This is a genomic window from Wolbachia endosymbiont of Muscidifurax uniraptor (assembly GCF_054149795.1).
Genome location: NZ_CP083727.1, coordinates 57,672 through 173,014, shown reverse-complemented (window position 1 = coordinate 173,014; position 115,343 = coordinate 57,672). Strand labels below are relative to the sequence as shown.

At 35.0% G+C, this 115,343-nt stretch carries 112 protein-coding genes, 3 tRNA genes, 1 other RNA gene and 13 pseudogenes (2 of these 129 cut by a window edge); 62 read left to right on the top strand and 67 right to left on the bottom strand.

The window, feature by feature from the left end:
- The 6 genes and pseudogenes from mutS to LA754_RS00865 all read left to right on the top strand — a co-directional run.
- On the top strand, positions 1-2,053 hold the 3' portion of the coding sequence (gene mutS, locus LA754_RS00890; RefSeq protein ID WP_049973606.1) for a DNA mismatch repair protein MutS. It extends 443 nt beyond the left edge of the window; the window shows 2,053 of its 2,496 coding nt (coding positions 444-2,496); its start codon lies off the left edge, out of view; the stop codon is at positions 2,051-2,053.
- A 945-nt stretch (positions 2,054-2,998) separates the two neighbouring features.
- Positions 2,999-3,151, top strand: a complete 153-nt coding sequence (locus LA754_RS00885) for a hypothetical protein (protein ID WP_338482739.1) — start codon at positions 2,999-3,001, stop codon at positions 3,149-3,151.
- Between the two features lie 77 nt (positions 3,152-3,228).
- On the top strand, positions 3,229-4,407 hold the full coding sequence (locus LA754_RS00880) for a ribonuclease D (protein WP_006279667.1): 1,179 nt from the start codon (positions 3,229-3,231) through the stop codon (positions 4,405-4,407).
- Between the two features lie 311 nt (positions 4,408-4,718).
- Complete coding sequence (gene coaE / locus LA754_RS00875; RefSeq protein ID WP_006280338.1) at positions 4,719-5,306, top strand: dephospho-CoA kinase; 588 nt, start codon at positions 4,719-4,721, stop codon at positions 5,304-5,306.
- A 222-nt stretch (positions 5,307-5,528) separates the two neighbouring features.
- A pseudogene (locus tag LA754_RS00870) lies at positions 5,529-6,477 on the top strand (IS5 family transposase).
- Positions 6,478-6,730: 253 nt separating this feature from the next.
- A complete protein-coding gene (locus LA754_RS00865) occupies positions 6,731-8,134 on the top strand; it encodes an NAD(P)H-dependent flavin oxidoreductase (protein ID WP_077188554.1) in 1,404 nt (467 codons plus the stop codon).
- A gap of 251 nt (positions 8,135-8,385) precedes the next feature.
- On the opposite strand, the pseudogene LA754_RS00860 reads toward LA754_RS00865, so the two are convergent.
- Positions 8,386-8,812 (bottom strand): annotated as a pseudogene (locus LA754_RS00860) (transposase); the annotation flags it as partial.
- A gap of 22 nt (positions 8,813-8,834) precedes the next feature.
- Positions 8,835-9,619 (bottom strand): IS5 family transposase gene (locus LA754_RS00855; RefSeq protein ID WP_457923730.1). Its coding sequence is split into 2 segments (ribosomal slippage): positions 8,835-9,298 and positions 9,298-9,619, totalling 786 coding nucleotides; the frame shifts between segments, so codons are not numbered across the junction.
- 192 nt (positions 9,620-9,811) lie between these two features.
- On the opposite strand from LA754_RS00855, the gene LA754_RS00850 reads away from it, so the two are divergent.
- Positions 9,812-10,823, top strand: a protein-coding gene (locus LA754_RS00850; protein ID WP_410530061.1) for an IS630 family transposase whose coding sequence is annotated in 2 segments (ribosomal slippage) — positions 9,812-10,291 and positions 10,293-10,823 — 1,011 coding nt in all. Because the reading frame shifts where the segments join, the coding sequence is not laid out codon by codon here.
- Between the two features lie 217 nt (positions 10,824-11,040).
- Here the strand turns inward: LA754_RS00850 and metK are convergent.
- From metK to pheS, 6 genes are all read right to left on the bottom strand, one after another.
- The gene (metK, locus tag LA754_RS00845; protein WP_006279561.1) at positions 11,041-12,213 is read right to left on the bottom strand and encodes a methionine adenosyltransferase; all 1,173 of its coding nucleotides are present in this window, start codon (positions 12,211-12,213) and stop codon (positions 11,041-11,043) included.
- 57 nt (positions 12,214-12,270) lie between these two features.
- Positions 12,271-12,347, bottom strand: a tRNA-Ile gene (locus LA754_RS00840).
- 9 nt (positions 12,348-12,356) lie between these two features.
- The gene (rpmA, locus tag LA754_RS00835; protein ID WP_006279564.1) at positions 12,357-12,626 is read right to left on the bottom strand and encodes a 50S ribosomal protein L27; all 270 of its coding nucleotides are present in this window, start codon (positions 12,624-12,626) and stop codon (positions 12,357-12,359) included.
- Between the two features lie 10 nt (positions 12,627-12,636).
- A complete protein-coding gene (gene rplU / locus LA754_RS00830) occupies positions 12,637-12,939 on the bottom strand; it encodes a 50S ribosomal protein L21 (protein ID WP_006279565.1) in 303 nt (100 codons plus the stop codon).
- Between the two features lie 1,055 nt (positions 12,940-13,994).
- Positions 13,995-15,287: a bifunctional UDP-N-acetylglucosamine diphosphorylase/glucosamine-1-phosphate N-acetyltransferase GlmU gene (glmU, locus tag LA754_RS00825; RefSeq protein WP_077188522.1), complete on the bottom strand. Its 1,293-nt coding sequence runs from the start codon at positions 15,285-15,287 to the stop codon at positions 13,995-13,997.
- Entirely contained in the window at positions 15,288-16,331 is a 1,044-nt protein-coding gene (gene pheS, locus LA754_RS00820; protein ID WP_457923649.1) for a phenylalanine--tRNA ligase subunit alpha, read from the bottom strand. It lies immediately after the preceding gene.
- 146 nt (positions 16,332-16,477) lie between these two features.
- On the opposite strand from pheS, the gene LA754_RS00815 reads away from it, so the two are divergent.
- The 14 genes from LA754_RS00815 (at position 16,478) to ispG (ending at position 27,192) form a co-directional block, all read left to right on the top strand.
- Complete coding sequence (locus LA754_RS00815) at positions 16,478-18,193, top strand: hypothetical protein (RefSeq protein ID WP_077188520.1); 1,716 nt, start codon at positions 16,478-16,480, stop codon at positions 18,191-18,193.
- 181 nt (positions 18,194-18,374) lie between these two features.
- The gene (locus LA754_RS00810) at positions 18,375-18,971 is read left to right on the top strand and encodes a riboflavin synthase (protein WP_077188519.1); all 597 of its coding nucleotides are present in this window, start codon (positions 18,375-18,377) and stop codon (positions 18,969-18,971) included.
- 57 nt (positions 18,972-19,028) lie between these two features.
- Positions 19,029-19,619 carry a CvpA family protein gene (locus LA754_RS00805; protein WP_006279411.1) on the top strand — a complete coding sequence of 197 codons (591 nt, stop codon included), beginning with the start codon at positions 19,029-19,031 and terminating at the stop codon, positions 19,617-19,619.
- A 124-nt stretch (positions 19,620-19,743) separates the two neighbouring features.
- Positions 19,744-20,073: a transfer-messenger RNA gene (gene ssrA, locus LA754_RS00800) on the top strand.
- A 23-nt stretch (positions 20,074-20,096) separates the two neighbouring features.
- Positions 20,097-20,534: a ClpXP protease specificity-enhancing factor SspB gene (locus tag LA754_RS00795; protein WP_006279412.1), complete on the top strand. Its 438-nt coding sequence runs from the start codon at positions 20,097-20,099 to the stop codon at positions 20,532-20,534.
- Positions 20,535-20,734: 200 nt separating this feature from the next.
- The gene (locus LA754_RS00790) at positions 20,735-20,953 is read left to right on the top strand and encodes a hypothetical protein (protein ID WP_006279413.1); all 219 of its coding nucleotides are present in this window, start codon (positions 20,735-20,737) and stop codon (positions 20,951-20,953) included.
- A complete protein-coding gene (locus LA754_RS00785) occupies positions 20,934-21,227 on the top strand; it encodes a type II toxin-antitoxin system RelE family toxin (RefSeq protein ID WP_306700832.1) in 294 nt (97 codons plus the stop codon). Before LA754_RS00790 ends, LA754_RS00785 begins: the two co-directional genes overlap by 20 nt.
- Positions 21,228-21,324: 97 nt before the next feature.
- Positions 21,325-21,546 (top strand): hypothetical protein, encoded by a 222-nt coding sequence (locus LA754_RS00780; RefSeq protein WP_006279415.1) that lies wholly within the window; start codon positions 21,325-21,327, stop codon positions 21,544-21,546.
- Entirely contained in the window at positions 21,537-21,812 is a 276-nt protein-coding gene (locus LA754_RS00775; RefSeq protein WP_015588829.1) for a type II toxin-antitoxin system RelE family toxin, read from the top strand. The genes LA754_RS00780 and LA754_RS00775 overlap by 10 nt, the downstream gene beginning before the upstream one ends.
- A gap of 171 nt (positions 21,813-21,983) precedes the next feature.
- Positions 21,984-22,262: a YggT family protein gene (locus LA754_RS00770; RefSeq protein WP_006279515.1), complete on the top strand. Its 279-nt coding sequence runs from the start codon at positions 21,984-21,986 to the stop codon at positions 22,260-22,262.
- Positions 22,263-24,386: an FtsK/SpoIIIE family DNA translocase gene (locus LA754_RS00765; RefSeq protein ID WP_006279516.1), complete on the top strand. Its 2,124-nt coding sequence runs from the start codon at positions 22,263-22,265 to the stop codon at positions 24,384-24,386. It begins immediately after the preceding gene.
- Positions 24,387-24,540: 154 nt separating this feature from the next.
- Entirely contained in the window at positions 24,541-25,086 is a 546-nt protein-coding gene (locus LA754_RS00760) for a hypothetical protein (protein ID WP_006279517.1), read from the top strand.
- 188 nt (positions 25,087-25,274) lie between these two features.
- Positions 25,275-25,895 (top strand): TRP75-related protein, encoded by a 621-nt coding sequence (locus tag LA754_RS00755; RefSeq protein ID WP_006279518.1) that lies wholly within the window; start codon positions 25,275-25,277, stop codon positions 25,893-25,895.
- A 16-nt stretch (positions 25,896-25,911) separates the two neighbouring features.
- Positions 25,912-27,192, top strand: coding sequence for a flavodoxin-dependent (E)-4-hydroxy-3-methylbut-2-enyl-diphosphate synthase (gene ispG, locus LA754_RS00750; protein WP_077188516.1), 1,281 nt, complete (start codon positions 25,912-25,914; stop codon positions 27,190-27,192).
- Positions 27,193-27,206: 14 nt separating this feature from the next.
- Here ispG and LA754_RS00745 read toward each other — a convergent pair whose 3' ends face one another.
- From LA754_RS00745 to LA754_RS00710, 8 genes and pseudogenes are all read right to left on the bottom strand, one after another.
- Positions 27,207-27,677 (bottom strand): hypothetical protein, encoded by a 471-nt coding sequence (locus LA754_RS00745; protein ID WP_077188515.1) that lies wholly within the window; start codon positions 27,675-27,677, stop codon positions 27,207-27,209.
- Positions 27,670-27,795 carry a hypothetical protein gene (locus tag LA754_RS00740; protein WP_338482731.1) on the bottom strand — a complete coding sequence of 42 codons (126 nt, stop codon included), beginning with the start codon at positions 27,793-27,795 and terminating at the stop codon, positions 27,670-27,672. Before LA754_RS00740 ends, LA754_RS00745 begins: the two co-directional genes overlap by 8 nt.
- A gap of 33 nt (positions 27,796-27,828) precedes the next feature.
- Positions 27,829-28,777: pseudogene (locus LA754_RS00735) on the bottom strand (IS5 family transposase).
- Between the two features lie 43 nt (positions 28,778-28,820).
- Positions 28,821-28,985 (bottom strand): hypothetical protein, encoded by a 165-nt coding sequence (locus tag LA754_RS00730; RefSeq protein ID WP_353285757.1) that lies wholly within the window; start codon positions 28,983-28,985, stop codon positions 28,821-28,823.
- Positions 28,972-31,359 (bottom strand): DNA topoisomerase (ATP-hydrolyzing) subunit B, encoded by a 2,388-nt coding sequence (gyrB, locus tag LA754_RS00725; RefSeq protein WP_077190095.1) that lies wholly within the window; start codon positions 31,357-31,359, stop codon positions 28,972-28,974. The genes LA754_RS00730 and gyrB overlap by 14 nt, the downstream gene beginning before the upstream one ends.
- Positions 31,360-31,567: 208 nt before the next feature.
- The gene (locus tag LA754_RS00720) at positions 31,568-32,176 is read right to left on the bottom strand and encodes an SCO family protein (RefSeq protein WP_006279764.1); all 609 of its coding nucleotides are present in this window, start codon (positions 32,174-32,176) and stop codon (positions 31,568-31,570) included.
- 44 nt (positions 32,177-32,220) lie between these two features.
- Positions 32,221-32,916: a DNA polymerase III subunit epsilon gene (gene dnaQ, locus LA754_RS00715; RefSeq protein ID WP_006279763.1), complete on the bottom strand. Its 696-nt coding sequence runs from the start codon at positions 32,914-32,916 to the stop codon at positions 32,221-32,223.
- Between the two features lie 17 nt (positions 32,917-32,933).
- The gene (locus LA754_RS00710) at positions 32,934-33,584 is read right to left on the bottom strand and encodes a Tim44/TimA family putative adaptor protein (protein WP_006279762.1); all 651 of its coding nucleotides are present in this window, start codon (positions 33,582-33,584) and stop codon (positions 32,934-32,936) included.
- Positions 33,585-33,748: 164 nt separating this feature from the next.
- Here LA754_RS00710 and secB point away from each other — a divergent pair, with 164 nt between their 5' ends.
- From secB to putA, 3 genes are all read left to right on the top strand, one after another.
- The gene (gene secB / locus LA754_RS00705; protein WP_006279761.1) at positions 33,749-34,252 is read left to right on the top strand and encodes a protein-export chaperone SecB; all 504 of its coding nucleotides are present in this window, start codon (positions 33,749-33,751) and stop codon (positions 34,250-34,252) included.
- A 14-nt stretch (positions 34,253-34,266) separates the two neighbouring features.
- Positions 34,267-36,852 (top strand): aconitate hydratase AcnA, encoded by a 2,586-nt coding sequence (gene acnA, locus LA754_RS00700; protein ID WP_006279760.1) that lies wholly within the window; start codon positions 34,267-34,269, stop codon positions 36,850-36,852.
- A gap of 134 nt (positions 36,853-36,986) precedes the next feature.
- Entirely contained in the window at positions 36,987-40,127 is a 3,141-nt protein-coding gene (gene putA, locus LA754_RS00695; RefSeq protein ID WP_006279759.1) for a bifunctional proline dehydrogenase/L-glutamate gamma-semialdehyde dehydrogenase PutA, read from the top strand.
- Between the two features lie 141 nt (positions 40,128-40,268).
- Here putA and LA754_RS00690 read toward each other — a convergent pair.
- A pseudogene (locus tag LA754_RS00690) lies at positions 40,269-40,456 on the bottom strand (IS4-like element ISWosp8 family transposase); the annotation flags it as partial.
- A gap of 22 nt (positions 40,457-40,478) precedes the next feature.
- A protein-coding gene (locus LA754_RS00685) for an IS5 family transposase (protein ID WP_238513981.1) occupies positions 40,479-41,263 on the bottom strand; the annotation gives its coding sequence in 2 pieces (ribosomal slippage) (positions 40,479-40,942 and positions 40,942-41,263; 786 coding nt in all).
- A 192-nt stretch (positions 41,264-41,455) separates the two neighbouring features.
- On the opposite strand from LA754_RS00685, the gene LA754_RS00680 reads away from it, so the two are divergent.
- A protein-coding gene (locus tag LA754_RS00680; protein WP_410530061.1) for an IS630 family transposase occupies positions 41,456-42,467 on the top strand; the annotation gives its coding sequence in 2 pieces (ribosomal slippage) (positions 41,456-41,935 and positions 41,937-42,467; 1,011 coding nt in all).
- A gap of 14 nt (positions 42,468-42,481) precedes the next feature.
- Here LA754_RS00680 and LA754_RS00675 read toward each other — a convergent pair.
- The 8 genes and pseudogenes from LA754_RS00675 to LA754_RS00640 form a co-directional block, all read right to left on the bottom strand.
- A pseudogene (locus LA754_RS00675) lies at positions 42,482-43,429 on the bottom strand (transposase); the annotation flags it as partial.
- A 266-nt stretch (positions 43,430-43,695) separates the two neighbouring features.
- On the bottom strand, positions 43,696-44,040 hold the full coding sequence (locus tag LA754_RS00670; protein ID WP_006279756.1) for a DMT family transporter: 345 nt from the start codon (positions 44,038-44,040) through the stop codon (positions 43,696-43,698).
- 16 nt (positions 44,041-44,056) lie between these two features.
- Positions 44,057-44,371, bottom strand: a complete 315-nt coding sequence (locus tag LA754_RS00665; RefSeq protein WP_006279755.1) for a DMT family transporter — start codon at positions 44,369-44,371, stop codon at positions 44,057-44,059.
- 99 nt (positions 44,372-44,470) lie between these two features.
- Positions 44,471-45,577 carry a D-alanyl-D-alanine carboxypeptidase family protein gene (locus LA754_RS00660; protein ID WP_006279754.1) on the bottom strand — a complete coding sequence of 369 codons (1,107 nt, stop codon included), beginning with the start codon at positions 45,575-45,577 and terminating at the stop codon, positions 44,471-44,473.
- Between the two features lie 713 nt (positions 45,578-46,290).
- On the bottom strand, positions 46,291-47,049 hold the full coding sequence (locus LA754_RS00655) for a cell division protein FtsQ/DivIB (RefSeq protein WP_006279753.1): 759 nt from the start codon (positions 47,047-47,049) through the stop codon (positions 46,291-46,293).
- On the bottom strand, positions 47,030-48,049 hold the full coding sequence (locus tag LA754_RS00650; protein ID WP_049973618.1) for a D-alanine--D-alanine ligase: 1,020 nt from the start codon (positions 48,047-48,049) through the stop codon (positions 47,030-47,032). Before LA754_RS00650 ends, LA754_RS00655 begins: the two co-directional genes overlap by 20 nt.
- Before the next feature lie 60 nt (positions 48,050-48,109).
- Positions 48,110-49,153 carry an RDD family protein gene (locus tag LA754_RS00645; protein ID WP_049973617.1) on the bottom strand — a complete coding sequence of 348 codons (1,044 nt, stop codon included), beginning with the start codon at positions 49,151-49,153 and terminating at the stop codon, positions 48,110-48,112.
- Between the two features lie 188 nt (positions 49,154-49,341).
- Positions 49,342-49,716 (bottom strand): ferredoxin family protein, encoded by a 375-nt coding sequence (locus LA754_RS00640; protein ID WP_077188509.1) that lies wholly within the window; start codon positions 49,714-49,716, stop codon positions 49,342-49,344.
- A 61-nt stretch (positions 49,717-49,777) separates the two neighbouring features.
- Between LA754_RS00640 and dprA the strand changes: the two genes are divergently transcribed.
- Positions 49,778-50,866 carry a DNA-processing protein DprA gene (dprA, locus tag LA754_RS00635; protein ID WP_006279749.1) on the top strand — a complete coding sequence of 363 codons (1,089 nt, stop codon included), beginning with the start codon at positions 49,778-49,780 and terminating at the stop codon, positions 50,864-50,866.
- Positions 50,867-50,940: 74 nt separating this feature from the next.
- Here dprA and LA754_RS00630 read toward each other — a convergent pair whose 3' ends face one another.
- The gene (locus LA754_RS00630; RefSeq protein ID WP_006279748.1) at positions 50,941-51,657 is read right to left on the bottom strand and encodes a triosephosphate isomerase; all 717 of its coding nucleotides are present in this window, start codon (positions 51,655-51,657) and stop codon (positions 50,941-50,943) included.
- Positions 51,658-51,681: 24 nt separating this feature from the next.
- Positions 51,682-51,754 (bottom strand) — tRNA-Thr (locus LA754_RS00625).
- An 80-nt stretch (positions 51,755-51,834) separates the two neighbouring features.
- On the opposite strand from LA754_RS00625, the gene rsmA reads away from it, so the two are divergent.
- A complete protein-coding gene (rsmA, locus tag LA754_RS00620; protein WP_006279747.1) occupies positions 51,835-52,647 on the top strand; it encodes a 16S rRNA (adenine(1518)-N(6)/adenine(1519)-N(6))-dimethyltransferase RsmA in 813 nt (270 codons plus the stop codon).
- A gap of 192 nt (positions 52,648-52,839) precedes the next feature.
- Here rsmA and LA754_RS00615 read toward each other — a convergent pair whose 3' ends face one another.
- Positions 52,840-52,968, bottom strand: coding sequence for a hypothetical protein (locus LA754_RS00615; RefSeq protein WP_255324042.1), 129 nt, complete (start codon positions 52,966-52,968; stop codon positions 52,840-52,842).
- Between the two features lie 228 nt (positions 52,969-53,196).
- On the opposite strand from LA754_RS00615, the gene guaB reads away from it, so the two are divergent.
- Positions 53,197-54,690 (top strand): IMP dehydrogenase, encoded by a 1,494-nt coding sequence (gene guaB, locus LA754_RS00610; RefSeq protein WP_006279746.1) that lies wholly within the window; start codon positions 53,197-53,199, stop codon positions 54,688-54,690.
- Between the two features lie 63 nt (positions 54,691-54,753).
- Positions 54,754-55,735: pseudogene (locus LA754_RS00605) on the top strand (IS3 family transposase).
- 46 nt (positions 55,736-55,781) lie between these two features.
- Here LA754_RS00605 and LA754_RS00600 read toward each other — a convergent pair.
- Entirely contained in the window at positions 55,782-56,063 is a 282-nt protein-coding gene (locus LA754_RS00600) for a hypothetical protein (RefSeq protein ID WP_039964338.1), read from the bottom strand.
- On the opposite strand from LA754_RS00600, the gene secD reads away from it, so the two are divergent.
- Positions 55,963-57,405, top strand: a complete 1,443-nt coding sequence (secD, locus tag LA754_RS00595; protein WP_425383751.1) for a protein translocase subunit SecD — start codon at positions 55,963-55,965, stop codon at positions 57,403-57,405. The two genes, LA754_RS00600 and secD, sit on opposite strands and share 101 nt — an antisense overlap.
- A gap of 16 nt (positions 57,406-57,421) precedes the next feature.
- Here secD and LA754_RS00590 read toward each other — a convergent pair whose 3' ends face one another.
- The gene (locus LA754_RS00590) at positions 57,422-58,207 is read right to left on the bottom strand and encodes an enoyl-ACP reductase FabI (protein WP_006280349.1); all 786 of its coding nucleotides are present in this window, start codon (positions 58,205-58,207) and stop codon (positions 57,422-57,424) included.
- Positions 58,208-58,514: 307 nt separating this feature from the next.
- Between LA754_RS00590 and LA754_RS00585 the strand changes: the two genes are divergently transcribed.
- The 9 genes and pseudogenes from LA754_RS00585 (at position 58,515) to ruvC (ending at position 65,716) form a co-directional block, all read left to right on the top strand.
- Positions 58,515-59,255 (top strand): hypothetical protein, encoded by a 741-nt coding sequence (locus LA754_RS00585; RefSeq protein ID WP_236718335.1) that lies wholly within the window; start codon positions 58,515-58,517, stop codon positions 59,253-59,255.
- A 62-nt stretch (positions 59,256-59,317) separates the two neighbouring features.
- Complete coding sequence (locus LA754_RS00580; protein ID WP_077190099.1) at positions 59,318-60,490, top strand: porin; 1,173 nt, start codon at positions 59,318-59,320, stop codon at positions 60,488-60,490.
- Positions 60,491-60,660: 170 nt separating this feature from the next.
- Positions 60,661-60,977: pseudogene (locus LA754_RS00575) on the top strand (transposase); the annotation flags it as partial.
- Between the two features lie 87 nt (positions 60,978-61,064).
- Positions 61,065-62,076, top strand: a protein-coding gene (locus LA754_RS00570; RefSeq protein ID WP_410530061.1) for an IS630 family transposase whose coding sequence is annotated in 2 segments (ribosomal slippage) — positions 61,065-61,544 and positions 61,546-62,076 — 1,011 coding nt in all. Because the reading frame shifts where the segments join, the coding sequence is not laid out codon by codon here.
- Positions 62,077-62,195: 119 nt separating this feature from the next.
- A protein-coding gene (locus LA754_RS00565; protein ID WP_238513981.1) for an IS5 family transposase occupies positions 62,196-62,980 on the top strand; the annotation gives its coding sequence in 2 pieces (ribosomal slippage) (positions 62,196-62,517 and positions 62,517-62,980; 786 coding nt in all).
- Positions 62,977-63,648, top strand: a complete 672-nt coding sequence (locus LA754_RS00560; protein WP_457923648.1) for a TenA family protein — start codon at positions 62,977-62,979, stop codon at positions 63,646-63,648. The genes LA754_RS00565 and LA754_RS00560 overlap by 4 nt, the downstream gene beginning before the upstream one ends.
- A gap of 44 nt (positions 63,649-63,692) precedes the next feature.
- Positions 63,693-64,352 carry a TenA family protein gene (locus LA754_RS00555; protein WP_010962391.1) on the top strand — a complete coding sequence of 220 codons (660 nt, stop codon included), beginning with the start codon at positions 63,693-63,695 and terminating at the stop codon, positions 64,350-64,352.
- 47 nt (positions 64,353-64,399) lie between these two features.
- On the top strand, positions 64,400-65,227 hold the full coding sequence (locus tag LA754_RS00550; RefSeq protein WP_006279354.1) for a cytochrome c oxidase subunit 3: 828 nt from the start codon (positions 64,400-64,402) through the stop codon (positions 65,225-65,227).
- Entirely contained in the window at positions 65,228-65,716 is a 489-nt protein-coding gene (gene ruvC, locus LA754_RS00545; RefSeq protein WP_015588791.1) for a crossover junction endodeoxyribonuclease RuvC, read from the top strand.
- Positions 65,717-65,760: 44 nt separating this feature from the next.
- Here the strand turns inward: ruvC and ruvX are convergent, their stop codons facing one another.
- Together ruvX and LA754_RS00535 are read right to left on the bottom strand one after the other, a co-directional pair.
- The gene (ruvX, locus tag LA754_RS00540; RefSeq protein ID WP_077188502.1) at positions 65,761-66,228 is read right to left on the bottom strand and encodes a Holliday junction resolvase RuvX; all 468 of its coding nucleotides are present in this window, start codon (positions 66,226-66,228) and stop codon (positions 65,761-65,763) included.
- An 89-nt stretch (positions 66,229-66,317) separates the two neighbouring features.
- A complete protein-coding gene (locus LA754_RS00535; protein ID WP_209473144.1) occupies positions 66,318-66,461 on the bottom strand; it encodes a hypothetical protein in 144 nt (47 codons plus the stop codon).
- Positions 66,462-66,951: 490 nt separating this feature from the next.
- On the opposite strand from LA754_RS00535, the pseudogene LA754_RS00530 reads away from it, so the two are divergent.
- The 3 genes and pseudogenes from LA754_RS00530 to LA754_RS00520 all read left to right on the top strand — a co-directional run bounded on the left by LA754_RS00530 (position 66,952) and on the right by LA754_RS00520 (position 72,026).
- Positions 66,952-67,900 (top strand): annotated as a pseudogene (locus tag LA754_RS00530) (IS5 family transposase).
- Between the two features lie 768 nt (positions 67,901-68,668).
- On the top strand, positions 68,669-70,090 hold the full coding sequence (gatB, locus tag LA754_RS00525) for an Asp-tRNA(Asn)/Glu-tRNA(Gln) amidotransferase subunit GatB (RefSeq protein ID WP_077190087.1): 1,422 nt from the start codon (positions 68,669-68,671) through the stop codon (positions 70,088-70,090).
- 52 nt (positions 70,091-70,142) lie between these two features.
- Positions 70,143-72,026 (top strand): NB-ARC domain-containing protein, encoded by a 1,884-nt coding sequence (locus LA754_RS00520; RefSeq protein WP_457923647.1) that lies wholly within the window; start codon positions 70,143-70,145, stop codon positions 72,024-72,026.
- Positions 72,027-72,067: 41 nt separating this feature from the next.
- Here LA754_RS00520 and LA754_RS00515 read toward each other — a convergent pair whose 3' ends face one another.
- The 6 genes from LA754_RS00515 to LA754_RS00490 all read right to left on the bottom strand — a co-directional run bounded on the left by LA754_RS00515 (position 72,068) and on the right by LA754_RS00490 (position 76,499).
- Entirely contained in the window at positions 72,068-72,487 is a 420-nt protein-coding gene (locus tag LA754_RS00515; protein ID WP_077188498.1) for a YqaA family protein, read from the bottom strand.
- A gap of 6 nt (positions 72,488-72,493) precedes the next feature.
- Positions 72,494-73,867 carry a cysteine--tRNA ligase gene (gene cysS / locus LA754_RS00510; RefSeq protein ID WP_077188497.1) on the bottom strand — a complete coding sequence of 458 codons (1,374 nt, stop codon included), beginning with the start codon at positions 73,865-73,867 and terminating at the stop codon, positions 72,494-72,496.
- Positions 73,860-74,516 carry an exopolysaccharide biosynthesis protein gene (locus tag LA754_RS00505; RefSeq protein WP_353271229.1) on the bottom strand — a complete coding sequence of 219 codons (657 nt, stop codon included), beginning with the start codon at positions 74,514-74,516 and terminating at the stop codon, positions 73,860-73,862. Before LA754_RS00505 ends, cysS begins: the two co-directional genes overlap by 8 nt.
- Positions 74,517-74,606: 90 nt before the next feature.
- Positions 74,607-75,263: an exopolysaccharide biosynthesis protein gene (locus tag LA754_RS00500; protein WP_264705549.1), complete on the bottom strand. Its 657-nt coding sequence runs from the start codon at positions 75,261-75,263 to the stop codon at positions 74,607-74,609.
- A gap of 166 nt (positions 75,264-75,429) precedes the next feature.
- Entirely contained in the window at positions 75,430-75,597 is a 168-nt protein-coding gene (tatA, locus tag LA754_RS00495; RefSeq protein ID WP_006013840.1) for a twin-arginine translocase TatA, read from the bottom strand.
- Positions 75,598-75,725: 128 nt separating this feature from the next.
- Positions 75,726-76,499, bottom strand: coding sequence for an ABC transporter ATP-binding protein (locus LA754_RS00490; protein WP_006279498.1), 774 nt, complete (start codon positions 76,497-76,499; stop codon positions 75,726-75,728).
- Positions 76,500-76,646: 147 nt separating this feature from the next.
- Between LA754_RS00490 and LA754_RS00485 the strand changes: the two genes are divergently transcribed.
- Positions 76,647-76,723: transfer RNA gene (locus LA754_RS00485), tRNA-Arg, on the top strand.
- 101 nt (positions 76,724-76,824) lie between these two features.
- On the opposite strand, the gene uvrC is transcribed toward LA754_RS00485, so the two are convergent.
- From uvrC to def, 11 genes are all read right to left on the bottom strand, one after another.
- Entirely contained in the window at positions 76,825-78,642 is a 1,818-nt protein-coding gene (gene uvrC / locus LA754_RS00480; RefSeq protein ID WP_006279499.1) for an excinuclease ABC subunit UvrC, read from the bottom strand.
- Positions 78,626-80,743, bottom strand: a complete 2,118-nt coding sequence (gene glyS, locus LA754_RS00475) for a glycine--tRNA ligase subunit beta (RefSeq protein ID WP_077188494.1) — start codon at positions 80,741-80,743, stop codon at positions 78,626-78,628. The genes uvrC and glyS overlap by 17 nt, the downstream gene beginning before the upstream one ends.
- Positions 80,744-80,746: 3 nt before the next feature.
- Positions 80,747-81,586, bottom strand: coding sequence for a glycine--tRNA ligase subunit alpha (locus LA754_RS00470; RefSeq protein WP_077190083.1), 840 nt, complete (start codon positions 81,584-81,586; stop codon positions 80,747-80,749).
- A 44-nt stretch (positions 81,587-81,630) separates the two neighbouring features.
- A complete protein-coding gene (locus LA754_RS00465) occupies positions 81,631-82,389 on the bottom strand; it encodes a hypothetical protein (RefSeq protein ID WP_006279670.1) in 759 nt (252 codons plus the stop codon).
- Positions 82,390-82,535: 146 nt separating this feature from the next.
- Positions 82,536-83,531: a porphobilinogen synthase gene (hemB, locus tag LA754_RS00460; protein ID WP_006279671.1), complete on the bottom strand. Its 996-nt coding sequence runs from the start codon at positions 83,529-83,531 to the stop codon at positions 82,536-82,538.
- The gene (nuoH, locus tag LA754_RS00455; RefSeq protein WP_006279673.1) at positions 83,524-84,549 is read right to left on the bottom strand and encodes an NADH-quinone oxidoreductase subunit NuoH; all 1,026 of its coding nucleotides are present in this window, start codon (positions 84,547-84,549) and stop codon (positions 83,524-83,526) included. Before nuoH ends, hemB begins: the two co-directional genes overlap by 8 nt.
- Positions 84,533-86,581 (bottom strand): NADH-quinone oxidoreductase subunit NuoG, encoded by a 2,049-nt coding sequence (gene nuoG, locus LA754_RS00450; RefSeq protein ID WP_049973613.1) that lies wholly within the window; start codon positions 86,579-86,581, stop codon positions 84,533-84,535. Before nuoG ends, nuoH begins: the two co-directional genes overlap by 17 nt.
- A 5-nt stretch (positions 86,582-86,586) precedes the next feature.
- A complete protein-coding gene (locus LA754_RS00445) occupies positions 86,587-86,799 on the bottom strand; it encodes a hypothetical protein (RefSeq protein ID WP_006279675.1) in 213 nt (70 codons plus the stop codon).
- A gap of 66 nt (positions 86,800-86,865) precedes the next feature.
- Complete coding sequence (locus LA754_RS00440; RefSeq protein WP_049973611.1) at positions 86,866-87,072, bottom strand: hypothetical protein; 207 nt, start codon at positions 87,070-87,072, stop codon at positions 86,866-86,868.
- A 669-nt stretch (positions 87,073-87,741) separates the two neighbouring features.
- On the bottom strand, positions 87,742-88,563 hold the full coding sequence (locus tag LA754_RS00435) for a uracil-DNA glycosylase (RefSeq protein ID WP_006279677.1): 822 nt from the start codon (positions 88,561-88,563) through the stop codon (positions 87,742-87,744).
- The gene (def, locus tag LA754_RS00430; RefSeq protein ID WP_006279678.1) at positions 88,553-89,092 is read right to left on the bottom strand and encodes a peptide deformylase; all 540 of its coding nucleotides are present in this window, start codon (positions 89,090-89,092) and stop codon (positions 88,553-88,555) included. Before def ends, LA754_RS00435 begins: the two co-directional genes overlap by 11 nt.
- 138 nt (positions 89,093-89,230) lie before the next feature.
- On the opposite strand from def, the gene ftsA reads away from it, so the two are divergent.
- Together ftsA and map are read left to right on the top strand one after the other, a co-directional pair.
- Positions 89,231-90,469 (top strand): cell division protein FtsA, encoded by a 1,239-nt coding sequence (ftsA, locus tag LA754_RS00425; RefSeq protein WP_006279680.1) that lies wholly within the window; start codon positions 89,231-89,233, stop codon positions 90,467-90,469.
- 132 nt (positions 90,470-90,601) lie between these two features.
- Positions 90,602-91,384 carry a type I methionyl aminopeptidase gene (map, locus tag LA754_RS00420; protein ID WP_006279681.1) on the top strand — a complete coding sequence of 261 codons (783 nt, stop codon included), beginning with the start codon at positions 90,602-90,604 and terminating at the stop codon, positions 91,382-91,384.
- Positions 91,385-91,411: 27 nt separating this feature from the next.
- Here map and LA754_RS00415 read toward each other — a convergent pair whose 3' ends face one another.
- Positions 91,412-92,659 carry an MFS transporter gene (locus LA754_RS00415; RefSeq protein ID WP_006279683.1) on the bottom strand — a complete coding sequence of 416 codons (1,248 nt, stop codon included), beginning with the start codon at positions 92,657-92,659 and terminating at the stop codon, positions 91,412-91,414.
- A 220-nt stretch (positions 92,660-92,879) separates the two neighbouring features.
- On the opposite strand from LA754_RS00415, the gene rsmH reads away from it, so the two are divergent.
- Together rsmH and ftsL are read left to right on the top strand one after the other, a co-directional pair.
- Complete coding sequence (gene rsmH / locus LA754_RS00410) at positions 92,880-93,824, top strand: 16S rRNA (cytosine(1402)-N(4))-methyltransferase RsmH (RefSeq protein ID WP_006279684.1); 945 nt, start codon at positions 92,880-92,882, stop codon at positions 93,822-93,824.
- The gene (ftsL, locus tag LA754_RS00405) at positions 93,821-94,126 is read left to right on the top strand and encodes a cell division protein FtsL (RefSeq protein ID WP_006279685.1); all 306 of its coding nucleotides are present in this window, start codon (positions 93,821-93,823) and stop codon (positions 94,124-94,126) included. The genes rsmH and ftsL overlap by 4 nt, the downstream gene beginning before the upstream one ends.
- Before the next feature lie 51 nt (positions 94,127-94,177).
- Here the strand turns inward: ftsL and LA754_RS00400 are convergent, their stop codons facing one another.
- Positions 94,178-94,477 (bottom strand): NADH dehydrogenase ubiquinone Fe-S protein 4, encoded by a 300-nt coding sequence (locus LA754_RS00400; protein WP_006279686.1) that lies wholly within the window; start codon positions 94,475-94,477, stop codon positions 94,178-94,180.
- Positions 94,478-94,622: 145 nt separating this feature from the next.
- Here LA754_RS00400 and LA754_RS00395 point away from each other — a divergent pair, with 145 nt between their 5' ends.
- Both LA754_RS00395 and pth read left to right on the top strand, forming a co-directional pair.
- Entirely contained in the window at positions 94,623-95,234 is a 612-nt protein-coding gene (locus tag LA754_RS00395) for a 50S ribosomal protein L25/general stress protein Ctc (RefSeq protein WP_006279687.1), read from the top strand.
- Positions 95,234-95,782: an aminoacyl-tRNA hydrolase gene (gene pth, locus LA754_RS00390; protein ID WP_006279688.1), complete on the top strand. Its 549-nt coding sequence runs from the start codon at positions 95,234-95,236 to the stop codon at positions 95,780-95,782. The genes LA754_RS00395 and pth overlap by 1 nt, the downstream gene beginning before the upstream one ends.
- Before the next feature lie 2 nt (positions 95,783-95,784).
- Here pth and LA754_RS00385 read toward each other — a convergent pair whose 3' ends face one another.
- Both LA754_RS00385 and ubiH read right to left on the bottom strand, forming a co-directional pair.
- Positions 95,785-96,747: an IS481-like element ISWpi4 family transposase gene (locus tag LA754_RS00385; protein ID WP_006279689.1), complete on the bottom strand. Its 963-nt coding sequence runs from the start codon at positions 96,745-96,747 to the stop codon at positions 95,785-95,787.
- A gap of 443 nt (positions 96,748-97,190) precedes the next feature.
- Entirely contained in the window at positions 97,191-98,339 is a 1,149-nt protein-coding gene (ubiH, locus tag LA754_RS00380; protein WP_077188488.1) for a 2-octaprenyl-6-methoxyphenyl hydroxylase, read from the bottom strand.
- Between the two features lie 180 nt (positions 98,340-98,519).
- Between ubiH and LA754_RS00375 the strand changes: the two genes are divergently transcribed.
- Positions 98,520-98,669, top strand: a complete 150-nt coding sequence (locus tag LA754_RS00375; RefSeq protein WP_457923646.1) for a hypothetical protein — start codon at positions 98,520-98,522, stop codon at positions 98,667-98,669.
- A 397-nt stretch (positions 98,670-99,066) separates the two neighbouring features.
- Here the strand turns inward: LA754_RS00375 and LA754_RS00370 are convergent, their stop codons facing one another.
- From LA754_RS00370 to LA754_RS00360, 3 genes and pseudogenes are all read right to left on the bottom strand, one after another.
- A complete protein-coding gene (locus tag LA754_RS00370) occupies positions 99,067-100,071 on the bottom strand; it encodes an Mrp/NBP35 family ATP-binding protein (RefSeq protein WP_077188487.1) in 1,005 nt (334 codons plus the stop codon).
- Positions 100,072-100,078: 7 nt separating this feature from the next.
- Positions 100,079-100,378: pseudogene (locus tag LA754_RS00365) on the bottom strand (hypothetical protein); the annotation flags it as partial.
- Between the two features lie 95 nt (positions 100,379-100,473).
- The gene (locus tag LA754_RS00360; protein ID WP_065095496.1) at positions 100,474-100,797 is read right to left on the bottom strand and encodes an HNH endonuclease; all 324 of its coding nucleotides are present in this window, start codon (positions 100,795-100,797) and stop codon (positions 100,474-100,476) included.
- 154 nt (positions 100,798-100,951) lie between these two features.
- On the opposite strand from LA754_RS00360, the pseudogene LA754_RS00355 reads away from it, so the two are divergent.
- The 4 genes and pseudogenes from LA754_RS00355 to LA754_RS00340 all read left to right on the top strand — a co-directional run bounded on the left by LA754_RS00355 (position 100,952) and on the right by LA754_RS00340 (position 102,890).
- A pseudogene (locus tag LA754_RS00355) lies at positions 100,952-102,010 on the top strand (IS3 family transposase).
- 58 nt (positions 102,011-102,068) lie between these two features.
- Positions 102,069-102,185 (top strand): transposase, encoded by a 117-nt coding sequence (locus LA754_RS00350; protein WP_457923744.1) that lies wholly within the window; start codon positions 102,069-102,071, stop codon positions 102,183-102,185.
- Positions 102,137-102,253: pseudogene (locus LA754_RS00345) on the top strand (transposase); the annotation flags it as partial. The gene LA754_RS00350 and the pseudogene LA754_RS00345, both read left to right, overlap by 49 nt.
- A gap of 109 nt (positions 102,254-102,362) precedes the next feature.
- Positions 102,363-102,890 (top strand): IS5 family transposase, encoded by a 528-nt coding sequence (locus LA754_RS00340; protein WP_255324046.1) that lies wholly within the window; start codon positions 102,363-102,365, stop codon positions 102,888-102,890.
- A 429-nt stretch (positions 102,891-103,319) separates the two neighbouring features.
- Here the strand turns inward: LA754_RS00340 and LA754_RS00335 are convergent, their stop codons facing one another.
- The 5 genes from LA754_RS00335 to LA754_RS00315 form a co-directional block, all read right to left on the bottom strand.
- On the bottom strand, positions 103,320-104,105 hold the full coding sequence (locus tag LA754_RS00335; RefSeq protein WP_077188485.1) for a hypothetical protein: 786 nt from the start codon (positions 104,103-104,105) through the stop codon (positions 103,320-103,322).
- A gap of 65 nt (positions 104,106-104,170) precedes the next feature.
- The gene (locus LA754_RS00330) at positions 104,171-104,560 is read right to left on the bottom strand and encodes a phage tail tube protein (protein WP_006279869.1); all 390 of its coding nucleotides are present in this window, start codon (positions 104,558-104,560) and stop codon (positions 104,171-104,173) included.
- On the bottom strand, positions 104,535-104,945 hold the full coding sequence (gene gp17 / locus LA754_RS00325; protein WP_006279870.1) for a tail completion protein gp17: 411 nt from the start codon (positions 104,943-104,945) through the stop codon (positions 104,535-104,537). Before gp17 ends, LA754_RS00330 begins: the two co-directional genes overlap by 26 nt.
- Positions 104,946-105,059: 114 nt before the next feature.
- Positions 105,060-106,169 carry an ankyrin repeat domain-containing protein gene (locus tag LA754_RS00320; RefSeq protein ID WP_236718328.1) on the bottom strand — a complete coding sequence of 370 codons (1,110 nt, stop codon included), beginning with the start codon at positions 106,167-106,169 and terminating at the stop codon, positions 105,060-105,062.
- Positions 106,170-106,171: 2 nt separating this feature from the next.
- On the bottom strand, positions 106,172-106,834 hold the full coding sequence (locus tag LA754_RS00315) for a hypothetical protein (protein ID WP_236718324.1): 663 nt from the start codon (positions 106,832-106,834) through the stop codon (positions 106,172-106,174).
- 80 nt (positions 106,835-106,914) lie between these two features.
- On the opposite strand from LA754_RS00315, the gene tnpA reads away from it, so the two are divergent.
- Positions 106,915-107,352, top strand: a complete 438-nt coding sequence (tnpA, locus tag LA754_RS00310) for an IS200/IS605 family transposase (protein ID WP_006279552.1) — start codon at positions 106,915-106,917, stop codon at positions 107,350-107,352.
- Between the two features lie 2 nt (positions 107,353-107,354).
- Here the strand turns inward: tnpA and LA754_RS00305 are convergent, their stop codons facing one another.
- From LA754_RS00305 to LA754_RS00290, 4 genes are all read right to left on the bottom strand, one after another.
- Complete coding sequence (locus LA754_RS00305) at positions 107,355-107,819, bottom strand: ankyrin repeat domain-containing protein (RefSeq protein WP_049973624.1); 465 nt, start codon at positions 107,817-107,819, stop codon at positions 107,355-107,357.
- A gap of 832 nt (positions 107,820-108,651) precedes the next feature.
- Positions 108,652-109,230 (bottom strand): RlmE family RNA methyltransferase, encoded by a 579-nt coding sequence (locus LA754_RS00300; protein ID WP_006279871.1) that lies wholly within the window; start codon positions 109,228-109,230, stop codon positions 108,652-108,654.
- 76 nt (positions 109,231-109,306) lie between these two features.
- Complete coding sequence (locus tag LA754_RS00295) at positions 109,307-109,882, bottom strand: PopZ family protein (protein ID WP_006279872.1); 576 nt, start codon at positions 109,880-109,882, stop codon at positions 109,307-109,309.
- Between the two features lie 19 nt (positions 109,883-109,901).
- Entirely contained in the window at positions 109,902-111,125 is a 1,224-nt protein-coding gene (locus LA754_RS00290) for a TolC family protein (RefSeq protein ID WP_006279873.1), read from the bottom strand.
- 129 nt (positions 111,126-111,254) lie between these two features.
- On the opposite strand from LA754_RS00290, the gene rplM reads away from it, so the two are divergent.
- The 3 genes from rplM to LA754_RS00275 all read left to right on the top strand — a co-directional run bounded on the left by rplM (position 111,255) and on the right by LA754_RS00275 (position 112,637).
- Positions 111,255-111,713: a 50S ribosomal protein L13 gene (gene rplM, locus LA754_RS00285; RefSeq protein WP_006279874.1), complete on the top strand. Its 459-nt coding sequence runs from the start codon at positions 111,255-111,257 to the stop codon at positions 111,711-111,713.
- Positions 111,714-111,723: 10 nt separating this feature from the next.
- Positions 111,724-112,179, top strand: a complete 456-nt coding sequence (gene rpsI / locus LA754_RS00280; protein WP_006279875.1) for a 30S ribosomal protein S9 — start codon at positions 111,724-111,726, stop codon at positions 112,177-112,179.
- A gap of 146 nt (positions 112,180-112,325) precedes the next feature.
- Positions 112,326-112,637, top strand: coding sequence for an HU family DNA-binding protein (locus LA754_RS00275; RefSeq protein WP_006279876.1), 312 nt, complete (start codon positions 112,326-112,328; stop codon positions 112,635-112,637).
- Here LA754_RS00275 and LA754_RS00270 read toward each other — a convergent pair.
- Positions 112,630-113,337, bottom strand: coding sequence for a pyridoxine 5'-phosphate synthase (locus LA754_RS00270; RefSeq protein WP_006279877.1), 708 nt, complete (start codon positions 113,335-113,337; stop codon positions 112,630-112,632). The genes LA754_RS00275 and LA754_RS00270 overlap by 8 nt on opposite strands.
- A gap of 136 nt (positions 113,338-113,473) precedes the next feature.
- Between LA754_RS00270 and LA754_RS00265 the strand changes: the two are divergent.
- From LA754_RS00265 to LA754_RS00250, 4 genes and pseudogenes are all read left to right on the top strand, one after another.
- Positions 113,474-114,532 (top strand): annotated as a pseudogene (locus LA754_RS00265) (IS3 family transposase).
- 58 nt (positions 114,533-114,590) lie between these two features.
- On the top strand, positions 114,591-114,707 hold the full coding sequence (locus tag LA754_RS00260; RefSeq protein ID WP_457923744.1) for a transposase: 117 nt from the start codon (positions 114,591-114,593) through the stop codon (positions 114,705-114,707).
- Positions 114,659-114,775 (top strand): annotated as a pseudogene (locus tag LA754_RS00255) (transposase); the annotation flags it as partial. The gene LA754_RS00260 and the pseudogene LA754_RS00255, both read left to right, overlap by 49 nt.
- A 109-nt stretch (positions 114,776-114,884) precedes the next feature.
- Positions 114,885-115,343, top strand: partial view of an IS5 family transposase gene (locus LA754_RS00250; RefSeq protein WP_255324046.1) — the 5' portion only. It continues 69 nt past the right edge of the window; only the first 459 of its 528 coding nucleotides appear in the window; the start codon lies at positions 114,885-114,887; its stop codon lies beyond the right edge, outside the window.

Below are 115,343 nucleotides of genomic sequence, written 5' to 3'. Positions count from 1 at the left end.
TAGTTGGCTTGAATTATCGACGGGAAAATTTTTTCACACTTTAACGAGTTTGAAAGCTCTAGATAGTGATTTATTGCGTATATCACCAAGAGAATTATTAATTTCTGAAAAATTCACTGAGGATGAAAAAATTAGATCGGTTTTAAAAAATTATAAAATATCAATTACGCAACACGCACAGAGCTTTTTTGAGTATAGTAAATCTCACAGAACGTTATGCGAGTTTTATAAAATCAGGGAACTTGGGAGTATAGGAAATTTCAGCAAAGTAGAAATCATGGCGTGTGGTGCACTGCTTGAATATGTCAGAGTAACGCAAAGGGGCTCCATTCCAAGGCTTGAATTCCCAAAAACCTATAAGCAACAAAATTTCATGCTTATTGATGCTTCAGCAAGGAGAAATCTTGAGTCGTTTTCAACTCAATTTGGTGAAAAGAAAGGTTCACTAATTTCAGTTATTGATCATACAGTTACAGCTTCTGGTGGACGCCTGCTCAAACAAATGCTCGCTTCACCCCTTGCTTGTTCTAAGGCGATTAACCTAAGGCTCAGTACCGCTCAATTTTTTGTAAATAATCATGATTCACGCAAAAAAATACGAGAGATATTATCTAACATTCCGGATATTGAAAGGTCTTTATCGCGCTTAATACTAGGGCGTGGTTCACCAAAGGATATGAACCTATTAAAAATAGGCCTAGGAAAAACTTTAGAGTTGTCTGAGTTCTTATGTAAAATTGAATCAGGTGAAAATGGATCTCTCCCACAACAATATGTCATCCAAACTGAGATCCAGCCAGCGTCACGCGCTGGAATAACAGTAAAATCAGACGAGAGTGAACTAAGCACAATACATAAAAGCCTTGGCAATCATAAAGACCTATTTGAACTGTTAAATAGTGCTATACTCGATAATAACCTCAGTTCCGTGAAAGAAGGAGGATTTATTCACTCAAAATGCAACTCAGAATTATCTGAGTTATCCTACATATTAAATAATAGTAATAAACTAATAACCAAACTCCGTGAATCTTATCGCGACCTAACTGGCATTGCCGCACTCAAAATATTACACAACAACATACTTGGTTATTACGTTGAAGTGTCGGCAAATCACAAAATAACTTCGGATATATTTATTCATAGGCAAAGCTTAGCAAATAGCATGCGCTACACTACTAATGAATTGAAAGAACTAGAAAATAAAATTCTTACGGCACGTGATGCTGCAATCGGCTTAGAAATGAAAATTTTTAGTGAACTGTGTAGTGAAGTTGCTAAAGAGTCTGAAAAAATTGCTCTTGCTGCAAATGCTTTGGCAAAACTTGATATTAGAACCGCATTTGCAGAGCTTGCAGTGCAAAATAATTACGTAAAACCCATTATTGATGACAGCAAAGAGTTCAATATCTGTAGCGGAAGACATCCAGTGGTTGAAGTTAACGATAAATTCATTGCAAATAGCATCAATTTAGCTGGTATACATCTAATTACTGGTCCTAATATGGCTGGAAAAAGCACTTTCTTGAGGCAAAACGCTCTCATTGCAATTTTAGCTCACATGGGGTCATTTGTGCCAGCAGAGAGTGCACATATTGGAGTGATTGACAAGATATTCAGCAGGGTTGGCGCAACGGATAATATAACAGCTGGTTATTCTACCTTCATGGTAGAGATGATCGAAACAGCAACGATAGTAAATCAGGCAACGGACCGTTCCTTGGTGATACTTGATGAAATTGGTAGGGGCACAGGGGTGTATGATGGATTATCTATTGCACAGGCGGTGATTGAACATATTCACAATGTAAATAAGTGCCGCGCCATTTTTGCAACTCATTATCATGAATTAACTAAAGTAAGCAAATACTTGAAGAACGTGAAATGTTTTTGTGTAAAAATAAGAGAGTGGAACGGAGAGGTTATTTTTCTACATGAAGTCATTGAAGGCATTGCAGATGAGTCATATGGAATACATGTAGCAAAACTTGCTGGTTTTCCTGATTCTGTTTTAAATAGAGCAAGTGAAGTGTTTGAGGAGCTGAAGGCTTGAATCATTATTATGAGTGAAGAATTACCTATACAATCGTGGTAGTAGCTATAGAAACGAAAAACTTACTTGACACCCTTCGCCAGCCCCCTTATCATGAAACTGAAGCTATTGTATTTGCTTTCGCCAATCTGCAGATTAAAAGGTAAGGATTACTTAATGTATCGGCGTCTTATGTTCAATTTTTTGCAGTATATAGATACTGTATGTCTTTACAAAACTTCATCTACGTCTAGATTTTTATCTAAATAAGCTGAACGCGCTTATAAAGCGTTACAAGACATCAAAAAATGCCAATACTCGACAGAGATAGTAAAAGACTAGCTAACTCGGGGATTCTTTGTCTTTTTTTCTGCTTAGTAAATTTCTTAAACATTTGCAGCGTAAGTTAGTTGCAATTAAAAGCAGCTTAATCTTGCTTGTCAAGCGTTTAAAACATAAAAAACGCCAATATTTTAAAGCGGATAATAACCCCAGGGCTTCTTTTGCCTTTTTTTTTATTCGGTAAATTTCTTAATATTTATAGCTAAACGACAATCGTCATCCCGCAGCGGGATCTAGAGATACCGCGGCGTTATGACAGTTCGCGGCGGTATGACGTAGAGTGCTGTCATTCCAGTGCTTGGCACTGGAATGGCTTTGTTGCATCGCTACTTATGAAAGGCTAACTATAGTTAGGATTATAAGCAACCTATTGAAAATATTGTTTTTTTGCAATCAATCTGATCAAATTTAAGAATAGTAATTTGTTATTTATATTAATAAATTTAATTCTATTGAAAATAGCTAAGGCATTGAAATTCTTGAATTTTAGCCGGATTGGTAAATGGTAGTGAAATTTCTTTTACTCAAATTTAGGTATTCATTGACCGTTCTTGTTATAAATACCAGAATAATAAGCTACTGATATTCCCTATCTTTTTTATCTTTAATCCATCATAGCTAGCGATGCAACAAAGCCCACTGGAATCCAGCCTTTATTATGCAGCCACTTGGTTGAAATTAAGTCTTCTAGATCCCAGTGTCAGCTACTTGGATGACAGGAGAAGGAAGCACTGGGATTGGGATGGAAAAGGCTATTTGTGTGATGCCAATGAGTGATAGAAAGTTCTGCAAGAAGTCATTAATTGCAAAAATTTAATATAAGTGGTAAAGTAGAACCACTGAATAAAAAACATATGTTAATTAATACAACGTCGGAGCTGGAGGACATATGTGAGGGGTTGATAGCAAAAAAGCCAAAATTTATAGCAGTTGACACGGAGTTCATTAGAAATAATTTAATCTACTACCCAAAATTATCGTTAATTCAAATTTCTTACGGAGAGAAGAGTTTTATTGTAGACGCATTAGTGCCAGAAATTGATTTATCATTCATTAAGAAAATAATGCTAAATCAGGGGATAACCAAAGTGTTTCATAGCTGCCGGCAGGATATAGAATCCTTACTCACTGTGTTTAAATGTATTCCCACTCCCATTTTTGATACCCAAGTTGCTGCTATGTTTTGTCATTATTATCATGACTTTATTGGTTACTCAAAAGTAGTGGAGCAATATCAAGGAATAGCACTGGATAAAATTAAAGCTAAAAATTCAGATTGGTTAAGGCGTCCGTTGTCCGAAGATCAGTTAGATTATGCAGTAAACGACGTGGTACACCTATATGACCTATACCAAATATTGTGCAATAAACTTGAAGAAAATAATAGGATGGGTTGGTTTCAAGAAGAGATGGAATCAATAGTTGATATAAATAAGTATTTACATAGCCCAAAAGATGCATGGAAGAGGATTAAATTTAATTATGAAGTAAATCCAAGATTGATACTAACTGTTAAAGCAGTTAGTGAGTGGCAAGAAACCTTAGCACAGCGCTATAATATGAACCGTAATAAAATAATCAATAATGCTGTAATAGCTGATTTTATTGAAAAAAATGTAGAGCATGTTGATGAGATTTTAGATGATCTCAAGAGGAATACAAAAAATATAAAAGATGCGGATTTACTAGAGTTTGTGAATATTTTTAATGAAAATGAGAGAAATTGGATGCAGCAAAACAACACCTTATCGAGTAATTATGATAAATCTGTACTTGATATACTCTCAATTATTTTAGATAGTAAATGTAAAGAAAGTAACATATCAAGGAAATTAGTTTCTTCAAAAGATGAGTTAACCGGGTCAATATCTGGACAGACAGATAAATTATTCAAGGGGTGGAGATATGATTTTTTTGGCAGGTCAGTTGAATCATTTTTGAACACAAGCTCAAAATTTGAGATTTCAGCAGTGAAATCCGCAAATAATATAACCAAAATTCAGAGTAATTTAGTGGAGAATAACTGTTGCTAAAGTAACTTAGATTTATCGACAATCGTCATCCCGCTACGTGTTAGCGGCTAAGAGATACCGCGGCGGTATGACGGTTAAGTAGGGTGTCATCCCAGTGCCTTGACTACTTCGATCCAGGAAAATTGATTGTAAACGAGCAAACATTTTCGATAAAATTACCAAAAAGCTAGATCCCAGACTGGGATGACACCACCTACAAATTGCAATGTTCGTATAGTTATGTGCTTGACACTGGGATCTAGAAAATCTAGTTAATATATATAGAGAAACCTTAGCTATAGTTTCAAAAGAAGTCGAATGTATTTTGTTATATGATTATAAGTCTAACAGGCGGAATTGGGGTAGGAAAGAGCTTTGTAGCTAATTGCTTTCAAGAGTTTGGTGCTGTTGTATTTGATGCTGATTCTGTTGTACACCAACTTTATAAAGTGGATAAAAGCATAATAAGTTATGCAGAGAAAAATTTTCCTGGAGTGGTAGTAAATGGTGAAATAGATAGAACAGTACTGTCTAAATATTTCTTAGCCTACGATGAAAATTGGAAACAATTTCAATCTTTGGTTCACTCTGCTGTGCTGCGTGAATTAGAATTTTTTATTGCCAAGGAAAAAAAGATCGATAGAAAACTTTTAGTCTTAGATGTGCCACTTCTATTAGAAACAAAATTTTATTTATATTGCGACCTTATTGTTTTTGTTCATGCAGATAGCGTTGTGCAAGCTCAAAGACTTAACGAACGCAACATAGATAAAGAAAAGCTTAATCTAATCTCCGATGTTCAGTTATCTATTGAGGAGAAAAGGAAGATGAGTGACTTTATTATCGATACCAGTGTAAGCAAAGAGTATGTTTTTTCTCAAGTAAAAGATATAGTGGATTCATTAAACCTAAACACGTAGCTCTACGTCATACCGCCGCGGTATCTCTAGATCCCGCTAACAAGCAGCGGGATGACGGTTGTCAGGATCCCAGCAGCCTCCCTCCCCTGCCATCCAAGTAGCCCCCTATGGTGTCATCCCAGTGCTTGACACTGGGATGGCTTTGTTGCATAGCAACTGAAAAATCTGGTGGCTACTGACAAAATTCATTATAAATAGCGATTTAACTGTTGAAGAAAAAATATGCCACAAAAAATGAGGGTCAGTAACCATAGCGAATATAACAAATTTCTAGAAAAAAGAGGAAATATTTTTCATTATATCAACGAAGCCATAGAAAAGTGGTACGAGAATGGTCCAAAAATACCAGGTGGCAACAATATTTATAGCGATAAAGTTGTAATTTTGGTGCACATAATAACTTGTTTATTTAGAATAGGCCTGAGGCAAACAGTTGGGTTTATAGCAGGATACCTTGAGCAAATTGGGAAAAATTTGCAAGTTATCAGCTATTCACAATCATCAAGAAGGTTTAAGAAACCCAATATTAAGATCAATGATTGCAGAAAATAATATGGAAGATATCGAAATTGCTATAGACAGTACAGGAATTAGTATATACAACAACACTCCTGGTCATAGCAAAGAAAATAGCGAAGATAGAAAGTATCGCAGCTATGAACAGACAAGAAAATTGCATGTAATGTTGAATACAAACAGCAAAAAAGCCATAGCTGTAAAATACAGTAACGGTGTCTACTCTGATCACTATGGAGCTTGTGATTTGCTAAAAGAAGTCGATTTTCAGTATGTCATAAAAGTACTATATGCAGATAGGGCATATGACAGAGAAAAGCTCTATAAGCTGTGTAATCAATATGGTATAAAAACGAAAATTCCTCCGAAAAACAACGCAGCAGAGCATCCAAAATTGGATTATATGCTTGATAGAAATGCCGCTATTCAGTTAATGAAATTACATGGTGAGAATGGTATAAAAAGATGGAAAGAAGAAGTAAATTACGGAAAAAGATCGTATATTGAAGGATTTTTCTCAAGGTTGAAGCGAATATTTGGGTTTAGTTTTAGGAGCAAATCTGAAATTAATCGTGAGAAGGAACTGCTACTCAAGTGTTATTTGCTTAACAAATTTACTGAAATAGGCATGGCTAAGTTTGAGATAGCTTCATGAATTTATTGTACGTTACCTACTATCCGAAGAGCGATGCAACAAAGCCCACTGGGATCCAGAAGACTTAATTTCAACCAAATAATAAAGGCTGGATCCCAGTGCTTGGCACTGGAATGACACCCTTCCGATGGGAACTGCTTTCAAACTACAACAGCATGAGTAGCTACAGAAGCTTTAATGATACAAGAAAAAATAAACAGCTATCATTTTTTTAGTAATTAAGTAAAATAGAGTGAAAGATTGCGAGGAAGTTTTGAAAAATAAGATAAAAAAGATAGTAATTTCAGGAAAGGAAGTGTGGCCAATCATCGAGGGCGGCAAAGGCATTGCAGTTAGTGATGGAAGATCAAGCGGAGCATTTGCTGCAGCAGATGCTGTGGGTACATTTTCTGGTGCAAATGCTAAGCTTATTGATGATAATGGCGAGTTAGTGCCACTAATTTATAAAGGCAAAACAAGAAATGAAAAGCATAGTGAATTGATTGAGTATAGTATTGAAGCTGGAATTAGTCAGGCAAGAATAGCAAATGAAATATCAAAAGGTCATGGAAGAATACACATGAATGTACTTTGGGAGATGGGAGCAGCAGAACGCGTGCTTCATGGCATATTAGAAGGAGCGAAAGGTTTGATTCATGGTATTACCTGCGGTGCTGGTATGCCTTATAGGCTTGGAGAAATTGCAGCTAAATATCAGGTTTATTATTACCCTATTATCTCATCGGTGCGTGCTTTTAAAGCATTATGGAAGCGTGCTTACCAAAGAATATCTTCCTATTTGCTTGGTGGAGTAGTGTATGAAGATCCATGGCTTGCTGGAGGGCACAATGGACTGAGTAACAGTGAAGACCCAGAGCTACCACAGGCTCCATTTGAAAGAGTTGCAGAGCTTAGATCTTTCATGAACGAGATCGGTCTTTCAGAAACACCAATTGTTATAGCAGGAGGAGTGTGGCATTTGAAAGATTGGGAACATTGGTTTGACAATCTGCAAATTGGACCAATAGCTTTTCAGTTTGGCACTCGTCCACTTTTGACGAAAGAAAGCCCAATTTCTGCAGAGTGGAAAAAGAAGCTACTCACTTTAGAAGAAGGTGATGTATTTTTAAATAAATTCAGTCCAACAGGGTTTTACTCATCTGCAGTAAAAAATAACTTCATACGTGAGTTGCAGGAACGGAATTCACGTCAAATAAAGTTTTCAGAAAATGCTAGCGAAGAATTTAATAATGAATTTGCAATGGGTAGCAGAGGTAGAAAGATCTACCTTACTGCAAAAGACAAAGAACTGGCAAATACATGGACTAAAGCAGGGTATACAGAAGCAATGAAAACTCCAGATACAACTGTTATTTTTGTGACGCCAGGCAGGTTTGCAGAGATAAGACAAGATCAAATCAATTGTATGGGATGCTTAAGTCATTGTTTGTTTAGCAATTGGAAAGATCATGGTGACCATTCAACAGGACGAAAGCCAGATCCGCGTAGTTTTTGCATACAAAAAACACTGCAAAACGTTATACACGATGGTGATATTGAGAACGAACTCATGTTTTCCGGGCACAATGTGTACAAATTTAAGCAAGATCCATTTTATGAGAATGGCTACGTACCGGCAGTAAAAGAACTGGTGGAAAGGATATTGACTGGGTATTGAGTCAGCAGTGGCCTGAAAAGTCCATTTTTCACTTTATAAAATGTTTATATTTTACTACCTACTTTATTTGAATAAGTTCTTCTGCCACACTTGAACGAATATCAAAAAAGATTGAATATTTGTATAGAATAGTGTATAATTATTAATCTTTTCTCAGTATTTTTACTATGGCTTTATCTAAGTTTCTCGACCCTAAGCTGGATTTAACTGACCTTACCCAGAAAAAGTGGAGAGAAAGTGTGGAATGTTTTTTACAAAAAGAATGATGCATCAAATTGTTCTGGAATGCAATAGTTAATAGTGACGTTGTTTGTTATAAAAAATTTCTATGTATTCAAATATTGCAGTTCTAGTTTGTTGAGCAGAGTGTTGTGAAGTATCAATAAGTATTCCTCTTTTCAATGAGCTAAAGAAGCTTTCTGCAACAGAATTGTCGTAACAACAGCCTTTATTACTCATCTATATTCTTTACAGCTAAGAGATATTGATACCCTTGCGCAGTATATTGTGAACCTTGGTCACTGTGCAGCAGTAGATTTTTAACAGGTTTACGCCTATTAATGGCCATTAATAAAGAGTTCATAACCAATTGTTTATTTATTGCACTACTCATTAACTACCATACGTGAGAATTATTGCTGCCAAATATAGCCATCCCTCCTTGGTTTTGATGTAAGAGGTTGTCCGGAAACAAGTAAATTCAAGCATATTCCCTCTTTAACATAACCCTACTCATAGCTAGGTATATGAAATTCTCAGTGGATGTTGTGAGTAAATCATACTCCTTCGATAGCCTTCTATTCCTATTAACCCAAGCAAAAGTCCTTTCTACAACCCATCTTCTTGGCTGTACCTTAAACCCTTGTTCTCTTGTTGGTAGTAGCTCAGGTGGCGTATCTTTGTGCACCCAAAATCTACATGGAGGCCTTGTAACAATTTCAATATCTATGTCATATTCTTCCTTTATGTGATTCTTTAAATTTCTTCCTTGGTATCCCATGTCAGCCCACATTTTTTTAACTTTAGTATATTTTGTTCTCATATTGTTTAATGCTATTTTAATACCATCTCTATCATTTTCCTTAGCAGCGCCTACGTAACAACCTAGTATAAAACCCTGAGTGTCTGTAATTATATGCCTTTTTCTACCCTTTACTTTTTTACTTCCATCATAGCCTTTGATCCCCCCTTTTCTGTAGTCTTTACAGATTGACTATCTACTATACAGGCACTTGGCTGCTCATTCCTTCCTATTTTTCTTCTACTATATTTTGTAATTTCATAATTCATTTTCTCAAAAATTCCCTGCTTCTTCCATTGCCTGAACTGCTCATACACAGTCTTCCATAGCGGAAAATCATTTGGTAAATACCGCCATTGACACCCTGTACGCAATACATAGAAAATTGCTTCTAATATTTCTCTTTTGCTATACTTTGGCGGCCTTCCTCCTTTCTTGTATGATACTCTGAAGTGTTTTTCTATTCTTGCCTATTCCCTTTCGCTTAGATCTGTTGGATACTTTTTTCTCATCTTTACCCCGTACTAAAATTTCAGATATTATAGCCTTTTACTTGTTTCCGGACAACCTCTAATACCAATTCCCATTACAGGGCAAACAGATGGACAATGATGGAAGAAAAGCCATACTGAAGTAAGTAAAATAGCGAGGTTTAAATGGCATTAAGATCAAAATTATTGGATGAAAAAGTAGTAGAATCAGCAAAAGAAATGCTGAAGAAAGTAAGGAATAATGCATATGTTTCAAAAAAACTAAATGCTGTAATTGCAGCAAAAAAGTACAGTATAACGGCTGTAGCAAAAATATATTGCATTTCAAGAAGCGCACTAACTTCGTGGGTAAAACTCTTGAAAATTGGCAGAGAAGAAAAACTGTTTGCTCCTTCACAACGTCGTAGAAAAACTAAATTAAATCAGGCTCAACTACAGCAAATTGAAGAGTGGATAGAAGAAAATCCTAATATCACCATTAAAGAAATGAGAATAAGAATCCAGGAAAAGTTCGGATTAAATATCAGCAAATCTACAGTACACCGCCATATGCAAAAGATGAAATTCTCATATATTACACCAAGACCAGTTCATAATGGACAAGATAAAAGCAAACAAGAGGAATTCAAAAAAAAATCTCAATTGAGCTATTAGCAAGTATCCAGAAAAAGAGCTATTTTTCTTTGATGAATCACGGTTTGGCACACATTCAAAAGTTGGACATGGGTGGTTTAAAAAGGGGATTAGAACACAGGTTAAAACAAAATTAGGTAGGCAAAATTTCTATCTCTATAGTGCAGTTAATCCTAGAAATGGAGAGAGTTCTAGCTTATTTGCACCAAATGTCAACACTGATTGCATGAACATATTTCTTGAGCAAATTTCGCAATATCTAGAAACACGAGAGGCTTTTCTCGTTATGGACTGTGCTAGTTGGCATAGGTCAAAAAATTTAAAGGTACCTAAAAATATCGACATTATATACCTACCTCCATACTCACCTGAGCTAAATCCTGTTGAGAGGCTTTGGTTATATATAAAACAGAACATTTTGCGCAATAAAATATACGATACAATTGCTCTACTTGAGGGTGCTTTGTGCAAATTTATTACTTCTCTTGCCAGCTCCACAATTAAACAACTCTGCAATGTTTCCTATTTGACTGGACAACAATGAGAATTGGTATCAGATATTATAGCCTTTTACTTGTTTCCGGACAACCTCTTACAATTACGTTGTACAGTTCTCCTTCTATTTCGTTATACACTTTATAAGCCTCACAATAAAAATTGAATATAAAAATTATTACTAATGCGGTATAATTATTATGAAAAAGCGTGCTATGCTTTAACAATAAGCTAGTATATAAATATGGGGCTGTAAATCAAAAATTTTAGCAATCTAAAGAAATTTTACTATTACCTTCTATATTGAATTCTCTACGAAGATCAGCAGACAAGTTTATGCTTTCCCAAGAAAATCCACCGTCACTTTCTGACTCTTTACCAAAATGTCCATAACAGGCTGTACGTTTATATATAGGGCAATTAAGCGATAAATGCTTGATTATGCCTTTTGTTGATAAATCTATATTATTCTCGATAAACTTTTTAATTACTCTTTCCTCTACCTTATTCGCACCAAATGTATCAATATAGAATGAAGTAGGTTTTGATACACCAATTGCATAAGAAAGTTGCACAAGACAACGTTCAGCCAAACCTGCAAAGACAATATTTTTAGCAAGATATCTTGCCATATAAGCCGCAGATCTATCAACTTTGGTTGCATCTTTTCCGGAAAACGCTCCTCCACCGTGTGGAATATAACCTCCATAAGTATCAACCATAATTTTTCGTCCGGTTAATCCACAATCACTAACCGGTCCACCAATAACAAATCTACCAGTTGGATTGACTAAGAGATTTTCCTCAGAACACATCCATCCTTCAGGTAAAGATGAAACTATGTAAGGGTAAATTATTTCTTTTACTTTTGATTGATCCAAATCCTCAGGGTGCTGTATTGAGACAATAATACTTTCAGCACGTACCGGGAGGTTATTCTCATATGCCAAAGTGATTTGTGACTTTGCATCTGGACCAAGTTTTGCTTCTTTAACTGCGCTCATGATATTTTTCAGAATCGAGTGTGCATAAAAAATGGGTGCCGGCATAAGGTTTTCTGTCTCTGTTGTTGCATAGCCATACATTATGCCCTGATCTCCAGCACCTTGATCCAACCCTATTGCAATGTCATTTGATTGCTCATGCAGCAATATATTTACTTTCACTTTTCTCCAGTGGAACCCATCGTGCTTGTAACCAATATCTTTTATTGTATTCCGTACAATACTTTCAATCCTGCTATTTTTGATGTTAGGCCCAAACACTTCCCCAGCTATAATAACGTTATCTTTGGTGACTAAAGTCTCTATTGCAGCTCGCGCAAAAGGATCAGTAAAAAGGTACTCATCAAGTATTGCATCTGAAATTTGATCTGCTACTTTATCTGGATGACCAGCCGCCACTGATTCACTGGTTACTAAATTTTTATATAAACTCATGTTTTTGCTTATACAATATCAAAACCGCTATAGAAAACACAGTTAGTAACTACTAAATGGTGGGTCTGGGAAGAGTTGAACCTCCGACCTCACGCTTATCAGGCGTGCGCTCTAACCACCTGAGCTACAGACCCATGATTTATTCAAGCTGAAGCTTTCATATTATCTGTAGGCACGATATCAATAAAAGTCTTTTTATTTGCTGATCTTCTAAAGCTGACCCAGCCTTCTATTTTAGCAAAAATCGTATGATCTTTACCTATACCAACATTCTTCCCAGGATGGAATTTTGTGCCTCTTTGGCGCACAATTATGTTACCAGGAATAACCTTCCCATTCTTCTTTATTCCTAACCTACGACCCGCTGAATCTCTACCATTACAGGAACTACCACCTGATTTTTTAGTTGCCATATCTTACCTCTTACTTTTGAAGACTAATTTCATTTATACGAAGAACAGTTATATACTGCCTATGACCAGTTTTCCTACGGTAATTTTTTCTTCTTTTCTTCTTAAAGATTATAATTTTTTCCCCCCTGCACTGCTCCAACACTTCAGCTTTAACAGTAGCATTAGATGAATAAGATAAGCCATTATTTGAAATACAAATCACCTTATTGATTTCCACCTCTTTTTTTTCTTCAGCTTCTAACTTCTCTACCTTTATTATACTACCTTCTTTTACTAAATATTGCTTTCCACCAGTCTCAATTACTGCAAACATGATAAATATAAATTATTGTTATTAACTTTAATCGTAAACGATGTCATATACGCTGTCAATATAAATAAAAAGCATGACTTAACGTTCTTTTTGAGCTACTAAAATACTTCTATCTGTTTTCATCTTTTATCTACCTTTTCTCAGACAGTAGACTTCTTGCATAACCTAAGCAGAAAAAAGGCAAATAGTTATTATAGCTCTAAGTTTACCGACACCGTCATGCAAGTAGCCCCTTCTCCTGTCATCCGAGTAGCTTGACACTGGTTCCTTTATGACGATGTCATCCAAGTGTCAGCTACTCGGATGACAAAAAAAGGAGCACTAGGATGACACCCTACTTAACCGTCATACCGCGATTCATTCGCGGTATCTCTTAACATAGATCCCTTACTTAACCGTCATACCTTAACATAGATCCCGCTAACACGTAGCGGGATACTATCTACACCGTCATACCGCCGCGGTATCTCTAGATCCCGCTGGGATGACGATTGTCGTTTAGCCATAAATATTAAGGAATTTACCAAATAAAAAAAAAGGCAAAAGAAACCCTGGGGTTATTATCCGCTTTAAAATATTGGCGTTTTTTATGTTTTAAACGCTTGACAAGCGAAATTCAGCTGCTTTTAATTGCAACTAACCTACGCTGCAAGTGTTTAAGAAATTTACTAAGCAGAAAAAAAGACAAAGGACCCCCGAGTTAGCTAGTCTTTTACTATCTCTGTCGAGTATTGGCATTTTTTGATGTCTTGTAACGCTTTATAAGCGCGTTCAGCTTATTTAGATAAAAATCTAGATGTAGATGAAGTTTTGTAAAGACATACAGTATCTATATACTGCAAAAAATTAAACATAAGACGCCGATACATTAAGTAATCCTTACCTTTTAATCTGCAGATTGGCGAAAGCAAATACAATAGCTTCACTGTTATGATAAGGGGGCTGGCGGAGTTTGTCAAGGAAGTTTTTTTGTTTCTATTCCCAATAAAAGTTTGTTATATGGTTACGCAAGAAGTCTAATATTAAAAATGACACAACAACATAATTAAATTAGACTACTTTATTCTCTTAGTTACTTGCTTTTCTCTTGCTATTGCAAGGCTTTTTTCTGGTACATCCTCAACTATAACACTACCTGCTGCAATTACAGATTCATCATGAATATTAAGCGGCGCAATTAGTGAGCTATTGGCGCCAACAAAGCAATTGCTCCCTATATTCGTTTCATGTTTATTTTTCCCATCATAATTACAAACAATAGTGCCTGCTCCTATATTACTCTCCTGCCCTACTTTAGCATTTCCTATATAACTTAAGTGTTTTATTCTAGTGTTTTGACCAACTTCACTTGTTTTCACTTCCACAAAATTTCCTATTTTTGCCTTATTACCAATTGTTGTGTTTCCGCGTATTCTGGTAAATGGACCGACCTCAGCATTACTTTTAATTAAGCAGTTTTCTAAATGCGAAAATGGCAGTATTTTCGCACCAGACTCTATTTTCACTCCAGTACCGAAAAAAACATATGGGTAAATAACTGAATCTCTGGCAATTTGCGTATCAAGAGAAAAGAAAACAGTCTCTGGTGCAACAAGCGTTACTCCGGAGTCGGTAAAAACTTTTCTTTTATTTTCTTGAAAGTAAAATTCAGCTTTTATAAGGTCATTTCTGTTATTTATTCCCGTTGCTTCTTCTCCACCGGTAATAACGTAACCGACATTTAAATTACTCTTCACTGCAATGGAAACTATATCGGTCAAGTAATATTCATGAGTTGAGCTATTGCACTCTATTTTCTCCACCAATTCACGTAAATTCTTTGCACATGCAACCATTATTCCAGCATTTGCAAGAAATTCTTCATGATTATTTTTATCACTCTTTGCTTCTACGATTTCTCTTAAGGAACCATTCTCAATAATTAACCTACCGTATTCTTTATTGCTTGTCCTAAAACCTAGGCAAACTAGAGCCTTGCCTTCTAAATAACTAATCATTTTAGTTATTGTGCTGCTTTTTATGAGCGGAGTATCCCCATACTGCACAACAACTATGCTTGAATCTGGCAATTCTCTTAGGTTTCTCATCGCAGTTTTGACCGCATCTCCCGTACCAAGTGTTAATTCTTGTGTAATTAACTGTATATCCTTAAAGCACTTTAGTCTTTCAATTAAAGGCAGATCAACTACAACAGCAATATTTTCAGGATTTAACTGTTTTGCATTGTAAATGACATGCTGAAGCATGGAAAAATTGCCTATTTCGTGCAGAACCTTAGGCAAATCTGAATTCATCCGCCTGCCATGCCCGGCAGCAAGTATGATAAAAGTATGAGCTTTATTTATCACTTATCTTAAAGATGAAAAATGAAAACCATAATGATCAAGCCAACTGATTTTGTTATCGTAAAAGCTTCTTAGGTCGCTGATTTGATATTTTAGCATCGCAAGCCTTTCTATACCAATGCCAAACGCAAAACCGTTGTATTTAGTATGGTCTATTCCAACATTTTGAAAGACATTTGGATGCACCATACCACATCCAAGCACTTCTATCCATTTACTACCTTTATAACTTATGTCCACTTCCGCAGAGGGTTCAGTAAAAGGAAAAAAACTATTACGAAAACGTATCTTCAGCCCTTTATCTCCAAAAAACTTATTAAGGAAGTGATGAATAGTAAATTTTAACTGGCCCATATTGACGTTTTCATCGACATATAACCCTTCTATCTGGTGAAACATAGGAGTATGAGTTGCATCAAAGTCATTTCTGTATACCCTACCAGGGGCTACTATTTTAATTGGGAATTTTTTTGTTTTTTCCATGGTTCTAATCTGTACAGATGAAGTGTGAGTGCGCAGTACCATTCTTTTATCGTTTATTTTATTCTTTAAGTAGAAGGTATCTTGCTCCTCCCGCGCAGGATGATGACTTGGAGTATTCAGTGCATCAAATACATGAAATTCATCTTCAATATCAGGGCCATCAACTGCTTTAAAACCCATATGTGCAAAAATAAGCTTTACTTCATTTATAACCTTACTGAGTGGATGGACCTTGCCCATTTTTTCTGGTCTAACGGGCAACGTGATATCAACCGCCTCGTCCTGCAATTTAAAGTTAACTTCTTCTGTTTTTAGCACATTTTCCCTATTCATGATAAGATGATCTATCTTATCACGTAAAGCGTTAATCACTGCACCTAAATCACGCTTTTTCTCTGCATTTTCTATCTTTTTTAAGTTATCAAAATACGCTCTAACTACACCCTTTTTTCCCAAATATAATAGCCTAACTTTTTCTAAATCTTGCAAAGAAGAAGCATTCTCAATTTCGGAAACTGCTTTATCTTCAAGTGAAAGTATGTCATCTAATAACTCTTTATTCATCTTAAAAACGCTGGCTTAAACTTTCATTATAGTGAAATTTTAAATATCATCAACAATCCGAAAAATTGCCCTATTCTGATTATTAATTTATTGACTGATTAATCTTTTTTATTTACCTTTGCGTTGATGAATTTGCTGTATCAACTATGCACAACAGTAATACTGAAACTAAGAATAAGTATAAAATAGAGGATTTACCTAAGCTCTTTAAGGAAAAATCCAGAAACATAAGTAAAGCATTTTCTAGCGAAACAATTAAGATCAGTACTATTCGCTCGAGAAGTATTGAAAGTAATATACAAGAATTTTCATTTGAGCTAACAGCAACAGATAAAGACACCTTTAATGTAGGATTATTTCGAATAAACCCTTTAATTGATTTTTTCAAAATCTGCCTTTCCCGGGAAAAAAAATTTACAGCCAACATAAAAGTGCCCAAAGAAAGCAGTGAACTATATAATAACTACTGTAAAACTAACAGTTATAAAACTGTAGAAGAATTCGTAAATAGTGCTCCGCCTCAAATCCTTCTGCAGGGCACAACGATAACGCTACAAACAGACGTTGAAAACATTAACCTGGACAACTTGTACCAAATCGAGTTATTTCTAAATGAAAAGCTACAACATGCAGAAAAAACTGAAAATGAAGACAAAAAAGAACAGAGTGAAACTAACCAAAAAAATGCACAAAATAAACAAATCGTACCAGTTACAGGCCTGTTTGGCTATAATTTAACAAGTAGTAAAAAGCAAGTGATGCGGGTTCCAATAGTTGTTGCTGCAATGCGTGACAATTTTTTTTGGTTTGGATCTTCTTTTCGGCTATCCAATTTTTTTAATACAATACAATTCTTCTTTCAACAGCCACCAAAACTGTCCATACGAAACCAGAGGGCTTTGACTTACCATCCAACACTTCAAGAGACAAAACAGGACAAGGTAACACAAAAAGATGGAATCGACGAAAGAAGAATAGAAGACGTCACAATGCTTATTTCTGATTTCGGTCAAACTACTTCGCACACAGAGTATTTTAAGGCTAACAGAAAAAAGAAGTCAAAAAAGCAGACCAAAGAACTATCAGAGAAAGAAAAACCATTAGCCATAAAACAAGCACAAAATGATGCTAGAGTAGCTATGATAGATAACCAAATTGAGCACAGGGGGAAAAAACTCGATAAAATATTTATTGAAGTGATGAGTGGATACAAAAATCAAGATCCAGAAACATTTTGCAATATTTTCAGCTCAGTATTCAATATTGTTTACTTTCAAGATAAACAATTACATGCAATATTAGAGCCAGGCGAAATATCAGAAGTATTACAGATACTCGAAAGGCCACAACCTCTTAGTAACTCACTTTTAGGTAAAGAATATTTACAAAAACAAGTATATAGAAAAAAAGAGCAATTGCTTAAATTAGTTTCAGGTGTTTATATACAACAACCTTCTCCACAACATGAAAATACTCCTCATAAATCTACAAACCCTTTACCAATTAAAGATCTTTCACCAGCAACAAATGAAGCTAAAACTCTACCACCTACTAACATTACACTCAAATCATCATTAAAAACTGTATTTTCCTCAAAAAAGGCTTATTTTTGTCTATTTATAATAGTAGCATCTGCATCAACACTTTGCTTATGGCATTTTCCGTTAGGAAAAGTGTCAATGTTAAAAGGATTAGTGCCACCAGAAAAAAGAGAAAGTATTGGGCTAGCATTGAACATAGGGTTACCAATATTAACTGCATTATGTGTTCTGAGTTTGGCTTATTTCATATATTCTGAATATTCTATAGAATCTATTGAACAAGTAAGTGAAAACGATCCCCTTTCTCGCGCCTATAGCTAGTGCAGGCTCAGTTTTCCTACGTCATACCGTCACGGTATCTCTAGATCCCGCTAACACGTAGCGGGATGACGAATTTGTCGTTTTTTAAATTGTCGGTAAACCAGAATTACTTTAACTATAACAAAATAGAAATAAGTTGTTGTAAAAAATTTTTCATGGTAAAATTATTTATTTTCACCATATGTTTAAAGGAATTATCACGGATATCGGGACTACAACTGATACTACCACTCACTCCAACTCTGATCAAATTTTCCATATCAAGACACAAAATTTATCCTCTATAAATAAAGGAGATTCAATAGCTTGCTCTGGTGTGTGTTTAACTGTTGTTGATATAATGAGCGATACATTTACAGTCCAAGCATCTCAAGAAACTATGAAGGTTGCTAACTTAAATACGTGGAGAATAGGAAAAAAAATAAATCTCGAACAAGCAATGAGATTAAGTGATAAGATCGATGGCCACCTAGTTCAGGGTCATGTTGACGGGATAGTAAAATTTTTAACAATTAATCAAAATTTAGATTCTCATGAAATCAAACTATCGTGCCCACAAGAATTAATTAAATTTGTTGCAAAAAAAAGCTCCGTTACACTAGATGGGGTTTCCCTCACAGTGAATTCAGTTATTAATCAGGAATTTACAGTAAATATCACTCCCTATACATGGGAAAATACAACTTTTCAGTACAACAAAGTAAATGATTATTTGAATTTAGAAATTGACATGATCGCTAGGTATTTAGATCAATTGATGCAGCATAAATACAATTAATTTTACAACCTTGTTATTTACAACTATTATATCTTGAAAACCATATAGATATAAAACATGCTTTTCGATAGCCTAATTATCTTCATTGTTGTTCTATGCGTAATAATCTCGGTAACTAGAGGCTTTATAAAAGAGCTATGCGCACTAATGTTTCTATTTTTATCGGTCTTTCTGACAGCTAATCACTATGATTTTTTCGCTCCAAATTATAGTAAATATTTTGATTCTAAAGTTACACTAAACATACTTTCTACAATCTCTGTATTTATTATACTTAATCTTATATTCATGATAATAAATAACTGGCTAATGTACATATTATCACCCATAAGGTTGGGGTTTATCGATAGAGTTACTGGAATCTTTCTCGGAGTGCTTAAAGGAATATTGCTCTCTTATGTATTATTTTTTGCTGTGCACTTATATTGCTACACAGTATATGACAAAAAAGAGGGAGAGTATAAAATAGAAGCAGAAGACATATTGCCTAATTGGATAATAAATTCACACTCTTATCAGGCTTTATTTGTGACAGCAGAAGAAGTAATTGACATGTATGTACCAGAGTCGTTGATACTAAAAATAAAAGAGATCGGTGGAGAAATGGCTGATCAAGAAAAACCTAAAAACAATAAAAAAGAAGAGTAAATATTTATTTATAAATATTTTCATTGGGAGTATTCAAAAAGCCATATGTGTCAGGTTAAGAGCACAGAATTTTTTACTGGAAATATTAATTTTGTTTTAGCAATAAATCAACTTAAGGTCATAATATCTTGACATTTATTTAATGTTGCTATATAATGGCTATGTACATTTTGTGTACTATAGCAATAAAATTACCTTGTAATAGGTGTATTGGACCCGAGGGCAGTACTCGGCGCCTCCACCATGTTTTTTAATTATACGGGGGCGATTAAGGATCGACATGCATAGTAAAGATGGTAGCTTTGCTCGGTTAGACACCACCGCTAAGAGTTCATAATTTAAATGCAAACGATAATTTTGCTGCTGAAGAATATCGTGTTGCTGCTTAATTTAGCACAACCAATTTATTACTAAAGCACGGTTCAGGGAACGCCGGGTAACAGAAGTTCCCCCAAAATTTACGTATGTGAAAGTTATATGGAGCAAACAGATTACAAAAAACTGCTTAATTCTGCTAAGTTTCAAGTTATCAAAAAGACTTTAGATGTTATATCAGGTAATGGTTTTATCCCTCACTTAGAAATATTATTTTTCACATATTTTAATGGTGTGACCATGCCAGATCGTTTGAAAAAGTCATACCCTACTCAAATGCTTATTATATTACAGCATCAATTCTATGATTTAAAAGTTTCTGAGGATAAATTTAGCGTCAGTTTGAGTTTTCAAGGAAAACAAGAGCGAATTACTATACCGTTTTTTGCTATTAGTGAGTTTCGTGATAAAATTTCAGGAGATGTTTTAATATTTGACAAAATCAGTATCGACTCTGATAAAGAATACAAAAGTGAAAAATGTACTGAAAAACTATCAAACGGTAGTATTATATCCATAGATCAACTGCGTGATGAGTAACTGCTCATCTTTATAAACAAAAAATATTAATAGAAAAAAGTGGTCTAACTTCAGTAATAGAATAGAGGGTAGATAAATATGCTAAATCTTTAATTATTTATTAACGCAGGTGGCAAAATTTTTCTTACATATCATCAACTTCCTTTATTGAAAAATTCAGAAAAATGTTGTATAATTATTAGTAGACTTTGGTAAAACATATGACAGATTCAGGAATTAGTATAACTTTTGACCCAAAAACTTCACATAACCTTACTAAGTTAGCTGAAATCACCAAGGAATCCGTTCAAGAACTAGCAAAAAGGTTAGTCATCGAAGGAATCGAGTGCGAAGTAGAAGATATTGCGTTATATAAAACTATTAAGGAATGTGAGGATGTAGACTGGAACACAGTACTATCTGAAAGGGAGAGGACATAAACTGAAATACGATATTGTCTACTCAAAAAACTTTACTGAAAGAGATTTTCTAAATCTTCCAAAAACAATAAGATCAAGGATTACAAAAGCGATAAACGAGCGGCTTACAACTGATCCAATTAAATTTGGTAAACCATTACGTGGCAGGCTAAAAGGGTATAGAAGAATAAGGGTTAGTGATTATCGAATTATTTATACTGTAAATATTGCAAAACATAAGGTATTTGTTGCTACAGCAGGACATAGAGACACCATTTATGAGAAGGCTACTTGATAAACATTAAATATATTTTTATACAGCCCTCCTTCCTTTCTTTATTGAAAAATTAAAAAAAATGTTGTATAATTATTAGTGGACTTTGGTAAAACATATGGCAAATTCAGGCATTAACATAGCTCTTAGCGAAGAAACTTTAAAGCATCTTGCTGAATTATCTGAATTTACTAAACAGCCCGTTCAAGAATTAGCAGGAAAACTATTTAGAGAAGCAGTTGAGCTTGAAATGGAGGATTTTTTAGTATCTAAAATTTCTGATGAGCGTGATGTTGAAGGTGCAGAAACAGTTGATTTTGAAGATATTAAGTGGGATTAGAGCGTTACAAGGTTAAGTCTCTAAAGAGTGTTGTTGAAAAAGATTTACCAAACCTTCCAAAGACAATAAGGCTAAGAGTTCAAAAGGCTATAAAAGAACGTCTTACAGTTGACCCAATAAATTTTGGTGAACCACTACATCATAACTTAAAAGGATGTAGAAGGCTAAGAGTTGGTGACTATCGTGTAATTTACAGAGTAAATCAATTAGATCATATAGTAACTATCACAGAGATAGGACATAGAGATGATATTTATAAGAAATAAATACCAACATTAATATATATTATACACCCCTCCTTCCTTGTCCATTCTCTACTTTAGGTGGCTTTGCCCAGCTCAAAAAATGAAGTTTTTTTTGGTTCAGCAAAAACAACATTTTGAGTTTGAAAAGGCTAAATACTTGTCTTTTATATAACTTTCGTGTAATAGATATGTATGCATCCAATCATATATCTACTCAATACGTTACTTGATCTTTATAGCTTCATTCTAATATGTTGGGTTGTCCTAAACTGGCTGGTTAAACTTAATATGGTGAACATATATAATGAAACTGTCAGTAGCATAATGCACATCTTGAACCAATTGACATATCCACCACTAAAGATTATTAGAAGATATATACCACCGTTCAACGGATTAGATTTATCTATAATGATATTGCTAATAACAATTCACTTTGTAAAATATACAGTAGCTTACTACTTTAGGTAGATGTTAAAAAAATATCTAAAATCAGCAATATATCTATCCCTTTTAATATATATATATATGTCAGTTTTTAGCTATAACTATAAAGATCCTTCCTTAAACACGGCTACAAATGAGGAAGTGACAAATTTAGGTGGAATAGTAGGTTCATATTTAGCTGATATATTGGTTCAATTTCTTGGATTAACTAGTGTTACAATAGCTACAACCATAGTTTACTTGTTGATCTTCAGGCCAGCAAAAATACTGCTGAAAATTCTCTATTTAATATTAATCAATTTAGGGGTATGTGCTATATTACCACAACTTTCGCTAGGCATCACAGCAAGGTACAGACACAGTGGAATAATAGGGAATGCACTCGTTAATAACTGCCCGTTTTATGTATTTGTGATAGTAACATTAATAGGTCTTGTAGGATCTGTTGGTTGGAAGAGAACAATTTACTCTCTATTCTTCTTATGTAAAAAAATAGCTTGCTTATTTGTAAATGTTCCATTCTTCAGATCACATAAAACTGCTGAATATTCAGTTGCACCATTAGTAGTAGAAGAAAAACATAAAACTAAAATCACTACTAAACAACAACCAAAAGAAAGACAGAAAAAAGCTACCGAAGAAATTTTTAAACCTTCCAGTGAGTTCGAATTTCCAAGCATTCATTTACTTTCCAAAGCAGAGGAGTCTTTGCAGAGAAAACAGCTGAATGAAATGGAGAGCAATAAAAATTTATCTCTGCTGGAACAAGTCCTGAGTGATTTTGGCGTGCAAGGAAAAATTATCAGTGTATGCTATGGGCCGGTTGTGACTTTATACAAACTTGAACCACAAGCTGGTACGAAATCTGCAAGAGTAATTGGCCTTGCAGATGACATTGCACGTTCGATGAGTGCACTCTCTGCACGTATTTCAATAATTCGTGGGCAAAATGCTATGGGAATAGAGTTGCCGAACAAGGAACGGGAAATTGTAATGCTGCGTGATTTGCTTGAATCACCAGAATACCAAAATGCAAACTTAAATCTTCCAATTGCGCTTGGCAAAGAAATAAGTGGAAAACCAGTTATTGCAGATCTAACTAAAATGCCTCACTTGCTCGTTGCTGGAACCACAGGGTCTGGTAAATCAGTTGCGATTAACACTATGATTCTTTCACTCGTTTATCGATTAAGTCCTGACGAATGCAAGATGATAATGATCGACCCCAAAATGCTTGAGCTTTCAATATATGATGCAATACCACATCTAATAACGCCAGTAGTAACAGAGCCAAAAAAGGCTGTAGTCGCTCTTAAGTGGATAGTGAAAGAAATGGAAAACCGCTATCGCATGATGTCGTATTTGAATGTACGCAATGTTATAAACTATAATCAAAAAATCACAGAAGCGATGAATAGTGGAATAGAATTGGAGCGCGTTGTGCAGATTGGCTTTAACTCAACAACAGGCAAACCTCTGTTTGAAAAAATACCAATCAAGATGGAAACATTTCCATATATTGTAGTGATCGTGGATGAAATGGCAGATTTGATGCTTGTTGCCGGCAAAGAAATAGAGTGCTCTATTCAACGCTTAGCTCAGATGGCTCGTGCTGCAGGAATACACATCATAATGGCAACACAACGCCCATCTGTGGATGTGATCACAGGTGTGATAAAGGCGAACTTTCCAACGAGAATCAGTTTTGCTGTTACTTCTAAGATAGATAGCCGTACAATACTTGGCGAACAAGGGGCTGAACAATTGCTCGGCATGGGTGACATGCTCTATATGGCCTCTGGTGGTAAGATCATTCGAGTTCACGGCCCATTTGTAAGTGATAATGAGGTGCAAGATATAGTTGATCATCTGAAAATGCAAGGTGAGCCAAACTACATGGAGGAAATCACTAAAGAAGATGAAAATTCTTCTACAGAGTCACACGATGAAACGGAGGATGAAGAAAATGACCTCTATAACCAAGCAGTGGCCATCATTCAAAGAGATCAAAAAGTTTCAACCAGTTACATTCAAAGGCAGCTTAGAATAGGCTATAACAGAGCAGCAAACATCGTTGAAAGAATGGAAAAGGAAGGTATTGTCAGCGCTCCAAATTACTCAGGGAAAAGAGAGATATTGGTTGAATAACAATCTTGTAATACCTTAATTTAAGTCTCCGCACTTTCAAAAAGCAAGTCAAACAAAATTATTAAAAGGTCAATACATAATGACAGTTAATTTAATAATAATTTAAACATTGGGAATGTAAAATTATAATATATTAATTAACTAGGGGGTTAAAATGATAAAAGAAATTTTGTGCAATTGGTTAGGTGTAACAGAATTGCACGAAAGTCAAAAAATCGATGCTGAGCAGTTTGAAAAAGTTTTTGGTGCATTAAAAGAATGGCAAGAAGCTCAAAAGATAGATGCTAAACAGTTTGAAGAGGTATTTAGTGCATTAAAAGAATGGCAAGAAGCTCAAAAGATAGATGCTGAGCAGTTTGAAAAAGTTTTTAGTGCATTAGAAGACAAGATTGGTACTGAGCAGTTTCAAGCTATGCAAGAGCACTTAAACGGCCTGCAAGAAAAAGTGGAAACACTTGCAGAGGCAGTAGCAGATCAAGAAAAAACACTACTAATTTGTACCATAGCCACTGCTGTTGCCGTAATAGCGATAACTAGTTTTGTTGCATTCTGTATCTATCAGGGAGTTAAGTGTGAAAGGGAGAAAGAAAAGAACTTGTCTAAAGATACACCAGACGCAAAACTTAATAATGTAGATGCTACCGATGGTACTAAAAAACTACGGAATGACTTAAAAGTTGACAAACATATAGCTGCATAACACTTTTCTTGAAAAGGTGTTACGCAACTTGTAACACCTTCCTCTTCCCTTAGCCTATGTAGATTTTTTGATAGTAAACATATCACTTTTTAGAAAAATATTTGTATTGTAAAGTTAGTAAAGATTCTGGTTTACTTAAAGTTTGTTAATTGCTATCTTTTAAAACACGATATTTACTATAGCACCATATGCTTAGGATTTTTTCTAAAGTTTTGTTTATATTAATGTTTTTGGTTTCTAGCTTTTTTACTGTGCATAGTGCTGGAGCTAAATCTAAGCTCAGTAAGAGATACATACCTCCTGGTAACCCTGGTGGTGCAAACTTTCATACAGATGAGGATTTTGCTGAGTCATATAAACTGTATGAGAAGCGTAGGGAATTGCTCAAGAAAAAAAAGTCACAAGATCGAGCTATAAATAAAGAAGATCTAATAAAAAAATTAAAAGAGAAAAAAATTGCTAGTCTTGATAATGAGCCAAATGACATGGAAGCGTGCATAGTCGACGATGAAGAGAGCGCTATGATAAATCAGCATGGTATTAATATCGCACGTTTAAAGGGTGCTGTATTTATAGATCAAGAGCCAGTTTCTCAGTATGAAAGTAAGCAGCATGAAAGTGAACAACAAGAAGGGAAGAAAGTTACTTCAACACGAGAAAAGAAAGTTTCTCCTATAAATATCACTATAAAAGAAACTCCTTCAAGAAGAACGTGCTCACATGATTCTATTGCTAATTTGGATAACGTAGATGCTTATAGTTTGAATGGTTCAAGTTCGTTTGGCAGCGTAGCTGAGACAGTAAAATAGTATCACAATTAATAATATGCTAGATACAGACCTGATATTGAATGACGATGCATGTGAATTATCGCCAATTTCCAGGCACAAAACTCATGTTGTAGAAGTTGGAAAAGTAAAGATAGGCGGAAATAATCCTGTAGTTGTACAATCTATGGCGCTTGGTGTGCATATAGATTCTGATAATATAAAAAGTAGCGCAAAACATTATGCAAAAGAGATAACAGAACTAGCGCGTACAGGTTCAGAATTGGTGCGAATTGCCTTGAACTCAGAGGAGGTAGCAAGAGCAATACCTTATATAGTAGAAGAGATAAATAAAGAAGGTTTTGACGGTAAAATATTGGTAGGCTGCGGTCAATATGAGCTAGATAAATTAGTTCAAGATTATCCAGACAACATCAAAATGCTGGGTAAAATTAGAATCAATCCAGGCAATATAGGCTTTGGCGACAAACGTGATGAGAAGTTTGAAAGGGTGATAGAGTATGCAATAATGCACGATCTTCCGGTTAGAATTGGGGTAAATTGGGGTAGTCTTGATAAATACCTTTTGCAAAAATTGATGGATGAAAACTCTTCGCTTAGTAATTCAAGGCCTTCTGATGTTATACTGCGCAAAGCACTTGTAATGTCTGCTCTTGATAGTGCAAAAAAAGCTGAAGGAATTGGTCTAAATTCAAACAAAATAATCATTTCATGTAAAGTTAGCAAAGTGCAAGATTTAATTTTAGTTTATATGGCACTTGCAAAATCTTCCAATTATGCGCTGCATTTGGGTTTAACTGAGGCTGGTATGGGCAATAAAGGTGTGGTAAATACCGCAGCAGGGCTTACTTATTTATTGCAAAATGGCATTGGAGATACAATACGGGCTTCTTTGACTCAACGTCCTGGTGAATCGCGTACTAATGAAGTGGTGGTGTGTCAGGAAATATTGCAGTCTATAGGCTTGCGATACTTTAACCCTCAGGTTAATTCATGTCCTGGTTGTGGGCGCACGAGCAGCGATCGTTTTCGTATATTAACTGAAGAAGTGAATGGCTATATAAAAACTCATATGCCGATGTGGAAGAAAAAAAATCCAGGTGTAGAGCATATGAACATTGCTGTTATGGGATGCATAGTAAATGGTCCTGGAGAAAGCAAACACGCAAATTTGGGAATCAGCTTACCTGGATATGGAGAAAAACCTGTTTCAGCAGTCTACAAAAACGGCAAATATTTCAAAACTTTACAAGGTGATAATGTCTCTGAAGAATTTAAGGCAATTATTGATAATTATGTGAAGAAACATTACACGTAACCTTTCACGGTTAATTATGACCTTACCCATAAATGGAAGAAGATCTGATAGGCTTTCATATACTTAACTTCAATATTAGCTTTTCTTGATCTCTGGTTTCCACCTTTAGTAACTTCTAGAGAAATTTTCTTTTTTACTGGCAGTTGAGTGATGCGTGTTTGCAAATCTGTTTTTCCGACTTCAGTACAGATAAATCTTCTATTAGCTCGATTGCGGATTACATAAAAACTACCTAACGTCTCAGCCACCCATAAAAATTTGAAGATGTCTGCTTCCCTATCACCAAGGGTAACAAGTTGTACATTTGGAGGAAGGTTGTTTATAGTTTCTTTGAGAGCTGTTATCCACTTATAACTTTCTTTTTCTTCTATGGAGGTACGGTATTTTCTGTTTGCTTTTTCTTGTGCCGTTTCTTCTTCCCTAATAGAACGCGCCCAACATTGTTGGGAAGATAGACCTAAAGGTAATCCGTCTTTGCTAGGCACTATGCAACAGTAAACCCATTTTATGCTTTGTATAAGCTTTAGAAATACTGCCTAGTCTCTTGGTCTTTATATGAGAGTCAAAATCCAAATAACTGGATTCCAGTGGGCTTTGTTGCATCGCTCTTCGGATAGTAGGTAACGTACAATAAATTCATGAAGCTATCTCAAACTTAGCCATGCCTATTTCAGTAAATTTGTTAAGCAAATAACATTTGAGTAGCAGTTCCCTCTCACGATTCATTTCAGATTTGTTCCTAAAACTAAATCCAAATGTCTTTTTTAATCGCGAGAAAAAACCTTCTATATAAGATCTTTTTCCATAACTCATCTCTTTTTTCCACTTCTTTATACCATCTTCATCATATGACTTTATGAGCTTGACTGCAGAATTTCTCTCAGCCATATAGTCTAACTTTGGATGCTCTGCTGCGTTGTTTTTCGGAGGAATTTTCGTTTTTATACCATATTGATTACACAGCTTATAGAGCTTTTCTCTGTCATATGCCCTATCTGCATATAGTACTTTTATGACATACTGAAAATCGACTTCTTTTAGCAAATCACAAGCTCCATAGTGATCAGAGTAGACACCGTTACTGTATTTTACAGCTATGGCTTTTTTGCTGTTTGTATTCAACATTACATGCAATTTTCTTGTCTGTTCATAGCTGCGATACTTTCTATCTTCGCTATTTTCTTTGCTATGACCAGGAGTGTTGTTGTATATACTAATTCCTGTACTGTCTATAGCAATTTCGATATCTTCCATATTATTTTCTGCAATCATTGATCTTAATATTGAGTTTCTTAAACCTTCTTGATGATTGTGAATAGCTGATAACTTGCAAATTTTTCCCAATTTGCTCAAGGTATCCTGCTATAAACCCAACTGTTTGCCTCAGGCCTATTCTAAATAAACAAGTTATTATGTGCACCAAAATTACAACTTTATCGCTATAAATATTGTTGCCACCTGGTATTTTTGGACCATTCTCGTACCACTTTTCTATGGCTTCGTTGATATAATGAAAAATATTTCCTCTTTTTTCTAGAAATTTGTTATATTCGCTATGGTTACTGACCCTCATTTTTTGTGACATATTTTTTCTTCAACAGTTAAATCGCTATTTATAATGAATTTTGTCAGTAGCCACCAGATTTTTCAGTTGCTATGCAACAAAGCCATTCCAGTGTCAAGCACTGGAATGACACCGTTATAAAGAAACCAGTGTCAGCTACTTGAATGACACAGTCTTTGCTTAAACCCGTAACGTTCGTACATTTTGCTAAAAGTTCAAATATCAACATCATGCACGTTGAGTGCATTGCTATTAATAAAATCACGGCGTGGTTCAACTATATCACCCATTAGTATTGAAAATATGGAATCAGCTTCTTCACAATCTTTTATTTCAACCTTTAGTAAAGTTCTAGCCTCAGGATTTAACGTAGTATCCCATAGCTGATCAGCATTCATTTCACCAAGACCTTTAAATCTCTGCAGAGTTAAACCTTTTTTACCATAGTCCATTATTATTTTTGCAAGCGTACTTGGAGAAGTGATTCTTATTTCAGTTTCTTGTGACTTTAAAAATGAATCACCATTAAATAAATTACTTATACCATCAAGCAAACTTAATATGTTTTGCATATCTTTGCCTTCAAGCATACTAAGTGCAAATATATATTTGTCTGCCAATCCTTGAAACAATTTAGAGATATGAATTTCTTTTTCTTCATCTTTTATTTCCACTTCCCAAGTGTATTCGCTGTACATTAACTTCAAATACTTTAATATCTCATCAGCCGATGATAGAGCATTCTTTTTACTTAAAATTAGCAATGACTCTAAGAGATTTTGTGGTATTTCTCTATCATAATTTTTGCTAATATTAGAAATGCCAACGCATTTATTCAAAATAAGGCGCAAATCGTTAAATTCTGTAGCTGTACTACTTAGTGTTAATCTTTTAACTGCTGAGTTTATTATATACTCTTCAAAAGTTTCGTCATCTTTAATATAAGTGTCTTTAGCATTCTTTGTAACTTTATAGAGGGGTGGCTGTGCTATGTATAAGTAGCCTTTTTCAATAACTTCACGCATGTGTCTAAAAAAGAAAGTCAGAATCAAAGTTCTTATATGTGAACCATCAACATCTGCATCTGTCATGATGATAATTTTATGATATCTAGCTTTTTCAATATCGAAGTGTTCACTCCCTATTCCAGCACCAATTGCAGTAATTAAAGAGCCTATTTCTGCAGATGAAAAAATACGATCTAAACTTACACGTTCTACGTTTAGAATTTTTCCTCTTAAGGCAAGCACTGCTTGTGTTTTACGATTACGCCCCTGCTTTGCAGTACCACCCGCTGAATTACCCTCTACTATAAATAATTCCGATAACTCAGGGGCTTTTTCCTGGCAATCAGCAAGCTTTCCTGGCAGAGTTGCAATATCAATATTGTTTTTGCTTTTAACTAGCTCTCGTGCTTTTCTTGCGGCTTCTCTTCCTTTTGCTGACCTAATTGCTCTTTCTACTATGCTTGCCGCCAATTTGGGATCAGTTTCAAGGATTGTGCTCAATTTATCAGAAACTATACTTTCTACAACTGCACGTGCTTCAGAACTAACTAGTTTATCTTTTGTTTGTGAAGAAAACTTAGGGTCAGGCATCTTGAGAGATAAAACACAAGTTAAACCTTCTCTAACGTCCTCTCCAGTTAAATTTACTTTTGCTTTCTTTAAAAACCCTTCATTAGTTGCATAGTTATTGATACATCTAGTTAGTGCAGATCTAAATCCTGCCAAATGCGTACCACCATCTCGTTGCCGTATATTATTAGTGAAACACAACATATTCTCATAGTAGGAATCATTCCATTCCATCGATATTTCCAAGCTGATGCCAAGATCTTCTGCATCTCCTTTCATACTGGCAATTTTAGTTACATGTGTCTTATTCTTATCTAAATACTGCACAAAATTTGCTGTACCAAAATTGTCTTTAGATTGATTGCTCTGATTGAAATGAGATTCTGTATATGGTTCATTGCGCAGATCACGTAAAGTAATGTCGATATTTGAATTTAAAAATGCTAATTCTCTTATACGACTTTCAAGCGTTGAGTAACTGAAATTAATGCCATTAAAAGTCTCTGTTGATGGCATGAACGTGACTTTAGTTCCTCTTTTGTTTGTATTTTCGTTGACTACCTTTAAAGGTTCAATAGACTCACCATCTTCAAAACGCATAAAGTGTTCTTTCTTATTGCGCCAAATAGTTAATTCCAACCAGCTTGATAATGCATTCACAACTGAGATTCCAACACCATGTAATCCCCCAGAAACCTTATAGGTATTGCTGTCAAATTTACCACCAGCATGGAGTTGAATCATTATTACCTCTGCTGCTGATATTCCTTCTTCTTCATGAATGTCAGTTGGAATGCCACGACCATTATCAGTTACAGATACTGAACCATCTGCATTTATACTAACTTCAATTTTATCACAATATCCAGCTAAAGACTCATCTATTGCGTTGTCAACAACCTCATATACCATGTGGTGCAAGCCAGATCCATCGTCAGTGTCACCAATGTACATACCTGGACGTTTCCTTACAGCATCAAGACCCCTTAAGATTTTTATTGCATCGGCATTATAACTATTTTCCATGGTATTGCTTCGTTTATGAATGTTAATTAATATTACATTCATATATGCTGATTAGCAACATTTTTAAACTGATAACCCATATTAAAAGCACAATTTTACGAATGTTTATTTTTGAAGACAGCAAATAGTGTCATTCCAATGTGTCTTCCAGGTGGAGATTAAATTATAACGCTCATGCAGTTGCGTAATTAACAGAAGAATCTATAATTCAGTTTACGTATTTTCTGATCTCAGCCAAAATCTTATCAGATTGACTTTCGTCTGAATTTAAATCGGCTGCAAAGTGTGTAACATATTTTCCTCCAGGGCCAATAAGATATATTATCGAAGAATGGTTGATTTCTTCTTCTCCACCAACTTTGCTTGCATATACTTTGTATTTCGCAACTACTTCGTCTATTTTTTCTCTTTCACCAGTTAACATTTGTATTCTGTGGTCAAATTGCTGCTGAAATTCTTTAAGTCTTTCCGTGCTATCGTGCTCAGGATCAACTGTGATAAAAAATGTTTGTAGCTTGTTGTTAGTTTTCTCATCTAACTTTGCAAGTGTTTCTGAAATTATTCCAAGGTTCATAGGGCAAGCTCTTTTGCATGAGGAAAACCCAAAGAAAATCATCATGTATTTATCTTTAAAATCACTACTGCGCAGGATCTGTCCGTCCTGATTAATTAAAGAAAAATCTCCGCCTATCTTAACTTCTGCGTTGTGAATCGCTACTGGGGCAAATATGCCTTTTTTAGTGAAATAACAATAACCTAAAAAAACAACTGCTAATGCTGCTAGCACATTAGATAACAATCTTACAAACCTTACCATTAGAATGCTCTCAGTAAAATTAAATTGTATCTTTATTGGTTGATCTATTCAATACATTTATTCCAAAGTGTATTGTTAATTTTGTCTAACAGTTTCTTATGTTCATCAATTTCTTCACTATTTGGTGAATGTTCTCTGGGAGTTAGATTACGCACTTTATGCTGAACGAATGTAGAGTTACTGTCCTGATTGCATTCATTATCAAACAGAAAGGTTTGTAACCCTCCTGTAAGTTCAACATATACCTTTGCAAGCAATTGAGCATCAACTAGTGCTCCGTGCAATTCTCTATTCTCTAGCGATATATCAAAACGCTTACATAATGCATTCAAAGAAGCAGGTGATCCTGCGAATTTTTTCCTCGCAAGAGGTAATGTATCTAGCACTCTATCTGAGGAAATTAACCCAGCATTCAGCTTGCTTAACTCCATGTTAAGGAACTTAACATCGAATTCAGCGTTGTGAATTACCAAAATATCATTAGATATAAAGTCAAGAAATTCAAGTGCAACATCTGAAAATAATGGTTTATCTTCTAAAAATTCTTCACTAATACCGTGAATCTTAAATGAGTGATAAGGTATATCTCTTTCTGGGTTAAGGTACCGATGGAATACTTTACCTGTTGGAATGCGGTTAATTAATTCCACACACCCTATTTCAATAATTCGATGACCAGATCCAGTGTCAAGACCTGTCGTTTCAGTGTCAAGTACTATTTCGCGTAGCTTGCTTTCCATTTCAAAAAAAACTCATCTTACTTGTCATTTGTCTTATCGTTACTTGTCTTTTTATAGTGAATAGAAACAAGCAACCAGCTTGGGTCTGATGAATTAACATTTTTTTTGAATTGCCATACATCCTCAACTTTATTAATGGTGGATGTACTACCTGATATGATATCCCCTTTATTATTCTTAACGAAGTTAATTTGCTCTGAAAGGAAATATACTGCAATAAACACTGCGTTTTTTACTAGCTTTATTTCTAAAATCTTTTGTGAAACAATAGAAACAATTATAGACTCGTGCACCTCTTTACGATGTTTAATCTTCTCTGCAAAATTATCATATAAGTCTTTATCGAGAAGTGGTTTTAACTGAGACAAATTTCCTTGATTGAAACATTTTATTATTAATTCAAAAGCTATGCTTGAACCTTCTATAAAGTGGGAAATAGAAAAATCTTTGTTTTTTTTTAATATTTGTTTATAAGTAACTTTTATTGAATTTTCATCATTGCTATCAATGTAACCCTCAATGTTTTCTACTACATCTTCTCTACTTCGGCTTACATCCAATACATTAGTTAGCTTTTTTAGGTTGAGGTTGGCTGACCTTCCTAAAGAATTATACAAACGTGAAAAAATGAACGCCGCTAATAAAGCATATATTACAAGCTCTATCATAGTAACTCAACTCCTTGGCATATAAAGTATCCGAACATTATTAATTATTAATGAAAATATGTTTTTCATATCAACTTATAATCAGGTTTGCTATTCGTTTGTAAATGAATATATTATATAAGAAAGTATTAAATATCTCAACTTAATTAAAGGAGACGTAAGAAATGCCACAACAAAAAATGAGAATTCACGGTCAATATGTTAAAGATCTGTCATTTGAGAATCCGAATTCGCCATTCCTTTCTTCTAGTAAAGCTCCAGATATTAATGTAATGGTTAATATCAATTCAGCAAAATTAGAAGGGACGAAAAACAAAGAAGAAGTGAATGAAGAAAAATCTTTCCATGAAATTACTTTGCATATAGAAGTCAAAGCAACGGTAAAAGATGAAGGCATAAAAGATGGCGTAGCTTTCATTTGTGAGACGAAATATTGTGGTATTTTTTCAATAGAAAATTTAAAAGAGTTGAGTGAGGAAGAGGTAAGACAAGCTTTGTTTATTGGCGGACCTACTTTTCTTTTCCCTTTTGCAAGAGAAATAATTGCAAGAGTTACAAGTAGTGGTGGATTTCCCCCACTGATGCTAGATCCTATAGATTTTGAAACTATGTATGAGCAGCAAGGTCAACAACAAAAAAGTAACGGTAGTAATTCCAATTTTAACTAATATGATGTAACTTGATGAATAATTCTTTAAACGCAAAAACGACTTTAAACATTGACGGGAAGTCATACAACTATTTTAGCCTAAGTAGTGTTAGTGAATTTTTAGGAATAGATGTGACTAAATTGCCCTGCTCACTTAAGGTTCTGCTTGAAAATTTATTGCGCAATGAAGATGGAGTAAACGTAAAGCTGGATGACATAAGAGTGCTAGCAGACTGCGTTAATAAACACACTAATCACGAAATTAGCTATAAACCAGCAAGGGTGTTGATGCAAGATTTTACAGGGGTTCCTGCTGTTGTTGATCTAGCTTCAATGCGGAGCTATGTTAAGAAAAATGGAGGAAACCCGAGCAACATAAATCCGTCTGTACCGGTTGATCTTGTGATTGACCATTCTGTTCAAGTAGATAGTTATGGAAGTGTTTCCGCATTCAGTAAGAATGTTGAGCTAGAAGTAAAAAGAAATTTGGAGAGATATCAATTTTTAAAGTGGGGGGAATCGTCCTTCACAAATTTTAGAGTAGTGCCGCCTGGCACAGGGATTTGCCACCAAGTGAATCTTGAATATTTAGCGCAAGTTGTGTGTAATAATGATGGAGTCATATATCCTGACACTTTAGTTGGTACTGACAGCCATACTACAATGGTTAACGGATTATCAGTTCTTGGTTGGGGTGTTGGAGGCATAGAAGCTGAGTCTGTGATGCTTGGTCAACCAATTAGTATGGTGATTCCAGAAGTAGTTGGATTTAAATTAATTGGCAGATTGCCGGAAGGAGTAACTGCGACTGATTTAGTGCTGACGGTTACCAATATCCTAAGAACAAAAGGCGTTGTTGGTAAGTTTGTAGAATTTTATGGTGATGGTTTAGATTATTTATCTTTGGCAGATAGAGCCACTATAGCAAACATGGCCCCAGAGTATGGTGCAACTTGTGGGTTTTTTCCAATTGATCAGAAAACACTCGATTATTTACATTTAACAGGGCGACCAGAAAAGCTGATTAAGTTAGTTGAGGCTTATGCGAAAGAGCAAGGATTGTGGCGTGGCAATAATGAGTTAGCATTTTTTGACGCACTAGAACTTGATTTATCGAGCGTGAAGCCAGTAATGGCTGGTCCTAAAAGACCACAAGATAAGGTTTTTCTTTCACAAGTGGCAGAGTCTTTTTCTAAATCATTTTCAGTTAATGAGTCAAAGGAAAGCGATAAACTCCAAGATGGAAGTGTAGTTATTGCAGCAATAACAAGCTGCACTAATACCTCAAATCCAAGTGTGATGATTGCTGCAGGTCTTGTAGCTCGTAATGCAATTAAACTTGGATTAAAATCAAAGCCTTGGGTTAAAACTTCTCTTGCTCCAGGGTCACAAGTTGTAACAGAATATTTAGAAAAGTCTGGATTGCAGGTAGATCTAAATGCTTTGGGTTTTAATCTAGTTGGATATGGTTGCACAACTTGCATTGGGAATTCTGGTCCACTTAATAAAGATATAGAAAATGGCATTAAAAACAAAAACTTAACCGTTGCTGCAGTTTTATCTGGCAATCGTAACTTTGAAGGAAGAATTCATCCGTTAGTCAAAGCTAATTACTTGGCATCTCCGCCACTTGTTGTTGCATATGCACTTGCTGGTACTGTGCAAATTGATCTGACAAAAGATTCAATATGCAAAGATAAGAATGGAAATGATGTCTATCTCAAAGATATATGGCCAACAAACAATGAAATCGAAGATTGTGTTAAAAGTGTGGTAACACGTGAGATGTTCATACAAAAGTATAAGGATGTTTTTTCTGGTGATGAACATTGGCGAAAGATAAAGTGTGAAAAAAGTGAAATCTATAATTGGGATGCAAACAGCACTTACATACAAAATCCGCCTTATTTTGATAACTTATCACCTAAAAATAATAAAATCGATATAAAGGGTGCACAAATATTAGCAATGTTTGGCGATAGCATAACTACTGATCATATTTCCCCTGCGGGAAATATTGCCTCGAGTAGTCCTGCCGGTCTGTATTTAAAAGGGCTTGGAATTGAACCACAGGATTTCAATTCATATGGATCTCGTCGTGGTAATCACAATGTAATGATGCGTGGGACTTTTGCTAACATTAGAATAAAAAATGAAATGGTTAGCACCGAAGGTGGATATACAAAATATATTCCTTCTCAAGAAACTATGCCAATTTTTGATGCGGCGATGCGCTACAAGAAAGCTCTCATCATTGTGGCAGGAAAGGAGTATGGCACAGGTTCAAGTAGGGATTGGGCAGCAAAGGGTACTTTATTGTTGGGGATTAAAGTTGTAATTGCAGAAAGCTTTGAGCGTATACATAGGTCCAACTTAGTTGGTATGGGTGTTCTTCCACTTATATTCCAAAATGGAATAACCAGAAAGATATTTGATGGTAGCGAGGTAATAAGCATAAAAGGTGAAATAGTGCCGAGTGGAAATCTAGAATGTATCATCAAAAGAAAGGATAATTCAAGGCAATCAATTCAACTCAAATGCTGTGTACAAACCGCAACTGAGACTAAATACTTGATGTGTGGTGGAGTGTTGAGCTACATACTTGCACAATCTTTTTGATTTAGTGAAGTTATTGCATGGACTTCTTTTAGCCAGCCCTGATCCCTTTGTAAATAGCAATTTGCTCTGCGCAAAGTTATGATATAATTTCACCATACATATGGTGTCGGAGTATTTTTTGGAGATAATTATATATGATAAGCTCTATACAAGAACCTAATGAACTCAGAAAACGTTTACAAGGATTTTATCGTACTGATGAAAAGAGTTATATACGTTATCTTGTAGAAAAAGCAGAGCTTTCGGCTGATTCAAAAAATAGAATTTATAATATAGCAAAACAAGTTATTGAAAAAATCAAACACAATAAATTAAGTATTGTAGATTCCTTTATGCAGCAATACTCGCTTTCCAATGATGAAGGAATAGCGCTTATGTGTCTTGCTGAGTCACTACTTAGAATACCAGATGATTATACAATAGACGAGCTAATCAAAGATAAAATTGCCAATCAGGAATGGAATAAATATTTAGGGCACTCTTCTTCGTTGTTTGTTAATGCTTCCACATGGAGCTTGATGATAGGTAGCAGTATATTGAGAGATAATGAAGGCGATTCGAAGTTCTATTACGCAATTTCTAAGTTACTTAAGAATTTAGGAGAACCGATCATTCGCAAAGCAGTAAAACAAGCAATGTCTATGCTTGGTAATCATTTTGTTGTTGGAGAAACCATAGAAGAAGCTTTAAGGTACGCAAAACTAGATGACAATAGTAAGTTTTTATACTCTTTTGATATGCTTGGCGAAGCTGCTCACACAACTGAGGATGCAGAAGAGTATTTTAATTCATACATGCACTCAATAAAAGCTATAGGTGAATCCACTGAAATAAATGATTGTTTTAAATCCCATGGAATTTCAATCAAACTTTCTGCTTTACACCCACGTTATGAATTTAGTCAACTTGGCCGAATTGCTGGTGAGATATTCACTAAGGTTTTAGAGCTCTGCCGCGAGGCAAAAAAATACAACATTTCACTATGCATAGACGCAGAAGAAACAGAAAGGCTTGAAATTTCCTTAATCTTGTTTGAACAATTACGGCTTGATGAATCACTTTCTGAGTGGGAAGGGCTCGGCTTGGCTGTACAAGCATATCAAAAACGTGCTTTATCTGTTCTTGACTTTGTAGAGGATGTTGCTATTCGATCAAATCATAAAATTATGGTGAGGCTTGTAAAAGGTGCATATTGGGATTCAGAAATCAAGTGTACGCAAGAATTGGGATTAAATGATTACTCAGTATTTACAAGAAAAAGCTATACTGACGTATCTTACCTCGTGTGCGCACAGAAACTTTTGAGTAAACCAAACAGCTTTTACCCATGCTTTGGAACTCATAACGTCTATACTTTTGCTTCTATCATGGAACTTGCTGATAAAAACCACCCTGGATTTGAATTTCAACGCTTACATGGAATGGCAAAAGACTTATATGATTATGCAATGTCAGAGCTTGCAACAAATGTTAGCTGTCGTGTCTACGCACCCGTTGGGGAACATAGTGACTTGTTGCCTTATCTTATAAGACGCCTTCTTGAAAATGGAGCTAATAGTTCGTTTGTTAATCAAATAAGTGATCCTAACGTTAAAATCGATGAGTTAATTTCAGATCCACTGGAAAAAGCTATAAATTTTAATTATGAACCTCATCCAGGCATTCCATTACCACAAGATATTTTGGGACCAGAAAGAAAAAATTCCTTGGGGATGGATATTAGTGATTCTGTGATAGTCTCACAATTTGCAGATGATATAAAGGGTTTTAGTGAAAAAAAGTGGCAAGTTGGACCAATAATTGATGGAAAAGCACTATTTGATAATGCTGAATTTATCGAAGTAGTGAATCCTGCACATTTGGAAAATGTAATTGGAGAAGTGTCAAGTGCAACAAGCGATCAAGCTTTAAACGCTCTTGAAATAGCACATAGTGCTTTTGCTAAGTGGCAGAATGTTTCAGCAGAAGAGCGCGCTAAATGCCTTGAAAAAGCTGCAGATTTGCTTGAGGAAAGGATGAAAGAGTTAATTTACATTCTGATTGTGGAAGCAGGAAAAATTTTATCCGATGCAATAGCAGAAGTAAGAGAGGCAATCGACTTTCTGCGTTATTATGCAATGATAGCAAAAAATGAACTGAGCGACTGGAAAAAATTGCCGGGCCCAACAGGTGAAGATAACTTCATCTTTTTTGAAGGCAGAGGAGTTTTCTTATGCATATCACCGTGGAATTTTCCGCTCGCTATCTTCATTGGGCAGGTCTCAGCTGCACTTGCAGCAGGTAATGCAGTGCTGGCAAAACCGGCAGAGCAAACGCCGATTATTGCCTACGAAGCTGTTAAGATACTACATGAAGCTGGGGTACCAAAGAATGTGTTACACCTCATTCCTGGGGATGGTGGATATTTAGGCAAAATATTAGTTCCAGACAATAGAATTGCCGGAGTAGCTTTTACTGGCTCAACACAAACTGCTCAAATAATCAATAAAATGCTTGCAAATAGGGATGGTCCTATTGTGCCACTTATTGCTGAAACAGGAGGGCTCAATGCTATGATAGTTGATAGCTCTGCTCTTTTAGAGCAAGTGGCTATGGATGCTTTGCTTTCTGCGTTTCGTAGCAGTGGTCAACGCTGTTCTGCGCTTAGAGTGCTGTTTATTCAAGAGGACATAGCAGAGAAGCAGATAAAAATGATATGCGGTGCAGCGCAAGAACTCAAGATTGGTAACCCAATACAACTTAGTACTGATATTGGTCCAATAATTGATAAAGCATCTATCGATATGCTCACTCAACATACGCAAAAAATGTCAGAGGATGAAGATTCAAATCTGTTATTTAAAGTACCCATGGATACAAATTCTCATAATGGTTATTTCTTTCCTCCATATATTTATGAGATACAAAAAATTTCGCAATTAAAGCAAGAGGTATTTGGTCCTATTTTACATATCATACGTTTTAACAAGTCACAATTAAATGAAGTTATAAGTGATATAAATAGTACTGGATATGGGCTTACGTTTTCTTTGCAGAGTCGTATACAAAGTCAAATTGACACTATAAGTAAAAAAATATCAGTTGGAAATGTCTACATCAACCGTAACCAGATAGGTGCAGCAGTTGGGATACAACCATTTGGTGGTAGAGGACTATCTGGCACTGGGCCAAAAGCTGGTGGTCCTCATTATTTACAGCGTTTTTCTACAGAAAAAGTTGTAAGTGTTAACACTACAGCATTTGGTGGTAACACTACACTTATGTGTTTGGATTAATTTGCAGGCCCTAATTTTTCTTACCCCTAAACTAGACGTTCGTGCAGTTATGTACACAGCGCTAAAATCCGAAAAGGACCAGCTCATGCACTGAAATAAATCGTATCCGTTCAGCCAATGGCGTCAACTTAAGAACTTTCATTAGCAAACTCTCCTAAAGACATGATGGCGTTTAGGCTTATCTACTTTATTGCGGCTGTCCCGGTCGGATTTTAACTTTAGCGCGTATACTTAAAAAGGGCTTGAAAGTTTTTTGGCGCAATAAGTACCTGATAGAGTTTCTGTCTCATTACACTAAATAAAACTGAAAAATTTAAACGATACTCAGAGGTTGTCCGGAAACAAGTAAATTCAAGCATATTCCCTCTTTAACATAACCCTACTCATAGCTAGGTATATGAAATTCTCAGTGGATGTTGTGAGTAAATCATACTCCTTCGATAGCCTTCTATTCCTATTAACCCAAGCAAAAGTCCTTTCTACAACCCATCTTCTTGGCTGTACCTTAAACCCTTGTTCTCTTGTTGGTAGTAGCTCAGGTGGCGTATCTTTGTGCACCCAAAATCTACATGGAGGCCTTGTAACAATTTCAATATCTATGTCATATTCTTCCTTTATGTGATTCTTTAAATTTCTTCCTTGGTATCCCATGTCAGCCCACATTTTTTTAACTTTAGTATATTTTGTTCTCATATTGTTTAATGCTATTTTAATACCATCTCTATCATTTTCGTTAGCAGCGCCTACGTAACAACCTAGTATAAAACCCTGAGTGTCTGTAATTATATGCCTTTTTCTACCCTTTACTTTTTTACTTCCATCATAGCCTTTGATCCCCCCTTTTCTGTAGTCTTTACAGATTGACTATCTACTATACAGGCACTTGGCTGCTCATTCCTTCCTATTTTTCTTCTACTATATTTTGTAATTTCATAATTCATTTTCTCAAAAATTCCCTGCTTCTTCCATTGCCTGAACTGCTCATACACAGTCTTCCATAGCGGAAAATCATTTGGTAAATACCGCCATTGACACCCTGTACGCAATACATAGAAAATTGCTTCTAATATTTCTCTTTTGCTATACTTTGGCGGCCTTCCTCCTTTCTTGTATGATACTCTGAAGTGTTTTTCTATTCTTGCCTATTCCCTTTCGCTTAGATCTGTTGGATACTTTTTTCTCATCTTTACCCCGTACTAAAATTTCAGATATTATAGCCTTTTACTTGTTTCCGGACAACCTCTAATACCAATTCCCATTACAGGGCAAACAGATGGACAATGATGGAAGAAAAGCCATACTGAAGTAAGTAAAATAGCGAGGTTTAAATGGCATTAAGATCAAAATTATTGGATGAAAAAGTAGTAGAATCAGCAAAAGAAATGCTGAAGAAAGTAAGGAATAATGCATATGTTTCAAAAAAACTAAATGCTGTAATTGCAGCAAAAAAGTACAGTATAACGGCTGTAGCAAAAATATATTGCATTTCAAGAAGCGCACTAACTTCGTGGGTAAAACTCTTGAAAATTGGCAGAGAAGAAAAACTGTTTGCTCCTTCACAACGTCGTAGAAAAACTAAATTAAATCAGGCTCAACTACAGCAAATTGAAGAGTGGATAGAAGAAAATCCTAATATCACCATTAAAGAAATGAGAATAAGAATCCAGGAAAAGTTCGGATTAAATATCAGCAAATCTACAGTACACCGCCATATGCAAAAGATGAAATTCTCATATATTACACCAAGACCAGTTCATAATGGACAAGATAAAAGCAAACAAGAGGAATTCAAAAAAAAATCTCAATTGAGCTATTAGCAAGTATCCAGAAAAAGAGCTATTTTTCTTTGATGAATCACGGTTTGGCACACATTCAAAAGTTGGACATGGGTGGTTTAAAAAGGGGATTAGAACACAGGTTAAAACAAAATTAGGTAGGCAAAATTTCTATCTCTATAGTGCAGTTAATCCTAGAAATGGAGAGAGTTCTAGCTTATTTGCACCAAATGTCAACACTGATTGCATGAACATATTTCTTGAGCAAATTTCGCAATATCTAGAAACACGAGAGGCTTTTCTCGTTATGGACTGTGCTAGTTGGCATAGGTCAAAAAATTTAAAGGTACCTAAAAATATCGACATTATATACCTACCTCCATACTCACCTGAGCTAAATCCTGTTGAGAGGCTTTGGTTATATATAAAACAGAACATTTTGCGCAATAAAATATACGATACAATTGCTCTACTTGAGGGTGCTTTGTGCAAATTTATTACTTCTCTTGCCAGCTCCACAATTAAACAACTCTGCAATGTTTCCTATTTGACTGGACAACAATGAGAATTGGTATAAGTAATTTGATCTGGGTTCCAAGGCCCTTGTGCATCACATATATGAAGCGATAATATATTGCACATGACCAAGTTTGCCCAAAATTCTTGTAATACAGCCTCTCCAGAAAAATTCTCTAACTCTGCTCCTACTTTGAGTCGTTTCCTCTATGTGCCACCTTAGCACATAAGCTTTGCTCCAAAGTCTCGGTCAAAAACTCTGTTTCTCAGTTGGCTAATGTCAGCACTATAACTCTTACTTTCTGTCCTTTCATTTTATTTTTTAGCTTTTCATTTTCTAATATAAAATCAAAATCTAATTCGCCAGCGTTCCCATAGCTTACTATAATTTCTTTTTTGCAAGCGAAAAATAAAATCTACTTCCAAATCATAATGCTGCTGAATGAATTTTACTGAAGACGATCATAGATAAATAATAATTTCTCTTGATTTAATAAACGCATTTGAGTGATAACTTCGGGTAATTGCTCTGCCGCCAACGTTTGTTCACCTATATTCCAAGCTGCAAGACGAGCACTACAAATCAGCGAAGTACACAAATCAACAAACAAATTGCCAATGGTGCCTGTTGTTCCATTTGGTTCAAACTCGGATACAATTTCCCCAGAGCTGGGTAATCTCATACCAGAACCATCTGCTGCAATAAGTCTATAGCCTCTCCAACTCAGGTTCATCCTGATAGGCTGTTTGGATGCTTAAATTCTTGAAAGCCTGTATGGCAAATCTTATACCTTGCTTTAGAAAAAGCTTGCTTTGATGGTACATGTCAATGGCTACATAAGTTCACATTCTATTCCCAAACTTTTTTTAACTAACTTTAAAATCATAGAAAATACTGTCGAAAAAGGAAGTTTTCTTGTTCGTGTAAAACTCAACACAATGGATTTTCTGAAAAGTTTTCGAGTATATTGCATTTTTAATTTGTAAGATAAGATCTTTTCCTTTTTGCATGCCTCACCTAAAAAAGACACATTTTAAACTTTTTTGTTGCAATAAAATAGAAACAAAAGTGCTGTCCCTTGCACTCTTTGGATAATTTAATGATAAAAAATTTAGAGAGAAATTTTATACACAATCTCTGACATTTTTCCTTAAGTTGACGCCATTGTGTGAACGGTTACGGTTTCCCGTCTTCACCATGCTATATAGAAAAAAGTCTGGATTCCAATTTGCATGACAATATGGAGTATCTGCTTCTTTCATCCCAGTGGGATCTTTTATTCCATTTTATCAACAGTTTGTTTTGCAGTATCAAACAATTTTAATCCTATAATCCCGAATGTAACTAAAATAAAGCATATTACTTCGAATAAATTAACTGGTTCATCAAATAGGTAAACTCCAAGTATCGAAGCTCCTATAGCGCCCACTCCAGTCCAAATTGCATAGCATACTCCGATAGGTATAGAACGTGTAGCGAGCGAAAGTAAATATGTACTAAGAGCCATGGAGAGTATGCTAATTATTGATGGTACGAGATGAGTAAATCCATAACTATGCTTAAGTGTTATGACCCAGAACACTTCAATTAGTGACGATAAGAGTAAATATATCCAATTCATGCATAAATTTTTAGGTTTAAATAGAGAGCTTTAGCCCTATGGTTCCTATTACAATTAAAACGATACATAAAACTTGATATAAATTAATATTCTCTGTGAAAGTGGTTGCACCAATTATAGTTATTCCAATTGTGCATATTCCAGAGGAAACTGCATAGCATACTCTAATAGGTAGAAAGCATGCTGCAAGAGATAAAAAATAAATGCTAATGATCATAATTACCAATGTTGCAATCGAAGGCACAACTTTAGTAAAACTGTTACTAAACTTTAGTGTTACAGCCCACAGTATCTCTAGGATACTAGACAGCAACAAATATAACCAGCACATTTTCGTAACACTTCAATCTTGTATTGTAACAGAAATTGTTAGTTAAAACTACACTAAAGTGCAATAGATCTCTCTTTCGAAATTGCTTTAATATCAAACTTAAAACAACATCCTAAAAAACTTTTCTACGAAATTCAATTCCTGCACGTCATTTGCTGCATAAAGTGGTGTAGTTTGTTGCTCAATACCTGGTATTTCTACAAAAACTTCGCCCACTTCTTGACCTTTTTTAATGGGTGCAGGTATCATATCTTTATATTCAATACGCACCTTAATTTGGTCATGCAATTTGCGGTTGTAAGTTATGGTAACATCGTTTGCAACTGTAATAGGCACTTTTTTATCTTTTCCATAGAGAACATTTACTTCCTCAACTACGCTATCCTTAGCGAATATTTTCTTGGTGTTAAAATGATTTAAGGAGTATTGTATCAGTCTTTTTGCTTCTTCTATTCGCTCTTTCTCAGTGTTTAAGCCATTTACGACAGCAAAAATTCTCCTATCATTTCGTTTTGCAGATGCTACAATGCCGTAACCACCAGCATTTGTATAACCGGTTTTTAAACCGTCAACCCCAATGTCGTGAAAAAGTAGAAGATTTTTATTCTTTTGTACAATTTCATTATATGTCAAATATTGTTCAGAAAATAAATCATAATATTCAGGAAAATCGGTGAAAATCCTTTTTGCCAGCATTACCAAGTCTTTTGCGTTCATAAAATGATCTTCATCTGGCCACCCGCTTGAGTTGACAAAATGACTGTCATTCAGATTCAAATTTTGTGCAACTTCATTCATTTCAGCCACAAAATTCTCTTCTGATCCTGCAATGCCCTCGGCTAGTGTTATGCAGGCATCATTGCCTGAGACTATTGTAATTCCTTCAAGTAATTCCCTCACCGTAACGGATTGACCTTCTTTCAAAAACATAGAAGAGCCTCTCCTTTCCCACGCTTTTCTACTTACTCGAAATTTATCCTCCATGTGTATTATTCCAGCTTTTAGATAATCGAAGGCTATATATAAAGTCATTAGCTTGCTCATTGAAGATGGGGCCATTTTTTCATCAGAATTATGGTCAAAAATGAATGAGTCTGAAGCTAAATCTAAGACTACTGCTTGCTTTGCTTTGGTTCTAAACTGGTATGAGTATGAAGAAAAAGGAAGTATAAAAACTAATAGCAAAATTACCAATCTGCTTAACATATCTATAATTTTAAATTTACAGTGCACTAATTAATAGTATAATTTTACAGGGGCATTTCAATAGATCTCTTGCATAAAAATTCCTTGACAAACCTCGCCAGCCCCCTTATCATGAAACTGAAGCTATTTATTTATCTTCTCTGTACAGATTAAATGACAAAAAAACTCACGTATCTGGCGTCCCATGTTTAATTTTTTGCACTATGTGCACCTTATGTCTTTATAAAATTTCTAGGTTTTTGCCTAATATAAGCTAAAATGCGCTTATAAAGCATTTAAAACATAAAAAAACGCCAACTTAAAAAATGGATAGTGAATAACTAGCTACCCTAGGGTTTCTTTTGCCTTTTTTTCTGTTTAGTAAATTTCTTAAACATTTATGACTAAAGGTTAGTTGCATTAAAAAGCAGCTAAATCGCGGTTATTAAGCGTTTAGAATAAAAAAACGCCATACTTGAAAGTATAATGTAAGTAATTAGCCAACCACGGGGCTTCTTTTGCCTTTTTTTTCGTTTGGTAAATTTCTTAAATATTTATAGCTAAACGACAACCGTCATCCCGCTACGTGTTAGCGGGATCTATGCCAAGAGATACCGTGAATGAATCGCGGTATGACGTAGGATTGCTGTCATTCCGCTGCTTGTTAACGGCTGAATACCGCGAATGAATCGCGGTATGACGGTTAAGTATCCCGCTGCTTGGATGACAGCAGATCACCTCTTCACAAAGATTTTATCAGTAATACGCATATCAATAATACTCCAATCGCTGAAAGTAAAATCAGTTGTATTTTGCAAGTGGTTTAAATATTCCCATGCACTATAAGGGTTATCTTCAGGCAGTTTTACTGTGGAATCGTTATCAAGTATGATATTCCATCTTCTATTCCCTATATAAGCAAAAGAAGAAATGTGGTCACTTAATTGAGTTTTACTCTCTAACACATCTCTAACAAATTCTAGGTTTGATAACGAGTTTTGTCCTGTAATTACAACAAGATCATCTACTGGATAGTTATCTACGATCACTTTGCCTTCGAAATCAATTACCGAGGTTTTGTTATTATCTTTCCAGAGAGCAAACGGTTTATGCTCATCTATATTAATGCGTAGAGTATTGGGCAAAATTCTGTGAACTCTTACGTGTTTTATCCACCTGCTTACGGATTGTATGTTACCGGCAAGTTTTGAAAGTGATATATACAGGATAGGTTGCGTTCTATCTGTCAAACTTAGAATATCCTTTTTGTTTGTAAATTTATTGCCGCTCACGACTACTTCGTCGATTGAAAATCCACTACTGAGTAATAAACTAGATAGGCAGTCATTATACCAAGTAAAGTAGTAATTAAATCGATTTATTATTTTATCAAGTGAGCTGTAAAGTATTAGCGTAAGAAAAAGTGCTGTGATAATAACCAAGGCACACTTACGCAAAAAACTCCTTTGGCTTCTAGTAATACTGCTCAACATGACTTAAATCCCTAATATTTTTGTGCTGCAAACTATCTTCAATAATAATTTTAACTAATTCATTAAAATTGATTCCTTTTGCCAATTTTGCAATTTCTGGCACTAACGATAACTCAGTAAAGCCAGGATGTGTATTAATCTCAAGCATTTTTAAAGTGTTATTCTTGGGATTATAACGAAAGTCTGAGCGGGAAATAGTTTTGCATCCTAAAAATTGATGAACTTTCAGTGCGTGTTCCAAGGTCATTTTATATATATTGTCAGGAATTTCAGCAGGAAATATATGTTCTGCAAATCCATCTGTATACTTTGCTTCATAATCATAGAATTTATTTTTTGGTCGTATTTCCATAGTGCCAATTGCTTCATCCAGCAATACAGCAGTATGTAACTCTATGCCCGGTATGTATTCTTCTACGATCATCAAATCTTTTGTCATAGAAGTAGCTCCTTCCTTGTCATCCAAGTAGCCAGATACTGTTTTTTTTTCCTGGTCACGCGCTGGAATGACATCAAATTTCAGTTTTAAATAATCCTCATGTGAGGAAACAATATGTACTCCGATGCTAGAGCCTTCATTAATTGGTTTTAAGACGTACGGATAATCAATTTTAATATTATTTTTTAGTAGATCTTCTCGGCTAATTACATAACCTTTTGGAGTATCAATACTAAGGGACCAAAATATATGCTTTGACATTGCCTTGTTCATAGCAACAGCAGAAGCCATAACTCCTGAGTGTGTATATTTTATACCTAAGATTTCCAATAAACCTTGAATGCAGCCATCTTCACCATAAGGTCCATGCAGAGCGATAAAAGCAAGGCCCGGATTAATTTTTTTAAGCTTTTCAGCAATGTTGCTGTCAACATCTATTTCTATTGCATTATATGAAAGGCTATCAAGTGCCTTCTTTACTGCTCTTCCACTCATAAGTGATATTTCTCTCTCACAAGAAAATCCACCACTTAAAATTGCTATAGTTGGAACCATGGGCACTCTTAGAAGAACCTTATTAATTATAACTACGTATATGAACCTTGTAAACAGAAGGGAAAGTTAGCTTGGAGGTTTATAATCTACTGCCACTGTCTTTGCAATTTTATCATGAAGAAACTGCTTGCGTTGGTCAAATATTGCACATATGAAAATTAGTATTGTGGTCATAAAGATTAAGCCTAATAAAGGATCAAACCACCATTCAGAGGTATACTTATCAAAAAATTTCCTTCTCGTAATGAATATGGGGAAGCAAATAACTTCAAATGAAATATGCCTAACTATTGCTTGCACTAGAGTAACATTTTCAAGTGTATTTGCATCTTTGATATTAATACCGCATAACAATTGTCCTGGAGTACCACCAAATCTTCTTATCATGAATACTCCGAATACTATCGATAGCAAAAAAGATAAGCAAATACGTATAATTAATAATTTAGGTCTAGCAATGTGAAAAACCACTCTTACAAGAATCAAACAGAATAAAGGAATTCCCTTAATAATAAGACTGTCAATAATATGCGCTAACACACGCCTAGTTATTCCCACATATACATAGTTTAATTTTGGGTAGCATGCTTCAGACCTATAATCCATTACTACTGTTTTTGTAATTTTGTCGTAGAAAAGCTGCTTGCGCTTATCAAATATTGCAAACATTAGAACCAATATTGGTAAAATAAAAAACCACTCAGAAATGTAGGTGGGTACCCACAAAAGTGCCTTGAGAGTGCTTCTCATCACTACTTGCATTAAAGCAGCGTTTTTAAGTGTGTTTGCATCTTTTATGTATATACCAAGTAGCAACTTTCCTGGAGTCCAACCAAGTCTTGTTATCATTAATACTTCCAATGCTATATATACTAAATCTTTCAATAATATATCTAAGTCTTCTAATATTTCATATCGCTCTGATATAAGGTCACTATTAGTGTCAATATCAGGAAAGACATAATTAAAAACATCGGCAAGGGGCTCTCCTGATAATATGAATAAAATTAATAAATAAAATAATGAATAACAGACTAGGAATATAATTTGGTCAACTATATAAGCTGCAGCACGCTTAGTTATTCCCGCATATTTTACTTTAATATCCATTTTATACCCCATATGATCCGTCTAATGTACCTATTAACAGTTAAATAGCAGTAAAATTGCTGTATTACTATTTGTATTCTCAAGTAAACTAGTTATGCTATCAAGGACATAAACAATACAGCCACTTTCAGCAATGCAAAACAATAACTGTGAGATACAAGAGAAATTTTCTTTTTCCTTCAGTAGCATTATTCTAAATTTTCGTCAAAATAAGCTGTTTTATCCTTTTTTTCCTTATACTCTTCTGCAGTATAGAGAGGTTGCTTCTTAGCTGTGATATTTGGCCATTTTTGTGAGTATTCTACGTTTATGTTGTAAAATGATTTGAAGATTTTTTGTTCACTGTTCAGTAACTCTTCATCTAGTTCTAAAATATCTTTTATGGAATCATCAGTTACAATTGCATCTACTGGACACTCAGGTATGCACACTCCGCAATCAATACATTCATCTGGGTTAATCACGAGCATGTTTTTACCTTCATAGAAGCAGTCAACGGGACATACTTCCACACAGTCCGTATATTTACATTTTATGCATTTATCTGTAACAAAATGCGTCATAAAACACTGTATATTTGCATTATCTTGGGTACACTAAATTGATAAGAAATTCAAGCCTTTTATGAAGATAAATAAATTGAACAACAAAGAATTAGAAGTATGGTTAAGCTTGGCTAGAACTATAGGACCAACAAAGTTTTTTAGTATACTAAGAACACATGGATCGCTAGATGAGGTGCTAAAATATCTCAATAGGGTGGCTAATAATAAGGTGTATGGCATTCAAGATGCACGAGAAGAAATCAATAATGCAGAAAGAATTGGAGCTAAAATTATACCCGCATGTGACCCAGATTACCCTGATCTTTTAAGAAATATCTCTAGTTGTCCTCCTGTAATAACTGCGCTTGGTGATATATCATTATTAAGCCGTGAGATAATTGCAATAATCGGTGGGCGTAACTCTTCAATGAATGGAAGAAATTTTGCCAATAAGTTGGCACTTGATTTAAGCGAAGCTGGTTTTGTTATCGTTTCTGGACTTGCAAAAGGAATCGATACTGCAGCAAACAGTGTAATATACAAAAATCATCCCACTATTGCTGTTACAGCAAGCGGAATTGATGTGGTGTACCCAAAAGAAAATTTTGATCTATACAAAAAAATCACCGAGAATGGTGGATTAGTAGTTACTGAGCTTCCATTTGCTACTAAACCAAAGCCTCAGTATTTTCCTCAAAAGAATCGAATTATATCTGGTCTATCGCTGGGTGTTGCAGTGATTGAAGCATCGAAACGTTCTGGCTCTCTAATAACAGCAGATTTTGCTTTAAATCAAGGGAGAGAGGTGTTTGCAGTTTCTGGTTTCCCTTTAGATTCACGCTGTAGTGGTAGTAATTATTTAATTAAAAACGGTGCTAAGCTTGTCGAATCCGCTGATGACATAATAGAGAGTATTAGGTTTAGTTTACCTCCGCAGCAAAAAAACCTATTTGATGTTGAGCACCATTTTGTTAACCAAAAACAAGAAAAATTACAACAGGCAAAATCTGTTATAGTTGATCATATTAACTCTGTACCTGTTGATATAGATGAACTTATATTAGCAAGCGGACTTTCTACCAACATAGCTCTAATGGCTCTTTTGGAACTAGAGTTGGAAAACAAAATAGAGCGTTCACCGGGGAATAAAATATCGTTAATTTTCTAGATTACTTTAGCTATACTAGATGCTCGTACAGACATATGCTTGACACTGGAATGATGCCATTTGTTATAGGATTCTTAGTTGCTGATTTTAGAATTGATAAGAGAAAACTTTTTTTCAACTTGTTGTATAATTTTATAAAAGTGATCGAAATCTAAGCTTGCACTGCCAATTAAAACTCCTGATAAATTTGAAATATTTAACAAATTTTCTATATTTTCTGAACTGACTGAACCACCATATATAATGTGTTTTTTACTAGTACACAATTTTATTACCTCTATCACCTCAGCAATTGCATCATTATTTGGCACATGACCTGTGCCTATTGCCCATATTGGCTCATATGCTACGGTATATTCACCGTGTATTGGCAAGCGGTTTTTGCATTGATATTCTATTACTTCTTTCTTATAATCTTCTGAATTTTCACCCACACAGATAATTGGGTGTAAGCCTGATTCTATTGCTATTTCCGACTTAAGTTTTATTTCACTATCTTTTTCATTAGCCCTTTCAGAATGCCCAAGTATTACGTAAGTACACCCTAGTTCTTTTAACATTTCTGCACTAATTTCACCTGTGTAAGAACCGAACTTTTTATGATGGCAATTCTGTGCTCCTATATTAATATTATTGTTCAACTCTATACTGCTTGGAAATGACGTAAAAGGAGGGCAAATCACTAGCTTAGAGGTAATTTCGTTGCTCTTGTTGTTAAGTTTGCCTATAAAGTCAACAAATGAAGAACGCATTCCATTCATTTTCCAATTTGCTACTATTAAAAAGGACATCAACTTTACTTATATGGGCGAGAGTGCCGGCTGTCGGACTTGAACTGACAACCTACTGATTACAAGTCAGTTGCTCTACCAATTGAGCTAAGCCGGCGTTAAACACATTAATAATATACAATTATCAATGAATTTTCGTCAACTAATTTTTATAAAATACTGTATAATGAAAATAATATGAGAAAATTTTTACTGAAGCCAAAAAAGAGTCTAGGGCAAAATTTTATTTTATCGAGTGAGATAACAAAAAAAATAGTCGCTTTAGCTGGTAGTCTGGAAAATTTTAATGTCATTGAAATTGGTCCTGGATATGGTGCATTAACAAGAGAAATATTGGTGCATAATCCAAAGTCTCTACTTTCTATAGAAAAAGATAGAGATTTAGTAAAACACCATGATCAACTGCTAAATGAGCATCAAGGAAAGTATAAAATTATAGAAGCAGATGCACTGCACGTTATAGAAGAAGAGCTGATAGAACGTCCAGTTAAAGTTATTGCTAACTTGCCTTACAATATCTCGGTAGTGTTATTTTTAAAGTGGTTAAATAATATAAAATTTTTTACGAACTTGACATTAATGTTTCAAAAAGAGGTAGCAGATCGCATTACGGCAAGACCCAATTCTAAAGATTATGGTTCCTTATCAGTGCTAAGCCAGTTACTATGTGATATAAAAAAGGAATTTGATATTGGACCTAAAGAGTTTTTTCCAAGACCAAAAATACATTCTTCAGTAATTACAGTAAATCCTTTGCCTATCCCAAAATTTGCAGTAAATTTGGAAACCTTAACAAGATTAACACGTGCTGTTTTTTCTCAAAGAAGAAAGATGCTGAGAAATAGCTTGCAAAATATAACGAACCACGCTGAAACTGTCCTTGAAAACGCTAAATTGAGTGGAAATGAACGTCCAGAAAACTTAACTATTGAGCAGTTCTGTTTGCTGGCAAATAATGTAGAATGCTTATTGTGCAATAAAATATATTAGCAGCTATATATTCTGGTATCTCTTCTATCCCCTAAAAACAGTGAGAGCTATACGACAGAGCCACACCGGCTTCTATAGCTCCGCTTCTGTCATCCTATGGCTTACTGTACGAACATTGCAATATGGCACATAGTAAACGATGTCATTCCAGTCTGGAATCCAGCTTTTTCATAATCATTAAAACGTTGTATTTTAACATAAAACGGCTACTTTTATACTTAATAAAATTCCTGGATCCCAGACTGGGATGACATCATAGGGACACTGGAATGACATCATAGGAGGCTTGGATGACACCTTAACGATTTGAAGAACCGTCATCCCGCTGCTTGTTAGCGGGATCTAGAGATACCGCGAATGAATCGTGGTATGACGTAGGGAAACCTTTCTTGGGTTAGCTATAGAATGCTTATTCTGCAATAAAATGTATTAGCAACCATATAGCTTTTCTATCTCCTAAAAACAGTTAGAGCTATACAATTAAAGGCTCCTAGCTAATTTTGCCTATTGCAATTTAATTAATTGGCGTATAAGCTTTAAATAAAGCCTATGAAAAAAATGGAAGCTTGTTATTCGTTTGACGATATACTTCTTTTGCCAGCCTATTCTAATATATTGCCTTGCGATGCAGATACAAAAACTTATTTAACAAATAGTATAGAACTAAATATCCCTCTCATATCCTCTGCAATGGATACTGTTACTGAATCGGGCTTTGCAATAGCTATTGCCCAACATGGAGGGATAGGTTGCATACATAAGAATTTATCAATAGATGAACAAGTTTTAGAAGTAAGAAGGGTGAAAAAATATGAAAGTTGGATCGTGTATAACCCAATTACGATTTCACCGGATAAAACAGTTGCGGAAGCAATTTCATTAATGAGAGAGCACAATTATTCTGGCATTCCTGTAGTCGATCAACGCAAGTTAGTTGGAATTTTAACTAACCGAGATGTGAGATTTATTGAAGACCAGAACATGAATGTAAAAGTTTCCGAAGTGATGACAAAAGATAAGTTAGTGACAGTGCGGGAGCAGGGAGTGAATAGTGCCTCAGCAATGAAATTGTTGCATGAAAATAGAATAGAAAAGCTTTTGGTCGTAGATGAAAATTCTTGTTGTATAGGTTTAATTACGGTTAAAGACATTGAAAAATACAATAGATACCCAAATTCATGTAAAGACAGTAAAGGGCGTCTCAGAGTTGCCGCTGCAATTGGCACTGGTAAAAAAGATGGTATAGACAGATGTGAAGCTTTGATCGGAGAAGAAGTTGATGTAGTTGTTGTGGATACTGCTCACGGTCATTCCGAAAACGTTATCAATACCATTAGGGAAATAAAAAAGATGTATCCTAATACGCAATTAATTGGCGGAAACATTGCAACAAAGGAGGCTGCTGAAGCGTTGATTGATGCGGGTGTTGATGCAGTGAAGGTCGGAATAGGACCAGGATCAATCTGTACAACCAGAATAGTTACAGGTGTTGGTGTGCCACAATTCTCTGCAATCAAGAATGTTGCAGAGGCGTGTAGAGCAAGAAACGTCAGACTAATTGCTGATGGTGGGGTAAAATACTCAGGAGATGTTGCAAAAGCTATTGCAGCTGGTGCTGACTCTGTGATGATTGGTTCGATTTTTGCTGGCACTGACGAAAGCCCAGGTGAGATTATTATGTATAAGGGCAGAGCATATAAAGGCTATCGAGGAATGGGATCTATTAGTGCAATGAAACGAGGTTCAGCTAGCCGTTATTTTCAAGATAAAGATTCAAAACTCAAATTAGTTCCACAAGGAGTGGAAGGAAGAGTTCCATTCAAAGGTCCAGCTTCAGGAGTAATCCATCAATTGATTGGCGGATTGCAAGCTGCAATGGGGTATACTGGTAATAGGAATATAGAAGAGATGAAAAAAAATTGTAAATTTGTTACTATTACTGCATCAGGATTAAGAGAGAGTCACGCTCATGATATAGTCATTACACAAGAAGCTCCAAATTATGCTTATCAAGCGTCCAATTTGTCAACCGATTCGGAGTAGTCCAGAAAAAGTAGAGAGAAAGTTAAGACGTTTTTGGAGTAAAATAAAACGTTTTTTCAAAATATGACAAATAGAAGAGAATATACAGCAGAATTCAAATTAGAAGCTGTTAAGCTGGTTAAAGAAACAGGTCAAGCAAGTACAAAAATAGCAAAAGATCTAGGTATAGATGGCAGTATGTTAAGTAAGAAAATATGATGGAAAAATGTCTGGAGCATACGCATTTCCAGGCAAAGGCTCCTTATGACAAAGAAAGATTTGATCTAAAAAAAGAGCTAATAAGAGAAAGAGACATCTTAAAAAAAGCCCTGGGCAAAGAAAAAGAGTAAAGTATTCTTTTATATAGAAATTGCTATAAAACACAGGAACTATGTAGGGTTTCGTACTGGTGGTATGGGTTGCTAAGGAAAAAAGCAGTAAAGAATTAGCAAAAGAAGGGCTTCTAGCAGATATTCAAAAAATACATCAAGCATTCTAAATGCAGATATGGAGCCCCTAAAATTCACGCTGAATTAAAAGCTTTAGGCAAAAATTAAAACAGTACAAAGTGTTATGCAAGAAAATGGCATTAAAACCAAGCTTAGACGAAGGTTCAAAAATAAAAAACAGCAAATAAGCAACCGAGTTGTGGCTCCGAACACATTGGATCAAAATTTTACTACTGATCAGCCAAATAAAGTTTGGGATTACCTACATAAAAACTAAAGAAGGTTGTTGGCGGCAATAATTGACCTATATTCACGCATGGTGGTTAATGAGTAACATGATAATTAGTTATAGATTCTTTATTGATGACCGTTGATAAACGCAAACCCGATAAAAATCTGCTGTTACATAGCGATCAAGGGTCACAGTATACCTCTCAAAATTACCAATTTCTATTGAATACAAAAAACATCATTTCCAGCATGAGCCATAAGGGCTGTTGTTACGATAACTCTGTTGCAGAAAAGTTCACTTAAAAGGGAGCTGTTTATTGATACTTCTCGCTCAACAAACCAGAACTGCCATATTTGAATACATAGAAATCTTTTATAACAAATAACGTAGACATTCTACTATTAACTATTGCATTCCTGCACAATTTATTCTCATGATAAAAACGTCTTAACTTTCTCTCTGCTTTTTCTGGGTAAGGTCAAATAGAGAATTTTACAAAAATCTATTTTTAACTTACAATCAATTATTACAATTTTAAACCTACAACTTATGTACAACAGACTTATAGTCAAATCTTTTTCAGTATTATGCATCTGTTTATTTGCTTTATACATAACACTGCCAAATTTCTTTGATAATAAGCTTTTTATTTCGAAAAAAAGAATAAACTTAGGCCTTGACCTGAAAGGAGGGGCATCTTTGCTTTTAAACATAGACTTAGACTTCTATTTTAAGGAAAAGCTAAGCATGCTAGCTAACGAAATAAAAGAGACGTTGCTAACAAAAGATATTGAATCTAACGTACAAAATAGCGTTATAACTTTAAATAATATTGATGATTATAAAAAAGCATCTGTGTTGATTAATGCGATAAATCCAAATTTAGAGCTAAATAGAAAAGATTCTTCAATTCTCATTTCGTATAAACCCCATTATAAAAATTCTTTGATCAGTGAAGTAGCTGCAGAATCAATAAACAATGTCCAGCGCCGTTTGGACAAACTTGGCACAAAGGAAGTCAGCGTTCAAAAACAAGGGCAGAATAAAATATTAGTGCAGGTGCCTGGAGTAGAAGATACCAAGCAGATAAAATCTCTGCTTGGCAAAACTGCTAAGCTAGCTTTTCATTTGGCAAACACTAACATAGCCAAGGTGCAGGATATAGACCATGAAACCACTGTCATGCTCAAGGATTCTTTAGGTAATTCTTATCCAATATTCCGCAAAACTGAAATAGGTGGTGATTCGCTGGTTAACGCATCAGTTAGATTTGGTCACTTAGGTAAACCAACAGTGCATTTTAAATTTGACAGCATAGCGAGTAAAAGATTCGCAAAAATCACTAAAGAAAATGTGGGAAAACCTTTTGCAATTGTTCTGGATAACACAGTCTTAACAGTACCTACAATACGTGAGCCAATTTTAAATGGAGAGGGAGAAATTAGCGGTAATTTCACTGAAAAACAAGCAAGCGAACTTGCAATACTTTTAAAATCTGGAGCACTGCCAGCACCACTTAAAATAATTGAAGAAAAAAACATTGGCCCAAGTCTTGGAGAAGAGTCAATAAAGGCAGGGGAAATGGCAGCAACAATCTCTATTATAGCCGTGGCTTTATTTATAATCATCACTTACGGCAAATTAGGTGTATTGGCCTCTGTTGCACTTTTTTCTAATGTAGTTCTTATATTATCAATTCTCACTCTGCTTGAAGCAACTCTAACTTTACCTGGAATTGCCGGTATTGCACTCACTGTCGGTATGGCGGTGGATGCAAATGTTTTAATATTTGAGCGAATTCGTGAGGAAATCAAATCTGGCAAGAGAGTGGAACGTGCTATTGAAGAAGGGTTTAAAAACGCTATAAAGACAATACTGGATTCAAATATCACTACATTAATTGCTGCAGGAATAATGTTCATTATTGGCAGTGGAGCAATAAGAGGCTTTTCTGTCACTCTATCAATAGGAATTTTATGTTCGATGTTTTCTGCAATCACAGTCACAAAACTCCTGATAGAGTTGTGTATGAACCCGAAGGAACTAGCGCTTTGAATTAAGGATTTAGATCTCAGTCAACCACCTTCATTCCCACAACGTTATATCCTGAATCAACGTGCAAAATTTCTCCAGTAGTGCCACTACTTAAGTCGCTTAATAAGTATAACGCTGCCTTGCCAACATCCTCTATTGTAACATTGCGTCTGAGCGGAGAGTTATTTCTATTCCATTCTGATATGGAGTGAAAATCGCTTATTCCAGAAGATGCTAAAGTTCTGATTGGACCAGCGGAAATTGCATTTACTCTGATATTTTGTGGCCCGAGATCACATGCTATATATTTTACACTTGCTTCAAGTGCCGCTTTACATAAACCCATAACGTTATAATTTGGCATAACTTTTTCAGCGCCATAATAAGATAAAGTAAGTAAACTACCACCATTTGACATCATTTTTTCAGCCCTTTGCGCTAAAGCAGTAAAAGAATAGCACGATATATGCATTGCATTGAGGAAGTTATCCAGTGAAGTATTGACATATTTACCATCTAACTCATTTTTATCGGAGAATGCTATTGCATGCACCAAAAAGTCAAGAGTACCCCATTTTTTCTCTATTATTTCGAAAGCGTTATCTATGATTTTTTCATTTGAAACGTCGCAGTGTAATATTAGCTCCACATTTAGTTCATCTGCTATTGGTGATAGTTTTTCTTTTATTATTTCATTCTGGTAGGTGATTGCAAGTTCTGCTCCGTGCTCTGAGAGAGTTTTTGCTATACCGTATGCTATTGATCTCTTATTTATTATTCCGGTTATTAATCCCTTTTTGCCTTGTAATAGACTTGTCGTCATAGAACTATCTGTTTTTTTATAATTTGGAATATTAACTAGGTAAAGTCAAGATATCACTATGTTTTAAAATATTTTTTGCAGTAACTTGAAGTCTATAAACAGTAATCTTGATTCTTCTACAACAAAGCCATCCCGTATGACATTTTGTCTATACCTAATTAAGCATATCAATAAGTAAGTAAATCTTAATATAATCTTATTATACTTATAAATACGCTGTATAGAATGAAAGTATGGATGATTTCATAACTGCAAGAAGAAAAGATGATGCTGTGGTATCTGTTTGTCAGGATAATAAGAAAAAAACGTGTTAATTTTAGGGCTCAATCAAGTTGCAAGGGATTTGTTAAAATATGAAGAGGAGAATTTGCTTAATAAGCCATTAATTAATATCTTAAGCACAAGAGCAGCTGACAACGTGAAGAATTATTTAGAGTATACCGAAAATGGGCACGATTTACTTGATATATTACCTAAAGTGATAGATTTTTCCTTAACTGATGCTAAAGGAGAAGATATCAGGACAAAAGTAAAAGTTTTCCGCACTGCACAATTTGCCAGTAATAAAATAAATTATGAGCTGTTAATACGTGATATCAGTTTGTCCCATAAATTAGGAATCTTTAGAGATGAATATCTAATGGGTAAAAAATATAAAAACCATGACTTATTCGATATACCGGGCAATGAGTCCACTATTCTAGAGTTATACGTTATATTGAATTTCGCCTTTCAACATCAAATTAATGCAGCTATAGGAATAATTGGCTTAAATAGTAGCTGTAGCGAGACAAATGATGCACTGAAAGTTGTCATAGAACATTTTTATAAAAATTGCCGTAGTGATGATTTTCTAGGGTATATTGATGAGAATAAAGTGCTTTTTGTTTTGATTAACTGCGATGTAAAAAGTACATCTAAAATAATTAATCGTATACATTCTGCCATTAATAAGCAGTTATTAATGCAAAAATTACCAAGTGTATCAATAATTTATGGGAATATAGCTCAAAAACAGGCAGCAAAATCTACCAGCGGTGCCTTCTGAAAAGTTGTTTTTTATTTATATTGAGTTTAAACTTAAATTTTTATAAAGATTTAAGTTTATTTATGAAGTTAAAGTACTACCTGGTAGCACTGCTTTCATCATTGTTTTTGCAGAATAGTGCTAGCTCTAAAACAATTTTGGATAAGGAAATATTTTATGCAGAACTAGACGGAAAAATAGATTTGAGATTCGGCTACGCCTTCAACAGAGATTCTTTCAATGCTAAGCCTAAGGATAAAACTTCAAGTTATTCATACTTGCGCTTTCTTTATTTACAGCAAGTTTATCCAAATACTCAAATGGGGATTAATGTTAAGGCAGGGGTTTCTGGTATTGCAAACCTAAAAGCGTTAGACATAGAAAAGTTAGACATGGAGGAATGGTATTTTATCATAAAAAACCAGGAACTTGGATCAATTGAATATGGTAAAAGAAGTTTAGTTGGTCAGAGCATGTTAATTAACACTTCAAAAATTTATGCAGCTGCTGGAGGAGTAAATGGTCATTGGACAAACTATGCAAATTTGCGCGGTGATCATAAAAAAGATGGTGACCCTGGATATGATCAAGACAAGGTGTTCTGGGTCAAGCCCAATATTTATAGCGATTATAATGAACTCGAACTAGGGTTAAAACAATCATCAATTAACTACACCTCCCCTGAAATCTATAACTTTCAACTCGGATTCAGTTATGTTCCAGGAAAAAATAACTTACAGTATAGCAATTTAATTGCTGCTGGCCTTTCCTATAAAAACAGCTTGTCAGATGATATAGGTTTTACTACTGCCTTAACTGGTGAATTTGCAAGAGAAAATTTAACTGATTGCTCAGATGGGACTTCTAAAAATTATGAATGCCGCAATCAATTACTACACTGGAATTTTGGTTTGAAGCTAAAATTGTTCGATCTTGATTACATTTTTTCGTATGGTAATGGTGGTAAATCTGGTGAGAAGCGTAATCCTGAAACAAATAATACGTATTATATGAATGCAGGTATCGCTTACCGTTCTGATTCTTACAAATCGAGCTTAACATATTTTAGTAGTGGTAGGGATATTGCAGGCGAAGGTACAAACGAGTTAACATCATATGCTTTAAGTCTTGAAAATTCTCTTTTTTTAGGTACTTCATACTATTTCGATATTGTAAAGTTTAGTACAAAAGAGCCTAAAATAGAAAATAACAACTCTGGTTATGTGTTCTTGGCTGGACTGAAATTAAGTTTTTAATATTGCCTCCTTCCAACACTCTTTTCTGTCATCCAAGGTAACCGTTCACAGATTTCCACTTAATTTTTCAATCTCACTCATGGAGAGGCCAGTAAACTGACCTTACCCAGAAAAAGTGGAGAGAAAGAAAAGAGTTTTTTTGGGTAAAATAGAATTTTGGAGGATTAGAAATGGTAAGAGAATATACGGCAGAATTCAAATTGGAAGCTGTTAAGCTGGCAAATGAACAAAGAAAGGTAGGTCAACCAGTTGCAAAAGTAGCAAGAGATCTAGGAATAAGGGATAGTGTATTAGGAAAATGGATGAAGAAATATAACGAAAAAAAGTCAGCGGCAAATGCATTTCCAGGTAGAGGTAACATGGCTCCTTACGACAAAGAGAGGTTTGATTTACAAAGAGAGTTAGCAAGAGTAACAAGGGAAAGAGACATTTAAAAAAAAGCCCTGGCCAGTCAAAAAGAGTAAAATATTTTTTTATAAAAGAGCATAGCAATACCAATTCCCATTACAGGGCAAACAGATGGACAATGATGGAAGAAAAGCCATACTGAAGTAAGTAAAATAGCGAGGTTTAAATGGCATTAAGATCAAAATTATTGGATGAAAAAGTAGTAGAATCAGCAAAAGAAATGCTGAAGAAAGTAAGGAATAATGCATATGTTTCAAAAAAACTAAATGCTGTAATTGCAGCAAAAAAGTACAGTATAACGGCTGTAGCAAAAATATATTGCATTTCAAGAAGCGCACTAACTTCGTGGGTAAAACTCTTGAAAATTGGCAGAGAAGAAAAACTGTTTGCTCCTTCACAACGTCGTAGAAAAACTAAATTAAATCAGGCTCAACTACAGCAAATTGAAGAGTGGATAGAAGAAAATCCTAATATCACCATTAAAGAAATGAGAATAAGAATCCAGGAAAAGTTCGGATTAAATATCAGCAAATCTACAGTACACCGCCATATGCAAAAGATGAAATTCTCATATATTACACCAAGACCAGTTCATAATGGACAAGATAAAAGCAAACAAGAGGAATTCAAAAAAAAATCTCAATTGAGCTATTAGCAAGTATCCAGAAAAAGAGCTATTTTTCTTTGATGAATCACGGTTTGGCACACATTCAAAAGTTGGACATGGGTGGTTTAAAAAGGGGATTAGAACACAGGTTAAAACAAAATTAGGTAGGCAAAATTTCTATCTCTATAGTGCAGTTAATCCTAGAAATGGAGAGAGTTCTAGCTTATTTGCACCAAATGTCAACACTGATTGCATGAACATATTTCTTGAGCAAATTTCGCAATATCTAGAAACACGAGAGGCTTTTCTCGTTATGGACTGTGCTAGTTGGCATAGGTCAAAAAATTTAAAGGTACCTAAAAATATCGACATTATATACCTACCTCCATACTCACCTGAGCTAAATCCTGTTGAGAGGCTTTGGTTATATATAAAACAGAACATTTTGCGCAATAAAATATACGATACAATTGCTCTACTTGAGGGTGCTTTGTGCAAATTTATTACTTCTCTTGCCAGCTCCACAATTAAACAACTCTGCAATGTTTCCTATTTGACTGGACAACAATGAGAATTGGTATTAGAGGTTGTCCGGAAACAAGTAAAAGGCTATAATATCTGAAATTTTAGTACGGGGTAAAGATGAGAAAAAAGTATCCAACAGATCTAAGCGAAAGGGAATAGGCAAGAATAGAAAAACACTTCAGAGTATCATACAAGAAAGGAGGAAGGCCGCCAAAGTATAGCAAAAGAGAAATATTAGAAGCAATTTTCTATGTATTGCGTACAGGGTGTCAATGGCGGTATTTACCAAATGATTTTCCGCTATGGAAGACTGTGTATGAGCAGTTCAGGCAATGGAAGAAGCAGGGAATTTTTGAGAAAATGAATTATGAAATTACAAAATATAGTAGAAGAAAAATAGGAAGGAATGAGCAGCCAAGTGCCTGTATAGTAGATAGTCAATCTGTAAAGACTACAGAAAAGGGGGGATCAAAGGCTATGATGGAAGTAAAAAAGTAAAGGGTAGAAAAAGGCATATAATTACAGACACTCAGGGTTTTATACTAGGTTGTTACGTAGGCGCTGCTAACGAAAATGATAGAGATGGTATTAAAATAGCATTAAACAATATGAGAACAAAATATACTAAAGTTAAAAAAATGTGGGCTGACATGGGATACCAAGGAAGAAATTTAAAGAATCACATAAAGGAAGAATATGACATAGATATTGAAATTGTTACAAGGCCTCCATGTAGATTTTGGGTGCACAAAGATACGCCACCTGAGCTACTACCAACAAGAGAACAAGGGTTTAAAGTACAGCCAAGAAGATGGGTTGTAGAAAGGACTTTTGCTTGGGTTAATAGGAATAGAAGGCTATCGAAGGAGTATGATTTACTCACAACATCCACTGAGAATTTCATATACCTAGCTATGAGTAGGGTTATGTTAAAGAGGGAATATGCTTGAATTTACTTGTTTCCGGACAACCTCTAAAAGAGTTTTCTGATCTTATTGATAAAATAAAAGAACACCCTTTTAATGTTGAATTGATAAATAATACATTAGATTATGAAAAATTCAAATTCTACCTTCAGCAGGATTTTCTGTATTGTATAGATTGCGCTCGTGCTTTTTTAATTGTTGCAGCTAGAGTTGATGATATTGAAATGATGAGTAGTTTAATCAATTTGGCACAAGGAGCATTTTATGTTCGAGAACAGTATAAAAAATATTTTGAAGATTGTGATCTATCTGATGATCACAAAAAGTCAAGAGCTTGTTCTGCCTTTACTGACTTTTTCATGAGTGCCGCATATCACAATTCTGTTAATGAAGCTTTAGTAGCATCTTATTCTTGCTTTAACATATACCAAATCGTTATACGCCATATGGTAAATGAGATAACAACTAAAGGGGTTAAAAATAACAAATACAAAGAGTGGACCAACATTTATAGTAGCGAAACAGTAAATGCTGTAATTGATGAGGTTACTGATATTACAAATAAGCTATATAAAAAAGCTAGTGACTGTGAAAAAAAGAGGATGTATGAGTTTTTTAAGAAAGGGCTGGAATTAGAAATAATGTTTTGGGATGAGGCATATTACTCTAATATATCTAGCAAAGAATATTAGCAGCGGATTATTTACGTTAACTTGATCTTTTATCGATAACTACAGTGTTCAGTGGCATAATTAGGAGCTGTTACGGGTCAAATCTTTTAAAGGATATAATTGAGCATCCTTTTAATGTTGAGTTAGCGAATAACACCCTAAATATAGAGAACTTCAAATTCTATGCTCAACAAAAGACGTTGTTCTTAGGTGATTATATTCGTACCACCTTAATTACTGCATCCAAAATGGAAGATTATAGTAGTATTATCTCGCTTGCTGAAGTAGCCCAAAGAGTAGTGACTGTTAATAGAATGCTATATGACTACTACTTTACTATGTACGGTATAAGTCGCGAAAAGAAATCTCTTGAGTGTTTTAATTTCACTAATTTTCTTTTATCCATCTCGCATAGTAATACCTATGAGGCTATGACGGTTTTGTATTCTTGCATGTTTATATACGAGACTGTCGTTGATAGCATGAAAAATAGATTCAAGAAAAATAATAGATACAGGGATTGGTTTAATTTTTGTTACAGTGATTCAGTAAAGTCTGGATGCATTATTTTGGAAAATATTGTTGATGGATATTGCAGCAGAGCAAGAGAAAACGAAAAGAGCAGAATGCTTGAGTTGTTTAGAATAACTGCACAATTTGTGTTAGATTTTTTGAACGGTGCATATAATTTTTCAAGATTCAATCAATTTCCTAAGGAACATTGACAATTTTAAGCTAATTTGTATCCTTAATAAGTATTTTTTAAAATGCTATGAAAAGTAAAGAACATGATTTTCATTTAGTGGATCCAAGCCCTTGGCCAATTGCTGTATCAGCAGCAATTCTTATTCTTGCACTTGGATTAGTTGGCGCGCTTCATAAACAAATTGTCGGAATGTTTTGTTTAGTTTTGGGAATCTCCGCAGTATCAGGGGTGCTGTTTTATTGGTGGAGAGATGTAATAAGGGAGGCCATTTATGACAAATGTCACACTGCCATTGTAAAACATGGACTCAAATTTGCAATGTACTTGTTTATTCTCTCGGAGGTCGTATTTTTTATAGTGTTCTTTTGTTCATTCTTTAAAGCCTGGCTTGATCCAGTTTTTTTATTTGAGGCGTTTTCTCCTGCAAAAAAAGTTGAATGGCCCCCTGAGGGAATTTTGCCACCTGATCCGTGGTCACTACCATTCATGAATACATTAATATTATTGCTTTCTGGTACAACAATTACTTGGGCAAATCACTCTTTACTTAAAAATGATAAAAAGAGCATGATTAAAATGCTGTCCATAACTATATTGCTTGGAGTTTTTTTTATAATAGTGCAAGCAATAGAGTATCATGAAGCGAGTTTTTCTCTACAAGAAACAGGAGAAAAGCTTATTTATACATCCAATTTTTATATGATTACCGGTTTTCACTGCGCACACGTTATAATAGGAATAATATTTTTATCAGTGTGTTTATTTAGAGCACGGAAAGGCCAATTTACACTTCAGGACCATTTGTGCTTTGAGTTTGCCTCCTGGTATTGGCACTTTGTAGATGTAGTCTGGATATTTTTATTTTTGTTTGTCTATTGGTTAAGCGTTTATTAAGTGGTTAAAATAATAGGTCTAGATCCAGGAATAAGCAAGACTGGGTGGGCCATTATCAGCCTGAACGAAAAAAATAATATTGAATTTTTGGGCGGCGGTACCATATCAACTGATGGTAAATTGGGTACAGGTGAACGCCTACATACAATTTTTGAACAATTAAAGAAAGTAATTTCCCTATACTCTCCGAATGAAGCTGCGGTGGAGAAAATTTTTGTTAATAAAAATCCTAAATCTTCACTAACTTTAGGATATGCAAGAGGGGTTGTAATTTTAGCGTTAAAAATAACAAAGCTAACTATGAATGAATATGATGCAAACTATGTAAAAAAAAGCATTACCGGAAATGGTCATGCTGATAAGGATCAGATGATATTTATGGTGAAGCAAATAGTTAAAAATTTGAGTATAAAATGCCACCATGCTGCTGACGCTCTTGCTGTAGCAATTTGTCATGCTTATACGAAAGGTTCTTGTTTTGTTGAGTAACTTTTATATGGGATTCAGTTTGAAGATTTCCAGATCTGGAAAAACTATTTGATTGTATTTATCTTGTCTAACGTTCGTTGCAAAATAATACATGCGGAGATTTTATCATCTATTTTTTTCGATTTTGTGATTGATATTCCAGTGATTTTTAGTGTATGAGTTGCAATAGATGTTGATAAGCTCTCGTCTTGTAAGTATATATTTACTTTATATTTTTTTATTATTTTATTTGCAAATTGGATTATGGTTTTACACCATTTAGTTTCTTGCTCGTCTATGTTTAATGGTATTCCTATTACCATTGATCCAGCTTCATTTTCTTTGAATATTCTATGCAGATAACCTAAATCTTTGCTCATATTTTTTCTGTGATATATGCTATGAGCTGTGGCTATGAGCTGTGTTTTATCGCTAAATGCTATGCCTATTTGCTTTTCTCCCATGTCAAGGCACATTATGCGCTTATCTTTTGGAATAGACTTTAGAAACTCATCTGGATTTCTATGTAGCATCTATTAGACTTCCTTTAAAGTGACCTTACCAAAAAAGTGGAGAGAAAGTTAAGAAAATTTTTTACAAAAAGAATAATGAATCAAATTGCTCAGGAATGCAATAGACTTCTTGCATAACCCAAACTAAGTAGAAAAAAGGTATCATCTAAGTAGCTGACACTGGTTTCCATCCAAAAGGGCAGTGCCCCTATGATGTCATTCCAGTGCTTGACACTGGAATGGCTTTGTTGCATCGCTAGCTATGATGGATTAAAGATAAAAAAGATAGCGAATATCAGTAGCTTATTATTCTGGTATTTATAACAAGAACGGTCAGTGAATACCTAAATTTGAGTAAAAGAAATTTCACTACCACTCACTAATCTGGCTAAAATTCAAGAATTTCAATGCTTTAGCTATTTTCAATAGAATTAAATTTATTAATATAAATAACAAATTACTATTCTTAAATTTGATCAGATTGATTGCAAAAAAACAAGATTTTCAATAGGTTGCTTATAATCCTAACTATAGTTAGCCTTTCATAAGTAGCGATGCAACAAAGCCCACTGGGATCCAGATTGGGCACTAAGTTGGTAAACACGAAAGCGCTTTACAACGTTTTTGATGGAACTGTGCAAAAGGACTGGATGCCAGTGGGCTTTGTTGCATAGCAACTGAAAAATCTGGTGGCTACTGACAAAATTCATTATAAAATAGCCATTTAACCTTGAAAGAAAAAATATGCCACAAAAAATGAGGGTCAGTAACCATAGCGAATATAACAAATTTCTAGAAAAAAGAGGAAATATTTTTCATTATACCAACGAAGCCATAGAAAAGTGGTACGAGAATGGTCCAAAAATACCAGGTGGCAACAATATTTATAGCGATAAAGTTGTAATTTTGGTGCACATAATAACTTGTTTATTTAGAATAGGCCTGAGGCAAACAGTTGGGTTTATAGCAGGATACCTTGAGCAAATTGGGAAAAATTTGCAAGTTATCAGCTATTCACAATCATCAAGAAGGTTTAAGAAACTCAATATTAAGATCAATGATTGCAGAAAATAATATGGAAGATATCGAAATTGCTATAGACAGTACAGGAATTAGTATATACAACAACACTCCTGGTCATAGCAAAGAAAATAGCGAAGATAGAAAGTATCGCAGCTATGAACAGACAAGAAAATTGCATGTAATGTTGAATACAAACAGCAAAAAAGCCATAGCTGTAAAATACAGTAACGGTGTCTACTCTGATCACTATGGAGCTTGTGATTTGCTAAAAGAAGTCGATTTTCAGTATGTCATAAAAGTACTATATGCAGATAGGGCATATGACAGAGAAAAGCTCTATAAGCTGTGTAATCAATATGGTATAAAAACGAAAATTCCTCCGAAAAACAACGCAGCAGAGCATCCAAAATTGGATTATATGCTTGATAGAAATGCCGCTATTCAGTTAATGAAATTACATGGTGAGAATGGTATAAAAAGATGGAAAGAAGAAGTAAATTACGGAAAAAGATCGTATATTGAAGGATTTTTCTCAAGGTTGAAGCGAATATTTGGGTTTAGTTTTAGGAGCAAATCTGAAATTAATCGTGAGAAGGAACTGCTACTCAAGTGTTATTTGCTTAACAAATTTACTGAAATAGGCATGGCTAAGTTTGAGATAGCTTCATGAATTTATTGTACGTTACCTACTATCCGAAGAGCGATGCAACAAAGCCCACTGGGATCCAGAAGACTTAATTTCAACCAAATAATAAAGGCTGGATCCCAGTGCTTGGCACTGGAATGACAGCAATCCTACGTCATACCGCGATTCATTCGCGGTATCTCGGCCGCTAACAAGTAGCGGGATGACGGTTATCGTTTAGCTACAAACATTAAGAAATTTACCAAACGAAAAAAAAGGCAAAAGAAGCCCCGTGGTTGGCTAATTACTTACATTATACTTTCAAGTATGGCGTTTTTTTATTCTAAACACTTAATAACCGCGATTCAGTTGCTTTTAAACCGCAACTAATCTAAATTATAAACGTTAAGAAATTTACTAAACAGAAAAAAAGGCAAAAGAAACCCTAGGGTAGCTAGTTATTCACTATCCATTTTTTAAGTTGGCGTTTTTTTATGTTTTAAACGCTTTATAAGCGCGTTTCAGCTTATGTAGGTAGAAGTTTTATAAAGACATAAGGTGCACATAGTGCAAAAAATTAAACACGAGACGCCAGATACGTGAGCTTTTTTGTCATTTAATCTGTACAGAGAAGATAAATAAATAGCTTCAATTTTATGATAAGAGGGCTGGCGGAGCTTGTCAAGTAATCTTTTGCATTTAACCCGTTTCTATGGGTAAAACAATCTGCATACCACTTAGCTAACATGAGTTTTGTTTTGACTTTTTGTGCTAATTTTGCAGAATATTAAGATTATCATTTAAATAAAATACATGACGAAAGAGGATTGGGAAGCGGTAATTGGGCTTGAGGTACACGCTCAAGTTTCTTCTAATACGAAGCTATTTTCTAGCTCATCAACGGAATTTGGTGCTGAGCATAACACTCAAGTTTCTCTAGTTGATGCGGCAATGCCAGGTACGCTGCCAATACTAAATTATTACTGCATAGAGCAAGCAATACGCACTGGTCTTGCACTTTCTGCAGAAATTAATAAGTATTCTTACTTTGATCGGAAAAATTATTTTTATCCTGATTTACCGCAAGGTTACCAGATAACTCAGTTTTTTGAGCCAATAGTTAAAAACGGTAGAGTATTTATCAACGACAATGAAAAAGAAATAAGAATTGCGAGAATTCATTTAGAGCAAGATGCAGGAAAGAGCGTTCATGAGGAAAGCAAAACTTATGTAGATTTAAATCGTGCAGGGGTTGCTTTAATGGAAATTGTTTCAGAACCAGATCTCCGTTCATCTGCGGAAGCTGCAGAATGCATGAAAAAATTGAGGCAGATTTTGCGTTACATTGGTTCGTGTGATGGTGATATGGAAAAGGGATCACTTCGTTGTGATGCAAATGTTTCTGTCCGCCTAAAAGGCAGTAGCGCACTTGGCACTCGTTGTGAGATAAAAAATCTGAACTCGATACGTTATATTGTGCAAGCTATAGACTATGAAATACAAAGACAAATTGAAATTTTAGAAAGTGGGGAAGAAATAAGTCAAGATACCTTATTGTTTGATGTTGCTTCGGGAAAAACAAAAGTGATGCGAAACAAAGAAGATGCAAGCGACTATAGATACTTCCCTGAGCCTGATTTATTACCTGTTGAGGTAAGCCAGGATAAAATCGATTCTATTAAATCATCTTTGCCTGAGTTGCCAGATCAAAAAAAGCTGCGATACATTGAGGAATTGGGTATCAACGAATACGATGCAAACGTCATTACTTCCGATAAGGCGATTGCTGATTACTTTGAGGAATTGATAAAAAAACATGATTCAAAGCCCGCGGTCACCTGGTTAACTGTAGAGCTTTTCGGTCGTTTAAATAAAGCAGGTATTGATATTGTGAGCTCCCCAATCAAAGCAAATGCTTTGTCCGAACTCTTAGATTTTATCGTTGATGGAACAATCTCTGCTAAACTTGGCAAGCAGGTATTCGATAGTATGTTTGAAACTGGCAAACCTGCATCTTTAATTATAGAAGAGCAAGACCTAAAACAAATAACCGATAGAGGTCAAATATCAGGAGTTATCGACACAATCGTCAATAACAACCAAGATAAAGTTCAAGAATACAAAAGCGGTAAAACAAAGTTATACGGATTCTTTGTCGGCGAAGTTATGAAACTTACCAAAGGAAAAGCCAGCCCTGATGTGGTGAATTCAATTTTGAGTGAGAGATTAGAGTGAGGTGCCTGTAAGATTATCCTGCTCGGCAGTTAAGCGCACCTTTCATGGTATTATGTATCAAGCAAGATGGCTAATGCTGTTTCCTAAACATGCAGTAGATAGAGAGTATTCTTTCCGCCTATTCACAGAGAAAAAATCAGCTAAGGATTTTGATGATATTGTTCTTCGGTATGAACAAGATGGGAAAATAGTACATAGATTCATACAAGTCAAGCACAGGCAGGGTAGGCACAAAAAGATCAGCATAGGTGACTTATTAACACCGGGAAAGAATGGTGCGTTTGGCTTAATAAAATATCTCATTGCTTATTTAAAGATCAAAAGTAGTGGAGAGTTTGAGGGTGAAATAAAGGATTTTTTTATTGCCACAAATGTCGGTTTTGACTTTGAAAGTCTAGCAGATAAGGGAATTTCATTTACAAGAATGAACACAGAAGATGAGTTTCTGAATATAGGCAGTAGTGTAAGATATAAATTTGATAATAGTATTATCTCACACTTGCAAGAGAATATGGATTTTATAAAGGGTGAGGTAGGTGGACAAGTTAGCGATGGAGAAATAAATAAGAAAATAGAGGAATTTCCAGATAAATTGGTGTTTGCAGTTAATTTACCTAACCATGCTGAACTGGAAGGATTAATCAAAAATGAGATAAGTAACAAATTGATCGAAAAGTTCAACTACTTTGGTAATGACGAAACTGCTTACAACGCGCTTTTTATGAAAATGTGGAGTTGGATGAAGGATAGAGAAGGACGTTTCCTTTCACATAAAGAAGGCGAAGAGCTTTTCCGAAAAGTAGAGATGTGTGCTAGTACTTTAAGTGAGATAAGACAAGAAGTAGAGAAAGGGAATAAAGAAATAGGTAAAATAGCAAAACAACAGCGTAAGGATAGTAAAACACTGCATAAAATACATGCAGTTGCAACAACACAGAATAACAAGCAGATAGAGAAGCCTATTCAGTTTAATATGGTATATCCAGTTGAGATGTTTGTTGGGAGGGACAGCGAATTGCAAGAAATATATGGTAAATTGCATGAAAGTACTGGCAAACTAACGGCAATATCACAAATGGTTGTTATCGGTGGTCTTGGAGGAATAGGAAAAAGTGAGTTAGCTAGGAAATACGCTTATGAATATAGAAAAGATTATGATGGCAATGTTGTATGGGTAAACGCTGAAAACTTTGGAATTATGAAGAATTCTTTTCTGAAGTTAGCTGAGGATGATAAACTAGGTATTCCTCCCCAGGATAAGTACGGAAATGACAAGACGATAGAAACTATTGTTAAAGAAATATATGCTTTCTTTGCAAGAAGGGGAAGGAAAAGCCTGTTCATTTTTGATAATGCTGAGGGATATGAGGATATTAGTAAGTTTTTGCCATTCTCTTTAGGCCAGGACTATAACAAGCCTTGCGTATTAATTACTTCTCGTAGTAAAGATTGGAAAGTAGGAGAAGAGGAAGGTAAGATACAAGTAATACAATTAGATGAGTTTACTGAAACAGAAGCTTTGAGGTTTGTGAAGAAGGCTTTGAATATAAGAAATAATTTACAAGATGAAGAAATAAAAAAACTAACAAAAGAATTGCAGTATTTTCCATTAGCTTTGGGGCAAGCAGTAAAATATATAAACGAAAGCAATATTGTACTAAGTCGTAGAAGTAAGAAAAAAATTAGTGTTAGTGACTACCTGAAAGAATATGAAGAAGAAGCAGAAAAACTGCTTGACTTTGAATCCAAATATAAAAGTGACTGTTATACTAAAACAACATTTGTAATTTGGAAAATTACAATGTCCTACCTTGCTCCTGATGATATTTGTATAAGAGAAATTTTTTCAAATAAAGTTACTTTTAGCTCATGGTGCATCCTTATAACTATTGAAATTTTGCATTTAATTTATAGCTCCTCTTCTATCAGGGCATAGGATGACAGAAGTGGGCTTTAATAGCTGTAGTACTATAGCTGTTATACGCCAAAAGTAAGTATTAGATATAACAAATAGAAGAAATTAGATAGAATGATTAAAGGGGCAAGGATATAAAGGTTTAACTTAAAATAACCTGATAAAATTTGAATCACACTTCCAAGTGCTGGCACCCACGAAAGTAATGCAACTGCACAAATCAGTAGATTTCTTACGATTTTTGGTGTTTTATGCTCGTTCTCTAGTTTGTGGTATGATTTTCGTATAGAGATTGTTATTCTACCTAAGTACCAGTTAACTATTCCACCAAGGCTTGATCCTAGTACTCCAAAAAATAACATAAGTAGTGGAGTGTGATACGACCTGAAATAAAGCATGGTATTGAACACAAAACCTTGATGTATGGGTAAGACTAATGATGATACTAGACTATCTGTGAATAACAGGAAGTAGTTTTCCATATGAATTTACCAGGTTGTTGTACCATCTTCATTGTCAGAAATTGTAATCCCCATTTGTTTCAACTGATTTCTTATTTTGTCTGCAGTATCGTAATTTTTATTTTTTTTTGCAATTTTTCTTAAGTCTATCAACCTTTCTATTTCTTGATGATTTACATCCACAGCAAACCACTTTTCATAACTTGACTCAAGAAGACCAATAAATCTGGCACTCTTAACAAAACTCTCAGTTAATTTAAGCTTTTCACTTTCATTACTCATTTTGTTGATTTTTGCAGCCATTTCATGTAATATAGCTAGAGCTTCAGGGATGTTTAAGTCGTTTTTTAAAGCGTCTATAAAATCTTTAGAAATCTCTGCGTTACTTTCATCAATATTCGTTATATCTAAACCACGTAATAACCGATAAAATTTGTTTAAGGTTTCCTGTGCATCAGAAATAACGTTTTCTGTCCAATCAAGTGGTTTTCTGTAGTGAGTTTTGAGCAGTGCATAGCGTATTACTTCACCCTTTATTCCACTATCTAGCAAATCCCTTACTTTGACTATATTAAATAAGGACTTGCTCATTTTTTCTTCATTTACTGTAAGAAAGCCGTTATGTATCCAGTATTTTGCAAACATTGATCCAGCAAATGCGGACTTACTCTGTGCAATTTCATTTTCATGGTGAGGAAATTGTAAATCTATGCCGCCACCATGAATATCAAAATCTTTGCCAAGGTAAGCATATGACATTGCTGAGCATTCTATATGCCATCCAGGCCTGCCCTCTCCCCATGGGCTATTCCAATAACTTGAAAGTTTGTAGTCAATATCATTTGCAGGCTTCCACAGCACAAAATCTCCAGGGTGCTTTTTATTTTCATTAACTTCAACTCTGCTACCTGGAACCAATTCATCAGTTTTTTTTCCTGATAAAGCACCATATTCATGGTAAGATTCTATATTAAAATACACGTGTTTGTCAGATTCGTAAGCGTGGCCTGATTGCAGTAAATGTTCAATTAATTTTATAATATAATCTACGTTTTCCGTTGCTTTTGGCTCGTGTGTTGGCTCTTTACAATTTATGCTTTCCATATCATCATGAAAAGCTTTAATGTAATATGTGGTTATACTTTCTATGTTGCTATTTTTCTCGCTTGCTGCATTAATTATCTTATCATCAATGTCGGTTATGTTACGCACATAGGTAACTTTGCCATAACAAAACTTGAGTAGCCGAAATAACACATCATACACAACAACAGATCGTGCATTGCCTATATGTGCTGTGTCATATACTGTTGGTCCGCAAACATACATTTTCACATGATCTTTATCGGTTGGTGTAAAAAGTTCCTTTTTTTTTGTTAAGGTGTTGTAAAGCCTAACCATATACAAAGCTTTTGAGAAAAGAAAATGCCCCAATTATAAGTTGTGGCCCTTTGACTACTACAACAAGAGTAAGCAATAACCCACACAATGATATTAGAACTCCCAATATGGATAGAAACCCATCTTTACTCATGATACCAAGCGAAATAAGAGTCGTACCAATTGCAGGAATGAAGTTAGTAAGAGGTAGTGGAAGAGCTATTGATAACGCACAAAGCAGCATTATAAAAGCTAAAATTTTTTCACCGGGCCCATAGAAAATAAAAGACATTCTTGGTCTCATGAACTTTTCTATTTTTTTTAATGCTGGAGAAGTTTTCTCTACCACAAGAGCTAGTGTTGAACGCTGAAAAGATCTTCTTTCTAGCCAACTGGGCATCCAAGGAGAATCAAATCCAAATAGAAGCTGCAGTGAGAATAAGATTAAAGGTATAGAAAGAATAGTTGTATAACCAGGTGGAACCGGTATAGGCACCGATAGCGGCAAGGAGAAGATGATTATTAAAATACCAAAACCACGCTCATGCAAAGCTGTTTTAATGTCAAACAAAGTTACTTTATCGCTATCATTGTTATTGGTATCTGCAACTTCTTTTAGAATATCAGAAGCTAATTTATCACTTTTAGTCAACTTATCATTTTTTGACACGAAAAACCTTTGATAAAAATAATTCTTAACACAATTATTGTTTTATTTCAATATGCATTATTCATTTTGCGCTAGTAATTCGTTCTTTTGTTAAAGTGTTGTAAAGCTTTTAAGAAGAGAAAGTGCTCCGGTTATAAGTTGTGGTCCTTTGACTATTACAACAAGAGTAAGCAACAACGCGCACAATGATACTAAAACTCCCAATATGGATAGAAACCCGTCTTTACTCATAATGCTAAGTGAAATAAGAGTTGTGCCAATTGCAGGAAGGAAGTGAGTAAAAGGTAATGGAAGAGCTATTATTATTGCACAAAGCAACATCATAAAAGCCAGAATCTTCTCACCAGGCCCATAGAAAATGAAAGACAGTCTTGGCTTCATGAATTTTTCTATTTTTTCTAATACAGGGGAAGTTTTCTCTACCACAAGAGCTAGTGTTGAACGCTGAAAAGATCTTCTTTCTAGCCAACTGGGCATCCAAGGAGAATCAAATCCAAATAGAAGCTGCAGTGAGAATAAGATTAAAGGTATAGAAAGAATAGTTGTATAACCAGGTGGAACCGGTATAGGCACCGATAGCGGCAAGGAGAAGATGATTATTAAAATACCAAAACCACGCTCATGCAAAGCTGTTTTAATGTCAAACAAAGTTACTTTATCGCTATCATTGTTATTGGTATCTGCAACCTCTTTTAGAATATCAGAAGCTAGTTTTTTATCTTTAGTTAGTTTCTCACTTTTTTGCACAATTATCCTTTAATAAAATATTCCTCTTAAGCTAACATAGTTGTTGCTGTATTTCAATATTTGTTATTTATTTCATACCAACACTTCATCTCTTTCATTCTTTAACCTGACTAAGTTTTTAAACAGATGACATGCACTAAGGTGCATGTCACGAAGTATGAGGACGCTAACGATCTGGTTCATTAGACGATAATTTTTCTGAGTCCTTAAGCTCCTGTTTAAGGTTTTTGATGCCTTTTCCTAAATCACCCATAACTTGCGGTAATCTGCCTGCACCAAACAGAACTAAAATTATTATTAAGACTAGAAACAATTGCCATGGTCCTAAACTCATTTTCACCTCCATTTAAAATATTGACCTTTAAATGTTAAAACTTGACTGAAGTCAAGTAACACATAGATTATATCACCTTTATTTAATTATAAATCAAGGTTTTTTAATTACTTTATAACAATCCCAAACTAGATTATTTTCTTGCAGCGAATAAGTGGAAACTTTTCGCTTAACTGTAGAGTAGAAGAGAGCTCACTAAAAAACTTTGCTAGCGTATCATCTTTAGGCTTATGGTATATATCGCTAGAAACTCCTGATTGAATAATTTTACCATTTTTCATTACGTAGATAAAATCTGCAACTTTCAATGCTTCTTGCGGGTCATGAGTTACCATTAGCACAGGGATATTTTTACTTCTAAAAAGGGACAATATATGTTGTCTTATTCGGCACTTGAGCAGTATATCTAAATTAGAAAATGGTTCATCTAACAACACAACATCAGGGTTTTGTGCCATCACTCTTGCTATTGCAACTAATTGTTGCTGTCCTCCAGATAAGGCGTTAGGGTACATATTTTCATATTTTTCTATATTGAGTAACTTCAAGATTTCCAATGCAATTAGGTGCTTTTCTCTCTTGGAAGAGCTGCGGATAGCAAAGGTTATATTTTCTACTACTGTTTTATGAGGAAATAATGCAGAATGCTGAAAAATCAATCCGATATTTCTATGCTCTATAGCGACTGATGCCTTATTACTTGCAACTAACCTATCATTTATAAAAATAGTTCCAGATTTTGGATTTTCTATCCCCGCAATTAATTTCAAAATTGTTGACTTGCCACAGCCAGAATGCCCCAATAAACATGCAACACTTCCTTTCTTTACTTTAATGTTTATATTGCTTAAAGCAAAGTCGTTTTGATTGTTATAGAAATAACCAATATTGTTAACTAGCATTAATCTTACTTAAACCATGTTATTAAGTATAATAGCATTATACTCAAGAAGTACAGAAATGTTTTTTGTCGTCATAAATTGGTTATGCAAGAAATCTAGAAAAGAAAGGATTTTTTGCTATAACTTTACATGAATGGTAGGAAACACGGGACTATAGCTCAGCAGGATAGAGCGTTGGACTCCTAATCCGAAGGTCGTGCGTTCGAATCGCACTAGTCCCACCACATTGCTTCACAAATTTTATGGAGATTTTTTTTCACAAATACGCACACCTTTTTTTGCGGTTTTAAGATATAAATTCCCTAATAATAAAACGGGTTTTGTGTCATTCCAGTACTCCTCTCTTATAATTCACGTATTTAAGAATGACTTCTGCTAAACCTTTACTAATTCCAGGTACGTTTTGAATTTCAGCCAGAGAAGCTTTGCTTATATTTTTCACTGAACCAAAATAAGACATCAACGCTTTTTTTCTTTTGTTGCCAATGCCGGGTATTTTGCTTAATTGTGAAACTATAAACTGTTTATCGCGTTTTTTTCTATGTGAAGTTATCGCAAAACGGTGGGCTTCATTACGCAGCGATTGTAAGTAAAGCATGACTTTGCTGTCATTTGCCAGACTGAATTCTTCCCTGCCCAGCATATAAAATCTTTCATTTCCTGCGTTACGATCAGGACCTTTTGCCATACAAGCAAAAGGAACGTTTATATTCAATACTTCCAGTACATTCTGTACTATGGAAACATGTCCTGGTCCACCATCAATCAGTAAAAAATCAGGTATTATGCCTTTTATATTGCCGGAGAAACGTCTGGTTAGCACTTCCCTCATCATTTTATAGTCATCGCCTGAAAATTTTTCCTTTATAGTAAATTTTCTGTACTCACTTTTTAAAAAACCCCCCTGCCCTGCAACAACCATTACACCAATTTGTTGGTTTCCAAATATATGGCTATTGTCATAAACCTCAATACGCTTTGGAATATTTGGTAACAAGAAGATTTTGCTAAGCTCCTCAAGCTTTTCTAGGTTATTCCTATAATCGATAAGCTTCTGCTCTAAGCTATGCTGAGAGTTATCATAAACAAATTTCAATAAATCACGCTCTTTTTTATTCTTTGCATGCAGAACTTTTACTGGCTTTTGAGCAACCTTATATAGTGCTTGTTCTATAATTTCCTTATCCACAATAGAATCTGGAACGTAAATTTGTATTGGAGGTATGTTAGCTGAATTATAAAAATTGACCAAAAAGGTGGATAAAATTTCATCATTTGAGTGATCACCACTGTTCTCGGCAAAGTAAGGAGTGCTGCCGTAGTTGTCTTTATTTCTGAACGATAACACACTAATACATGCTAGATCCTCTTCACGTACAATACTGAAGAAATCTGCATCTTTTTCAAAAGAAAAATCCGTGTGCTGTATTTGAATTTGCTCAAGAAACTTTACCCGATCTCTATATATAGCAGCAAGCTCATAGTTTTCTTCACTGCTGCACTTTCTCATTGTGAAAAGTAACTGTTCTTTCACTTCCTTATTTCTTCCAAGCAATGTATTTCGTGCCTGTTTTACTGATTGGCAGTAGTCGTCTTTTGTGATTTTGTTTATGCATGGTGCTGAGCAGCGCTTAATTTGATATTCAATACATGGTCTTTTTGTTGAGGAAAAGTATTGATCTGAACATACTCTTAGGAGAAAAGCTTTTTGCAATGACAATATAGTTTGCTTAACAGCAGCGGCAGATGTAAAGGGACCATAATAATGAAACTCATTTTTCTTAAATTTGCCTCTATATTTTGCTATTCTTGGATAATCGTGCTTGGAAATTGTTATATAAGGATAAAATTTTCCATCCTTGAGCACAATATTATAAAGTGGTTTCAATGATTTTATTAGCTGTGCTTCAAGAAGCAGTGCTTCGATTTCATTCTCAGTGATGAATATTTCAACCTTAATAACCTGTAAGAGCATAACTCTAATTCGTTCAGAAAGGTTTTCGAATTGAAGGTAGTCGGATAATCTCGACTTTAAGTTTTTTGCTTTTCCAACATATAAAACTTTATTCTTATCTCCGACCATCTTATACACGCCACAGGACTGTGGAGATGATTTGATTTGTTCTTTATATTGCCTGAGCATTTATCCATTGCTTAACCTGTATGAGGTTAAAATCTGCTACTAAATGAAAGATGGAAACTACATTTTCAAGCAAAGATAATCTGTTTCTTCTCAGCTTATCAGAATCACAGTTAATCTTTATACTGTCCATAAACTGATTGATAAACGGAGCAAAACCAGCAAGTTCATCAAGTGCTACATTAAAGTGGTTATTTTTTATCGCTTGTTTTATGTTTTTACAAGCAGTTATAGCACAATTTGATAGCGCAATTTCTTCACTTTCAATCAAAAACCTCTTACCGTAAGATGCACTATAAGTAGTGCCATCACTTTTCCTTGCTTTGCTCATCATGTTACTGACTCTTTTGTAAGTGCTTAGAATTTGTTCACCTTCTGGAGTACTAAGATAACGATCCAATATAACAGTTTGCTTTTCTGCTGTCAGCAGATCATTAATATCGATTTTATATAGTATTGAATCTACAACATCTTGCCTTATATCTCTATTTTTTAAAATAACCTTGAATCTTTCTAAGCAAAATCTAAATACTAGTTCTGAAATTTGTTTTCTATTCGGCTTATCAACTGACGCTGTATTTTTATTAAATAGAAGCCTTGAATATAAAGATACTGACTTGTCTATCATTAGCCTAATTGGAACATGCAAATTATTTTCAAGTATTGTCCTAATTATACCAATTGTCATTCTCCGCAAACCAAATTGATCATACGAACCAGAGATTTTCTCACCTGCTGCAATTAAACCAACTAAGCTATCCACTTTGTCTGCAATTGACACAGCAATTGCAGAAGGAGATTTAGGACACTCCTGCTCTGGCCCGATTGGCTTATAATGCTCAGTTATAGCTTCCACTATTTCTCTATCTTCTTGAAAATAAGAAGCATAATATCCACCCATTACTCCTTGTAATTCTGGAAACTCTCTTACTATCGATGTTGCCAAATCAGCTTTTGCCAAATATGCAGCACGTTCAACTTTTATCAGCGAAGCATGTGGAATAAATATAGCTATATACTTTGACAAAGCCGTAATACGCTTCACCTTTTCCCCCACGCTGCCAAGTGAAGCATGAAATAATATTGAACCTAATCTTTTGACATAATAATCTAGATTTTCCTTTTTATCTTGAGATATTAAAAATTGGGCATCAGCAAGACGTGCTTCTAATATTCTTTCGTGTCCTTTAACAACTTCACCATTGTTGACGTTGACAACAGTGACAAAGTGTGAAATTCTCTTTCCATTACTTAAAGCAAGGTATTTTTGTTGTGTATTAACTATACTAAGTATTACTTCCTTCGGTAATCCAAATGACTTTTCTTGATTCACTTCACCAAACAGTACGATTGGCCACTCTATAAGCCCTGTCAATTCATTTAGTAAATAATCATTTTTCTCAAGTTGTAAATTCTGCTCTTTTGTGAATTTATTAATCTGATCTAGTATAAATTGCTTTCTTTTGTCCATTTGGAGAATTACACTGTTTTTTTCTAGCAATTCAAAATAGTCTTTAGGTGTTTTAACAGTAAGCGCCGTACCACTTGAGAGAAATCGATGGCCATATGTTGTGTTAGATGCTGTAATCCCTGCAAAAGATACAGGTATTATTTCATCATTTAAAATGCATAAAATGTTTTTAATTGGCCTAACCCACCTTTCTTTTCCTTTGCCCCATCTCATACTTTTTGGCCAAGAGAAATTTTTTAATATTTCTCCTAGTTGATTTTTAAGAAACTCTTGAATGTTAAATGAGCAGCTTTCTCTTTTAATGAAGTAAAAATCCTCATTATTTACTTTTCGAACGAGCAAATCTTCTTCATTTTTCTGATATTTTCTTAAAAAACCTTCGATAGCACTTTTTGGTGCGTTAATGTTTGGTCCCTTAACTTCGTTATTGGAATCCTTTAGCTCCAAAGCATTTATATTGTCGACAAATAGGGTAATGCGACGTGCCGTTATAAAAACCTCCATTGATGTAAATTTTACATTATTTTTGTTAAAAACATTGGCAATACAGCTCTTAACTTGAACTGTAGCTGAATTCTGCATTCTCGGTGGTATTTCTTCTGAAAGGCACTCAAATAACAACTGCAACGACATACGCTATTTACTCATGTACAATTCACAACATTTTTTTGTTAGCTCTCTAACTTTACCAATATAAGCTGTACGTTCATTCACACCAAGCACACCTCTTGCATCAAGCAGATTAAGTAGGTGACTAGTTTTAATACATTGGTCATAAGCTGCCATTGGTAGCTCCTTTTCAATAAGGAACTTACACAATTTTTCCGTATCTTCGAATTGCTGCTGTACCACTTTAGTATCATAATAATCTAACGCTAGATAAGAAAATTCATATTCTCTTTGTTTAAAAATATCTCCGTAAGTTACACCGTTATCGTTCCAAATTATATCGTAAACATTATCTACACCTTGTATGCACATTGCTAAACGTTCCAACCCATATGCCACCTCACCAGGAATCATCTTGCAGTCAATCCCTCCAACTTGCTGTATATAAGTAAGCTGTGTTACTTCCATTCCATTGCATGTAACTTCCCATCCAAGTCCTGATGCACCAACACTTGGGTTTTCCCAATCATCTTCAACAAACTTAATATCATATTTTTCTGTAGATATGCCAAGAGCTTTTAAGCTATCTAAATAGACGCCTTGTAAATTATTACCAGATGGCTTTATTATAACTTGATATTGGTGATGTTGATACAAGCGATTAGGATTATCACTATAGCGCCCATCTGATGGCCTAATTACTGGTTGTAGATATGCAATTTTTGTCGGTTTTGTATCAATTGCAGACATAATTGTTGCAGGATGTAATGTACCAGCACCAACTTCAGATGTGTATGGGTGAAGTATAACGCACCCTTCACCAGCCCAAAAATCTTGTAACTCTTTTATTATACTTTGTAAGTTCACACAAATTGTACACTTTTTATACTAAATATATAAATAAATAAGTACTATTCAATATTTATTTTTTTTGCAGCACTATGTAAATAATCACCTAAAACTGCTGAACTTTCCCTCACATACTGAATTATGCTTTTATTTAGGACAATTGCATCACGCATAGTTAAATCGCAGAATATAAATGCTGTTAAATACAGTAAAATCACCGCATAAAATGTGTGAAAAATCCCCTCAAATGTAATTGACATTGCATTATTATAGCTGAGCTGTATTGAACTTATTGGCCATGGTTTTATCACTTCTACGACATTAAAAAATACGTAAGGTATCATAAGAAAAAAGAAAAAGTGCATAAAATCATTAAACCAAAATGGGCATTGAAACATCTGCTTACATATATTCCCATAGAGTTTACTTACAGCATAATAAATTGACATTATTGCTGGCATTGAAAGTGCTACAGTCAGTACTTGCCCTGACGCTATTTGTATTACTATTTCTTCACCACTGTTTGCTGAAGGGTCTTGAGCATGAAAAATAAATATTCCAATTAATTGCATTACTAACATAACTATTGCCAATTTTGTAAAAACAGCAGCTACAACTATTCCTGAGTCTGGCATTTTATATAGTAAGTATTCGCCTCCATATGTAAGAATTAATATAACATCGACAATAAATAATATTAAAAAAGAAGACCAATAGTTCTGCCAACTTGGTAAATATCCTATTCCTAAAAGAGAGCTTACTGTTTTGGCAGGAAAAACCTTACCTAGCATCTTTCCCAAAAATTTAAAAAAAATCCCCATGTTCTAAGTAACACTTGGTTTATATTATTTATAATACTGTATTGTAACGGACTTATCAACAACTTAAAACACGTATTGGAAAACTTTAAGTAATATGCAGCAACAGTAGAAGAACGTGCGCCAAAAATTTAATAATTTTATAGGGCTTATGCACTTAAATTTTTTGCAATATCAAGTGCAGCGTAAGTGAATATTGCACTTGCACCCGCACGTTTGAAACCAATCAAAGATTCATAAATCACCTTGTCATAATCTAGCCAGCCATTATTTGCAGCAGCTTTTATCATTGCGTACTCACCGCTTACTTGGTAAGCAAAAATCGGAAAATTAAACTTATCACTTGCTGTTTTGATAATATCGAAATATGGCATACCCGGTTTAACCATAATAAAATCTGCACCTTCATTTATATCCATTTCAATTTCGCACATTGCTTCGCGCGCATTTTTATAATCCATTTGATAACCACTTTTGTCTATAGAATGTGATAGCCCACATGAACCAACGACTTGCCTGAATGGAGCATAGAAGCTAGAGCAGTATTTCACTGCATAAGATAATATTAATACGTCTTGAAAGTTGTTATCATCTAATGATTTTCTGATTCTTCCTATTCTACCATCCATCATATCAGAAGGAGCAACTATATCACATCCTGCTTTCGCTAAAGCAAACGCTTGCTTACACAGCACTGATATAGTTTCATCGTTTTCTACATCCATCTGATTATCTTTTAAAATGCCGTCATGGCCGTGAATAGTGTATGGATCCAATGCAACGTCTGCAATAATACCAATTTCAGGTACCTTTAATTTTACAGCACAAATTGCTCTGCAGATTAAGTTGTCAGAATTATATGCTTCCTCAGCGTTTTCAGATTTTAGTTTACTATCAACTACAGGAAAAATTGCAACAGCATTAATCCCTAAATCTTTAGCTTCCTTAACTATAGACACTAATCCATCTATTGAATAACACTTTACGCCTGGTAAGCCAGAAATTGGTTCAGTTGTTTCTTCTCCGTCATGAACAAACAGAGGAAGAACCAGATCATTTACTGATAAACTATTTTCACTTGTTAAATTGCGAACCCATTTGCTCGAGCGCCTGCGTCTTAATCTTGTATTTGGGAAATTAAACATTGGATCCAGGCAAATTCCCAGTAAAGAGCAACACCCCTGAAATGAGTATCACCCAAAACACTGATATTGGTAAAAATACTTTCCAACCAAGGCGCATTAGCTGATCATATCGATAACGAGGTATTGTTGCTCTAATCCAAATAAATACGAATAAAAATATAACTATCTTCAAAACGAACCAAATCAAACCTGGAATTTTATAAAGCAAACCAAGCTCTAACGGAGGATACCATCCCCCCAGAAAGAATATTGTCATCATAGCACTTGCTAAAATCATATTTGCATATTCTCCAAGAAAAAAGAGGGCAAAAGGCATGGATGAATATTCAACGTTATATCCAGAGACAAGCTCTGCTTCAGCTTCTGGTAAATCAAATGGGTGACGATTAGTTTCTGCAAGCAAAGAAATAAAAAATATTATTCCTATAGGCATTAGTAGTAAATCAACCCAAAATGGCATATTATGTTTTGCCACTACCATTTCTCCAAGATTCAATGTTCCAGTGGTAATAACGACTGTAGCAACTATTAAGCCTATTGAAACTTCATATGAAATCATCTGAGCAGCCGACCGTATAGCGCCAAGAAATGCATAATTAGAATTGCTTGACCAGCCTGCAATAATTACGCCGTATACTCCCAGCGACGATATAGCTAGCACATAAAGCACTCCAACATTAATATTTGCTATAACCTTAGGAATCACTACTTGCTGGCCATTTTTTACAATTACTTCAGCACCAAACGGTATAACTGCCCAGGCAATTAATGCCAAGATAAAGGTAAGCATTGGAGCCATAATGAACAGTATGGTGCTCGCTCTAAATGGTATTATCGGCTCCTTAATCAGGAGCTTAATAGCATCTGCAAATGGCTGCAATAGCCCAAAAGGTCCAACTACACTTGGGCCGTGCCTCAGTTGAATTGCAGCAAGGACCTTACGCTCAAAGTATGTCAAATATGCAACTGAAAGTAGTAGCGGTACTAAAATAAATAAAATATTAACTAGCGTGTTCATAAAAAGCTTTAGTACAATCTGCCATTATTTTTGAAGCGCGACTTATTGAATCCGTCATATAAAAATTACACTCCTTTAAAGTAAAAGGTGTATTACTTAAGCTTATTTCACCGCTGCTGATTGGTACCCATGTGTTTTTTACCACTTGATCAGCATTTCTAAACTGTGGACCGATAGTATCTAATTTTTTTCTCACGTCAAATAAACTATCATATGGTAAACAAAGATCCAAATATTGCGAGAGATTTTTAATAATTAACCAATCCTCCTTTGCTTCACCTGGAGGAAATACAGCTAAATTTGTTCTTTGCACTCGACCTTCAGTGTTTACATAAGTTGCATATTTTTCTGTATATGCAGCACCAGGCAAGATAACATCTGCCACATGTGCACCCTTATCACCGTGATGACCTTGATAAATTGCAAATGTATTTTCTAATTTTGATGTATCAATTTCATCTGCACCAAGAAGATAAACCACTTCTATTTCACCACTTTCTGCATGTTCCAATATTTGATTAATATCCCTTTCGCCTTTTTTAGGAACAAACCCAGTATCTAGCCCACCAACTCTTGCTGCAGCTTTATGCAGCATATTAAAGCCATTCCAGTCATCTCTGACCATGTTAAATTTTTCTGCAATTTTGCCAGCTAGAACTAGAACTGATTCAGAATCGTCTCTTACTAATGCATCTTGACCGATAATCAGCATAGGGCTCTGAGCAGCACTCAGCAGCTCACAGAACTTATGATTTCCATTTGCTATTTCACTCAAAATATCAGGATTATCGCCCAATTTCTCAACATGATACAAATATTCAATGTTAGGACCAACACTTGCAACAGGAAAGTTGCCCTGTAAATATCTCTTTCTCAATCTTACGTTAATAATCGGTGCTTCTATCCTTGGATTTGCATTTATAAGCAGACATAAATCTGCATTTTCTATACCTTCAATAGTGGTATTGAACACATACGATCCACGATTACTTGGTATAAGCTTTGCACCATCTTGCCTACAGTCTATATTCCCCGAGCCGAGCTTCTGCATCACTTCTTTGAGTAGAAGCATAGACTCACAATCTGCTAAATCACCTGCAATTGCAGCTATTTTATTTGATTTTGTATTCTTTAATTTCTTTGCAGCAACAGTTAATGCTTCATTCCAATCAACTGGGGCTAATTTACCATCTTTTTTTATATAAGGTCGATCAAGACGCTGAACTTTTAGTCCATCATAGGCAAAGCGGGTTTTATCTGATATCCATTCTTCATTTACCTCTTCGCTCAGCCTTGGTAATATCCTCATAACCTCCGGGCCACGATAATCAACTCTAATTGCGCTGCCCACAGCATCTAGCACATCTATAGTCTCACAATGTGATAGCTCCCATGGACGCGCTGTAAAGGAGTAAGGCTTTGAAGTTAAAGCCCCTACCGGGCAGAGATCTATGATATTTCCAGATAATTCAGAACTAATATGCCTTTTTATGTAAGTGCTAATCTCTACATTTTCTCCCCTTCCGATTCCTCCAAGTTCATTTGTACCTGCAACATCAGACAAAAATCTAACACACCGAGTGCAATGAATGCATCGATTCATCGCAGTCTCAATCAGTGGTCCGAAGTGTTTTTTTGGCACAGCCCTCTTATGCTCATCAAGTCTGCTGGTTCCTTTCCCATAAGCCATCGTGATATCTTGCAAATCGCATTCACCACCTTGATCGCAAATTGGGCAATCAAGCGGGTGGTTAATTAGCAAAAACTCAAGCACACCTTCACGTGCTTTTTTAACCTTAGGGGTATCAGTGTGAATAACCATCCCTTCTGCAACTGGCATTGCACAAGAGGCTACTGGTTTTGGAGGTCCACCCTCCACTTCAACCAAACACATTCTGCAATTACCAGCAATTGCTAAACGCTCATGATAACAAAAACGTGGAATTTCAACGCCCACGACTTCACAAGCTTGAATTATAGTGAGCCCATGCTCTACTTCACATTCCTTAGAATTAATAGTAACTTTAACCACAACTATTATACAGCTTCCCACTTTATAGGATTGCCGCTTACCTCATCTTCAACCAGATTGCCGTTGTCATATTGAGCAGACATATAATTCATGCGCGAATCACGATCTATATATCTAACAGGTTTTACCGGTTTATCTTTATACATTTTTTGCTCAGCTTTCTTACGCTGAGTAGGGTTATTTTTACTAGCTGTCTTTGCTTTCCCACCTGCTGCCATATAAACTCCTAAAAACTTTTCATTCTATTTTAACACTTAAGTATATAGCGTCAATATTTAATAACTTTAAAATTTCAATAGATCTCTTATTATAATCATTTTACAATCATTGTTTAAATAAAAAGTTACCCCTTGATGCCATTCCAGCGCATGACGCACAGCTGTACGAACATTGCAATTTGCAGGCAATTTGCGTGGCAGATTCAAGTAGCTGACACTGGTTTCCATCCAAAACAGCAGTAGCTCTTTTGGTGTCATTTCAGTGCTTGACACTGAAATCCAGGATTTTGATTGGATACTGAGTTGGTAAGCATAAAAGTATAGCTAACGCGAGCTCTACGTCATACCGCGATTTATTCGCGGTATCTCAAAGCATAGATCCCGCTAACAAGCAGCGGGATGACGATTGTCGTTTAGCTATAAACATTAAGAAATTTACCAAACGGAAAAAAAGGCAAAAGAAGCCCTGGGGTTATTATCCGCTTTAAAATATTGGCGTTTTTTATGTTTTAAACGCTTGACAAGCGAAATTCAGCTGCTTTTAATTGCAACTAACTTACGCTGCAAATGTTTAAGAAATTTACTAAGCAGAAAAAAAGACAAAGAATCCCCGAGTTAGCTAGTCTTTTACTATCTCTGTCAAGTATTGGCATTTTTTGATGTCTTGTAACGCTTTATAAGCGCGTTCAGCTTATTTAGATAAAAATCTAGATGTAGATGAAGTTTTGTAAAGACATACAGTATCTATATACTGCAAAAAATTGAACATAAGACGCCGATACATTAAGTAATCCTTACCTTTTAATCTGCAGATTGGCGAAAGCAAATACAATAGCTTCACTATCATGATAAGGGCGCTGGCGAAGGGTGTCAAGTAAGTTTTTTCGTTTCTAACGATTGTTAACATGCTGCAAAAAACTATGCAAGAGGTCTACCACTTTATTAGGTATTTGTGCAGTTATTGGTGTTATCAAGATACTCCCTAATCTTCTTCAAGTCCTCCCAGGCTAAACGTTTTTGTGCCGGTTGGCGAAGTAGGTAAGCTGGATGAAATATAGCAGCTGTGGTGATTGAATTGGACAAATATTGGTTAGTGTACGTATGAAATCTGCCACGCAAATTCGATATAGTTTCTGTGCTGTCAAGAAGGCTATAACATGCGATTCCCCCGACCAAAATTAAAATTTGTGGTGAAACTAGTGCAACGTGTTTTTCGACAAATGGTCTGCACATATCAAGCTCTAGGTCGGTTGGCTTTCTATTGCCAGGTGGACGCCAAAATACAGTATTGCTTATGTATACCTTAGTGCGATCAAGATTGATTGCATTTAACATTTTATCGAGCAACATTCCACTTGCACCACAAAATGGTATGCCTTGAAGGTCTTCATTTGCTCCTGGAGCTTCACCAACGAGCATAACTTTTGCGTTTGGATTACCATCGGAAAAGACAGTATTAGTTGCAGTTTTTTTTATTTCACAACCTTCAAATGACTTCACTACACTTCTTAGTTCATCCACACTATTACATTTGCTTGCAAGTTTCCTTGCTTCGATTATCCAGTCACTTGGAAACATGTCTTTTCCATCTTTAGTGTCATCCCAGCGCATATCTGCATCTTTCTTCTTGGTCCCAGTTTGGATAACAGAGGGTTGTACACTCTCCTTGCTCTCCAGCTTTTTTTCCTCTTCACCCTCCATTAGTGTGCAATCAACGCCCACTTCATGGTAAAATTTTAATAATTCTAGGTCTTTATTGCTCATAATGCTTTTTAACCTTTTGTGCTTTTTTCATGGCCATATCATACTTTAATTTAGATAAATGTCTAATATATAATATGCCGTTTAAGTGATCTAATTCATGCTGAATACACCTTGCAAGCCAACCACTAGCTTTTAGCGTCTGTTCTTCGTTATTTAAGTCTCTGTATTTCACAGTTAAATACTTTGGACGCTTAATTTCATAGCTTTGCTCTGGAATTGAAAGGCACCCTTCCTTGAGAGTCACTTGTTCATCAGATAATTCCGTAATTTCTGGATTAATCATGCAAAATTTGCCAATTGATTCATATCCTGCTGGCTCATTTTCAATTGTTTCTAGCTGAACATCCACAACAAAAATTCTCTTTAACACTCCAACTTGCACTGCAGCAAGGCCAAGACCTTCTGCATCATACATGGTTTCGAACATGTCGTTTACTAATTCTTTAATTTTATCGTTTATATCTGTTACTTCACTGGCACGTGTGATTAGTCTTTCATCAGGGGCAATTACAATTGGTAATATGGACATAAAAATTATAATTCTATGTTTTGCTTTTCCTTTTGTCCAGAATTTAGTGTATATTAAAATGTTGCTATGTCTATAATAGAAATATAAATTATTAAAGAAAGCTACAATTTAAATGAAATTGCGTAATAAGGTTAACTAATGTACTCTGCAGTAATAGCAAAACCAAAGAGAAACGTTTTTGCTGTTTTAGACATAGGTACAACAAAGATTATTTGTCTAATCGTTAAGATAAATAGCAACTTCAGCTATAAAGTAACAGGAACGGGTTATAAGATTGCAGAAGGTGTAAACGGTGGATCAATAACTAATGTAAAACACGCAAATTACTCCATCTCATCAACTATAGGTTTAGCTGAACAAGTATCAGAAGAAACCATAGATCAGATATATGTGAACATTGCTGGATGTGGCATCTCATCTTTCAATGTACATAATGAAATTATTGCAGCTAACCATGAGATTTCTGAGCGTGATATAAGACGTGTAGTTTTTCAAACATTTGAGAAATATATTGAAGACAATGTTATCATTCACAATATACCACTAAAATATCACTTAGATGACATGACTGACATAAAAGAAGTTGGTGGATTGTACGGAAAAAGACTATCTGCTGATGTTAATGTTGTCACTGCTTCGCGTCCAGCGCTTACCAATATTGAAAACTGTATTACCAATAATGGTGGATTAAATATGGCAGGTTGTATTGCTTCTGCATATTCTGCAGGTCTTGCCTGTCTGAGTGGAGATGAAAAAGAGCTCGGGACTGCTATTGTTGATATAGGCGGTGGGTGCACTGCAATTGGAATTTTCAAAAGAGGGAAACTTGTGTATGCAAGCAGCGTTCCAATTGGTGGTGTTCATATCACTCGAGATATTGCTTACGGGCTATGCACAAGCATAGAACGTGCAGAGTATATAAAAATACTGTATGGCAGCACTATCGTAACTTCAATAGATGAGAATGAGTACATTACAATGCAAAACAACGAAAATGATGAACCTACTCAAGTATTCAAATCTGAGCTTATTAACATCATAAGACCAAGAGTTGAAGAAATACTTGAAATGGTAAGAGAGCAATTTCAAGAGCAGAAAGATCCAATTAATAAAGTAGTGATCACAGGTGGAACTAGTCAACTCACAAGCATGAAGGAAATTGCAGGCTATATATTCAATAAGCAAGTTCGAATTGGGTGCCCTGAGTCTTGTAGCGGTCTTGATGGCGAATATGATAAAAATCCTGTATTTTCTGCTGCTATAGGCTCTATAAAGCTAATAGTTGACACTTTTTATAAAAATAATTCTGGTATTTTAGGTCAGGATGGTAAAATGAGTAAATTGTATAATTGGGTTAAATCAAAAGTTACAGTCTAGATTTCTGTTTTACCACCTTTCATACAAATGACTTGACACTAGGATCCATAGGACTTATTTTTATAATATGTAAAATTATTATGTTTATGTACTTGCGAGTAAGCGTACCAATTACAATAAGACATGGAAAATATGAACATAACTATACACTCACAAGAAGATTTTGAATTTATGCGCAAGGCTGGCAGGCTTGCTGCTGAAACTCTTGATTTCATTGCACCGTACGTAAAGGTAGGGGTGACAACTAATGAGTTAAATGATCTATGTCATGATTTTATAATTAATGCAGGTGCAATTCCAGCACCACTAAACTATAGGGGGTATCCAAAATCGATTTGCACTTCAAAAAATGCAGTTGTGTGCCATGGTGTTCCCGATAATAAACCACTTAAAGATGGAGATATTTTAAATATTGATGTCACGGTGATTTTAAATGGCTGGCATGGTGATACAAGTCGCATGTTTTGGGTTGGCAAGCCATCAATAAAAGCAAAACGCTTGTGTGACGCTACTTATCATGCATTGATGGAAGCAATCAAACAAGTTAAGCCCGGCAATAAGTTAAATGAAATAGGGCTTGCTATAGAGAAATATATTAGAGATTTTGGATATTCTATCGTACGCAGCTACTGCGGACATGGTATAGGAAAAGTCTTTCATGCTCCACCAAATGTAGTGCATTTCTATGATCAAGATGAAAATCTCGTCTTGAAGGAAGGTATGTTCTTTACAATAGAGCCAATGATTAATGCTGGAAAACATGAGACTCTGCTCAGTAAACTCGATGATTGGACAGTGACAACACGCGATCTTTCACTTTCTGCTCAATTTGAACATACGCTCGGAGTAACAAAAGATGGTGCTGAAATATTCACATTATCACCTAAAAATTGGCACTTCCCGCCTTATAATTAGATTTTTTTAAATTCTGCTATACTGCAACTATACTTGGTTTACTTTGGGTAATTTTGAAGAAAGCTCACCCTTAATTTGCGATATAGCAACTAGCCCAATTAATGCACAGAAAATCATGTAAAAACTAGCTGAAGTCTCTTGTCCTGTAACCTTGATAATTGTTGTGCATATAAATGGTGCAAGGCCGCCAAAAAATCCAGCAGCTATATTTCTTGATAAACCAAATCCACTGTACCGAACCTTTGTTGGAAATAATTCGCACATAAGTGCACTGACAGGACCAAGCGATGCAGCTATTGGAATTATAAAAAGAATGTGTGCCAGCAAGTAATTGCTACTACATAACATTGAAAAAACTGGATAACTCACTATTACAAAAGCTATAAATGCAAATTTCATAACTTTTTCTCTTCCTACCTTATCAGAAAGTATTGCAAACAATATTGTCAATCCTCCGAGCGCAATTTGACTCAGTATTTCCACTATATGATTAAAATGAGTATTTACTGTTAATATTTTATTCGTAAGCACATTGAAAAATACCAAATATATATAGAGAGACGCATTTTCAACCAAGTCAATACCTATTGATATTAGAACAGGCTTTTTGTAATTGTTTAATAACTCTTTTAGTGGCAATTTAGACGGATTTTTTTGTCTTTTATGCTCTGGGCTTTCATCAAGTATATATCTCATATATATGCTAATTAATCCCATTGCTAAACTGAAAATGAAAGGTAATCTCCACCCCCAAGATTCAAAATCAGATACTTTTTTGCATATGAGTACCGCTATCAGGCTTAATACTGAACCAAAAATTGCGCTTAATACTTCAATGCTGCCAAAAAATCCTTTTTTGTTTTTAGGAGCATGTTCTATTAAAAATGGTGCATTTCCTGCTTCTCCTCCAAGAGATATACCCTGCAATAATCTTAAACACACTACCAGCATTGACGCTAGTATTCCAATGCTTTGATAACCTGGAACAAAAGCAATTAATACGGTTGATAAAGTCATTAATATAATCGAGAGCAATAAGGCAACTCTTCTGCCATGCTTATCACCAATGTGACCAAATATAGCAGCGCCGATTGGTCTCATTAAGAAACCCACTGCAAACACTCCAAAAGCTTTCAATACGCTGGTTAGTTGATCATCTGATGGAAAAAACACACCACCTATTATGTTTATTAAGTGGCCAAAAAGCATGTGGTCATACCACAATAAAGTGTTACAAATCAAACTCGAGAATATTGCTTTTGTTATTTGCTGCATAATCTTCTATAGTTTGTTTAGTATTTAGTAATATACATTACTTTTTTTTATATAATAGAAAAATTTGAACATTATACTAATAATGGTATCTTATTAAATCTTAATATTTTTATATCATTGACTATATTCAAGTATTTTTATATTATTGCCTGTATATTTCCATATGTTTTAGTGGGAAGCTATTTTTATTTGTATGCACAGAGTCTCTTGATGGAGCACTATGACACACACTCCAGTTTTGTTAAAAGAGATGCTATCACTACTATCACCGCAGGATGGTGGCATATACGTGGACGCCACATTTGGAGCTGGAGGGTATAGCAAAGCAATATTGGAGTCAGCTGATTGCAAAGTATATGCAATTGATAGAGATGAAACGGTAACTAAGTTTTATGATGATTTAAGCGTTAGATATCCAGATAGAATAAAACTATTCATTGAGAAGTTTAGTAATATTAAAAGTATACTAAGCAGCGTTGAGCCATCTCCTGTCATCCCAGTACTTGATACTGGAAAAAATAACTGGTCACGCGCTGGAATGACATCAAACGGGGTGGATGGAGTGGTCTTTGACATCGGAGTTTCATCTATGCAGCTTGATAACGGAGATAGAGGGTTCTCATTTTTACATGATGGTCCACTCGATATGAGCATGGATAACTCTTCTTATATAAACGCTTCAACGTTTGTTAACGCCTTACGCGAAGAAGAAATCGCAAATACTATATATAACTACGGAGGCGAACGTCATTCTCGCAAAATTGCAAGAGCAATAATAAATGCACGGAAGAAGAAAACTATCAAAACTACATTTGAGCTTGCGGATATTGTACGTTCCGTGGTATTTCGTGGAAAAAGCAAAATTGATCCTGCAACCAGAACATTTCAGGCAATCAGAATATGGGTAAACGATGAGCTGGGAGAACTTGAAAAGGGTATTAAAGCTGCATCTGAGATTTTAAGTGAGAATGGCAAATTAATTGTCGTCACCTTTCATTCCTTAGAAGATCGTATAGTCAAAACTTTTTTTAAAGATTTATGTGCTACTGATTGCAAGACATTCTCTCTGCTAAATAAAAAAGTGATCGAAGCAAGTATAGAAGAAGTAAGTGCAAATCCGCGTTCACGCTCAGCAAAACTAAGAGCTATACAGAGGTTGTCGTGAGAACTTTCTGCATCATCTCAATAGCTGTGTTTTTTCTTAGCATTGTAGGATTATTTAAGGTAAAATTACATGTTCAGTCGTTAAATAGAGAGCTAATAAAAATAAAAAGTGAAATTAATTTAGTGCAAAGTGATATAAAAGTTTTACAAGCAGAATGGAGCTATTTGAATAATCCAAAAAGACTTGCAAGCCTTGTAAAGAAATACCTGAAAAATAACTCTTTAATACTGGCTAGCCAGGTTAAAAATCTTGACTCTTTAAATGGCCGCAGTGTGTTAGCACAACTTAAAACCCAGAGTTAAATTGGTTATACTAAGCTTTATCTTTTACAGATAAGCACACCACAATAAACCTTACTTTAGTATGAAATTGCTTGCGTAAGATTTTGGCAGCCTCTTAACATTTTTTGGCATTTCAATTATGTATTTAACGTTGCATTTTTTTGCGTAGAATACTGCTTTTTCAAGAGAATCAAACTTTAATACAATCTGTTTTTTGGGATCTTTTGAGCCAACCCACCCCATCAAAGGTTCAATGTAGTAGGAGCCAGATTCAATTTTTAGGTGCCAGAAATTTGTATTACCTAAACCAGATTGTGTTGCAGTTCTTGTTGGTTTATAAATCCTAAAAACTACTTTATCGTCAATGCCCATAGTTCTTGTTAAATAAGTTTAAATATATATCTAAATAAATCCTTTCACAAACAATTAGTATGAAAGAATGAAGTTTGAAATAAATATTTTTATGTTATATTATTATTAAATTATATTAAAAGGATTAGCTGAATAGGAGTAATCGATGACGCAACAGGAAATAGTAACAATTAATGCAGAGTTACGTAACGTGACAAAAACAAAAGCGGTGCATTCTCTAAGGAAGAAAGGAAACATCCCTGGAATAATATATGGAAAGGGCCATGATAATGTAAATTTGACATTGTCTGCAAAGGAATTCACGAAGCAATATAAATCAGGTTCTCTTTCTGCACATTTGATAGAGCTGAATATTTCGGGCAAAAAGGAATATGCTCTTGTTCGCGATATCCAATTGCATGTAGTAAAGGATACTGTGCAACATGTTGATTTTCAATTTGTTGATAAAGGCAGTGAAATTAAAATAGACATACCTCTATCATTTGTGAATGAAAGTAAAGCCCCAGGGATCAAGTTAGGTGGAGTGCTTAATGTTTTGTGTCGTTCTATTGCTGTTAAATGCTCTCCTGATAAAATACCTCAGGTTATTGAAGTTGATTTATCCGGTAAAATGATTGGCCAGTCTATACATATTAATGATGTAAAATTACCAGAAGGTGTTAAGTTTGTAGCCCATGAAGAAGAAAATTTTACCATTGTTACAATTTCTGCTGCCGATAGTGACGTTGAAGAACCTCAAGCAGAAACAGAGGAATAGTGCACCTGATAGTTGGGCTTGGTAACCCTGGTAGTCAATATGAGTTAACTCATCATAATATCGGCTTCATCACCGTTGATGCAATCTGCAAATATTGGGGTTTTCAGTTGTTCTCTAAAAAAGCCGATTATCTGATAACCTCTGGCATAATTAATGATAATAAAATCATGTTAATAAAGCCTTATTCATTTATGAATAATTCAGGCATCCCTGTTGCAAAAATACGAAACTTTTACAAATTATCGCTAGATAATATCGTTGTCATACACGATGACGCTGATTTGGAACTTGGAAGAATAAAAATAAAGAAAGGTGGTAGCTCTGCTGGACATAATGGACTTAAATCCATAGATAGTTTTATTGGCAACGATTATTGGCGCTTGAGATTTGGAGTGGGTAGACCTGAAGATCAAAGAAGCTTAGCAGATTATGTGTTATCAAAATTTTCAAATTTTGATAATGTTACTCCCTTAGTGGAAAAAATAGCAAAAAATATACACTTGATGCTGCAAGGAGATAATACAGCTTTTATCAATTTGATTGTATAATATTACGAAACACAGGAAGTGTATGGTCCCAGAGTGTGATGGTGTGGATTTAGTATGAACAATTCAGGAGATTTTGTCCACTGTAAAGATATAAACTCAAAAGGTGTAAGACCCTTAAGAGTTTTGAGTCTTTTAGCATAATTGTAGGCCATAACAAAGTCATAAAGATGCTCTTTGAGTTGCTGGTGAGACTGATAGTAATACTTCTTAACAGTGGCATTCTTTAAAGTTTTGTTCATACGCTCAACTTGCCCATTTGTCCAAGGATGGCTAACTTTTGTTAGACGGTGTTCAATGTCATTTTCTTCACAAGCTCTATCAAATATATGTTGAAAAGCGTATTTATGGCGTTTTTGGTTGGTAAATTGTACACTGTTATCTGTCAAAATAGTGTGGATTTTATATGGTAAAATTTTAATCAAATTACGTAGAAACTCAGCAGCTATAGGTTTTGTAGCACTTTTATGCAACTCAACATACGTAAATTTGGATGTTCTATCTATTGCAACAAACAAATATAACTTTCCTTCTTCTGTTCTGACTTCTGCAATATCAATATGGAAATAGCCTATAGGATATTGTTTGAATTTCTTTTTTGGTTTAACTTCGCCATCAACATCTGGTAGTCTGCTAATGCTGTGCCTCTGTAAGCAACGATGTAGACTAGAGCGAGTCAAGTGTGGGATTGAGGTTTGCAAAGCGTAGAGACAATCATCTAATGGCAATAGAGTATGCTTACGAAATGCAACAATTACAGCCTCCTCTTCTAAAGTTAAAACAGTTGATCTTGCATGCTTCGGACCCATATCAGCGTCTTTGGCAAAAGACCGTTTTCTCCATTTAATGATAGTTTTTGGATTAAGGTTATAGTACCTGGAGAGTTTTGCTATGCTCTCTTTACTATTTTGTATTGCTCTACGAATTGTCTCTGTTGTTTTGGCGCACCCATGTAATATTTGTCCCATAATTCCTCCCTTGATGGTATTGTTTTCTCATATTTTATCATACCATCACACTCTGGGACCATACATCCCCCCCCTCCCCCCCTAATTCCTATATCAAACCTTTCTTTACTAGATTATATAGTCAATATAAAAAGCCATATAAAATTGCTTCCACTGCTGCCATGAGGAAATTGCTTATTCTTGCTAACTCTTTAGTCAGAGATGACAGGGTTTTTACTGAGGAATATAACTCTCTGTCTGTTTCTATCTAAGAGCCAGTATAGCTGTGGATAAGCACGTTTATACAGATAAAAGTACTTATCCACAGCTACATCAATTTTTCTATTGACTTTTAACACAACTGCTAAACAGATACATTCGTCATCCCGCTACGTGTTAGCGGCCAAGATACCGCGGCGGTATGACGTGGGAAACCTGACTTGCATTAACTATAAAATAGTGATTTATATAAATCCCATAGCATGCCGAATGAAGCGTTTTTTGAGGAAATTTGAATTTTCAACTGCAATCAAGCCAAGATTTCTTAGTGCTTTAGCGCAGAATATTCTGTTGGAAAACATCCTATTTAATCCATCAGTTGCAAGCGCCATTGTAAAATTATCAAAGTATCTGTTACGTGAAATTTTCTTTAATAAATAACTACTGCCAACATCAATACCAGATGCTTTTGCGGCAACTACGTGCTTTATAATACTTTCTACATCTCTAATTCCAAGATTAAGCCCTTGACCTGCAACTGGATGAATTGAATGTGCTGCATCGCCGATAAGCAAAACTCTACCCTTATATAACTTTTTTGCGAAAACAAAACTTAAAGGATAAAGTTTTCTTTCACCCTCTAGTTTTATCTTTCCTAAATAAGAACCAAATCTTTTTTTAAGCTCTATAATAAATTCTTCTTCAGACAGATCCATTAGCATTTTTGAAATTCCAGATTTTTCTGTCCAAACTATCGAAGAAGTATAGCCATCCTTTATCGGTAGAATTGCAAATGGACCGCCAGGAAAAAAACGCTCTACAGCTAAGTTTTGGTGATGCAGTTCATGCTTTACATTAAATACTATGCTACTTTGTTTATAGTCAAATTTCACTGTCGGTATAGAAAATAACTCTGGTAATTTAGAGTTTTTGCCTTCAGCGCAGATAAGTAGCGATGATATTAATTCCTGGTTATTATCAAGAATCACTTCCACATATCCTGAATCACAAGCAATTGTTTTATAGGAATGTGGAGAGTATATATTCAGTTTATTTAGAAAATTATTGTTGATTGCATTCCATATAGTAGCATTGTTGATAACATAACCCATTGGCTCTTCGCTAACCATTTTATGATTGTAATGCACAGTAACCGCATCTAATATGCATATATCAAGTATTGGCTCAGCTTCACTTTCCACAAACTGCCAAATCCCTAACTTTTCCAATATTTTTTTCGAGCCTTGAGAAATAGCAAATGCTCGATTATCATCTACTACACGTGGTAGACTATTTTTTTCAATCACAGCTACAGACACAGAGTCACAACTGAGGCCAATGGCAGTAATAAGACCAAGTAACCCACCACCTGAAATGATTACATCATAATTCATTTTATTTACGCTAATTGTAAAATTATATTTTATCTGTTTTGAAAATAGTTTAAACAAACTTTATATATAAATTAAATTTTTTAGATCCCAGTGTCAGCTACTTGGATGACATCTAAAGACACTCCACCTTGTCATTCCAGCACGTAACGAACAACTGTACGAACATTTTGCGAAGGCAGTGTGTTAAATGCTATGGCCGGTTTTGCCTCAAACATAAAGGTGTCATCCCAGTGCTTGACACTGGGATGGCTTTGTTGCATCGCTAGCTATGATGGATTAAAGATAAAAAAGGTGGAGAATATCAGTAGCTTATTATTCTGGTATTTATAACAAGAACGGTCAGTGAATACCTAAATTTGAGTAAAAGAAATTTCACTACCACTCACTAATCCGGCTAAAATTCAAGAATTTCAATGCTTTAGCTATTTTCAATAGAATTAAATTTATTAATATAAATAACAAGTTACTATTCTTAAATTTGATCAGATTGATTGCAAAAAAAACAAGATTTTCAATAAGTTGCTTATAATCCTAATTATAGTTAGCCTTTCATAAGTAGCGATGCAACAAAGCCCACTGGAATCCATTCTTCTTTTTTTCTGGATTCCAGCGTCACGCGCTGGAATGACAAAAGCTGCTAATTTTTCATGTAAATAATGGTTATGCAAGCAGTCTATTTTGTAACTAACAAAAGAGGACTTTGATTCGCATGTTTCTCACGCTTATTCTATTGTTTAACTATACCTTGAGCAATGTCTTCATAAATCTCTGCCAAATCCTCACTTAGCATTAAAGGATTTCCGCAATCAGAAGCATGGCATATTTGTGGATCTAGAGGAACTCTGCCTAGAAGTTTGATGCCCAGCTCCTCAGACATTTTTTTTGCACCGTCTTTTCCAAATATGTATATTTTTGAGCCGCTTTGAATGAAATAACTCATATTTTCTACAATGCCAATAACCGGTACGCTGAGCTTTGTAAACATATCATAAATTTTGCGAGCATCGATTAAAGAGAGCTCCTGTGGAGTTGAAACTATTATCGCCCCAGTTAAGTTAAAATTTTCCATAAGACTTAAATGCACATCGCCAGTTCCAGGTGGTGTATCAATTATCAAATACTCTATATCGGACCATTTTGTTCCCATTAGCAGACTATAAAGTGCTTTTGTAATCATAGGTCCGCGCCATATTGCTGCACGATCTTTATCGATAAAATAGCCAATTGAAATAGTATGCAGTCCATACTTTTCTATAGGCATTGCTTTACTATCCTGTATTTCTGGCTTTAATTTTTCAGCGCCAAGCATTTTAGGAATTGAAGGACCATATATATCTGCATCAACCAGCGCAACTTTATGTTTCAACTTTGCTAATGAGAGAGCAAGATTTAGCGCAACTGTGGACTTGCCCACACCGCCTTTACCAGAGGCTACAACGATTATATTTTTCACTCCTTCGATATGTAATTTAGCTTTTTGTTGCCCAGTTTGTTTTTGACCAGTAGCAACCACGGTCACTTTTGTCACCCCCGGTATAGCTTTAACAGCTTGCTCACAATTTTTTCTTAATTCTTCATTTGCTTGCGTGTTACCGGCAACTTCAAGCACAAAACCAACATCTTGACCTTTAATAATAATTGAGGATATTATGCCAAGAGCGGTCACATCTTTACCGCTTTTTTGCTCTATGACTTTTTTTAAGTTCTCTCTTACAATTTTTTCGTTGATCATTAGCCTTTTAGGTGATTTCTTCCTGAAGTCGTTTAATCTCAGCTTGAGGAAGGCCGGTTGTCTGAGAGATAATATCAATAGAGATGTCAGCCTTAAGTAGGTTTTTTGCTACTTCAATCTTTCCCTCATCAAGTTTTTTAGCGAGGATGCCTTCTTCTTTCCGCAGATCCATTATTCTTTCTTCATATGCTACTAAATCTTTTTCATTCCAGCTAAACCTGTCTAATTCATCGTAGGCTAACTTTATTATTGGTGCTTTTTCTGCTATTTTCCTTAAGTCTTCTTCCGTAGTTTCATCTGCATATTGTTGTCTAAGTGAAGAAGGTCGCCCCTCCTCACTCGACTTCAAAACCGTACGTGAGACTTTGCGCCTCATACGGCTTCTCTCCAATTTGGTGCTTTTCATGCACACCTCCTGTGTAATTCATCGTGACAATGTCCATGTAACAAAGATAAGTTTTTGATCATGTTGTTTCGTCTATTCCGGTCTTTGTGATGTATTTCTATTGTATCATCACTTTTAAACCATAGTCTACAATTATCACATTTACTTTGTTGTAACTTCAATAGTTTTATTACTCTTAATGGCTTATCTGGTATTTTTCTCAGACGTTTACCCCAATATACCCAATCACCATCATATGGAGATCTGGTTTTTTGCACTTTGATATGTCGTTTAATATCATGATCGCTGTGTATAATAAGATGTATCTTGTTACTTGTCATAAAACGCCAGTTATCGTTATTATACTTTTTAAAGTATTTTCTTTTTATCCAGCATTTCCCTTTGTTTGGGTGCCTAAAGACTGACCTTACCCAGAAAAAGTGGAGAGAAAGAAAAGAGTTTTTTTGGGTAAAATAAAATTTTGGAGGATTAGAAATGGTAAGAGAATATACGGCAGAATTCAAATTGGAAGCTGTTAAGCTGGCAAATGAACAAAGAAAGGTAGGTCAAACAATTACAAAAACAGCAAAGGATTTAGGAATAAAGGGTGGTTTATTAGGAAAATGGATAAAGAAACACAACGAAAAAAAGTCGGCAGCAGATGCATTTCCAGGTAGAGGTAACATGGCTCCTTACGACAAAGAGAGATTTGATTTACAGAAAGAGTTAGCAAAAGTAACAAGGGAAAGAGACATTTAAAAAAAAGCCCTGGCCAGTCAAAAAGAGTAAAATATTTTTTTATAAAAGAGCATAGTAACTGCTATAAAGTACAGGAATTATGTAGGATTTTCTGCTAGTTGCTACTATAAGTGGACCACAAGAAAAATAAGCAGTAGAGAATCAGCAAATAAAGAGCTACTCGAAGCTATTCAAAAAATATATCAAGTTTCTAAATGTAGATATGGAGCTCCTAAAATTCATGCTGAATTGAAGGCTTTGGGTAAAAGTTGCAATTTGAAAACGGTGCAAAGTATTATGCAGAAAAATGACATCAGGGCTATACTGAGAAGAAAGTTTAAAATTAAAAAACAACAAACAGATAATAGAGCTGTAGCTCCCAATATACTAGATCAAAACTTTATTGTTGATCAACCAAATAAAGTATGGGATTACTTACATCAAAACCAAGGAGGGATGGCTATATTTGGCAGCAATAATTCTCACGTATGGTAGTTAATGAGTAGTGCAATAAATAAACAATTGGTTATGAACTCTTTATTAATGGCCATTAATAGGCGTAAACCTGTAAAAATCTACTGCTGCACAGTGACCAAGGTTCACAATATACTGCGCAAGGGTATCAATATCTCTTAGCTGTAAAGAATATAGATGAGTAATAAAGGCTGTTGTTACGACAATTCTGTTGCAGAAAGCTTCTTTAGCTCATTGAAAAGAGAAATACTTATTGATACTTCACAACACTCTGCTCAACAAACTAGAACTGCAATATTTGAATACATAGAAATTTTTTATAACAAACAACGTCACTATTAGAGGTTGTCCACAAACCAAGGAATACGTAGTATATAAAGAAAGAATATTGAGGTAAGAGATGAGGAAAAAATATCCAACAGATTTAAGTAAAAGGGAATGGGCAAGAATAGAAAAACACTTCAGAGTATCGTACAAGAAAGGAGGAAGGCCACCAAAATACAGAAGTGTGAGATAGTAAATGCAATTCTTTATATACTGCGCACAGGATGTCAATGGCGCTATTTACCACACGATTTTCCGCCGTGGAAGGCTGTGCATGAACAGTTTAGAAGATGGAAAAAGCAGAGAATTTTTGAGAAAATGAACTATGATATCACTAAATATAGTAGGTCAAAAATGGGAAGCCGAGCGCATGCATAGTGGACAGTCAATCGGTAAAAACCACGGAAAAAGGGGGGGCAAAGGTTATGATGGTGCGAAAAAGGTAAAGGGGAGAAAAAGACATATAATCACAGATACTCAAGGATTTGTGCTTGGTTGCTATGTAGGAGCTGCAAGCGAAAATGACAGAGATGGGGTGAAGATGGCATTGGACAATATGAAGGAAAAATACAGCAATATTAAGAAAATGTGGGCTGATATGGGATACCAAGGAAAAGATTTAAAGGATTACGTAAAGAGAGAATATGGGATAAATATTGAAATTGTCAAAAGGCCTCCATGTAGGTTTTGGGTGCATAAAGATACACCACTAGAACTATTGCCACAACGGGATCCTGGATTTTCAGTACAGCCGAGAAGGTGGGTGGTAGAGAGGACTTTTGCTTGGATCAATAGAAATAGAAGGCTACCAAAGGAGTACGATTTACTTACAACATCTACTGAAAGTTTCATATATCTGGCTATGAGTAAAGTTATGTTAAGTAGGGAATATGCTTGATTTACTGGTTTGTGGACAACCTCTAACTATTGCATTCCAGAACAATTTGATGCATCATTCTTTTTGTAAAAAACATTCCAAACTTTCTCTCCACTTTTTCTGGGTAAGGTCAGTTGGATTTTCACCAATTGTATTCTAAACGCTTACTTGGCGCACCCATAACAAAAATGCCTGAAAAACGTTAATAATTATATACTATTATTAATAATTATTCAACCATATTTTAAGCTTACAATTTTGAGCTTAACTGACGCTTATGGATAGGGGCAACTCTATCACCCTGTGTTATGTTTATTTTCTAACGGACGCTGATTTTTGTATCGTAATTTCTTGCTATAAATTGGTTATATAAGAGCTGGCTTCTAAAATTTTATAACCCTAATTTGAATTAACAGACAGTAGAATCGAAAGATTATTACAAGGAGAAATCTACACAGATCGACCCTTTTGTGAATCTGCGTTTCTGCTTTCTTCAACTTGTTTTGCAAAAGATGTTTCCGGTTTCTGAAGTGGCTTAGCAATTTCACGCACAACGGCAATAACTGCTGTTAAAAACGTTTTTAACAATGCACCTAAAGCTCCACCAACTGCTTCCCTGCCATATATATGAGCTTGCTTTTCGTTACCGTCAGCAGTTTCCCCTGCCCTCCTTCTTGGATCCATCCTATGAGCAATCACCGAAAACAACACTCCCCTGATTGAAGACTTCACTTTTTCCTTTGCTTCGTGGACATCCCCATCTTTTGCTGTTTCATGTCCATGACTTAAGTGTTTAGCGTTCATTAGCTCCTTTTGTTGCTGGGCAAACATGCTACTTAATACTTCTTCTATCACTTGCTTTCTTCTCTTCTCTCTAACTCTTTTCATAGATTCTGATTTATCGCGAGTGTGTTTGGTAGTTTCAAATTCTGCATCAATATCTTCGGACGCAGCCTGACTATATAAAGTCTCTATGAGCCTGTCTATGCTTCGCTTTATTTGCATAGTCCTTTCGTAACTATCTAAATTATCAATTCCTTCGTCGATCTGATTTAGAATATCCTCAAAAACTTTCAAATAGTCTTGAATATATTGTATTATGTATTGCTTATCTTCCTCTTTGTGTTGTTCTTCTTGATTTTGCTGATTTTCATTTTCTAAACTTTTCTCTCTTTTATCATCGTTATTTTCTTCAATATCATCACCGTCTTCCTCGAAAAGGTCTTTGTCGTTCATGATTTTTTTTAATTTAGTTAAAATTCTCACCAGTTACTATTGTATATGAAAAAATTAAATTAACATTAATGAAAAGCGTTTACAACTTCAGCACTGACTAAAACGACAGTAAAGCTGTCAAAAGTAACAGGATCATAACACCTCTCATACAATTCAACTGAACACCTAAGCCTTATCTTTTCCTTAGCATTAAAACTAATTTCATAATCATTATTAGAGTTTAGCATAGCAGAATTACGTAATAATTCATCAGCTAATACAGAGTCTAAAATTCCATTAATTTTTATCGTAATGTGTCTGCTTCCAGCAGAATCCAATACTTTTCTCCAGCCAAAAGAAGAAATATCTTTCACCTCTTCTCTGTTATTACGCAAAGTAAACCTTAGGTTTCGTATATTATTTAACACAATAAAATTATTGTCATGATCTTTAATTTTTAGCTGTAATTTGCTCATTATCACCTCCTTTTATTAAAATATCAAAATTAATTGTTGAATGTAAAATTTCATCGTGTTGATCCATAGCACAATTACTTTCTAAAATGGCCTCATTATTAAAACCTTCAATGCTCTTAAGTATCAAGTTAATATGCCTTATAATGGCAAACATACTGCCTATATGATGGGTATATATGTCGCATGAAAATCTTGCCTTTGTAGCAAAATTGGACAGCATATGCAGGTTATTATAATTCACTACGCGCAATCTTAGGTAAGGAATGGTGACCTGTTTAGGTAAGTAATCATAAATGTTAGTAACATATTTTCTTAAATCAGAATTTGCCTTTAGTGCTGCATAAATGCTATTGTACAACTCATTTATAGCTTGAATTTTTTCCATAATTAACCCTCACAGACACAGCTATTGCAATTTGCAGGTGGCAGATGATGTCATTCCAGTGCAGCTACTTGCATCTGCAAATTGCAATGTTCGTACAACTGTGGGTGCTAAGTTTTACAAACACCGTTGTGCTGAACCTTGAATATCCACTTCTTTCAATTCAGTGTCAGGAGCGATGGGTTTTGATATTGTGTATGTAATGCCACCAGCTATCAATGCAGATACCACAGAAGCTGCAACTATTAATAGAGCAGACAATCCGGAAGCAATACTAAGAGCAGCACCTACTGCTAACATAGCTGCAAGGCTCGCGTAGGCAACTTTTGGGGAAAATTGTCTTTTTCCTACTTTTTCTAGTGACACTTCATTTGTTTTAGTTTTGCCCAGTTCACCCTCAAGTGGTGTGTTTTCATTCTCCAGACTTCTTATTTTTTGTGTTAGTGATTCATTCTCTTTATTGAATTGTTTCAACTTAGTCTCATGTCTAGCTATACAACTTTTTGATTCTGCTAGTTCCTTTTGCGCTTTTTCTAACAACACTTTTGTTTTAGAATGCTTATTTTCGTTTTCTTCTAATTCGCTATTAAGCGTTGTATTTTTACTTTCTAGATCTTGTATTTTTTGTTCTAGTGATTCATTCTCTTCATTGAGTTTCTCCAGTACTTCCAATTTAGTCTCATGTTCAGTGACACAATTTCTCAATTCTGTTAGTTCCTTTTGCGCTTTTCCTAGTCCACCCTCAAGTGTTGTGTTTTTACTTTCTAGATCTTGTATTTTTTGTTTTAGCAATTCATTCTTTTTCTGCTCATCCTTTAGCTGAGTACGTAATTCTTTTAACTTAGCTTTACGTTTTTCAACCTTTTCTGCTTTTTCTGGAGTTTCCGTTGCGTTGTGTGTTTTGGAATGAGAAAAGGTACTAGGTACAACCTCAGATGGCTGATCACACATACTGTTTAGTCTATCTATTAGGTCTTCATCCTTTATCAATGAGCAATCTGCTCCATATTTTATCAAAAGTTTTGCTAATTCTTTATTGTCATTTGCAACAGCAAAATATAAAGGGGTATGTCCATCTTTATCTTGTGCATTAATATTTGCTTTACGTTTTATCAAAAGTTTTACTGATTCTTTAGCGCTTTTTGCAGCAGCATAGTGTAAAGGGGTCACGCCATCTTTATCTTGTGCATCAACATCTACTCCATTATCTATTAGATATTCTGCAATCTCTACATAACCATATGTAGCAGCATAATGTAAATGGTCACGCCATCTTTATCTTGTGCATTAATGTCTTCTCCATCTTCTAATATAGATTGGTCTAAAGCTTCAGATTCATCTACATCAAAATATATTCCACTATCGCCACTATTACTTTTATTTAAAAAGATCTGCTCCCCATTATATGTAGTATACTGCTCTGGATGTTGACTGTGCAAGTCATTATGTTCTATGCGCTTCTGATTATTGGCAAGTCTTTGTTCTGCCTCTTGCAACTTTTGCGCCATAGCATCTCTTTCTCTTATAGCCTGTTCTTTTTCTAATGTATCATCTACTTTGTCTGTATTGTTTTCATTAACGATTGAGTTTGAAGAAGTCTGTTCATCCTCATCTTGTACATAGATTTTTCTGTTGTTTGGTGTAGTTCCGTTGTTCTCTTCCTGATCTCTTGCATTACATGCTTGCACTGCAGCAGTTGCGTTATTTCCGTTCACAGCTAAATTTCCTGGAGTTTTATTATTAGGCTGCGGTAAAGTGCCTTGTCTATTTTGTCTTCTCGTAGCTCCTGCCTCAGCATAACGTTGTTCTCCTTCCTCTAACATTTCTATTATAGCCTTTTTACCTTTTACATCACCGACAATATCCCTTGGAGTTCGGCCTTGACTTTCCATAAGATGGTACAAGCCTCCACCTTCTAGGTGGAGAAACTTTAGTTTGTCAATGTCATAACTGTACTTTATAAAGTATAGTTATGACGGAATATGACAAAGGAAAACACACTGTATTTTATCATAGGTACCATATAGTCTGGATTACAAAATATCGGTACAGAGTATTAACTAAGGCTATGAAGGAGAGAATACGAACAATCATAGCAGAAGTATCTGAAGAAATGGGGATTAAGATAGAAAACGGAGTAATATCATCAGATCATTTACATTTATTCGTAGTAATACCTCCTCATATAGCTGTGAGTGATTTTGTTCAAAGAGCCAAAGGCAGGTCTTCACGCAAAGTTCAACAAGAATTTCCAGAGCTAAATAAAATGTACTGGGGAAAGCGTTTTTGGGGAAGAGGATACTTTAGTGCTACCAGCGGACATATCACAGATGAAGTCATTAATGAGTACATCAATAAACATACAGATGCACATCAGCCTCATTCTATATCTAGTATAAGATTGGAGTAGCTTTAGCTTCTCATCGCGCTTCCAGCGCTATATCCAACCTTTCGGCTCTCAGCCGATAGTGGTTGAGTATCTTTTAGTAAAGGATTTGCGTCATTATTCAATAAAAGCTGAACTATCTCTTGATGACCATGCAAAGCAGCAATGTGCAAAGCAGTTAGCTGAGACTTAGCTTCATCAAGTTCATATATTGGTTCATTAACTTTTGCTTCCTTTGCTAGTAGGAGTTTTACTATTGGTACACTGTTACATTCCACAGCAAGATGTACCAACATATAATTTACAATTTTGTCTGAATCTAATATACTGAACATCTTATCTATCTTCAAATTGTTATAAGTGCTATATACTATTGAGTCTGCATCTTTTAGCTCACTTCCTATTCTTTCAAGTAAATTATTCTCATTTAAACCTTCACTCTTGCTTACCTCATTTATTATTTCAAAAAACTTTTCCTTTTTTATTGCCATAACCTTTCCTCTCAATTTATTTATTATTGCTGAACAGTCTCACAAAAAAGTTAAGTTTGTCGAAATTCCATGTTTGATCTAAAAATTAGTCATAAACATTTTCTTGTCTGTCATCCAAGTAGCTGACACTGGTTCACTCTATAATGGTGTCACAGCAGTCCTACATCATGCCACCGCGAACCGTCATACCGCGATTCATTCGCGGTATCTCAGCCGCTAACTGTTCTCCCTCATCATACCGTGACGGTATCTCCAGATCCCGCTAACACGTAGCGGGATGACGAGTTACTTAACCGTCATACCTTAACATAGATCCCGCTAACAAGTAGCGGGATGACGGTTGTCGTTTAGCTATAAACATTAAGGAATTTACCAAACGAAAAAAAAGGCAAAAGAAGCCTCGTGGTTGGCTAATTACTTACATTATACTTTCAAGTATGGCGTTTTTTTATTCTAAACGCTTAATAACCGCGATTTAGTTGCTTTTAAGCCGCAACTAATCTAAATTATAAACATTAAGAAATTTACTAAACAGAAAAAAAGGCAAAAGAAACCCTAGGGTAGCTAGTTATTCACTATCCATTTTTTAAGTTGGCGTTTTTTTATGTTTTAAACGCTTTATAAGCGCGTTTCAGCTTATGTAGGTAGAAGTTTTATAAAGACATAAGGTGCACATAGTGCAAAAAATTAAACATGAGACGCCAGATACGTGAGTTTTTTTGTCATTTAATCCGTACAGAGAAGATAAATAAATAGCTTCAGTTTCATGATAAGGGCGCTGGCGGAGTTTGTCAAGTAAGTTTTTTGTTTCTGCGGACTACCTGGATTAATATTATATAGAAGGTTTGCTGCCAATAAAGCCTAAACTTACCAAATACATTTCTGTAGATTCAGATCTACTTGACTTTGGTTTAAAGTATTTTACTGTTTTAAACATTTTTTTTAGCTCGTTACAAAAATCTTTATCAGATTCTCCTTGGAAAATTTTTACTACAAACGTGCCACCATGACTCAAGAAATGCTTTGCAAAATTGAGCGCTGCTTCGCATAAAAGCATAATTCTGATATGATCCAACGATTTTAAACCACAAGATTCGGGGGCCATATCAGATAAAATTACATCAAATTTTTGATCCTTGAATTTTTCTCTTAAAATTTCAAGCTCATTGATAATATCACATTGTATAAACTCTACTCCATTAATTGCATTCATTGGTTTTACGTCAAGAGCAACTACATTTGCATCTTTCTGAGATGCAACTTGTGACCATCCACCAGGAGAAGCACCAAGATCAATAATTTTTTGCCCTTCTTGGAATAATTTAAATTTGTTATCCATTTCTACCAGCTTATATGCTGAGCGTGACCTATAACCATCCTTGCTAGTTTTTTGCACATACTGATCATTCAAATGACGATGTAGCCACCTTGTTGAAGATAGTTTTCTGCCTCTAGCCGTCTTTACTCTAGTTTTTATTGCTAATACCCTACTTATTATTGATTATATCTTTAAGCTCTTTTTCAACTACTTCTTTTACCAGTGCATGTAGATATTTATTCAGCCATTCTGAGAGCTGAGGTTTTAAAAGAGATGTAACTAATTCTTCAACAGTAAGGTTCGCTTTTTTTTGTTGTTTATGCTGTAATTCGTTTTGCATTTTTCCAAGCAACGCTTTGATCTCTTCCATATTCTCTTTTAAAACTAGATGATCGTTATTTTGCGCTTGTAAGCCGCTATTACTCGCTTTGTTATTACTCATTTGGATATTATCGTACAAATAAATATCTTTTTTTTCTTCTGAATTGTAGCTATGGCCATTAAATTGGTTATTGTTGCAAGCCATTTCCTCACTTTGGTCATCATTATCAATGTCCTCTTTTTCATTATTTTCTTTTTTGCCATCTTCTTCTATTTCTTCTGGATACTCTTCCTCAAGGTATAGCACATCATCATTTTCATCCTTTATTTCTGCTTTATCGTTACTCGCGTTTTTACCCGATATAGCTTTTTTTATATCTTCTAGGATATCTTTTACAGATTGATTGCCTTGTTCATCATGCATAGTGCTAATACCATTAAATTTAGAGGTCTATACTATTTATCATAAAAAGCAAGTTGTAAACACTAATCACATAATTGCTTTTTGCTTCAACTAAGTCTGAACGTGCTTTAAATAATGCATCTTCAGTGTCCAAAAGGTCAGATGTACTCTTTAAATTTAAGTTTACTTCTTGCTCAACTCCTTCCAATGCTAGAGCTGCTGCTTTTTCCGCTTCTTGACTTGCTTTGATAATGGCCTTTGCTGTCAACACATTATTCCAAGCATTTACAACTGCTTGTTCTATATTTTTTACCGTTTCATAATAATCGTAGGTAGATTTTTTTGCATCCATTTTAGCTTTACTGACACCAAAAGCATTAACTCCTCTCTTAAAGATCGGAACATCAAGAGTAAAAACTACATGAACATTTTCTAATAGTTTGTCTACCTTCATACCATCCTCCCCAAAATTTTTGCTTGCACTTAGATTTAAAGAAGGAAGCCACTTGGAGCTTTCAGCAATCACTTCCATTCCGGCTGCTCTTTTTTGATAAACTGCTGCTTTTAGAGATAAATTATTGGTTTTTGCTAACTGTAAACATTCATTTAGCTCTGGAACAGAAGGTAGTTTATCATTAGCTTCAGAAAGGTCATCAGCATCTTCGCCAATCAAATGATAATAAGCAATATTTACCAACTTTAATTTACCTTCAGCATCAACTCTTTCGGATATAGAAGACGAAAATTTTGCTTTTGCTAACAAAACTTCAGCATTGGTTACCTCTCCAAGGGAAAAGCGTTTTTTCATAGCTGACAAATGTTCCAAAGAAACGCGTTCTTTATGTTCTCTGAGCTTTAATATTTCTGTCTTTTGTAAAACATTAACATATGCTTTCACAGCATTAAGTGCAAGCTCTTGTTTTAATTGCTGAAATCGCATCTTTTCTGCTTTGAGAAGATGGCTTGATCGACTGAATGTGGCAAAGGTACCACCGCCATCGATTAATTTCTGGCGCAATGTAAGTTTTTTTTCAGATGTATCAAGATTAAAGTTACTATCGAAATTGTATTGCAAATTAATGTCAGGTAAAAATCCAGCTAACCCAGAAGATTTATAGTGTTTTTCTGCGCTTTTATATTGGTAAAATTGAGACTTTATTTTTGAGCTATTTTTGATGGCTTTGCTTATCACTTCTCCCACATCGGTTGCATAGCAACTTATAGTATTAAAAATGATCGCAAGTGTGATAATCAATCGAAACATTCTAATTCCTATGCATATTGGTTGCGCAGCTCAATTACTAACATAAATTACTTTAATAATCAATAACTAATATTGTTGACACTATTGAGAAATTAAGTATATCATAGCCTACTATTGTTGGATCAAGTAATGAAGACTTTTTTCTTAAAGGAGAAACAAATCAATAAAAAGTGGTTTGTCATAGATGCAGAAGGATTAGTGGTAGGGAGGCTTGCAGCATTTGTAGCGACACTATTACGTGGAAAGCATAAACCTGAGTATACACCTCATATGGATTGTGGCGATAATGTAATTATTATCAACGCAGAAAAGGTGCATTTCACCGGAAAGAAGCTTAAAGATAAAATTTACTATAAGCATACAGGTTATTCTGGTGGTTTGAAGAAAACTACTCCAGATAATATTTTAAATGGCAAATTTCCTGAGCGTGTAATAGAAATGGCAGTGAAAAGGATGCTTGATGATGGGCCTATGGCACGTAGACGCTTTGAAAATTTGTATGTTTATTCTGGTTCAGAGCATAAGCATCAAGGACAGCAACCTAAAAAGATAGATTTTGCCTCTTTGAATCGTAAAAATAAAAAGTAATGGAGTAAAAATGAAGAGTTCTACAATAAATAACAATGATTGGTCAGAAAAGACAATTAAATCAGCAGTTGATTCGCTTGGTCGTTTATATGCTACAGGCCGAAGAAAAGAATCTGTAGCAAGAGTATGGATAAAGCCGGGGAGTGGAAAATTTAGTGTTAACAAAAAAGGCGATCTAATTTCTTATTTTAAAAGAGAGTCAGTGTGCCAAATAGTAAAAATGCCATTTGTTGCAACTTCCACATTGGATAAATACGATGTATTTGCAACTGTAAAAGGTGGAGGGCTATCTGGTCAAGCAGGTGCTCTAGCTCATGGAATAAGCAGAGCTTTAAGTAGTGTAAGCCAAGATTTGCATTCTATACTACGTAATGGTGAGTTCTTAACTAGAGATTCACGTGTTGTTGAACGTAAGAAATATGGTCAACATAAAGCTCGGAAAAAGTGTCAATTTTCTAAGAGATAGTTATTTTATAGGGGTGTTTTTTTGTAAGTATTATACAAATATTTGCAAAAATGTATGATATCCTCTATTTTTGTGATGAATTTAGTTGACTATCGGTGTCAACATAATATGCTATTTATGTGATTTTTTCAATATTAAGGTAATTTATGAGTAAAGAAGATATAATAAAACAATTAAAGGAAGATTGTTCTAGTCAGAATATAGATATAACAAAATCTGATTTGAGCAAGATTCATGATGCGTTTATTAAAATAATAAAGAATGAGCTGCATGGGAAAGGTGAAATACGTTTGCATGGAATAGGAACATTTTCTACTGCTATCAGTCAGGAAAAACAATGTCGTAACCCCCAAAGTGGTGAGATCATGACTGTTCCTAAAAAGACAAGGGTAAAATTTAAAGCAAGCCAAACTCTTTTAAGTATTTTAAATGAGAAGGAAAAAGCAGCAGTTAGTTAGACATTGTCATTTTCATTGTTTTTACTACGCTGTGTAAGCCGTAAAATACAGCTTCGCTAATTAAATAGTGGCCTATGTTAAGAGCTGAGATGTGAGGTATTCTTGTCATCTTCTTAGCGTGTTTATAAGTTATGCCATGTCCTGCGTGGCATTCTATTCCTAATTTATTGACGTACTCTGCAGCATTAGTAATTAACTGTAACTTTTTTTCTGATGGATTATCACAGTAATCCCCTGTGTGAATTTCTATTATGTCAGGTTTTGTCCCTAGCTTTTCAAGATATTTTAGTTGATCAATATTTGGATCGATAAACAGTGAGACTTTTATGCTAGAGCTATGCATTTCCTCTATTATACTAGAAAGTTTACTGTGCATATTCACGATATCCAGGCCACCTTCGGTTGTTAATTCTTCTCTTTTTTCTGGTACTATACTAATCGAATAGGGTTTTACCTTTTTTGCTATTTCAAGCATTTCTTCCGTGGCTGCAATTTCAAGATTTAGCTCAGTGCTAATGCTTTTTTTTAGGTTAAATACGTCTTCATCTCTAATATGCCTTCTATCTTCTCGTAAGTGTACAGTAATAAAGTCTGCTCCAGCGTCAATGGCTATTTCTGCTGCTTTCAATGGATCTGGATAAGAAGTTCCGCGTGCGTTGCGGAGGGTTGCAACGTGATCGATATTAACACCTAGTTTCACAATCTACCTCAGAAATTATTTGTAGATTATACATGTTATTAGGTTTTTTGCATAGTCATTGTTTGACCTTACCCAGAAAAAGTGGAGAGAAAGAAAAGAGTTTTTTTGGGTAAAATAAAATTTTGGAGGATTAGAAATGGTAAGAGAATATACGGCAGAATTCAAATTGGAAGCTGTTAAGCTGGCAAATGAACAAAGAAAGGTAGGTCAAACAATTACAAAAACAGCAAAGGATTTAGGAATAAAGGGTGGTTTATTAGGAAAATGGATAAAGAAACACAACGAAAAAAAGTCGGCAGCAGATGCATTTCCAGGTAGAGGTAACATGGCTCCTTACGACAAAGAGAGATTTGATTTACAGAAAGAGTTAGCAAAAGTAACAAGGGAAAGAGACATTTAAAAAAAAGCCCTGGCCAGTCAAAAAGAGTAAAATATTTTTTTATAAAAGAGCATAGTAACTGCTATAAAGTACAGGAATTATGTAGGATTTTCTGCTAGTTGCTACTATAAGTGGACCACAAGAAAAATAAGCAGTAGAGAATCAGCAAATAAAGAGCTACTCGAAGCTATTCAAAAAATATATCAAGTTTCTAAATGTAGATATGGAGCTCCTAAAATTCATGCTGAATTGAAGGCTTTGGGTAAAAGTTGCAATTTGAAAACGGTGCAAAGTATTATGCAGAAAAATGACATCAGGGCTATACTGAGAAGAAAGTTTAAAATTAAAAAACAACAAACAGATAATAGAGCTGTAGCTCCCAATATACTAGATCAAAACTTTATTGTTGATCAACCAAATAAAGTATGGGATTACTTACATCAAAACCAAGGAGGGATGGCTATATTTGGCAGCAATAATTCTCACGTATGGTAGTTAATGAGTAGTGCAATAAATAAACAATTGGTTATGAACTCTTTATTAATGGCCATTAATAGGCGTAAACCTGTAAAAATCTACTGCTGCACAGTGACCAAGGTTCACAATATACTGCGCAAGGGTATCAATATCTCTTAGCTGTAAAGAATATAGATGAGTAATAAAGGCTGTTGTTACGACAATTCTGTTGCAGAAAGCTTCTTTAGCTCATTGAAAAGAGAAATACTTATTGATACTTCACAACACTCTGCTCAACAAACTAGAACTGCAATATTTGAATACATAGAAATTTTTTATAACAAACAACGTCACTATTAGAGGTTGTCCACAAACCAAGGAATACGTAGTATATAAAGAAAGAATATTGAGGTAAGAGATGAGGAAAAAATATCCAACAGATTTAAGTAAAAGGGAATGGGCAAGAATAGAAAAACACTTCAGAGTATCGTACAAGAAAGGAGGAAGGCCACCAAAATACAGAAGTGTGAGATAGTAAATGCAATTCTTTATATACTGCGCACAGGATGTCAATGGCGCTATTTACCACACGATTTTCCGCCGTGGAAGGCTGTGCATGAACAGTTTAGAAGATGGAAAAAGCAGAGAATTTTTGAGAAAATGAACTATGATATCACTAAATATAGTAGGTCAAAAATGGGAAGCCGAGCGCATGCATAGTGGACAGTCAATCGGTAAAAACCACGGAAAAAGGGGGGGCAAAGGTTATGATGGTGCGAAAAAGGTAAAGGGGAGAAAAAGACATATAATCACAGATACTCAAGGATTTGTGCTTGGTTGCTATGTAGGAGCTGCAAGCGAAAATGACAGAGATGGGGTGAAGATGGCATTGGACAATATGAAGGAAAAATACAGCAATATTAAGAAAATGTGGGCTGATATGGGATACCAAGGAAAAGATTTAAAGGATTACGTAAAGAGAGAATATGGGATAAATATTGAAATTGTCAAAAGGCCTCCATGTAGGTTTTGGGTGCATAAAGATACACCACTAGAACTATTGCCACAACGGGATCCTGGATTTTCAGTACAGCCGAGAAGGTGGGTGGTAGAGAGGACTTTTGCTTGGATCAATAGAAATAGAAGGCTACCAAAGGAGTACGATTTACTT

Excerpts from the sequence above, each read along its gene's own strand:
- LA754_RS00885 (WP_338482739.1), top strand. The coding sequence starts at position 2,999 with ATGCAACAAAGCCCACTGGAATCCAGCCTTTATTATGCAGCCACTTGG.
- LA754_RS00880 (WP_006279667.1), top strand. The coding sequence starts at position 3,229 with ATGTTAATTAATACAACGTCGGAGCTGGAGGACATATGTGAGGGGTTG.
- coaE (WP_006280338.1), top strand. The coding sequence starts at position 4,719 with ATGATTATAAGTCTAACAGGCGGAATTGGGGTAGGAAAGAGCTTTGTA.
- metK (WP_006279561.1), bottom strand. The coding sequence starts at position 12,213 with ATGAGTTTATATAAAAATTTAGTAACCAGTGAATCAGTGGCGGCTGGT.
- rpmA (WP_006279564.1), bottom strand. The coding sequence starts at position 12,626 with ATGGCAACTAAAAAATCAGGTGGTAGTTCCTGTAATGGTAGAGATTCA.
- rplU (WP_006279565.1), bottom strand. The coding sequence starts at position 12,939 with ATGTTTGCAGTAATTGAGACTGGTGGAAAGCAATATTTAGTAAAAGAA.
- pheS (WP_457923649.1), bottom strand. The coding sequence starts at position 16,331 with ATGAATAAAGAGTTATTAGATGACATACTTTCACTTGAAGATAAAGCA.
- LA754_RS00815 (WP_077188520.1), top strand. The coding sequence starts at position 16,478 with ATGCACAACAGTAATACTGAAACTAAGAATAAGTATAAAATAGAGGAT.
- LA754_RS00810 (WP_077188519.1), top strand. The coding sequence starts at position 18,375 with ATGTTTAAAGGAATTATCACGGATATCGGGACTACAACTGATACTACC.
- LA754_RS00805 (WP_006279411.1), top strand. The coding sequence starts at position 19,029 with ATGCTTTTCGATAGCCTAATTATCTTCATTGTTGTTCTATGCGTAATA.
- LA754_RS00795 (WP_006279412.1), top strand. The coding sequence starts at position 20,097 with ATGGAGCAAACAGATTACAAAAAACTGCTTAATTCTGCTAAGTTTCAA.
- LA754_RS00790 (WP_006279413.1), top strand. The coding sequence starts at position 20,735 with ATGACAGATTCAGGAATTAGTATAACTTTTGACCCAAAAACTTCACAT.
- LA754_RS00780 (WP_006279415.1), top strand. The coding sequence starts at position 21,325 with ATGGCAAATTCAGGCATTAACATAGCTCTTAGCGAAGAAACTTTAAAG.
- LA754_RS00770 (WP_006279515.1), top strand. The coding sequence starts at position 21,984 with ATGCATCCAATCATATATCTACTCAATACGTTACTTGATCTTTATAGC.
- LA754_RS00765 (WP_006279516.1), top strand. The coding sequence starts at position 22,263 with ATGTTAAAAAAATATCTAAAATCAGCAATATATCTATCCCTTTTAATA.
- LA754_RS00760 (WP_006279517.1), top strand. The coding sequence starts at position 24,541 with ATGATAAAAGAAATTTTGTGCAATTGGTTAGGTGTAACAGAATTGCAC.
- LA754_RS00755 (WP_006279518.1), top strand. The coding sequence starts at position 25,275 with ATGCTTAGGATTTTTTCTAAAGTTTTGTTTATATTAATGTTTTTGGTT.
- ispG (WP_077188516.1), top strand. The coding sequence starts at position 25,912 with ATGCTAGATACAGACCTGATATTGAATGACGATGCATGTGAATTATCG.
- LA754_RS00740 (WP_338482731.1), bottom strand. The coding sequence starts at position 27,795 with ATGCAACAAAGCCCACTGGAATCCAGTTATTTGGATTTTGACTCTCAT.
- LA754_RS00730 (WP_353285757.1), bottom strand. The coding sequence starts at position 28,985 with ATGTTGATATTTGAACTTTTAGCAAAATGTACGAACGTTACGGGTTTA.
- gyrB (WP_077190095.1), bottom strand. The coding sequence starts at position 31,359 with ATGGAAAATAGTTATAATGCCGATGCAATAAAAATCTTAAGGGGTCTT.
- LA754_RS00720 (WP_006279764.1), bottom strand. The coding sequence starts at position 32,176 with ATGGTAAGGTTTGTAAGATTGTTATCTAATGTGCTAGCAGCATTAGCA.
- dnaQ (WP_006279763.1), bottom strand. The coding sequence starts at position 32,916 with ATGGAAAGCAAGCTACGCGAAATAGTACTTGACACTGAAACGACAGGT.
- LA754_RS00710 (WP_006279762.1), bottom strand. The coding sequence starts at position 33,584 with ATGATAGAGCTTGTAATATATGCTTTATTAGCGGCGTTCATTTTTTCA.
- secB (WP_006279761.1), top strand. The coding sequence starts at position 33,749 with ATGCCACAACAAAAAATGAGAATTCACGGTCAATATGTTAAAGATCTG.
- acnA (WP_006279760.1), top strand. The coding sequence starts at position 34,267 with ATGAATAATTCTTTAAACGCAAAAACGACTTTAAACATTGACGGGAAG.
- putA (WP_006279759.1), top strand. The coding sequence starts at position 36,987 with ATGATAAGCTCTATACAAGAACCTAATGAACTCAGAAAACGTTTACAA.
- LA754_RS00670 (WP_006279756.1), bottom strand. The coding sequence starts at position 44,040 with ATGAATTGGATATATTTACTCTTATCGTCACTAATTGAAGTGTTCTGG.
- LA754_RS00665 (WP_006279755.1), bottom strand. The coding sequence starts at position 44,371 with ATGTGCTGGTTATATTTGTTGCTGTCTAGTATCCTAGAGATACTGTGG.
- LA754_RS00660 (WP_006279754.1), bottom strand. The coding sequence starts at position 45,577 with ATGTTAAGCAGATTGGTAATTTTGCTATTAGTTTTTATACTTCCTTTT.
- LA754_RS00655 (WP_006279753.1), bottom strand. The coding sequence starts at position 47,049 with ATGTTGAGCAGTATTACTAGAAGCCAAAGGAGTTTTTTGCGTAAGTGT.
- LA754_RS00645 (WP_049973617.1), bottom strand. The coding sequence starts at position 49,153 with ATGGATATTAAAGTAAAATATGCGGGAATAACTAAGCGTGCTGCAGCT.
- LA754_RS00640 (WP_077188509.1), bottom strand. The coding sequence starts at position 49,716 with ATGACGCATTTTGTTACAGATAAATGCATAAAATGTAAATATACGGAC.
- dprA (WP_006279749.1), top strand. The coding sequence starts at position 49,778 with ATGAAGATAAATAAATTGAACAACAAAGAATTAGAAGTATGGTTAAGC.
- LA754_RS00630 (WP_006279748.1), bottom strand. The coding sequence starts at position 51,657 with ATGTCCTTTTTAATAGTAGCAAATTGGAAAATGAATGGAATGCGTTCT.
- rsmA (WP_006279747.1), top strand. The coding sequence starts at position 51,835 with ATGAGAAAATTTTTACTGAAGCCAAAAAAGAGTCTAGGGCAAAATTTT.
- LA754_RS00615 (WP_255324042.1), bottom strand. The coding sequence starts at position 52,968 with ATGACGGTTCTTCAAATCGTTAAGGTGTCATCCAAGCCTCCTATGATG.
- guaB (WP_006279746.1), top strand. The coding sequence starts at position 53,197 with ATGAAAAAAATGGAAGCTTGTTATTCGTTTGACGATATACTTCTTTTG.
- LA754_RS00600 (WP_039964338.1), bottom strand. The coding sequence starts at position 56,063 with ATGTTTAAAAGCAAAGATGCCCCTCCTTTCAGGTCAAGGCCTAAGTTT.
- LA754_RS00590 (WP_006280349.1), bottom strand. The coding sequence starts at position 58,207 with ATGACGACAAGTCTATTACAAGGCAAAAAGGGATTAATAACCGGAATA.
- LA754_RS00580 (WP_077190099.1), top strand. The coding sequence starts at position 59,318 with ATGAAGTTAAAGTACTACCTGGTAGCACTGCTTTCATCATTGTTTTTG.
- LA754_RS00550 (WP_006279354.1), top strand. The coding sequence starts at position 64,400 with ATGAAAAGTAAAGAACATGATTTTCATTTAGTGGATCCAAGCCCTTGG.
- ruvX (WP_077188502.1), bottom strand. The coding sequence starts at position 66,228 with ATGCTACATAGAAATCCAGATGAGTTTCTAAAGTCTATTCCAAAAGAT.
- LA754_RS00535 (WP_209473144.1), bottom strand. The coding sequence starts at position 66,461 with ATGCAACAAAGCCATTCCAGTGTCAAGCACTGGAATGACATCATAGGG.
- gatB (WP_077190087.1), top strand. The coding sequence starts at position 68,669 with ATGACGAAAGAGGATTGGGAAGCGGTAATTGGGCTTGAGGTACACGCT.
- LA754_RS00520 (WP_457923647.1), top strand. The coding sequence starts at position 70,143 with ATGTATCAAGCAAGATGGCTAATGCTGTTTCCTAAACATGCAGTAGAT.
- LA754_RS00515 (WP_077188498.1), bottom strand. The coding sequence starts at position 72,487 with ATGGAAAACTACTTCCTGTTATTCACAGATAGTCTAGTATCATCATTA.
- cysS (WP_077188497.1), bottom strand. The coding sequence starts at position 73,867 with ATGGTTAGGCTTTACAACACCTTAACAAAAAAAAAGGAACTTTTTACA.
- tatA (WP_006013840.1), bottom strand. The coding sequence starts at position 75,597 with ATGAGTTTAGGACCATGGCAATTGTTTCTAGTCTTAATAATAATTTTA.
- LA754_RS00490 (WP_006279498.1), bottom strand. The coding sequence starts at position 76,499 with ATGCTAGTTAACAATATTGGTTATTTCTATAACAATCAAAACGACTTT.
- uvrC (WP_006279499.1), bottom strand. The coding sequence starts at position 78,642 with ATGCTCAGGCAATATAAAGAACAAATCAAATCATCTCCACAGTCCTGT.
- glyS (WP_077188494.1), bottom strand. The coding sequence starts at position 80,743 with ATGTCGTTGCAGTTGTTATTTGAGTGCCTTTCAGAAGAAATACCACCG.
- LA754_RS00465 (WP_006279670.1), bottom strand. The coding sequence starts at position 82,389 with ATGGGGATTTTTTTTAAATTTTTGGGAAAGATGCTAGGTAAGGTTTTT.
- hemB (WP_006279671.1), bottom strand. The coding sequence starts at position 83,531 with ATGTTTAATTTCCCAAATACAAGATTAAGACGCAGGCGCTCGAGCAAA.
- nuoH (WP_006279673.1), bottom strand. The coding sequence starts at position 84,549 with ATGAACACGCTAGTTAATATTTTATTTATTTTAGTACCGCTACTACTT.
- LA754_RS00445 (WP_006279675.1), bottom strand. The coding sequence starts at position 86,799 with ATGGCAGCAGGTGGGAAAGCAAAGACAGCTAGTAAAAATAACCCTACT.
- LA754_RS00435 (WP_006279677.1), bottom strand. The coding sequence starts at position 88,563 with ATGAGCAATAAAGACCTAGAATTATTAAAATTTTACCATGAAGTGGGC.
- def (WP_006279678.1), bottom strand. The coding sequence starts at position 89,092 with ATGTCCATATTACCAATTGTAATTGCCCCTGATGAAAGACTAATCACA.
- ftsA (WP_006279680.1), top strand. The coding sequence starts at position 89,231 with ATGTACTCTGCAGTAATAGCAAAACCAAAGAGAAACGTTTTTGCTGTT.
- map (WP_006279681.1), top strand. The coding sequence starts at position 90,602 with ATGAACATAACTATACACTCACAAGAAGATTTTGAATTTATGCGCAAG.
- LA754_RS00415 (WP_006279683.1), bottom strand. The coding sequence starts at position 92,659 with ATGCAGCAAATAACAAAAGCAATATTCTCGAGTTTGATTTGTAACACT.
- rsmH (WP_006279684.1), top strand. The coding sequence starts at position 92,880 with ATGACACACACTCCAGTTTTGTTAAAAGAGATGCTATCACTACTATCA.
- LA754_RS00400 (WP_006279686.1), bottom strand. The coding sequence starts at position 94,477 with ATGGGCATTGACGATAAAGTAGTTTTTAGGATTTATAAACCAACAAGA.
- LA754_RS00395 (WP_006279687.1), top strand. The coding sequence starts at position 94,623 with ATGACGCAACAGGAAATAGTAACAATTAATGCAGAGTTACGTAACGTG.
- LA754_RS00385 (WP_006279689.1), bottom strand. The coding sequence starts at position 96,747 with ATGGGACAAATATTACATGGGTGCGCCAAAACAACAGAGACAATTCGT.
- ubiH (WP_077188488.1), bottom strand. The coding sequence starts at position 98,339 with ATGAATTATGATGTAATCATTTCAGGTGGTGGGTTACTTGGTCTTATT.
- LA754_RS00370 (WP_077188487.1), bottom strand. The coding sequence starts at position 100,071 with ATGATCAACGAAAAAATTGTAAGAGAGAACTTAAAAAAAGTCATAGAG.
- LA754_RS00360 (WP_065095496.1), bottom strand. The coding sequence starts at position 100,797 with ATGACAAGTAACAAGATACATCTTATTATACACAGCGATCATGATATT.
- LA754_RS00350 (WP_457923744.1), top strand. The coding sequence starts at position 102,069 with ATGAGGAAAAAATATCCAACAGATTTAAGTAAAAGGGAATGGGCAAGA.
- LA754_RS00340 (WP_255324046.1), top strand. The coding sequence starts at position 102,363 with ATGCATAGTGGACAGTCAATCGGTAAAAACCACGGAAAAAGGGGGGGC.
- LA754_RS00335 (WP_077188485.1), bottom strand. The coding sequence starts at position 104,105 with ATGAACGACAAAGACCTTTTCGAGGAAGACGGTGATGATATTGAAGAA.
- LA754_RS00330 (WP_006279869.1), bottom strand. The coding sequence starts at position 104,560 with ATGAGCAAATTACAGCTAAAAATTAAAGATCATGACAATAATTTTATT.
- gp17 (WP_006279870.1), bottom strand. The coding sequence starts at position 104,945 with ATGGAAAAAATTCAAGCTATAAATGAGTTGTACAATAGCATTTATGCA.
- LA754_RS00315 (WP_236718324.1), bottom strand. The coding sequence starts at position 106,834 with ATGGAAAGTCAAGGCCGAACTCCAAGGGATATTGTCGGTGATGTAAAA.
- tnpA (WP_006279552.1), top strand. The coding sequence starts at position 106,915 with ATGACGGAATATGACAAAGGAAAACACACTGTATTTTATCATAGGTAC.
- LA754_RS00305 (WP_049973624.1), bottom strand. The coding sequence starts at position 107,819 with ATGGCAATAAAAAAGGAAAAGTTTTTTGAAATAATAAATGAGGTAAGC.
- LA754_RS00295 (WP_006279872.1), bottom strand. The coding sequence starts at position 109,882 with ATGCATGATGAACAAGGCAATCAATCTGTAAAAGATATCCTAGAAGAT.
- LA754_RS00290 (WP_006279873.1), bottom strand. The coding sequence starts at position 111,125 with ATGTTTCGATTGATTATCACACTTGCGATCATTTTTAATACTATAAGT.
- rplM (WP_006279874.1), top strand. The coding sequence starts at position 111,255 with ATGAAGACTTTTTTCTTAAAGGAGAAACAAATCAATAAAAAGTGGTTT.
- rpsI (WP_006279875.1), top strand. The coding sequence starts at position 111,724 with ATGAAGAGTTCTACAATAAATAACAATGATTGGTCAGAAAAGACAATT.
- LA754_RS00275 (WP_006279876.1), top strand. The coding sequence starts at position 112,326 with ATGAGTAAAGAAGATATAATAAAACAATTAAAGGAAGATTGTTCTAGT.
- LA754_RS00260 (WP_457923744.1), top strand. The coding sequence starts at position 114,591 with ATGAGGAAAAAATATCCAACAGATTTAAGTAAAAGGGAATGGGCAAGA.